This window comes from Microbacterium sp. Se63.02b (genome assembly GCF_014171575.1).
Classification (GTDB): domain Bacteria; phylum Actinomycetota; class Actinomycetes; order Actinomycetales; family Microbacteriaceae; genus Microbacterium.
On record NZ_CP050453.1, the window covers coordinates 1 to 113,926 of the forward strand.

The window sequence follows — 113,926 nt, forward strand, 5'->3', positions numbered from 1 at the left end:
ATGTCATCACCTGCCCAGCCCGACGTCCCGATCTGGACCACGGTGCAGGATCTTCTGGTCGACGACGATCGGGTCACCCCGCAGCTTCAGGGGTTCCTGAGTCTCGCCGTGCCGGCGGGCGTCATGGCGGCGACGCTCTATCTCGAGGTTCCCAACGACCTCACGGCGGCGCAGATCAACAAGCGACTCCGTCTTCCGATCATGGAGGCGCTCTCACACATCGGCGATGAGGTCACCTCGTACCGGGTCGTGGTGAACCATGAGCTCGCGGAGCAGCCGACAGCGCCGATCGCGGTCGGTGACTTCGGACGCCAGGAACCGACACGCATCGAATCGCCGATGGAGCAGCCGACGCAGCTGCGGCACGAATCACGCTTGAACCCGAAGTACACCTTCGACAACTTCGTCATCGGCCAGTCCAACCGCTTCGCGCATGCCGCAGCGGTCGCGGTCGCCGAGGCACCGGCCAAGGCATACAACCCGTTGTTCATCTACGGCGACTCGGGCCTCGGTAAGACGCACCTCCTGCACGCCATCGGCGACTACGCGCAGTCCCTCTATGCCGGGGTCAAGGTTCGCTACGTCTCGAGTGAGGAGTTCACGAACGACTTCATCAACTCGATCGCGAACAACCGCGGCGCGGCGTTCCAGGCCAGGTACCGCGACGTCGACATCCTCCTGATCGACGACATCCAATTCCTCCAAGGGCGCGCCGAGACCCAGGAAGCCTTCTTCCACACGTTCAACACGCTTCACGATCACAACAAGCAGGTCGTGATCACGAGCGATGTGGCCCCCAAGCACCTCACGGGGTTCGAGGATCGGATGCGGAGCCGCTTCGAGTGGGGTCTCATCACCGACGTTCAGGCACCCGACCTCGAGACCCGCATCGCCATCCTCCGCAAGAAGGCCCAGAGCGAAGCACTCCACATCCCGGATGAAGTTCTGGAGTACATCGCGACGGTGGTCTCGTCGAACATCCGTGAACTCGAGGGTGCGCTCATCCGCGTCTCGGCGTTCGCCAGTCTCAACCGCTCTGCGCTCGACATCTCGCTCGCCCAGACCGTGCTCCGCGACATCATCGACACGGCGGAAGACAACATCATCTCGCCGACCGACATCATCACGGCGACCGCGCAGTACTTCAAGCTCACCGTCGACGACCTGTACGGCTCGAGCCGGTCGCAGCAGATCGCGACCGCCCGACAGATCGCGATGTACCTGTGCCGGGAGCGCACGAGTCTGTCGTTGCCGAAGATCGGCCAGCTCTTCGGCAATCGCGACCACACGACGGTCATGTACGCGTACAAGAAGATCAGCGAGCTCATGAAGGAGCGGCGTTCGATCTACAACCAGGTCACCGAGATCACGACGCAGCTCGGTCGTCGCTGAGTCCGCACCGTCTCCGCCGAGGGGGCACACCGCATCCGGATGAGGAGCGGTGTGCCCCCCTCTTCTTGTACTTGACACCGCTCAGGTGCAACCGATAAATGCCTCTATGCACATGTGGATAACTTGTGGATGAGAGCGCTCCGGATCGGGACGAATGTGGGCCGATCGGTGGAACCTGTGGATAACTCGGGGTTCGGCACCAGGCCCCAAAAACGGTGGAACCCGCGGTTTCCTCAGGGATTCCACAACTGACAGCCGTGTAGTTCCCTACTCGCTCTTGATATCCACCGAGTTATCCACAGTATCCACAGCTGTTAACACTGTTAAGGAGTTAACCCATTCAAGGCGCGATCCGATCACCAGACGGTGGGGAGAACCGTCGGAGGGACGACAAGAAGCTCGGCGTAGGGATACGCGGGAGTGTGGGGCTAGCATGGGAAGCCCTGCACCGGCAGGAACGACGACAACGCGTCACAGATCGACGACAAGGGAGCACCCGTGAGGTTTCAGGTCAACCGCGATGTCTTCAGCGAGGCTGTCTCGTTCGTCGTCAAGCTTCTGCCCCAGCGCAATCCGCAGCCGATCCTCGCCGGAGTCCTGATCGAGGCAGACGGCTCCGGACTCACGCTCTCGGCCTTCGACTACGAAGCGTCTGCTCGCACCACGATCGAAGCCACCGTCGACACCCCGGGCACAATCCTCGTGCACGGTCGACTGCTCTCCGACATCGCCAGCCGGCTGCCGAATGCGCCGATCGAGATCGCCGTCGAGGAAGACGGCGGTATCGCCGTGACCTGTGGCTCCGCCCGATTCACCCTCGCTGCCATGCCGGTCGAGGAATACCCGTCGATCCCCGAGGTCACCGGGTCATCCGGCGTCGTCCCGGCCGATGACTTCGGCACCGCGATCGCCCAGGTCGGATTCGCGGCGTCCCGCGACGACGTCACGCCTGTGCTCACCGGTGTCCAGCTCGAGGTCTCGGGTCACAACCTGAGCCTGGTCGCCACCGACCGGTACCGTGTCTCGCTCCGAGACGTCCCATGGGACGGAGAGTCGGTCGAAGCGACCGCTCTGGTTCCGGCTCGCACCCTGCTCGAGGTCGGTAAGACGTTCGGTCATGCCGGCACTATCCAGGTCGCGTTCTCCGGAGCGGGTGACCGCGAGATCATCGCATTCACCGCAGGCAACAAGACAGTGACGTCGCTGCTCATCAAGGGCAACTTCCCGCCGGTGAGGCGTCTGTTCCCGGAGCAGACCGACCACTACGCCGTCGTCAACACCGCCGATCTCATCGAAGCGGTTCGCCGCGTCTCTCTCGTGCTCGACCGCGCTGCTCCGCTGCGTTTCACCTTCTCGAACGACAGCGTGACGATGGATGCCTCCGGCAGCGAGCATGCACGGGCCTCCGAGTCGGTCGATGCGATCCTCTCCGGTGGCGACGAAGTCACTCTGGGCCTCAACCCCCAGTACCTGATCGAGGCTCTGGGTGCGGTGAAGAGCGAGTTCGTGCGGGTGACGTTCACCTCGAGCGACAACGCCAACAAGCTCAGCCCGGTCCTCATCACGAGCCAGACCTCTGTCGATCAGGCAGGTCTGGATTCGTTCAAGTACCTGCTTCAGCCCAACCTCCTCCTTCGCTGATCCCTCACTCCCCGTCATACCCGAACGTCCCCGGATCAGCCAGTAAGACGATCCACGGAACCGTCGCAGGTGACGATGCTCCCGGAGCGAGCATCGGGAGGGGCCCCATGAAGTGGGAGGGAACCCGCTCTGCGAGCGAAGGGTGCGTCTTCACCTGCGACCCACAAGCACCAAAACCGAGAAGAAATCCCGTGTCAGACCCCGAAGGTAGGCTGGCTCCGTGATTGTGGAGCACCTGAGTCTGGTCGATTTCCGCAATTACGCGACCGCCGAACTCTCACTTCACCGCGGACCGAACGTGCTCGTCGGGCGCAATGGGCAGGGCAAGACGAATCTGGCCGAAGCCGTCGTCTTCCTCGCGACTCTCGGCTCGCACCGCGTGTCGTCCGACGCTCCGCTGGTGCGCGATGGCCAGGAGTTCGCCGTCATCCGTGCCCGGCTGTCGCATGGCGAACGTCGCGTCCTCGCCGAGGTGCAGGTGAATCGGCAAGGTTCGAACAAAGCACGAATCAACGGCGCCCCTTCGAAACCCAACGAACTGCCCCGCTACGCGCACGTCGTTCTCTTCGCCCCGGAGGATCTGCAGATCGTGCGGGGCGACCCGTCTGCACGCCGCAGGTTCAGTGACCAGCTGCTGATACAGCGCACCCCGCGGATGGCAGCGGTGCTCGGCGACTACGACCGTGTGCTCAAACAGCGAAACGCACTTCTCAAGTCCGCACGGGCGCGCGGTGTCCGGGGCGAGGGACTGAGCACCCTCGACGTCTGGGATGACAAGCTCGTGGCCCTCGGGTCCGAGATCATCACGGCACGACAGCGACTCGCGACCGATCTGCAGCAGCCGGTGGCCGACGCCTACGAGGCCATCGCCGGAGCCGACCATAGGCCTCGACTCGAATGGGCGCTGTCGGTCGATGGGGGAGATCCGGAAGAAGAAGACGGTGTCGTCGACGACGCCGAGGCCGCACCGGTCGGAGACACGGCCCGGATCGCCGAGATGTTCCGTGCGTCGCTCGCTGCGAAGCGATCGAACGAACTCGATCGTGGGCTCACCCTCACCGGACCCCACCGCGACGACCTCGTGCTGCGGGTGCGCGATCTTCCCGTGAAGGGCTACGCATCTCACGGCGAGTCCTGGTCCGTCGCCCTCGCACTGCGGCTCGCTTCGGCCGAATTGTTGCGGAGCGAGTCGCCCGCGGGCGATCCCGTGCTCATTCTCGACGATGTGTTCGCAGAACTCGATGCCGACCGCCGTCAGAGGCTCGCGGGTTTGACAGCAGGATACGAGCAGGTGGTGGTCACCGCTGCGGTGGAGGAGGATATCCCTGCGGTGCTGCATGCGCATGTGGTCCACATCAGCGCCGGGACCATCAGCGATGACCGGGCGGTCCGGCACGCACACGGATCCAGCGAGAGTGAGGCGGGTGACGATGAGTGACGCGGTTCCGGCTCCCGCAGCCGAGGTCCCGGAGACGGTCGCCACCTACCTGCGCCTGCGTGGCCTCAAGCCGAGTTCCACGAGCTGGAAGCGCAAACGCCGTATCGCCGTCGACGATGACAACGCGCCGTTCACACCAGGGCGGGATCCGGGAATGCTCGGTGACATCCTCGATCGGCTGACCCGCGACTCCGGATGGCAGACCACCCTCGCTCGCGAAGACCTCGTGCGGCAATGGGCCGATCTCGCCGGCGCCGACACCGCGAAGCACTCCGAACCTGTCTCTCTCGAGCGTGGATTGCTCACCGTGAAGTGCGATTCGACGGCATGGGCGAAGAACCTCCAATTCATGCGAGCCACGATTCTCACCGAGATCGGTCGACGGTATCCCGACGCGGGCGTCGAGAACCTCCGCTTCATCGGCCCGGACGTCCCCTCTTGGAAATGGGGTCCCAGAGCCGTTCCAGGACGGGGCCCGCGCGATACCTACGGGTAGGGCACCGTGCAAGGGGTCTGAAACGCTCAGAGGGCCACACGCGGCCGTTGAGCGGCATTTCCCGACGAAACCCCGCTAGAATGGGAGTTCGTGATATCGATGTGGAGAATGCCCTCTGATGACGCCTGAATCCCCTGCTGACGAGACGGAATCGAACAACGGGGGAACCCCCGCAACCGAGGGCACCACTGCACCCAAGGCGAAGCAGCCGGGAGAGTACGGCGCGGATTCGATCCAGATCCTCGAAGGTCTCGAAGCCGTCCGCAAGCGCCCCGGCATGTACATCGGCTCGACCGGACCACGAGGCCTGCACCATCTGGTCTACGAGATCGTCGACAACTCCGTCGATGAGGCGTTGGCCGGCTACGCCGACACGATCCTGGTGACGATGCTCGCGGACGGCGGCGTCCGTGTCGTCGACAACGGTCGTGGAATCCCGGTCGACCCGCACTCGTCCGATCCCAACAAGTCGACGGTCGAGGTGGTGCTGACGATCCTGCACGCCGGCGGGAAGTTCGGCGGTGGTGCCTATGCCGTCTCCGGTGGTCTGCACGGTGTCGGCTCGTCCGTCGTGAACGCTCTGTCCACCCGCTTCGACGTCGAGGTCAAGCAGAAGGGCTTCGTCTGGCGCCACTCCTTCGCCGACGGCGGGGTCCCGCAGCAGAAGCTCGAGAAGGGCGAGGCGACCGACGACACGGGAACCAGCATCACGTTCTGGCCGGATGCCGAGATCTTCACCGAGACGATCGACTTCGACTACGACACGCTGCGCACCCGATTCCAGCAGATGGCGTTCCTGAACAAGGGACTGCGCATCGAGCTGCGCGACGAGCGAGAGTCGTCCGCTTACGAGGTCGAGGAAGACGGCGCGACCGTCACCAAGCAGCCCGGCGACGTCTTCTTCTACGAGCGCGGACTCGTCGACTATGTCGAATACCTCAACAAGGTGCGTCACGCCGAGGTCGTCAACGAGGAGATCATCGCCTTCGAATCGGAGGACACCGGACGGAAGATCTCGCTCGAGGTCGCCATGCAGTGGACGACCTCGTACACCGAGAACGTCTTCACCTACGCGAACACGATCAACACCCACGAAGGTGGCACACACGAGGAGGGATTCCGCGCGGCGCTGACCACCCTGGTCAACAAGTACGCCCGTGCGAACAACCTGCTCAAGGAGAAGGATGACAACCTCTCTGGCGACGACGTCCGAGAGGGTCTGACCGCCGTCATCTCCATCAAGCTGGGTGAACCGCAGTTCGAGGGTCAGACCAAGACGAAACTGGGCAACACCGAGGCGAAGGCCTTCGTGCAGAAGGTCGTGGGTGACCAGCTCGGAGACTGGTTCGAGCGCAACCCGAACCAGGCGAAGAACGTCATCCGCAAGGCGATCGATGCCGCGACGGCTCGTCTCGCCGCCCGCAAGGCTCGCGAGACCGCCCGCCGCAAGAGCGTCTTCGAGTCGGCGGCCATGCCCGACAAGCTCAAGGACTGCACGAGCAAGGATCCGTCGATCAGCGAGATCTTCCTCGTCGAGGGTGACTCCGCCGGCGGCTCCGCGGTGCAGGGTCGCGACCCGCACACGCAGGCGATCCTGGCGCTGCGAGGCAAGATCCTCAACGTGGAGCGCGCCCGACTCGACAAGGCCCTGGGCAACAAGGAAGTCCAGGCGATGATCCAGGCCTTCGGCACGGGCATCGGCGAAGAGTTCGACATCGAGAAGGCGCGCTATCACAAGATCGTGCTGATGGCCGATGCCGATGTCGACGGCCAGCACATCACGACGCTGCTGCTCACCCTGCTCTTCCGCTACATGCGCGGACTCATCGAGGCCGGTTTCGTGTACCTCGCGATGCCGCCGCTGTACCGCCTCAAGTGGTCGAACTCGGCGCACGAGTACGTGTTCAGCGACGCCGAGCGCGACGCCCTGCTCAAGCACGGCCTCGACAACGGCAAGCGCATCCCGAAGGATGCAGGCATCCAGCGCTACAAGGGTCTCGGCGAGATGAACCCCAAGGAGCTGTGGGAGACGACGATGGATCACACCACGCGCACCCTCCAGCAGATCACCATCGAAGACGCGGCCGCGGCCGACGAGATCTTCAGCGTGCTGATGGGTGAGGACGTCGAGTCCCGGCGCAGCTTCATCCAGCGCAACGCCAAGGACGTCCGCTTCCTCGACATCTGACGCCCCGCGGGCTCAGACCAGATGTGTGACAGAGAGATTGACTTATGACTGACGAAGAACGCACCGAGCCGGAACACGAACACGGCAAGATCGACCAGGTCGACCTGCAGTTCGAGATGCAGCGCAGTTACCTCGACTACGCGATGGCCGTCATCGTGGGCCGCGCCCTTCCGGACGTGCGCGACGGACTCAAGCCGGTGCACCGCCGTGTCATCTACGGCATGTACGACGGCGGCTTCCGACCGGACAAGTCGTTCTCGAAGTGCGCTCGCGTGGTCGGCGAGGTCATGGGGCAGTACCACCCTCATGGCGACTCTGCGATCTACGATGCGCTCGTCCGCCTGGTGCAGCCGTGGTCGTTGCGCTACCCGCTGGCTCTCGGCCAGGGCAACTTCGGCTCCCCCGGCAACATGGGCGCCGCAGCCCCGCGATACACCGAGACCAAGATGGCTCCGCTCGCGCTCGAGATGGTGCGCGACATCGAAGAAGACACCGTCGACTTCACCGACAACTACGACGGTCAGACGCAGGAACCGACGGTCCTCCCGGCACGCTTCCCGAACCTGCTCGTCAACGGATCGGTCGGCATCGCGGTCGGCATGGCCACGAACATCCCGCCGCACAACCTGCGAGAGGTCTCGGATGCGGCGCTCTGGGCGCTCGACAACCCCGGCCTCCCCCGCGAGGAGCTGCTCGACGGCCTGATCCAGCGGGTGCCGGGGCCGGACTTCCCGACCGGTGCCCAGATCCTCGGAACCAAGGGCATCCACGAGGCGTATCGCACCGGACGCGGCTCGATCACGATGCGCGCGGTCGTCAACGTCGAAGAGATCCAGGGACGCACCTGCCTCGTCATCACCGAGTTGCCGTATCAGGTCAACCCCGACAACGTCGCGGTCAAGATCGGCGACCTCGCCCGCGACGGCAAGATCACGGGTATCGCCGACATCCGCGACGAGTCGTCCGACCGCACCGGTCAGCGTCTCGTGGTCGTGCTCAAGCGCGACGCGGTCGCGAAGGTCGTGCTGAACAACCTGTACAAGCACACCCAGCTGCAGGAGAACTTCGGCGCGAACATGCTCGCGATCGTCGACGGCGTTCCGCGCACGCTCGCCATCGACGGCTTCATCTCGCACTGGATCGCCCACCAGATCGATGTGATCGTCCGGCGCACGGAGTTCCGTCTGCGCGAGGCCGAGAAGCGCATGCACATCCTGCGCGGATACCTGAAGGCGCTCGACGCGCTCGACGAGGTCATCGCGCTCATCCGTCGTTCGCAGACCACGGCAGATGCCAACGAAGGGCTCCAGACGCTCCTCGACATCGATGAGATCCAGGCTGATGCGATCCTGCAGATGCAGCTTCGACGCCTCGCCGCCCTCGAACGTCAGAAGATCATCGACCAGGCGAACGAGCTCGAAGCCCAGATCACCGACTACAAGGCGATCCTCGCCGACGAGGGTCGTCAGCGCACGATCATCCGCGAAGAGCTGACCGGCATCGTCGAGCGCTTCGGCGACGAGCGGCGCACGCACATCCTGCACGGATTCGACGGCGACGTGTCGATGGAAGACCTGATCGCCGAGGAGGAGATGGTCGTCACCGTCACGCGTGAGGGATACATCAAGCGCACGCGCAGCGACAACTACCGCTCTCAGCATCGCGGTGGCAAGGGCGTCAAGGGTGCCCAGCTGCGTGCGAACGACATCGTCGAGCACTTCTTCGTGACGACGACGCACCACTGGCTGCTGTTCTTCACAGACAAGGGCCGCGTCTACCGCGCGAAGACCTATGAGGTCCCGGAAGCCGGCCGCGATGCGAAGGGCATGCACGTCGCCAACCTGCTTGCTCTGCAGCCCGACGAGAGCATCGCCCAGGTGCTCGACATCCGCGACTACAAGGTCGCCGACTACCTCGTGCTGGCGACGCGCGAGGGCCTGGTCAAGAAGACACGGCTCGACAACTACGACACCAACCGTCAGGGCGGCGTCATCGCGATCCGTCTCAACGACGAGGACGAGCTGGTCAGCGCCCTGCTGGTGAACGCCGAAGACGACATCCTCCTGATCAGCCGTCGCGGCATGTCGGTGCGCTTCGAAGCCACCGATGAGGCCCTGCGTCCGATGGGCCGGGCGACGGCCGGTGTCCGGGGCATGAAGTTCAAGATCGACGAGGACTGCCTGCTCTCGGCATCCGTCGCCGCACCAGGTAAGTTCGTCTTCGTCGTCACCGACGGAGGGTACGCGAAGCGCACGGCGGTCGAGGAATATCGCGTCCAGGGCCGCGGCGGAACGGGCATCAAGGTCGCGAAACTGAACGACGATCGAGGCACTCTCGCGGGCGGTCTGATCGTCTCGGAGGACGACGAGGTCTTGGTGGTTCTGTCCAGCGGCAAGGTGGTACGCTCTGCCGTGGCCGAGGTCCCCGCCAAGGGTCGAGACACCATGGGAGTGGTGTTCGCCCGGACGACCGAGGCCGATCGCATCCTCGCCATCGCCCGTAATGGCGAGCGTGGCCTCGCAGACGAAGAGGCGGATGCGGAGGATGCCGACCCCCAGGCGCCTGAGACGACAGAGACCCCCGAGGATACAGACGCATGAGTACAGTGGCCGACAAGCTGGCGAAGAAGTCGACACGCAAGACAGGCGGCAAGCAGGTCCGACTCCGTCTGGTCTACGTCGACTTCTGGTCGGCTGTGAAGCTCTCGTTCCTCGGAGCGGTCGCTCTCGCGGTGGTCACCATGGTGTCGTTCTTCCTCATCTTCCTCGTGCTCCAGGCGACGAATGTGATGAGCACGGCCGAGAGCTTCCTGCTCGGCATCACCGACAACACGTTCGTGCTCTCCGAGGTCGTCGGTCTGCCGCAGGTCATGGCGTTCGCGGCGGTGGTCGCGATCCTGAACCTGATCGTCTTCACGGTTCTCGGCGCAGTGATCGCCGGAATCTACAACCTCGCCGTCAAGGTGACCGGCGGACTGCTCGTCGGCTTCATGTCGAACTGACCCACGGTTCCTCGAACCGGACGAAGGGCGGATGCTGCGGCATCCGCCCTTCGTCGTCTCCCGGGTAGGGAAAACCCGAAGACGAGAGTCCGGATGACTCGGTGTCGGCTCTGGGTGCCCCGCCGTACCTTGGAGACATGACCACTCAGACTGCGACCCCGGCACCCGCACCCGCGGTGAAGCCGCCGTCGCGCATCTTCCTCACGATCCTGCACCTGGCAGGTCTCGGAGTGCTCGGCGGCGCCATCTTCGGAATGCTCGCGGGACTCCTCGGTACCGGCCTCGGCCTCCTCTTCGTCGCGGGCGTCGGCCTCGTGCTCCTCGTAGGGCTCGTCTACGCTCTGTACGGCCTCGGCTGGTTCGAGGTGGCTCGCGTCGGAGCCCTCTACCGCACGCCCATCGCCCCCTTGCAGGTTCAGCGACGGGACCGTCCCGGCTTCGGCGGCTGGCTCCGCTCTCTCGGGCGCCAGGCGATCGACGGTCGCATGTGGCGCGCCGTCGCCAACTTCGCGATCTCGGCCATCCTCGGTGTTGTCGTCCTCCGTCTGTTCTGGGGCCTGGTGTGGTCGATCATCATCTCGTTCGCCCCCCTCACGGCCGCGGACGCGGTGATGGGACCCTTCGGCGGCGGAGGCATCCCCGTGGCATGGGCCCCTCTGGTGGGCATCCTCGGAATCGCCGCCTGCATCGTCGGGATGATCGGTCTCGCCCTGCTGCACCGGACCCTCTCGCTGGCGATCGTGGTTCGGAGCAGGGAGACGGAGCTCACCGAGCGGGTCCGCACCTCCTCCGCTCAGCGGGAAGGCGCGGTGCGCGCCGCCGACGTGGAGCGCACCCGCATCGAGCGGGACCTCCATGACGGGGTCCAGCCTCGGCTCGTGTCGGTCGGCATGACCCTCGGCCTCGCCCAGCAGAAGATCGACAGCGACCCGGAGACCGCGAAGGAGCTGATCAACGAGGCGCACACCTCGACGAAGGCAGCCATCACCGAGCTGCGGCAGCTCGCGCGCGGCATCCACGCCTCGGTGCTCGACGATCGCGGCCTCGACGCGGCCCTCTCCGCCCTGGCCGGACGCTCGCACATCCCCGTGCACCTCGACGTGCGCATGGACGGGCGGTGCAGCCGCGAGGCCGAAGCGGCGGTGTACTTCTCGATCGCCGAGTCGCTGACGAACGCGGCGAAGCACTCCCGAGCCAGCGAGGCGCGGGTCATCGTGCGACTTCGCGAAGGCAACACGCTCTGGGCCCGCGTGGAGGACAACGGGATCGGCGGCGCGCAGGTGCAACCGGGAGGCGGCCTCGACGGCATCGCCAACCGCATCCTCGCCGCCGGCGGAACCTTCCGTCTCGACAGCCCGCAGGGCGGACCGACCAGCCTGGAGGTGACCGTCCCATGCGCATCCTGATCTGCGAGGACTCCGTCCTGTTGCGAGAGGGCCTCGTCCGTCTTCTCGAAGACGCCGGCCATGAGGTGGTCGCGGCGCTGTCCGACACCGAAGGCCTCGAGGCCGCCGTCGCGGATACCGCGCCCGAGCTCTGCATCCTGGATGTGCGGCTCCCCCGACGTTCACCGATGAGGGCATCCGCGCGGCGCTGGCACTGAGGTCGACCGATCCTTCGCTCGCGATCCTGGTGCTGTCGCAGTACGTCGAAGAGCGATACGCCTCGGATCTCATCGCAGCGCAGGGCGGTCCGCTCGGATACCTGCTCAAGGATCGCGTCGCCGACGTCGCGGAGTTCCTCGCCTCGGTGCAGCGCATCGCGGAGGGCGCGACCGTGCTCGACCCCGAGGTCGTCGCCCAGTTGCTCACGCGACGGAATCGCGACGATCGGATGCTGCGGCTCACGGAACGCGAACGCACCGTTCTCGCGCTGATCGCCGAGGGGAAGTCGAATCAGGCGATCGCCGGACTGCTGTTCCTCTCGGAGGCCAGCGTCGAGAAGCACATCACCTCCATCTTCCAGAAGCTGGGCTTCGACCCGGACGAGTCCGGTAACCGCCGCGTGCTCGCCGCGCTCGCCCACATCGAGAACACGGGCGGCACGACGCCGCCGACCGGCCAGACAGGAGTGGCACGATGACCACCGAAAACAACGACGCCCCGGCAGAGCACACATCGTTCACGCCGCCGCCCGCCTCACCGCCGCCCCCCGGTGGACCTCAGATGTCCGCACCTCAGGCGCCCCCGTCTCCGAGTACGCCACCACCCTCCGCGGGTGGACGCTCGTCCGGCGCCACCGCGGTTCTGGTCGTGACCGCCGTCGTGGGCGGGATCGCCCTGCTGGGAACCGGCGGGACGGCCGCCGCGGCGGCGGCAGGCACCGTCATCTCGTCGAGTCGCCCAGACTCGGTGCAGACGGTCGATGTCGCGGGCATCGAGGGACTCGACGTCGACGCGGACGCCAGCAGCATGCGCGTCGAGTTCGGCGACGTCGATGAGGCGGAGCTGGCCGTGACCAACGGTCGCGGCACCGCGTGGACCTTCGAGCGTGACGACGATGAGCTGATCGTGCGGAGTCCGCAGGGTGTCTTCGGCTGGTGGTTCGGGAACTGGTTCGGCGATGAGGAGATCGCCGTGCTCACCCTGCCCGAGAGTCTCCGCGGCGCGGGACTCGACGCCGACCTCACTCTCGAGGCCGGCAGCCTCGACGTGGACGGGGACTTCGGGGTGCTCGACGTGACAGTGAGCGCGGGGGCCCTGGATGCCACGGGGTCTGCCGAGGAGCTCGACGTGCAGATGAGCGCCGGCCGTGCAGACATCATCGTCGATGGTGTCTCCTCCGCGGACCTGGGTGTGTCGGCCGGTGACCTCACGGTCGAATTGACGGGCACGCCTCCGACGCAGACGACGATCGACGTGAGCGCGGGCTCGCTGGATCTGACCGTCCCCGATGTCGAGTATGCGATCACCCAGGACATCAGCGCCGGCACGTTGAACGCGAAGGTCGACGAAGCCTCGAGCGCTCGCAGGACGATCGACGTCTCGCTCTCCGCGGGCACGGCGACCATCCGTCCGAGCCGCTGAATCCCGTCGGGGGTGGGGACTCTGCGTGGTCCTCGCCCTCGATTCGGATTTTCCGTCTTTCTCCGGTAAAGTCTTGGAGGTTGACGGGGCTATAGCTCAGGCGGTTAGAGCGCTTCACTGATAATGAAGAGGTCCCAGGTTCAAGTCCTGGTAGCCCCACTCCTCAATTCAAGAAACACCCTCACGGGGCCTTAGCTCAGTTGGTAGAGCGCCTGCTTTGCAAGCAGGATGTCAGGAGTTCGAATCTCCTAGGCTCCACAGGAAGATGAAGCCCCTGGCCGCCGCCGGGGGCTTCTTCCGTTGCGAGGTCTCACTCGGCAGGACGCAGGTCCCGCAGGATCGTGGCGTGACGCACGAGGAAGGTGCGCTCATCGAGCTTCTTGCGGCGAAGCCATCCGGTCACCTCGTCGTTGTGCTTGCTGGCGTTGCACGACGCGCACGCCGGGACCACGTTAGCGAGCGTGTATCGACCGCCACGGGAGATCGGCTGGATGCAGTCGCGTTGCAGTGCCGCGCCGTCTCCCCCGCAGTACGCGCACCCGCCCCAGGCCTCCATCAGCTCATGCCATTGTGTATCGGTCAAGTCATTGTCGACACGGGCGAGTCGCCCCTGACGTCGCTTGGCGTAGCGGGCACGGGTCGCCGGAGACGCGGTGGCGGAAGAGACCTTGCGGCGGCGGCGCATGGGCCGATGCTACCCCGACGGGCGCTGGAGCGTCGTCAGTCCGAGCCGACCGAGACGAGCTCGTGCGGCGCGACGTTCAACCGCTCGCCCCCCGCAGCCGTGACGACCACGATGTCTTCGATGCGGGCGCCCCACTCCCCAGCGAAGTAGATACCGGGTTCGATGCTGAACGCCATGCCCTCACGCAGCACGAGGTCGTTGCCCGGCGCGATGTACGGCTCCTCGTGCACTGAGACGCCGATCCCATGACCCGTGCGATGCAGGAACGCCTCACCCAGGCCCGCCTCGACGAGCACGGTGCGCGCGGCCGCATCGACCTCGGCCGCGGTGATGCCGGGACGCACGGCATCCACTGCCGCCTGCTGCGCGCGTACGAGAACGGCGATCCGCTCGGCTGCCGCGGGGTCGGGTGCGCCGACGACGTAGGTCCTCGTGCTGTCGGAGTTGTACCCGCTGGGCACGGCGCCGCCGATGTCGACCACCACGACGTCGCCCTGCTCGATCACGCGGTCCGAGACCTCGTGATGCGGGTCGGCACCGTTCGGACCCGATCCGACGATCACGAACTCGACCGTTCGGTGGCCTTCGGCGACGATGGCCTCTGCGATGTCGGTGGCCACCTCCCTCTCGGTGCGTCCGGCACGAAGCCACTGCGGAACGCGGCGGTGGACGGCGTCGATCGCCTCGCCGGCGCGACGCAACTCCGTGATCTCCTCGGCATCCTTGATCATGCGCCCTTCCCGGAGCACGGGTGTGGCGAGCTCCAGCTGCACACCGAGGCGCTCACCGAGAGGGATCACATGCAGCGCGGGCAGTGCATCGGAGACTCCTACTCGAGAAGCATGGCCGACGGCGGCGGTCACCAGCCCGTACGGGTCTTCGCCGTCCACCCAGTCGGCGATCTCGAGTTCGAGTTCCCCGACAGCCGTGCTGCGGACCTTGGCGAGCTCCATCCGCGGCACAACAACGGTCGGCGTCACGGCCGGTCCGATCACGAGGGCGGTCAGCCGTTCGATGGTGTCGCCCTCCACGCCCAGCAGGTACTGCAGATCGGGGCCGGGGCCCACCACGATGGCGTCGAGTCCCGACTCGGCGGCGAGCGATGAGGCCCGGGCGAGACGGGCGGCGTACACGGCGGCGGGGAAGGGCAATGTGCTCACGGCATCCACGCTACTGTGCACCCCTCGCACTGGGCACCCGATCCTCCGACGGAGTTGCCCCGCGACTCTCGGTCGCCGTCAGCTGATCGCGACGCGGATGCGCTCCGCCAGGAACTCGAGGTCTTTCTTCGTCAGGTCGGTCACGGCGTAAGCGGTCGGCCATACGGTGCCGTCGTCGAGGTTGGAGATCGGTTCGAAGCCGAAGGTCCCGTAACGCACCTTGAACTTGCTCGCCGGCTGGAAGAAGCACAGCACCTTGCCGTCTCGACCCCACGCGGGCATGCCGTAATAGGTGCGGGGAACGAGTTCCGGCGCGACCTCGGAGACGAGCGCGTGCAGCTTCTCGGCGAGAGACTTGTCCTCCGGCGTCAGCTTCTCGATCGCCTCTTTGAGATCGGCCTCTCCTGCAGCTCGCAGCTCCTCCGGAGACTTCTTCGCCCGAGAACGCCGAGTTCGTGCTTCCTTCGCTGCGGCCTGCATGGCCTCGCGTTCCTCGGCGCTGAAGTTCTTCTCTTTCTCCGCCATGACCTGTCCTCTCGATGTGCTGCCGGTGTGGGACTCACACTACGGATTCCGGACCAGGACGCGCTTCTCGATTCGTGATCGATCCTCGGGGTCCGCGTCGTCTGACACGCGGTCATCGGGACCTTCCGCCGCCGGATAGTGTGTGAGCCATGGACCTGCGTGTCGCGGCGTACGCGGTCGTCACCGATGACGACGGGCGTCTGTTGCTGGCGCGCTGGACGGAAGGTCGCCGCGTGGCCTGGACGATGCCCGGTGGTGGCCTCGAACCCGGCGAATCCCCTGAGGATGCGGTTCGTCGTGAACTCCGGGAGGAGACCGGCTACAGCGTCAAGGTGGGGGAGCTCCTCGGTATCCACTCCCGGGTGATCCCCGCTGGCCGTCGCGTCCAGAAAGCTGCAGACCCCCTGCACACCCTTCGCATCGTCTATCGAGCCGAGGTCACGGGTGGCAAGCTCCGCTTCGAGACCGGCGGGTCGACCGACATGGCGGAGTGGTTCTCCCTGAAGGCCGTCGCCCAGCTGCAGCGGGTGAAGCTCGTCGACATCGCGATGCGCATGGCGGGGATCATCTGATCCCGACCCGGATCGTCGACCCGGGAGTCAGCGGTCCTCGGGCACGGAGATGTCGGCGACGGTGGCCCCGTACGCGGCGATGAGGTCGTCGGCTTCGACGAAGAGGCTGTAGCCGTGGGCGCCCGCTCCCATCGCGATCCGCCGGCCGACGATCGACTCGTCCGCATAGACCGGCCACGCGGTCGTGCTGCCGATCGGCACGATGGTGCCGCGCTCGTAGCCGGTCGCCGCGAGCGCGAGCTCCGGCTCAGGGAGCCGCAGCTTGTTCACGCCGACCAGTGCCCGCAGCTTCGGCCAGGATATCGAGCGCCCACCGGGAACCAGGGCGAACAGGAAGGTGTCATCCGACCGCTTCACGACCAGCGTCTTCACGATGCCGGAGGCGGGGATGCCGAGCAGTTCCGCGGCCTCGAACAGGCTTCCGGCGGCGGGGCGCTCGCGGATCTCGATCTCGAGGCCCCGCGCGCGGGCCGCATCGCGCACCCGTGCATGCTGATCGCCTCCGCCACCGGAGGCGACGGAGGCGGGATCAGAGGTGTTCACGCGTCAGGAGCGGAGAGCGGGTCGTCGGCGACCCAGAGCTCGTCATCCGCGCGCAGCGTCTGCCATGCGGCGTAGAGGACGCCGACGGCGGCCGCAGCACCGAGGATGATCGCGATGACCGACCCGAGGCCGGGACCCGACTTCTGCTTCTTGCCGAATGCGCCACGAGGCGCGGGGGCCGAGACCCCGTGGCGCTTGGCGTTCGCGACGTCCCACGCGGTCAGCGCGGATCCGACGACCCCGCCGACGATCGGGACGACCTTGTCGTCGACGACGTGCTTGCCGAACTGCACACCGCGGTCGACGGTCGGGGCGACACGACGGTTGTACGCGTCCTGGATCACGGGCACGACCTGCTCGCGATTGATGTTGCCGAGCTGACGACCGGCCTCACGGGCGACGTCAGCGGCGTGGCCGACGAGCACCTGCTGGTTCTCCCAAAGCTGGTTCGCGTCGTTCTGAAGACGACGCAGTTCCTTCTTCCGCTTGCGGCTGAGGCTCACGATGCTCTCCTGTCCATTGGAGTACGGGTTCCCCATCTTGCCACGAGAGGCTGGATGCCGGGCGGGAATCGCCCGGCCCTTGCGCCTTCGTCCGATCCGCGGTACACCGGGCGAACTCACCGAAAGCTCTGCGAGAATGAGGGCATGGCTCACGCTTCTCACGTCGCAACCCTGCACACCAACCACGGTGACATCGTCATCAACCTCTTCGGCGATCACGCCCCGAAGACGGTCAAGAACTTCATCGGCCTCGCCGACGGCACCCAGGAGTGGACGCACCCCGCCACCGGAAAGCCGGGCGAGGGACCTCTCTACAAGGACGTCATCTTCCACCGCATCATCCCGAACTTCATGATCCAGGGCGGCGACCCGCTCGGTAAGGGTGTCGGCGGTCCCGGTTACAACTTCGACGACGAGATCAACATGGAGCTCAACTTCAACGAGCCCTACATCCTCGCCATGGCCAACGCCGGCCTTCGTCGCAACGCCATCACCGGCAAGCCCGAGGGCACCAACGGCTCGCAGTTCTTCATCACCACCGACCCGACGCCGTGGCTGCAGGGCAAGCACACGATCTTCGGCGAGGTCGCCGACGACGCCTCCAAGGCTGTGGTCGACAAGATCGGCGCCGTGCAGACGGGTCCGGGCGACCAGCCGATCGAGCCCGTGGTGCTGCAGTCGATCGACATCGTCGCGGCCTGACGACAGCTGCGGCCGATCCGGATGACCACGCCTGAGTTCACGAGCAATCGCGAAAACTTCTGCTACCGGCATCCGGATCGGCAGAGCTTCGTGCTCTGCCAGCGGTGCATGCGCACCATCTGCCCCGAGTGTCAGACACAGGCGCCCGTCGGCGTCATCTGTCCGCAGTGCATGAACGCCGAGCGCAAGAACCGTACGCCGGCACAGAAGAAGGCCGCTCGCCGCTGGGGCGGTCGCGGCACCGGGACGATGGCGATGGCCCGGAGCGGAAGGCCCGTCGTCACCTACGCGTTGCTCGCCGTGACGTCGTTCATCGGACTGGTGCAGCTGATCCCGGGGATGAATCAGCCGATCACCCAGGCTCTGGGCTTCTTCGCTCCCTATCTCTACCCGAACCTCTTCGCTCTGCCCTTCGAACCATGGCGTCTGCTCACGGTCCTGTTCGTCCACGGCGGCTTCATCCATCTCGCGCTGAACATGCTCGCCCTGTGGATGCTCGGGCAGAGCCTCGAACCGATGCTCGGTCGTGTCCGCTTCCTGGCGATGTATCTGATCAGCGGCCTCGGCGGGTCGGTGATGGTCGCGCTCCTCGCTCCAGGGTCGTGGACGGTCGGCGCATCCGGCGCGATCTTCGGGCTCTTGGCATCGTTGCTCATCATCGGACGCCACATCGGCGCCAACGTCACGGGGATCCTCGTCATCCTCGGGATCAACTTCGCCTTCGGCCTGTTCGTCGGCGGGATCTCCTGGCAGGCCCACCTGGGCGGCGCGGTCGTCGGCGCCCTGGTCGCCCTCATCTACACCCGGACGAAGCGCCGTGATCAGCGCACCTGGCAGATCGTGTTGCTCGCAGCACTGGTCGTCCTGCTGCTCGTGATCGTCGCCTTCGTTCCGCCCCTGCTCCTTTTGGCCTGATCCGGAGTTGTTAACAGGGTTGTTAACCCCTGTGAATAACACCGGTGTAATTCTCCCCAGGCTGTGGAGAGTCTTGTGGATAACTCTGGCTCCCGCATGAAGAAAGGCCCCTCGCGATGCGAGGGGCCTTTCGAGAAGAAGGAGTGGCGTCAGCGCCAGCGTGTGGTCATCAGGAAGCCGATCAGAGCGATGCCGAGACCGATCGCGAGGTTCCAGTTGTCGAGCCCCGGGATGGGGAACTGCATGCCCGAGATGTAGAACACGAGGATCCAGGCGAGACCGAGGAGCATGAAGCCGATCATCACCGGCTTGAACCAGACGGCGTTGGGAGCTGCTTCGCCTTCGGCGCGCTCGACGGCGGGTTCTTCGGTCTTGTGGTCACGTGCCATGCCGTCATTGTACCCAAGACATCTGTGCCGCGCCGAGAGCCCTCGAGTTCCGGTGCGGCGCATCTCGCACGGGACCCTCGCCGGTCGTAGCGCCGATCCGGTGACTGTTCAGCGACGACGGATATGATCACGGCATGACCGCAACCGTCGTGCCTGGGGGGCGACGCCCGCGACGAGAGCGACCGCGCTCCCGCGCCACTTTCGCGAGCGTGCTCGGCGAGCTCCTGCTCACCGCCGGAGTGATCGTCCTGTTGTTCGTCGCGTGGCAGATGTGGATCGGCGACATCATCATCAGCGCTCAGAAGAACGACGAGGGTGCGGCCATCTCTCAGCAACTGGCTCAGGCAGAAGCACCCGAGCTGCCGCCCGTGGTCGAGGATGACGAGGGAACCCCGACGTACGTCCCACCCGTACCGGCCGCGCCCGCCGATGGAGCGTGGTTCGCACAGATGCACATCCCCCGCTTCGGAGCCGACTACAACTTCGGGATCTATGGCGGCACGAGCCGCGCTCGTACGCTGGACCAGAAGGGGATCGGGGTCTACAAGGGTTCGAAGATGCCCGGCGAGGTCGGCAACTTCTCGATGGCCGGGCACCGCACCACGTGGGGCAAGCCGTTCAATCAGCTCGACAAGCTGCAGTTGGGCGATGCGATCGTCGTCGAGACGCCCGACGGGTGGTACACATACCGGTTCCGGACGCTCGAGTATGTCAAGCCGACTCAGACCGACGTCCTCGCCGATGTCCCGCAGATGCCCGAGCAGCAGACCGGTGAGCAGTACATCACTCTCACGGCCTGCTCGCCGCTGTATTCGCTCGCCGAGCGCATCGTCGCCTACGGGGTCTTCGAGAGCTTCCAGCCGCGCGCAGAGGGACCGCCCAGTGCACTGACCGACCCGCCCCCGCCTCCGGCCGCCCCATCGGTATGACCATGGACGTTCACGAGAGAGAAGACTGATGTACGCCGCACTCTGGCGCCTGCTGCCCGGTCCGTGGTGGCTGCGCGTGCTGATCCTGGTGATCGTCGTCGCTGCCATCCTCTACGGTCTGTTCTGGTACGTCTTCCCGTGGGTGAGTCCGATCATCTCCCCCGGCGAGGTCGACGTCGAATGACCCGCGTGCTCGTGGTCGACAACCACGACAGCTTCGTGCACACGCTCGTCGGCTACCTCCACGAACTCGGAGCGGAGACCGCGATCGTCGAGTCGGACGCCGTGGACGCCGACGAACTCGAGCGCCTGATGCCCTCCCACGATGCCGTACTCCTCTCCCCCGGACCCGGTCGTCCTGCCGACGCCGACGCATCCGTCGCGGCGGTGCGGACCGCGGCACGCCTGCGCACGCCGACTCTCGGCGTCTGCCTGGGCCATCAGACGATCGGCGAAGCCTTCGGTGCGCACGTCGACGAGGCGCCGGAGCTCATGCACGGGATGGTCTCGGCGGTGTCGCACGACGGATCGGCGTTATTCTCGGGCATCCCCTCCCCATTCGAGGCCGGCCGTTACCATTCGCTGGCGCTCGCGGAGGCCGACCTCCCGCCCGGTGTGGTCGCCACGGCGTGGACCGAGAGCGGAACGGTCATGGCGCTCGCCCACCGGGAACTGCCGCTGTGGGGAGTGCAGTTCCACCCCGAGAGTGTGCTCACAGAGGGTGGCTACCGGCTCCTCGCCAATTGGCTCGAGCTGTGCGGCGCGCAGGATGCCGTGGCCCGTGCAGAGAGCCTGCACCCGCTGTCACGCTGACCCGTGTCGCTCCAGCGACGCTCTACGACTCAGCCCCCGGCGCAGTACCGCAGCTCGACAGACGATCCGACCGGGACGTCTCCGGGCGCGACCGACATCGAGTGCACGGTCGTCGGCTCGGTCGCGGGGCAATCCGTCTCCTCGACCGGAACCGGGTTCAATCCGAGATCGGTGAGATTCGTGGTGGCGGCATCGACGGTCCAGCCGACGAGGTTGGTCAGAGTCACCTTGCCGCTCGCGACCTCGACGTTCACGACGGTCCCCGGAGCCACCTCGCTGTCCGCATCCTCGCTGGCGGACATCACGGTTCCCGCTGCCAGGGCCTTGTCGTTGCGCTGGATCACCGTGCCGAGCTCGAGCCCCGCGGTCTTCAGCGCCTTCGTGGCATCGGCGAGGGCCATGCCCTCGATCTTCGGCACCGTGACCGTCTCGACCCCGGACGACACATGGACGGTGACGGTCGACCCTTCCTCTACCGAGACTCCAGCCTCGGGATCGGTGCGGATCACGTTGCCCTCCGCGATGTCCGGGCTGGATTCGATCACGATCTTCGCCGTGAGGTCGAGCTTGGCGAGATCGTCCTGCGCGCGCTCCGAGGAGACGTTCACGAGGTTCGGTACGATGCGTGATGTGCTGGGTACCTCGGGCGGCCGCATGCTGATCGTGACCACCCAGAACAGCACGGACGCCAGCAGCACGGCGAGCAGAGCGACACCGGCCCAGATCCAGGCGACCGGCGGACCCGACTGGGTGCGGGTCATGGTGGTGTCGGTGCTGAGCTGTCGCAGCGACCGCGCCGTCTCCTGAGCCTGCCGCGGGCTCGGCCCGTACAGTTCGCTCGTCAGCGACCCGAGTTCCTTGCGCGTCGGAGCGTTGCCCGCGACGGCGGAGTCGAGGGCGGCGCGGAAGTGCGCGGCGTCGGGGTACCGCTGGTACGGATCCTTCGCGAGTGCCCGCAGCACGATCGGGTCGAGTGCGCCCGGTGCGTTCTCGTTCACCTCGGTCGGCGGGATCGGGGTCTCGCTCACGTGCTGGTATGCGACGGCGACCGGAGACTCACCACGGAAGGGCTGACGGCCGGTGAGCAGCTCGTACAGCACGACGCCGGTGGAGTACAGGTCGGCGCGGGCGTCGACCGGCTCGCCCTTGGCCTGCTCCGGCGAGAAGTAGGCCGCGGTGCCGATGATCTGCGTGGTCTCGGCGACGGTAGACGACGAATCGGACACCGCGCGTGCGATGCCGAAGTCCATCACCTTGACCTGGCCCTTGTCGGTCACCATGACGTTGCCCGGCTTGATGTCGCGGTGCACCACGCCCGCACGGTGCGAGTAGTCGAGGGCTTCGAGGATGCCGTCGACGTAGCGCACCGCATCTTCCACGGGAACCGGACCGTCGGCGATGATCTTCTTGAGGAGGGTTCCCTTGACCAGCTCCATCACGATGTACGGAAGCTCTTCGGAGGAGGCGTCGTTGGTCGAAGGGTCGCCCGCGTCGTACACGCGCACGATCGAGGGATGCGACATGCGCGAGGCCGCCTGGGCTTCCAGCCGGAACCGTGTGCGGAACGCCGTGTCGCGCGCGAGCTCAGGATCGAGGATCTTGATCGCGACCTCGCGGCCGAGAGTCAGGTCGTACCCGCGGTAGACCTTCGCCATGCCGCCATGCCCGATGAGCTCGTCGACGCGGTATCGGCCCGCGATGACTCGTGGCTCTGTGGACACGTACTACCCCCTGGAAACGACTTCGACTGAGCTGGAACTACAGGCTACCCGGCGGTTTCGCCGCCGTCGTCACCCTCGCCGGGGTCGGGCGCGGCGACGATCGGCACCGACAGCGGCGGCGAGGCGGCGGAGGTGCGCTGATCGCCACCGGAGCACATGCCCTGGTACGTGACGATGAGCTGCTGACCCGCCGCGTCGGCGACCTGCACCTGCGTGTTGCGCTGCGTCGGCTGGAAGTTCGGTCCTCCGGAGACGAACGTCCCGTTCTGCAGCGACACGACGTAACCCGAGAGCGTGGTGCCGCTCGGGCACGTGAATCCGGTGCCCCACGCGATGCTCACAGTGCTGCCGGCTACCGGGTCTCCGGTGATCGTCGGCGCATCGGTCGGCGTCGGCAGGGCTGCCCGCGGTGCGTAGACCGTCAGCGCGATCGGCTGCGTGGTCTCGACGTTCCCCGATGGCGCGACGCGGTAGACGGTGCCGACCTTGTCATCGGTGGCGGCGGGGTCGCCGTCGGTGCAGGTGATGTCGCTGTCGAAGCCGGCGCTCTTCAGGGTCGACGTCGCGGTGCCGCAGTCCATCCCGACCAGGTTGAGGGCCGTCACGTCGACGCGGGTCACCTCGGGCGTCGGCGTGTCCGACGGCGTCGGCGACTGCGACGGGGAGCTGGGAGGCGGACTCGTCGGATCAGGATCGTCGCCGCCCTGGTTCGCCAGCATCGCCCACAACGTTCCGCCGAGCACGATCACCAGCAGGGCGATCAGCGCGATCAGCGGCCATGTCCACCGGCTGCGCTTCTTCTTCGGCTCCTCCGCTGCGTCTTCGGTGGGAAGCTGCGCGGTGGTGGGGGGAGGATGCGGGTGGTGCCGTCGTCCCCGACGCCGTCAGCATCCGCGTCGCGTCGTCGGCGGACGCGACGCCGCCGGATGCGATGGCCGGCACGGCGATCGCCGCGGAGTTCAGGTCACCCCGACGCAGCGCCTGTGCGGCACGCGCCACGGTCGCGGAGGACGAAGGCCGGTCGGCGGGCTTCTTGGCGATCATCGCCATGACGAGGTTCTGGACCGGGATCGGCACGGTCGGCGGCAACGGCGGCGGCTGCTCGTTGATCTGCGCCATCGCGATCGCGACCTGCGACTCGCCCGTGAACGGACGCTTGCCCGCCAGGCACTCGTAGGCGACGATGCCGAGCGAGTAGGTGTCGGTCGCGGGGAGGCCGGGTGTCCTGACGCCTGCTCGGGCGAGAGGTACTGGACGGTTCCCATGACCTGACCGGTCGCCGTGAGCGGCACCTGGTCGGCGATGCGGGCGATGCCGAAGTCGGTGATCTTCACGCGGCCGTCGGGCGTGATGAGGAGGTTGCCCGGCTTGATGTCGCGGTGCACGAGGCCGGCGGCGTGTGCAGCCTGCAGGGCGGATGCCGTCTGCGCGACGATGTCGAGCGTCTTGTCGGCGCTCAGCGCGCCGTCGCGCTCGAGCACGGTCGAGAGGGCCTCACCGGGCACGAGCTCCATGACGAGGTAGGCGCTGCCGTTCTCCTCGCCGTAGTCGAACACGCTCGCGATGCCCTCGTGGTTGACGAGCGCTGCGTGCCGGGCCTCCGCGCGGAACCGCTCGAGGAACCCGGGGTCCCCCATGTACTCGTCCTTGAGGATCTTGATGGCGACGGTACGTCCGATGACGTGATCCGTCGCCTCCCACACCTCGCCCATGCCACCGATCGCGATACGCGACTGCAGCTCGTAACGACCACCGAACGACACACCCTGCGTCGGCCTCATCTGCCCAGCACCGCCTCTATGACCTTCTTCGCAATCGGAGCGGCGATGGTGTCGCCGCTGCCTGATTGTCCCTGTCCGCCGCCGTCTTCGACGACGACCGCTACTGCGACCGCGGGGTCGTCCGCCGGCGCGAAGCCGGTGAACCACAACGTGTGCGGCCTGTTTCCGTTCTCTGCGGTGCCCGTCTTACCGGCCACGTCGATCCCGTCTATTCTTGCACCCTGCGCCGCGCCCGTAGCGACGCTCGCGACCATGGCCGCGGTGACATCGTTCGCCACATCCGCCTCCATCGCGCGGCCGAACTCGCTGTCCTCGAAGGCCCTGATCACCGAGAGATCGTTGCCGATCACGGCGTCCACCATCCGCGGGTTCATGACCACTCCGTCGTTCGCGAGGCCCGCAGAGACCATGGCCATCTGCAGCGGTGTCGCGGTGACCTGCCCCTGCCCGAATCCGGTCAGGGCGGTCTGCGCATCGTCGAGCGCACGAGGGTAGCTCGAGGCCGTCGACGTCAACGGCGTGTCGAACGACTGGTTGAATCCCAGCTTCTCCGCCATCTCGCGGATCGCGTCGTCGCCGAGCTCGACCGCGAGCTCGGCCATCGGGATGTTGCAGCTGAGACGGATGGCCTCCGCGATCGTGACGGTGGCTCCGGGGCCGCAGGCGCTGCCCCACGCGTTGGACACGCGGTTCGACGAGCCGGGGAGCGTGTACGAGGCGGGGTTCGGGAGCGTCGAGCTCGGTGTCCAGTTGCCGCTGGCGAATGCTGCGGCCGCGACGACGACCTTGAAGGTGGAGCCCGGCGGGTTGAGGTCTCCGGCGATCGCCCGGTTGGACAGCGGCTTTCCGGGGTCGGCGGCGAGCTGATCGTGAGTGGCGTTCGCCGCATCCGCGTCGTGCGTCGCCATCAGGTTCGTGTCGAACCCCGGCGTGGAGACCATGGCGAGGATGCGTCCGGTCTTCGGGTCCATGGCGACGACGGCACCCTGGAGGCCGTCGAGGGCTTCGAAGGCGGCTCGCTGCGCGGCGGTGTCGAGCGACAGTTCGACGCTGTATCCGCGCTGCGGCTGACCCGAGAGGATGCGCTCGATCTCGCCGAGCAGCGCGTTGCTCCCGGTGCCGGAGAGGTCGGCGTTCATCGCCTGCTCGATGCCGGTCCGCGAGTCGAGTGCCGCGTTAAAGTACCCGGTGACCGGCTCCCACATCGCGGCGTCGGTGTAGACCCGCTGGAACTGGTAGCGGTCGTCGCTCGGAACCGAGTTCGCGATGGCGGCGCCGTCGACGATGATCGACCCGCGCTGGATCTCATAGCTGTCGAGCCGGGTGCGCGTGTTGTTGCTGTTCTGGGCGAGGCTGTCGGCCTCGACGACCTGGATCCAGCTGGTCGCCGCGAACAGCGCCACGAACATGAACAGCATCACGATGCTGAGACGACGGAGCTCTCTCGTCATCCGATCACCACCCTCGGCTGGCGGCGTACGCCGTCGGAGATGCGCAGCAGCAGCGCCACGATGAGCCAGTTCGCCACGAGCGAGGAACCACCGGCGGCGAGGAACGGCGTCGTCAGGCCGGTCAGCGGGATCAGACGGGTCACGCCGCCGACCATGATGAACACCTGCAATGCGATCGTGAACGAGAGCCCGGTCGCGAGCAGCTTGCCGAAGTCATCCTGCCCCGCGAGACCGATGCGCATGCCGCGGCTGACGAACACCATGTAGAGACACAGGATCGCGAACAGCCCGATGAGGCCGAGCTCTTCTCCCAAACTGGTGATGATGTAGTCGCTGTGGGCGAGCGGGGTCACCTCGGGGCGACCCTGGCCCCACCCCGTGCCGATGAGTCCGCCGCGGGCGAGGCCGAAGAGGCCCTGCATCGGCTGATAACCGGCGCCGTCGGGGTCGACCTGGTTCGCGTCGAACAGGAACAGCCAGTTGATGAAACGGCCATGGACGTAACTGAGGATCTGCGTCGCCACCGCGACACCCGCGACCACCAGGGTCAAGCCGATCAGCACCCAGCTCGTCTTGCCGGTCGCGACGTACAGCATCGCGACGAACATGCCGAAGATCAGGGTTCCCGTGCCGAGGTCGCGCTGGAACACGATGATGCCGAGGGAGATGATCCAGACGACCAGCACGGGGCCGAGCTCGCGCATCCGCGGCCACGTGATGCCGAGCACCCGCTTGCCGACCGAGGTGAGGCTTTCGCGGGTGCGCACCAGGTAGCCGGCGAAGAATATCGCGAGGCAGATCTTCGCGAGCTCGCCCGGCTGGAAGGCGAAGACCCCGCCGAGAGACACCCAGACGGCTGCGTTCGCGTCTGCGATGCGCAGACCGGGCACGAACGGCAGCAGCAGCAGGAGGATTCCGGCGAGGCCGAAGATGTACGTGTAGCGGAAGAGGATCCGGTAGTTGCGGAGCAGGATGACGACCGCGATCGCACCCGCGAGGGAGATCGCCGTCCAGGCGAGCTGCTTCGTGGAGTATGCATCCCACCCGGTGTTCTCATACGCGATGTCGATGCGGTAGATCATCGCGATACCGAGGCCGGTGAGCAGGGTGGCGATCGGCACCACGAACGGATCGGCGTCGGCGGCGACGAAGCGCAGCACGATGTGCAGGGCGAAGGCGAGCGCGGCGAGGCCTCCGCCGATCGCGAGGATCATCGGGTCGATGACTCCGAGCGCACCCAGCTGCACGAGGGTGAGCGCCGCGCCGCTGATCGCACACGCGAACAGCAGGAGCCAGAACTCGCGGTTGCGCTGCGTCTGGGGCAGACGCAGACGCTTCAGTGCCTTGATGACGGTGGTGTCCGCCTGGAGGTCGGTGCTCATCCCTCACCGCCTGCGGGCGTGTCGGTCGGGGTCGGCAGCGGCGTCGGAAGCGGGGTGGGGATCGCGTTCGCATCGGCACCCGCACGCAGCCGGTCGACGATCGCCATCGCGTCGGACAGCGAGCGTGCGGTGATGGTGCGCTCGACCGACGCACGCTGATACGGCGGGAGGTTCGCCAGCAGGATGTCGGTGTCTTCGACCGGTGTCGACAGGGTGATCGGGCCGATGTTCTGCTGCACGCCCTGGAAGATCACGACGCTGTCGTCGTCGGCGCCGATGAAGTAGCGCGTCTGCGTCCAGCTGTAGGCGGCGAAGGCGGCGACCGCCAGCATCGCGACGACCACCAGCGCGCCCGCGATCCAGCCGAGACGCCGCCGCTTCGCACGACGACGGTCTTCTTCGATGAGCTCTTCGAGGTATTCGGGCGCTGGTTCGAAGTGACTCGGCTCGTTCGCAGCCTGACGCACCGGGTGCAGCCAGTTGCCGCGCGGCGGGCGCACCGGCGGCACATACACGCCGTCGGGGTTCGAGGCCGAGCCGACGATGGTCGGTGTGCCGGAGTGGATCGGATGCTGTCCGCCGACATCGACCAGGACGATCGTGACGTTGTCGGGGGCGCCCCCGTCGAGCGCCTGCTTGAGGAGGTTGTCTGCCGTGCGACCGGGAGCGAGACCGAGCTGCATGGCCTTGAGGATGTGAGGCTCGTCGACCACGCCGGACAGACCGTCGGAGCACAGCAGCCACCGGTCGCCCGGCTGGGTGTGCATGACGAACATGTCGAGCTCGGGGTCGGAGTCCATATCGCTGAGCACGCGCATGAGCACGGACCGGCGGGGGTGGTATCTCGCCTCTTCCGGGGTGATGCGCCCCGAGTCGACGAGCCGCTGCACGAAGGTGTGGTCTGCCGTGATCTGCGTGAGCGCGTCGTCGCGGTACAGGTAGATGCGGGAGTCTCCGATATGGCCGATGACCGCATACTCGTCGACCATGATGATCGCGCTGACGGTGGTGCCGAGGCCGGCGAGCTCCGGGCGATCCTTGGCCGCGCGGATGAGGTCGCCCGCAGCGGTGGTCGCCGCCGCCTGCAACGACGCCTGAGCGTCTTCGGTCGAGGCGTACGCCTGGTCGAGGGGCTCCAACCGCTGGATCGCGATGCTCGAGGCGACGTCTCCGCCGGCGTGGCCGCCCATGCCGTCGGCGACGACGAACAGGTTCGCTCCGGAGTAGCCGGAATCCTGGTTGTTGGAGCGGACCTTCCCGGTATGGGAGATCGCGACGCTCGAGCCCTCGAAGACCATGCCGGGGTCAGGCTCGCAGCTCGAAGGTCGTGGCGCCCACCTTTATGGGGGTTCCGAGCGAGAGGGACACAGGCGAGGAGCCGACGCGCTGGCCCGCGACGAAGGTGCCGTTCGTGGAGTCGAGATCCTGGATGGCCCAGGCATCGCCGCGCAGCATCAGGCGCGCGTGGTGACTGGACGTGTAGTCGTCGCGGATCACGAGGGCGGACTCGCTCGAACGGCCGATCGTGAGCGAATCGGCGCTGAGCGGGAGTTCCAGGCCGGCTTTCGGGCCCGAGGTGATCACGAGGCGCTTGGCCGTCGCGACGGTCGCGGGTCCCGTGGAGGGGACGGGAGGAGGCCGGCTTCGCGGCGGGGGCGGGCGTCGGCGCCGGCGCAGGCGCTCCCGCTGTGGCCTCGGCCGGAAGCTTGCGCACGCGCACACCGAAGAGGTCGGCGCGCAGCGAGTACACGACACCGAACACGAAGAACCACATCAGGACGAGGAACCCGATGCGGAGCAGGAGGAGGATCAGCTCACTCAACCGAGGCCTCCGAACGCGCGGGTGGCGTCGTCGCCACGTGGGGCGGGGCGCGAAGGTGCGGCCACCGGGACGATGCGGAACACCAGCTCGGTACGGCCGATGGTGATCGTGGTGTCGCTGGGGAGCGCGGCTTCGCGGAGCTTCTGCCCGTTGACCTTGGTGCCGTTGGTGGATCCGAGGTCGCGCATCATGGCGCGCTCGCCGTCCCACAGGATCTCGACGTGCTTGCGGCTCGATCCGGCGTCGGCGATCGTGATGTCGGCATCCGTCCCCCGACCGATCACGGTGCGGGCGCGGGTGATCGAGTGGCGGCGACCGTCGACGTCGACGACGGCCTGCCAGCTGACGCGACCTTCCACCGTGCCGGAGTTCACGCGCACGGTTCCCGTCGCGACCTTCTCGTCGGCCTCGAGCGTGATCGAGAGGGGGCCGGCGAAGCTGTAGCCCTGGGCCTTGGCGTGGGTGGTCATGAGAGCGAGCAGTTCATCGGTGAGAGCGCCGCCGAGGCCGCGCATCCGCTCCGCGTCGTCGGTACTCAGACGCACCACATAGCTGTTGGGCGCGATGATGCGGTCGCGGCTCACGACCGCGGCCTTCGTGTCGGCTTCGCGGCGGAGCGCAGAGGCGATCTCCACCGGCTGTATGCCGCTGCGGAAGGTCTTCGCGAACGCGCTGTTCACTGCGCGCTCGAGACCCTTCTCAAAGCTGTCAAGTAGTCCCACTGGGCTCCTCTGGCATGCCGACCGGTAGACACATCGTAGTCAGGTGACCTGGGGGAACGCCGCCGATCGGCGTTCGGGGGTGTGCAACGGGGGGTGAAATCGCGTGATATCCTCGGGAAGTTGAGTTCTTCGGAACGAGACACTCGCGCGAGTGGCGGAATGGTAGACGCGCTGGCTTCAGGTGCCAGTGTCCGTAAGGACGTGGGGGTTCAAGTCCCCCCTCGCGCACACGAAGGCTGAATTCGTTTCAGCCTCGAGTGCTCCTCAAGGAAAAGTGCCGGTCAGAAGATGCTTCTGACCGGCTCTTCCGTTTTCTCGACGTCATGCGCTCGCGGGAGCGATCACCGGGGGAGCTCTGCCGCGGCTTCTCGTCAGGAGTCTTCGGGCTCGATCAGGAGTTCGTAGAGGTCGCCACGGTAGATCGAGCGGGTGATCTCGGCGACCCTGCCGTCGCCCAGACTGCCTCGGGCGACGACGCGGAGGCACGGCTGGTCGAGCGTGATCCCGAGCAGCTCCGCTTCGCGCGCGGTCGGCAGCACAGCGGCCACCCGTGACGAAGCGCGGGTGAGGTGCACGTCGTACCGCCGGCGGAGGATCTCGTACAGCGACCCGGTGAGATCGTTGCCCAGCAGGTTCGGGAAGAGCGCGGCAGGAAGAAGCGAGCGGTCGATGCTCAGAGGCGTGTCATCACCGAACCGCAGGCGCTCGACCGTGTAGACCGATGCGGTCCCCTCCAGCCCGAAGTCCGCGGCGACCTCCGGGAGAGCCGGGGCGATGCCAGCGGAAAGGACCTCCGCACGGGCCGTCCGCCCCGCCGCGCGCATGGAATCGGTGAACGAGGCCAGAGTCATGCGCTTGGTCAGAGCCGGCTCGGCGACGAAGGTGCCCTTGCCCCGGATGCCGACGATCCTCTTCGCGTGGGCGAGCGCCTCGAGCGCCCGTCGCACCGTCATCGAGGAGACGTTGAACCGCGCCGCGAGCTGCTGCTCGGTGGGCAGCTGATCGCCTGCGCGCATCTGCGCGATCTCCGCGGAGAGCTCTTTCATCACGAGCTCGTACTTCGCAGCCACATCCCCTCCTTTCGCGTGAGAGCCAGCACCATAACTATCACGCATCGGCCGTCGGATCCGGTCCGGTGCGTGATTGCGGATGTTCGACGGACGGTGTAACTTCCTTGTAACCCTAGGGTGCTACTTCTACCCTATGGTATTCAAGACCCCACCCGAATGCACCACTTTCCAACGGAGGATCCCATGAGCGCTGCAACACCCGCCCGCTCGCGTGCACCACGGCTCGCCGTCCGCATCGGCGCCGGTTTCGTCGGTCTCGCGACGGCTACCGGAAGCATCACCGCCTGCGCACCGTCCGGCTCGGACGGAGACGGCGACGGCAGCGGCGTGACGATCAACGTCCTCGCCGAAGACATCTCCTACACCGACAACTGGAAGGAGCTGCTCCCCGACTTCGAGGAGCAGACCGGCATCAAGGTCAACATCGAGACGGTGCCGTACAGCGACCAGGCCGCCAAGATCCTGCTGAACTTCAGCCAGAAATCCAGCGACTACGACGTCGTCTTCACGGACAACACGTACGGCACCGGCTACTTCGAGTCCGGCTACATCGACGACCTGTCCGAGTACGAATCCGACTTCGTCGCGCTCGACGACTTCTACCAGCCGTACCTCGCCCCCATGCAGAAGGACGATGCCACGTTCGGCCTTCCCGTCTACGGCGAGAGCACCTGGCTGATGTACCGCACCGATCTCTTCGAGGAGTACGGCATCGACGGGCCGCCCACCACCATGGACGACCTGGAAGCGGCAGCGAAGACCATCAGCGAGGGATCGGGCGGCGAGGTCGCAGGCATCACCCTCCGCGGAGCCCCGGGCATCCAGAGCGTGTACCCGTGGGCGGGGTTCCTCCGCGCCTTCGGCGGCGACTTCTACGACGGGGACACCCTGGCCGTCGACTCGCCCGAGGCCGTCGAAGCGACCCAGTTCTGGGCTGACCTGCTCAAGGAGTACGGCCCCTCCGGTGTCGGCAACTTCGACTGGGAGCAGAACCGCATCGCCTTCACGCAGGGCACCGCCGCGATGACCATCGACGCCACCGCCAACGGTCCCTTCAACGAAGACACCGAGGCCAGCGTCATCGCGGGCAAGGTCGGGTACGCACCGATCCCGTACGCCATCTCCGACCCGCCCACCAGCGGCAACACCGACAACTCCCTCAACGTCCACGCGCTGTACCTCAGCTCCTTCTCCCAGAAGAAGGACGCGGCCTACCAGTTCATGACCTGGGCGACGAGCGAGGAAGTGCAGAACAACGCCGTCGAGACCACCGAGGCCGTGGGGGTCACCCTCGACTCCGTCCTGGAGAGCCCCGCCTACGACGAGAAGTACGGGCCGTTCAAGGACGCGCTCCTCGGGCAGCTGGCCACCGGAAACGTCGACTACCTCCCCGCAGGCACCGACGCCAACGCCATCATCACCGAGGTCGGCCAGGCGCTGTCGCGGACCCTGGCGGGAGAAGCGGACGCGAAGGACGCGTTGACCGCCGCTCAGAAAGCACTCGAGACTCAGCTCGGCTGAGACCACGGACGCCGGAACGGAAGAAGAAAGACGATGACCAAGCTCCTGACGCCCCCACGTCCCGATGCGGAAACCAGAGTCGACGACCCTCCGTTCCGGCGTCCACCTCGCCGGAAGGCCCTCCGGCCCAGGCTCGCGCAAGCGAGCCTCGCACTCCCCGCACTCATCGTGATCGTCCCTCTGCTGGTGATCATCATCATGCAGGGCGCCAACCTCGTCACCCACGCCGAGAACCTCCTCCGCCCCGGCAGCGAGGAGATCTTCGTCGGGTGGGACAACTTCACCAGGGCGCTGTCGGACCCGACGCTTCTCGGCTCCATCCGGGTCACCCTCGTCTACGTCGTCGCGGCCGTCGCCATCGAACTCGTCCTCGGTGTGTCCATCGCCCTCGCCCTGCACGGACGCATCCCGGGCAAGGGCGTGCTCCGCGCCCTCATCCTGATCCCGATGGTGCTGACTCCCGTCGTCGCCGGGCTCATGTGGCGCCTGCTCATGGACCCCACTTCGGGCTTCATCAACTGGTTCCTCGACGCCGTCGGCATCGGCGGTCATGCGTTCCTCGCCGACCCGGCCACTGCGCTCGCCGCCGTGATCCTCGTCGAGGTCTGGCAGAACACGCCTTTCGTCGTGATCATCGTGCTCGCCGGCCTCGAGTCGCTCGACCCGTCTCCGTTCGAGGCCGCGCAGCTCGACGGCGCGGGAGGATTCCGCCTGCTCTGGAACGTCACCCTGCCGATGCTCGCTCCCGTGTTGTCGATCGTCGTGCTCCTTCGCGTCATCGATGCCGTCAAGACGTTCGCCATCGTCAACACCATGACGAAGGGCGGACCAGGCACATCGACCCTCGCCATCAGCAACTACGTCTACCGCCTCGGTTTCGAGACCTTCGACATCGGGTATGCGACGACCGTGGGCGCCCTCGTCTCCCTGGTCGTCCTGGTCGTCCTGTTCCCCACTGCCACGCGCCTCATGGGCCTGCGAATCTGGAAGGCACGCCGATGAAAACGCGCCGCAACATCCTGCACACCCTCCGCGTCGTCGCGGTCTACGTCTTCGTCATCTGGTGCATCCTTCCGGTCGTCTGGCTGGTCAGCACGTCTCTCAAGAGCGACGTCGACGCGTTCAGTCGTGAGCCGGTCTGGTTCTTCGTCCCCCAGTTCGGCAGCTACGTCAGCGCCTGGGTCGACGGCGGGATGGGGCAGGCCATGGTCGTCAGCGCCGTCGTCGCCATCATCAGCAGCGTCGTCGGCATCGTCGTCGGGTTGCCCCTCGCGTACCTGACGACCCAGGTGTGGCCGCCGGAGTCCGCGTGGTCCGCGCGCGTGACGCTCGCGATCCTCCTGCTGACGACGGTTCCCCCGGTGCTCACGCTGACGCCGTTCTATCGGGCGTTCTTCGGGATCGGGCTGACCGGCAACCCGGTGGGGCTCACGATCGTGCACTCCTTCTACGCGATCCTTCTCGCCGTGCTGATCTTCCGCTCGTTCCTCGTCGCCTTCCCGCGCGAGATCCGTGAGGCGGCGATGATCGACGGCCTGGGCGAGTGGCGCACCCTGTTCCGGTGCGTGCTCCCGAACGTCTGGGGCGCCGCGTTCGCGACGTTCGTGCTCGCGCTCATCCAGTCGTGGAACGAGTTCCTGTACGCCCTCGTCCTGACCAGCGGCGACAGCCAGACGGTTCCCGTGACCATCGCGGGCTTCCTGAGCTTCTTCGGCACCAACTGGGCCCGACTCACCGCCGCCGGCGTCATCGGTGCGCTGCCCATCGTCATCTTCGCGATCATCGTCCGCAAGCACATGGCCCGCGGCCTCTCGTTCGGAGGGGTCAAGTGACCGGCATCACCGTGCGGAAGTCCGTGGCTGCGACGCACCGGACGGCCACGGCGGCGGCATCGGCAGCGGTCGATGTCATCGAAGCGTTCCTGCACTCCGGCGGCCTGCGCACTCTGGGAGTCGCGACGGGCTCATCTCCCGGCCCCGTCTATCGAGAGATGGCCCGACGTCAGCTGGACCTGTCGGAGGTGACGCTGTTCGCGCTGGATGAGTACATCGGGCTGCCGGACGGTCACGAGGAGAGCTATCGCACCGTCGTCGAACGGGAGGTCGCCCACCCCCTCCGCGTCCCCCCGACGCGTGTGCACCTGCCGGACGGCGCCGAGCCCGCCGCCTACGACGAACTCATCGCGGCCAACGGCGGCATCGACCTGCAGATCCTGGGAGTAGGGAGGAACGGTCACATCGGATTCAACGAACCGGGCTCGTCGTTCGACTCCCTCACGCGGGTGGTCGACCTCGACGAGTCGACGCGCGAAGCGAACGCCCGCTTCTTCGGCTCCCTCGCCGAAGTCCCCCACCGCAGCGTGACCCAGGGAATCCGCACCATCCTGAATGCGCGCAGAATCGTCGTCGTCGCCTCGGGGGTCGACAAGGCGGCAGCGGTCGCTGCGGCGATCGACGGACCGCGCACCGAGGCGATGCCCGCGAGCGTCCTCCGCGACCACGCGGACGTCACGTGGTTCCTCGACGAGGGTGCCGCCTCGCAGCTCCGGCCTCCCGCGCGGGACGGGGGCGACGCATGAACGGCACCCTCGCCATCGACGTCGGGCAGACCGGGTTCCGCATGCGGGGTGACGAGGGCGAGGTCGTCGGCTTCTCCCTCGGCGTCACGGCACTCACGAGCGAAGAGCACGTCCGTTCGCTCGCGCAGCGCATCGCCGCTCACGTCCCGGAGGGCACGCAGGCCGAGCACGTGGGCGTCGGGTTGTCCGGCTTCGTCGACGGCTCAGACGCTCCGCACGCCCTCGCGGCACATCTGAAGGAAGCGCTCGGCGCCCGCAGCGTGGTGGTCGCGGCAGACGCCGTCACCGCGCTCCTCGGCACGGTCGGCGCGCGCCCTGGCACCGTCGTGATCTGTGGAACCGGGGTCGCTGCGCTCGGTATCGACACCGGTGCCTCGCCGCGGCGCATCGACGCTCGCGGTTACCTGCTCGGCGACGTCGGCAGCGGGTTCTGGATCGGTCAACGCGGTCTTCAGGCAGCTCTCGATGCTCTCGAAGGGCGCGGAGAACCCACAGCGCTCGCCGGCCGCAGCAAGCGTCTCGGCACCCCGGCGGACATCTATCTCCAGGCCATGGGCTCGGTCCCGCCCCGAAGTTCGTCGCGGAGTTCGCCCCTGACGTGATCCGAGCAGCGGCCGAAGGCGACTCCGTCGCGCACGACATCGTCAGAGCCGCCGCCGCCGAACTCGCTCAGACCATCCGCGCCGCCCGGATCTCCGATGGGCCCATCGGGTTGACCGGCGGCCTGGTGCGCGCTCCCCTGTTCGTCGAAGAAGTCCGCGCAGCGCTGGGCCTCATCGGTCTGCCGATCGACGACGTCCTCGTTCGAGCCGATGCCGCCCTCGAAGGTGCGCGCGTCATCGCCGAAGACGTATCTATCCGACCGGCGTTCGCCGGTCTCATCGCAGTGAAGGAGTAAGAATGCTCGACCTCGAGACGCTTCGTGGACGCCTCATCGTGTCCTGTCAGGCGCCGGACGGGTCGCCGTTGCGCGACCCGGGAATCATCGCCGCGATCGCCGAGGCGGCCGTGCTCGCGGGCGCGGGCGCTGTACGCATCAACAGCGCCGAGCACGTGGCGGCCGTCCGCGAACGTGTCACCGTCCCCATCATCGGTCTGGAGAAGGTCGTCACGGACGGGTTCCAGTGGATCACCCCCACCGTCGACAGGGCCAAGGCCCTCCTCGACGCCGGCGCCGACATCATCGCCGTCGATGCGACGTTGCGCGCTCGCGGCGAGCACCCGGGCGTCGACACCCTCCTTCCGGCTGTTCGCGAGCTCGGCGCGGCCGTCATGGCGGACATCGACAGCTTCGAGGCCGGCGCGCACGCGGGTGAGCTCGGCGCCGACCTGGTCGGTACGACGCTGTCCGGCTACACCAGCGTGCCGCAGAACCGCGGCGGCGATCCCGACATCGAGCTCGTCGCCCGACTCGCCACCCGCCCGACCCCGGTCATCGCGGAGGGGCGCATCAAATCACCCGAGGAGCTTCGGGCAGCGTTCGAGGCCGGAGCTTTCGCGGTCGTCGTCGGAACATCCATCACCGAGCCGATGGCGCTGACCAAGCGCTACCTGGCTGCAGTACCCACGCTCACGAAGGGAGCATCCGCATGACCACCAACATCGCCGTCGTCGGCGCCGGCCGCATGGGCCAGGTCCACTGCCGAATCGTCGCCGAGAACCCGAGGGCGACACTGGCCGCCGTGGTCGACCCGTTCGAGGACAGCGGTCGCCGCGTCGCCACGCAGTACGGAGCGCCGTGGTTCCCCACGCTCAGCGCCGCCCGTGAGGCTGTCGCTCTGGACGGCGTGGTGATCGCAGTCCCCGACAAGCTGCACGTCGGCGTCACCGTGGAGGCCATCGAGGCAGGACTCCACGTCCTCGTCGAGAAACCCCTCGCCGACACGCTCGAAGGTGCTCGCACCATCGCGGACGACGCCGCGGCGAAGGCGACAGCATCCAAAGTCCTCGTCGGACACGTGCTGCGCCACGATCCTCGGTTCCGGTCGGCGGCGAAGACCGTGGCCGCGGGGACGGTCGGCGACCCCGTCCACTTCCGCGCGGCGCGGATCGTCCCCCGCAGCGTCGGGTTCGCGAACAACGGGGCGTCCCCGATCTACATGTATCAGGGCATCCACGACATCGACCTCGTGCAGTGGATCTCCGGGAGCCCAATCGTGCGCGTCTCGGCCACCACCGCCGCGAAGGTCCTCCCCGCGGCCGGCAAGGAGGGCGTGGACGTCGCCCTGATCCTCGCCGAGCTCGAGAACGGTGCCGTGGGCACGATCGAGATCTCCTGGGTGCTCCCTGATTCCACTCCGAGCGGCCTCGCCTCGCAGTTCGATCTGTACGGCACCGACGGGAACATCAAGGTGGATGTCACGGCCGAAGGCATCTCGCTCGACACGCTCGACGAGTTCCGGCTCCCCAACACGATGCTCGACCCGGAACTCGACGGACGGCTGGAGGGAGTCGTGCCGCAGCAGTTCGACTACTTCCTGCAGATGGTCGAGTTCGATCTCCCCAGCCGCATCGGCATCGAGGAAGCGGTGTCTGCGGCGCGAGTGCTCGACGCCATCGACGACTCGCTTCGCACGCGCACCTGGGCGGAAGTGAGCCGCTGACCCCCGCGGCGGGCCTTCCGAATCGGGAGGCCCGCCACGCGCCAGCACGTCCGAGCGCGGGTGAAAGAATGGCATCATGAGCGACCAGCACGAGCCTCCCGAGAACCGCTACGCATCCGCTCCGGCCTGGCGCGCTGTCGATTCCTACTTCGCCGCCGCACTCGTGGACGAGGATGCCGCATTGGTGGAGGCACGCGAGTCGGGGGCGCGCACGACCATGCCGAACGCAGAGGTCGCCGCGAATCAGGGCGCACTGCTCGGCCTCCTGGCGCAGATCTCCGGCTCGCAGCGCGTGCTCGAGTTCGGTACGCTCGCTGGCTACTCCACGGTCTGGTTGGCGCGTGCCGTCGGCGCCGGCGGCCATGTCGTCACTTTCGAACTCGAAGAGCAGAACGCCGCCATCGCACGCGAGAACCTGGAGCGCGCAGGAGTCGCCGACCGGGTGGATGTGGTGGTGGGTCCGGCCGCGGACTCCGCCCAGAGGCTGATCGACCAGCAGGTCGAGCCGTTCGATCTGGTCTTCATCGATGCCGACAAGCCGAGCAATCCGATCTACCTCGCCGCGGCGCTCGAGCTGACGGCGCCGGGTGCGGTGATCGTCATCGACAATGTGGTGCGCGACGGCGCCGTCGCCGATGCGAACAGCAGCGACCCGCGTGTGCAGGGGGTGCGTGCAGTGATCGATGCGATCGCCGCGAACCCGCACCTCGATGCGACGGCGCTGCAGACGGTGGGCGAGAAGGGGTGGGACGGCCTCATCATCGTGCACCGTCGGTAGTGCGGGGACTCAGCCCAGCGGACCCTCGAGAACCGTGAGCACGTCGGCCTCGTCGAACCCGAAGGATCGATTGAGCGCGAGCATCGGCGCGTTCCCCGGCTCGGTGTGGGTCTGCAGGATCCGCGAGGCGGCGCTCTCCGGCACGGTCATGAGCTGACGGAGATTGGCGACCTTCATCGCGCGACCGATCCCTCGACCTCGAGCCCGCTCCTCGACGAAGGTGTCGTCCTGATACACGATCTCGGGATCGGCTCTGGACAGCAGGATCTCGGTGTATCCGACCGCGTCTCCGTGTTCGCGCGCCAGACTCCGCACGAGCGTGTAGCCCTGAGCCGACATGCGCTGCTCGTTGCGACGCACCGCCTCGACGTCGGCGGTCTCCAGGGTGCGGGTCAGCTCTCCTGTCGGTACCTCAGCGGACATCCGTGATCGCAGTCGAGCCCAGTCGTCGAGCGCGTCGTCAGGACACCGACCGGACCAGGAGAGCACCTCGACACCTGCGGGTGCTCCGGCTCCTTCCGCAAGCCTGCTCTCCGGCACCGGAAGCTCGACGATCTGACGGATCTCGCGGGTGCCGACGTCGAGCCCCGCTGATCGGGCGAACGAGACTCCGGCTTCGGTGGAGGTCTCGGCGCGCATGACCGTGGCAGCGCCATGCAGCGCGGACCGCACGGCTTCGAGCAACGCTCGACCGACTCCGTGACGCCGGCAGTCTTCGCGGACGGCGATCTCGACGTCCGCGGGCTCCCCGGGTGCACATGAGCCTCGGCGGCGCCGACCGCGACTCCGGCGACCTCGGCCATCAGCAGGACGGAGACACGTGTCGGATGCGGGTGGAGGGACTAGGACGTGCGGGCGGTGAGTTCGCCCAGGTCGCGCACCCCGCGCGCGTCGAGGTAGCGGCGGATCACGTCGGTCACCAGTCGGATCTGCGCCTCGTTGCCCATGGCCGCCTGCATCGCGCCCATCGTCGGCGCCGGCTTGCCGTCCACACGCTCGAGTGCTTCCCACACGATGTCCTCACGGGAGCCACGGCCCATCGCGTGCGGCATCGAGCTGAAGACGGGGCTGGGTGTCCAGCCGGATCGGGTCTCATCCATGGTGGTTCCTCTTGTGGGGGTCTCTTCGACCCTAGCAAGTTATTTTGAGTCATTCAAAATAAGGAACGGGTGCGGGATACGACGAAGGCCCGGTCCGCCGCGGTCCGGGCCTTCGTCGGGGCGTGTCTCAACCCTGCGAGGCGTCGTTCCACGACCAGATGTCGTCGCCGCGGAGCACGGCGTCGGCACCGCCGTCGCAGTAGATGGTCTGACCGGCCATGTGGGTGTTCGCCGGACTCGTGAGCCACACCAGCAGTTCCGCGATCGATGATGCGGGCTGGTGGTAGTTGAGGGGCATCGGCACGGCGGCATCCACCTGAGCCAGGCCCTCGGGGCTCGCGAGCAGGCCGGCGGTCATGGCCGTGGTGACCGTGCCGGGTGCGACGGCGTTGAGCGGATGCCCGCCCCGGCCCACGCGGGCGTGACCGACTCTCGGCGGACCCACCGCGACACCGCGCGCTTGCTCGACGAGTAGTTGAGGAAGCCGGCCTCGGGCGTCGCGGCGAGCTGGTCGCCGATCTCCAACGCTCGTGCCTCGTCGCCGTCGAGCGCGGCATCGACGAGCGCGGCCGACACGGGCTGCAGGGAGGCCATGGACGACACCACCGCAGCCCTCGGCTGATCGGCGAGGCTCAGCGTCGGCTGCAGCGCGGTCAGGAACTCGGTGACGCCGAAGTAGTTGATCGCCATCGTCTTCGCGATCGGCGCGGCGATCCCCGCACAGGCGATCACGGCGTCGATGCTGCCGCCAGCCGCGTCGATCGCCGCCTCCGCTGCGGCCGTGCGGCCGTCCGGGGTCGACAGGTCTCCCTCGACCTCGGTGCCGGCGAGGTCCACGCCGACCACGGTGTGGCCCTGCGCGCGGAGCAGCTGCGTCGTGGCGGCACCGATGCCGGATGCGGCGCCGGTGACGATGTAGGTACGTGTCATGTTTCCTCCTTGTGGGTGGGCGCCCGATCAGGCGTCGTCATGGGGTCGTGCGGGTGTGTCGTCCGCGAGAGGGCCGCGACGAACCGGACGAGCTGCGCACGGAACTGCTCGACCTCCTGAGGCGTCCAGTCCGTGACGGCGTCATCGACCATGCGATGCCCTGCCGCCACGAGGCGCGCGTACGCCCGGGCTCCGGCATCCGTCAGCCGCACCTCGACCGTGCGTCCCGAACGCACGCGCTCGACGACCCCCTGGGTCTCCAGCCGAGTGACGAGCTTGGATGTGGTCGGGCGCGACATCGAGGCGCGCTCGGACAACGCGGTGAAGCCCATCGCACCCCCGCTGAGTCCGAGCAGGTAGACCGCACGGATGCCCGTCGGGTCGAGCGCGACACCGACGCCGTCGGCGATCTGCGCCTGGACATCGCTCTCCGTCCATTCGGAGACCACTCGCACGAGTGCGACGTGGATGCCCGCGACACCGTCAGCGACTGTCATACCGCCAGTGTACGCCGATAGTTGCCTGAGGCAACTGAGGAGGCGACTTCTGCTGACCTCGACTCAGACGTCGGACGAGACCGACTCCTCGTGCGCGCCCTCCGACGCAGCGAGTGGGCGCCGTGGCAGCCAGCAGGCGACGCGGTCTCGGTACGCCAGGAACGCCGAGCCGAAACGCTCCTCGAGGTCTGCCTCTTCGAGTGGTCGCACGACCGTGTTCCAGACCAGAGAGCCACAGAGGGCGTAGACGACCACGAGCCACGAGCCTGCCATGACCCCGATCGCCATCGGATTCCGGACGAACCGGTAGGGACCGGAGATCACGAGTCGACGCGGCATCGACGACGGGAGGGGCGTGCCCGCTCCCTGCACCGACATCGCGGCAGACGACCAGGTCGAGAGGGCGAGCGCTGCCGCGAACAGGGCCGCGCCGCCGATGCGCAGAGCTGGCGGGAAGGCGACGTGCAGTCCCCACCGCAGCTCCAGCACGACGATGACGGCGGGCAGCGCGAGCAGGAAGATCGCCGAGAACACCACAGTCTGGAGCGTGGCCTTCGACACGAGCGCGCGGGTGTTCATCGGCGGAGCCGACCGGAAGCGGAACGGCCCGATCAGCAGCCAGTTCGACGGCACCCTCCCGACGAGCACGAGAATCGCCGCGCCCGTCGAGCCCGCTGCCGCAGCCACCATCAGCAGTGCGCCCCAGCCCGCGGTCGCCGTGACCGTCGCGTACAGACCCATCCCGATGGCGACCAGCAGCGTCCAGGGGGCGGCGATCCATGCCGCGCGCCGCACGCCGAGCGCCACCAGCGCCGACGCCACCACGAAGAGAGGGATGTCCGCGACGGCGAGCAGCCGCGGATCGAGGGTGCCGAGCGTCGCCGTACGCACGTCAGGCACCGTGAAGACCGCGATCCACCACGCGACGCCCGCCAGTGCCTGACCGGCGAAGTAGAGGCGTCCCCAGGTCACGGCCGACGTCGATGCGAGCCGGCTCCCCCTCATAGCGGCAAGTCTAGGTCGCCGGGGCGGGGGCACGAGAGTGTCAGCTGAACAGCACGACGACGTAGATGGCGAAGGTCACCAGGTGTGCCGCGCCGTGCATGGCCGTCACGCGTTTCGCGGCGAACGTCGTCACCGAGAGCAGCAGCGTGACGCCCAGCATCAGCAGATTCGCCGGAGACTCGGCCAGCACCACGGTCTGGCCCGTCGCGATGCCGATCACCAGCACGGCGGGGATCGTCAGCCCCACGGTCGACACCAGGGCGCCGTGGCAGAGATTGACGACGCGCTGCACCTCGCCGCCGAGCGCGGCACGGACGGCGGTGATCGACTCCGGCAGGAACACGATGCCCGCGATGAGGACTCCCGCGAGGGCGACCGGAGCGCCGAGGCGACCGAGGCCGTCGTCGAGCAGCGCCGCCATGTCGTGCGACAGCAGCACGATCGGGATCACGGTCACCACCAGAAGCGCGAGGCGGACGATCACCTCGGTGCGGTGTGCGGCCAGCACCTGCCGGATGCCGGTTCGCTCCTCCTCCTGCGCGCGCGGCGACCGCTGCGGCGACAGCGGCTCGACCTCGGTGAAGTCGCCCGCCTGCGCGCCCATCTGCCGGAACAGGAAGAAGGCGTAGAGCACGAGCGTCAGGATGACGATCGGGACCTCCTGCGCGGTGGCGTATGAGCCGTCGACGCCGATCAGCGCTGGCAGGCCGAACGCGAGAGCCACGAGCACCACCAGCATCGACAGGTACGCGGATGTGCCGGTGCGGTTGTGCGTCATGCCACGGTGACGCATGCCGCCGAGAAGGAGCGCGAGACCGATGACGAGGTTCAGGATGATCATCGCGACGGCCATCACCGAATCGCGGGCGATCGTCGCATGCTCACCGGGTCCGAGCATGACCGCCGAGATCAGGATGACCTCGATCAGGACGATGGAGAGCGTCAGGACGAGCGAGCCGTAGGGATCGCCGAGACGATGTGCGAGAGCCTCGGCCTGCGTGACCACGCCGAACGCGCACACGAGTATCACCGCGACGATCACCGCGAGCGCGATGACGAGGACCGGAGCGGGCACGGGCGGCTCCAGCAGCGGGTGCAGGATCAGGAGCGCGGCGAACGCTCCCCATCCGAGAACGATGCGGGCGACGTCCTTGACGCCGATCAACTGCTTCACTTCTGCGCGGGACATGGGCGGACTCCTGGAGTCGGGGCCGTCCCCGGTCTGAATCTCCCGCCGGAGGTCGTCCTCCGTGGTCAGCGAATACTCCAGCCTAGCAAATATTTCCCGGTCAGAGGGAAATTTGACTTCCCTCTGGGGCGGGCTATGGTCGGAGGTTACGCCAGCCAGCACAAGGGGAAGCGAGTAACCATGTCCGGGAAGTCCATCCAGGGTAAGGCCAGCAAGAAGGCGCCGCAGCTCACGCTCAAGGAGAAGCGGGCCGCGAAGCGCGAGAAGAACGCACCAGACGAGTTCCTGAAGCCGCGCAAGGGAGCGAAGGGCTGAGCGAACTCCCCCGGTGGGTGCGTCGACGTGCGCGTCCGGCGTACCCACCGGTCCCAGCTACCTTCCCTTCGTGCGCGTGTCAACGGTGCTGCGTCGCGACGGCATCCGCCGGACGCTGGAGTCTCCCGACGAGAAGGAGGTCACGATGTCGAATCCCGATGTGTACCCGACCGATGCCGAGCAGCCTGAGACGCAGGGCGACGACCCGGTCGAGGCCGAGCTCGGCGAAGACGGCCAGGGCGATATCGCGCCCGAGGACGAGGGCGGTGGCCACAGCGGCGACGCGCCGACCGACCTGAGGGACGGGTCAGAATGAGCGGCATCGACGATCAGGGTCAGCACTCCGAGAACGTGTCGTCCCCGCTGACGGCGATGCGCACGGACGGATCGCCGAGCACCTCGCCGAGCGCGGCGGTGACGCGGCCGCGACCTCGGGGGAGGTCCCTGCGGGAGGAGCGGGAGCCGATTCGGGTGCGGCGGAGGCCGTCGGCGTCGAGCGCGGATCGCGATCATCCGTGCCCGACGAGTCGACGCACAACGACGAACCCGGCATCGGCACCCGGCGTCCCGACGTCGACGAGGCGAACCGCGACGTGGGCGACCCCGGCGCGAACGCCTGAGGCCACCCCCGCCGAGGACTCACGCGGTCGACTCACACTGTCGAGGGGTGCAGCACCACCTTGATGCAGCCGTCCTCCTTCTGCTGGAACGTGCGGTAGAGCCCGGGGGCATCGTCGAGGGGTGCGTTGTGGGTCGTGAGGTCCATCACTCCGAGCGGATCGGCGATGTCCTCGACGAGCGGCACCAGGTCGTCGACCCAGTGCTTCACGTTGCACTGCCCCATCCGCAGAGTGATCTGCTTGTCGAACAGGGTCTTCATCGGCATGATGTCGGCATCGCCCGCGTACACGCCGCTCAGCGACACGGTGCCGCCGCGGCGGACCACATCGATCGATGCGTACACGGCGGCGAGCCGGTCGACGCCGACCTTGTCGAGCACCTGGCGCGCCGCAGGATCCGGCAGCAGCCCCACCGCCTTCTGCACGAACTCGACGCCCGAGTTGCCGTGCGCCTCGAGGCCGACGGCATCCACCACGGAGTCCGCGCCACGCCCCTCGGTCAGATCGCGCAGCTCCTCCACGATCGTGTCGGTGAGGTCGAAGGTCTCGATCCCGTGGCGCTCGGCCATCGCGCGGCGCTCGGGCACCGGATCGACCGCGAGCACCCGATAGCCGCGGTGTCGCCCGATCCGTGACACGAACTGCCCCACCGGCCCGAGACCCATCACCGCGAGCGTGCCGCCTTCCGGGACCTGGGCGTACTCGACGCCCTGCCAGGCCGTGGGGAGGATGTCGCTGAGGAAGAGGTACCGTTCGTCCGGCAGGTCGGGGCCGACCGGGATGTGGTTGTAGTCCGCGAGCGGTACGCGCAGGTACTCCGCCTGCCCGCCGGGCACCTGGCCATACAGCTTGGTGTAACCGAACAGCGCGGCGCCGCTGCCGTATTCCCGCACCTGCGTCGTCTCGCACTGCGACTGGAACCCGCGCCGACAGAGGAAGCATTCGCCGCACGCGATGTTGAACGGGATCACGACGCGGTCGCCCACCGACAGACTCGTCACGTTCGCGCCGACCTCCACGACGACGCCCATCGGCTCATGGCCGAGAATGTCGCCGCGGTCGAGGAAGGGCCCGAGCAGTTCGTACAGATGCAGGTCCGAGCCGCAGATCGCGGACGAGGTGATGCGGATGATCGCATCCTCGGGCTGCTGGATCACCGGGTCGGGAACCTCCTCGACCGTCACCGTGCGCTTGCCCTGCCAGGTCAGTGCCTTCATGGCGTCCTCCGCTCGTGTCGTCGTCCGCCCCACGGTCGTCGCCGATGTGGATCCCGCCTACCCGGTTGACAGGTGCCTCCGGGCATGCGCCCCCGCTCAGTGGAACGGGCAGCCTCGTCCGGAGCCGGCGGCGCGTACGCGTCCGCCGGATGCGGGCTTGGTCGGCAGGCGGCGGCGGTTCACGTCGAGGCCGTCGTCGAGGATCCGGAGTCGCGGATCGCTCAGCACGGCGATCGCGGCAGACAGCCCCGCGATCACGAGCTTCTCCCCTGGGCATCGATGACCGGTCGCGACCTCGGCACCACCCTGCGGGATGAACGTGCGCAGCGACTCGTAGTCGTCGACGTCGGTGAACCGCTCGGGGGCGAACCGGTGCGGATGTGCCCAGGATTGCTCGTCGGTGTTCGTGCCGAGGATGTCGAGCACCACCCGTCCGCCCGCGGGAACCCGCACCTCGCCGATCTCGATGTCGGCGATCGCGCGCCCGGGGAGCATCGGCACGAACAGCGCCGTCCGGCGGACCTCCTGCGCGAACATCGTGGCGAGGGTGCCGCCCACCAGCGCTCCACGCTCTTCCGTCTCCGCGGCGATGCGCGCGCGCCACTCCGGGCGGTCGTGCAGCTCCTTGGCGGCGAACGCCACGAACCGGGCCGCAGCGATCATGGGACGGATGCTGTTCTGCAGCTCGATGCCGGCGACCCGCGAAGGGAGGAGTTCGCCGTCCGGAGCGCGGTGCGCCGACCACAGCGCGAGCGCCGTCCCCTCCTGGGCATCCAGCGAGCCGGCGCGGACGGCCTCGATGAGACGCTGCGCGTGCCGGTCCGACCACACTCGGTTCAGGGCGGCCGCGAGGTACTCCGGCGAGTAGGGAACGCCGAAGCCGTCGACGATCTGCGCGAGTCGCGCCGACCACCGTGTCTTCGCTCCCGGGGTCCCTGGCAGGCCCGCCCATCCCATGATCGCGCGGCCGAAGGCCCCGATCGCGGCGTCGTACGCGCTGCGGGTACCGTCGCGAAGCCACTCTTCGCGCTCGACCGCCCACTCCCTCTCGAGCCACGGTGTGAGCCGCCCGACCTGCGCGTCTTCGTAGGCGACCTCGACGAACGTGGCTTTGCGGTGTCGGTGGGCCTCGCCGTCCAGGCTGTGCACAGAGCCGTGACCGAACAGCGTCTCCTGCACGAGGGCCGGCATGGCGCCGTGACGCACGATACGGGACTCGTCGTAGAACAGCTCGACGCCCTCCGCGCCCCGCACGAACGCCGTGTCGTCGCCGAGGAGCCGCATCGGAGCCGACCGCGCTCCGGACTGCGCTCGCCGCCAGATGCGCTCGCCGAAGTCGTAGCCGCGGGTGAGGAGCGTCGGGGCATCGTCGTGCACGATCGCGTCGACCGCGCGCGACACTCGGGAGGTCAGTCTCTGGAACATCCTCCGACCGTGCCAGGAGCTGTGACAGTGCTCCAGGGGGGAGCGTTCGCGATCCGGATGTGGTATCCGGATCGACGCTGCGTGTGTCAAGCACCTGCTGCGAAGAGACCGTGTCGTCCAGGATGGCGGTGGATGGAGGAACCATGACGCGCAACACCCGAGAGATGGCGTGCACCACCGATGACGTGTTCCGGGTGCTCGCGAACGGCTGGCTCTACCCCGCGTGGGTGGTCGGAGCCTCCCGCATGCGCGATGTCGACGAGTCCTGGCCGGAACCCGGCGCGCAGCTGCACCATTCGGTCGGCGTCTGGCCGGCGCTGCTCGACGACACGACCGAGGTTCTGGAGTGGGATCCCCCGCGGCATCGTGCTCCGTGCGCGTGGCTGGCCGATGGGTGAGGCGCAGGTCACACTGCGGGCACGGACGACTCCGCCGGGTGCCAGGTCCGCATCGACGAGGAGCCCGTGAAGGGGCCGGCCGCGCTGATCCCGCGACTGTTCACGGCGCCGATGCTGCGCTGGCGCAACGCCGAGACACTTCATCGACTCGCCTACCTCGCCGAGGGGCGCGCGGAGTCGTGAACCACGGCTGAGCGGTCGTCCGGGTCAGCGACCTCATGCGCTGAGCGCGAGAGCGACGGCCGCCTCGACGTGCAGGGCGGTCGTGGGGAACACGGGGACCGGCGCGTCCTCCGCCGAGACGAGAAGCTCGATCTCCGTGCATCCGAGCACCACACCCTCGGCACCCCGCAGCACGAGACGCTCCATCACGTCGACGTACCGCCGTCGCGAGTCGTCGCTGATGATGCCGTGCACGAGTTCCTCGTAGATCACCCGGTGAACGATGGCACGATCCTCCGCGTCGGGCACGATCGTGTGGATGCCGTGTGCGGCGAGCCGATCCGCATAGAACGGCTGCTCCATCGTGAACGCGGTGCCGAGCAGCCCGACCGTCGCGAGACCGGACGCACGGATGGCCTCGCCCGCGGGATCCGCGATGTGCAGGAAGGGGATGCTCACGGCGGCCTCGATCCGATCCGCCACCAGGTGCATCGTGTTGGTGGCGAGCACGAGCAGTTCGGCTCCCATGCCCTGAAGCGCTGCGGCGCGGTCGGCGAGGAGACCGCCCGCGGCGTCCCAGTCGCCGCGAGCCTGCATCGCCTCGATCTCGGCGAAGTCGAGCGAGTCCAGCACGATGCGCGCGGAATGATGCCCGCCGAGCTGTGCGTGCACGCGCTCGTTCGCCAGCCGGTACCACTCCAGCGAGGACTCCCAGCTCATGCCGCCGAGCACTCCGATGGTCTTCATCGCGACGTCACTCCCCCGCGCCGTCCTTGAACTGCCGCTCCCAATCCCGCAGCTCGGAGCGGCCGATCAGCGAGTCGAGCGACACCTGGAACAGCAGCCCCTTGCGGGCGTTGACCTGCTTGATGTTGTCGACGATCTGCGTCGTGAGGCCGGCGAGGGCCTCGCGCACCTCGTCGACACGCTCCTGCGGTGAATCCCACAGGTCGGGTCGGGTGAGCAGGTCGAGCAGGTAGTCGGGTTCGAGTGCCGCGACGAGCCGGGCGAGCTTGTCGGCGTACTCGGCTTCGGCGAGCATGACCTGGTCTGCTTCGGCCTTGGCGTCGAGCCGCACGAAGAGCTGCTCGACGTGGGAGGCGAGCATGTCGATCGCCGCCGCGGTCTCCGCCGCGACCGTGTCGCCCTGGAGGGTCGCATAGTCGACGCGCAGTTCGCGCAGCCGGTTCACACGCAGGCGGATGGCCGGAGGCAACGGGTCCGCGGTGGCGACCGCCTTCGGTGTGCGGCGCCGGCGGAGGAAGAGGACGATGGCGGTACCGGCGGCTGCGGCGAGGACGACGCCTCCGATGACGACGGGAAGGATCGCATCTCCCGCTCCCCGCGGTCTCCCCGGCGACGAGGGCGCCTCGTCGACGATCTGCTGCACCGTCTCGACGAGGGCGGACTGCGTGTCACCACCGGCCGCTGCCTCGTTCTCGTTGGCGATCCGCAGCACGTCGTTGCTGTCGATCACCGTGGAGCCCGCTTGCAGATCGTCCCCGACGGCGAGCACCACGGTCGTCTGCGGCACCCGCTCGCTGAGCCGGTCCAGCAGTTCGAGGTCGTAGACGGCGGCCAGGTCGGCATCCTCCGGAAGCACCACGACGGCGATCGTCCGGTCTCCCGGCACGGCGGCCGTCAGCGCCTCGGTCAGCGCTGCCTGCCCCTGCACGCCGGGCGCGACGTAGACGTCGCCGGACTGAAGCGCCGCGATCGCGTCGGTCACCCCGCTCGGGTCGGATGCGGTGGTGCTGATCATCCTCACCTCAGAAGTTGTTGATCACGGAGGCGAACACGAGGTCGATGCGCTCGGCGTCGGAGGCGTCGAACATCTGCCCCCCTGTGGCGTCCGCGATCCGCTGCAGCGCCGAGGTGTCGGCGCCCTCGCCGTAAGCGATGGGGAAGATGCGGACCGGGGCATCGGTGCCGCCCTCTTTCGTGCTCTTGCCGATCTTCGCGATCAGCGAGTCGAGTGAGGTCGTCGAGTCGGTGTCCTCCCCGTCGGACAGCACCACGATGGCGTTGATGCGTCCGGGTTCGGCGCGCTCGCCCATGGCCTCGTACGCGGTGAGGATCGCGTCGTACAGCGGAGTCCCGTTGCGCTGCGCGTACCGCAGATCGTCGAGCGAGGAGTCGAGCTTCTCGCCGTCCGACCCGAGCGCCGACACGTCGCGCAGCACCTGGATGCCGTCGCCCTCGTCGGACTCGACCCCGGTCGTGAAGGCCCAGACGCCGACCTCGTCGGTCGACCGGAAGTGGTCGAGTGTGGTCTGTGCTCCCTCGATCGCCCCGTCGAGCCGCGAGCGTCCGTCGCCGATCGGGTCATCCATCGACCCGGAGATGTCGATGAGCTCGAGCACGGACGAGGGCTTGCGCACCTGCGTCCACTGGTCGATCGCGGTCGAGATGACATCCACGTCGGGCTTGGGCAGTGTCACGGTGGGCTGCGCAGGGTCGACGCCGAAGTTGGCGGTGAAGAGGTCGCCGAGGGCGACGGACTCGTCGAGCGGGCGGAAGCCGTATTCGGGGAGGATCTGCTGGGCCGGCGTGGTCTGCAGGAAGGCTGCGAACGCCTCGCCGGCGGTGCGCTGCTCGGGGGTGATCCAGTCTGCGCCGAGCACCGTGACCGGGTTGTCGGACCACATCGAGCCGCCGGAGGGATACACGGCGACGAGCTTGGTCTTCGGCGGTGTCAGCGTCTCTCCCGGCTGCACGGTGTGCGAGTCGGGGTTCCCCTTGTTGTAGTTGAGCAGCGACGTCTCCTCGAGCGCGACGGCCGAGACGTAGGCCGAGCCGTTGGCGCCGTTCTGCGTTTCGTCATACAGGGTCGAGAGCACGTTGCCGGTCGTGTCGCCGTAGTGGATCACGCACTCCTCGAACACCCGGGAGAAGTCCTCGGCAGCGTCCACGTCGTCACCGGTGAGTCCCTCCGACTTGCCCGAGGCCTCGTACGACTGCATGAGGATGGTCGACAGCCCGGTCGTCGAGGTGTTCGGGTTCGTCTTGGAGATCTTGAACGCGCCCCAGATGTCCTTGCCGACGCTCCCCCAACCCTCGGGGTTCTGGCACAGGCCCTCGAGGTCGGTGATGCTGATGGGGGTGTCCGGCCACCCCAGCGCCTTGGCCATCGGCTCGGGCATCCCGAACACGACAGGGGTGCGCGTGAACGAGGCGGGTTAGCCGACGAGGTTCGCCGAGGCGGCGGCCGCGACACGGTCGGTCCACACCGTCGATGCGGGCGACCACAGTGTCGGCCACAGGGCACGATCGTCGCTGGGCCAGTCGTCGCCGGAGGTGAGGTAGCGGGCGGCGTTGCCGGAGGAGACGTTCGTCGGGCGCACCGTCGCGCACGTGTCGAGCCCCTCGTGCTCGGGAGAATCCTTGAACGCGGTCGCGAGCTCGTCGAGCATGTTGACCTTCTCCGACGAGGTCGCCACCGTGATGTGGGTGCAGCCGTCGTCGGGGAACCCTGCCCTGCCTCGGGCTCCGGATCTTCTCCCCCGCCCGTGCAGGCCGCCAGAACCAGTGCGGCGATGGTTGCTGTGGCCAACGCGGCGGGTGTTCGCCGGTACAGGGTCCTTCGTGCGGTGCGAGGCGCGCTCATGCGCCTAGGCTACCCAGGTATCGGCCCGGTGATCACGCGGTTCCTGCGCGCATGAACTCCTCGGCGGCACGCACCTGTTCCCTGGAGGGGCGGATACCCGTGTAGAGGACGAACTGCTCGAGCGCCTGCAGTGTCGCCACCTCTGCGCCGGTGATCACGGTCTTTCCTGCGGCGCGACCAGCGGCGATCAGCGGCGTCTCGGCAGGAAGGGCCACCACGTCGAAGACCACCGAAGCCGCGGCGATCGTCTCGGTCGCGAAAGCCAGCGCGCCTCGTCCGCTCCGCCGGCCATCCCGATCGGGGTGACGTTGACCAGGACGTCCGCGGTCGCGCCGCCGACTTCCGGCCGCCACGCGAATGCGTAAAGATCTGCCAGCGCGCGACCGCTCGTCTCGTTGCGGGCGACGACGGTGACGTGCGCGAACCCGGCGTCGCGGAAGGCGGCTGCGGTGGCCTTCGCCATGCCGCCGGAGCCGCGCAGCAGCACGGACGCGGCGGGGTCGAGGCCGGAGCGCTCGATCAGCTGCACGATCGCGGAGTAGTCGGTGTTGTAGGCGGTGAGAACGCCGGCGTCGTTCACGATCGTGTTGACCGAATCGATGGCCTGCGCAGACGGGTCCATCCGATCGACGAGCGCGATCACGTCTTCCTTGTAGGGCATCGAGATCGCGCAGCCGCGGATGTCGAGTCCGCGCACGCCGGCGATGGCCAGTCGAAGGTCGGTCGGAGCGAAGGCCTTGTAGATCCAGTTCAGGCCGAGCGCCTCGTAGAGGTGGTTGTGGAACCGTGTCCCGTTGTTGCTCGGTCGAGCGGACAGCGAGATGCACAGGGTCATGTCCTTGTTGAGCAGCGTCACCGCATCAGGGTACTCGCGTGCCGCGCGAGTCCTCCCCTATGGTGAAGGTGCATGCACAAGGGGATTGATCGTCTCCGTCTCTCCCCAGGAGACGGACGGCCCACCCCAGGGGCAAGACGATCCGTGCATGCGATTGGGCCCTCTCGAGTAGTTCAGTCCCCAATGGGCTACTCGAGGGGGCCGCTATCGTCATCCTCCCACCGATTTTCGGATTTGTCCCCCAAAAGGGGGACAAGGCCTCCGAAAAGGAGCTAGGCTGTTTCTGACGCACCCTCCGGTCGTCTTCGGCCCTCATCGCTCCCCCCGCGGTGAGGGCCACACCATTTTCCGGGTGACTCCGCCCCCTCGCCGCGACTCCGCCACGTGACGGCCGTGTAGCGCTCGTGCAACATTTGGATTACCTTCTCGCCGCCGCTATTCCCCTCGGGGCCTCCTCCACTAGCGTTAGCGATGTCGGGGCATCCCTGCGTCGGCTTTTTACCCAGCAGAACAGGCAGTACATGAGCACCCAGGGCACGGTCAAGTGGTTCAACTCGGAGAAGGGCTTCGGCTTCATCTCCCCCGACGACGGAGGCGCTGACGTCTTCGCGCACTACTCCGCCATCCAGTCATCCGGCTACCGGTCTCTCGAAGAGAACCAGCGAGTCGAGTTCGATGTGGCACAGGGTCCGAAAGGCCTTCAGGCAGAGAACATTCGCCCCGTCTGAGACGGGCGAGACACGGAACTCCCCGACCGGAGCGCGCCTCTCGCGCGACATCCGGCGGGGAGTTCTGTGCTTCGTGCGGGTCGATGAGGCCTCGCGCGTGGCCTGAGCACCGCTTCGACACGGCCCGTGCGGGGGCGGCGGACAGCGGATCAGTCGAGGAGGAGTCCTCGGAGCTCGTCGACCGTGGAGACGCGGAACGCGGCATCGTCTCCTTCGTGGTGATCGCTGAAGCCCCAGTCGACGAAGATGACGGGCACGCCGTTCGCCAGGCCGCCCTCGACGTCATGGTGGCGGTCGCCGACGAGCACGGGCCGTGCCGTGTCAGCCCCGAGCTCACCGAGGCGGCGCAGGGCCTCGGCGACGATGTCGGTCTTCGAGGCGAGGGTCGACTCGTCGGGCGTCGCGCCCACGGTCGTGAGGAAGGCGGGGCGGAGGCCGAAGTGGTCAACCAGCGCGTCGACCTGGTTCTCCGGCTTCGAACTGGCGGTCGCCTGCGGCACGCCGGCGGCGTGCAGATCGTGGATGAGCTCGGTGACGCCGGGGTAGGTCGCGACATCGGTCGTGTACCCGTCGGCCTTGCCGAGAGTGCGGTAGAAGGCCACCGCCTCCGCTGACTGCTCCGGCGTCATCCCCGCCTGGTCCTGGAACGACTGGAACATGGGAGGCCCGATCCAGTGCACCAGCTCCTCGCGCGTGGGTGCCGGGTGCCCGAAGTGCGTGAGCGCGACGTTCAACCGGCGGAGGATGCCGACGGAGGCGTCGACGATCGTGCCGTCGACGTCCCAGAGCACGCAGGAGAAGGGGGAGTGGGGCATGCCTCCAGCCTAGGGTCACGCGGGAGGGTGATCACTCACCCTGCACAGGTGTGCAGGGTGCTATCTTCTCCACACCTTACGTGAATGCGTTGTGTCCCCATATAAGGTCGTGACAACGGCGGGTGAGCGGGTGAGAATGGGGGGATGTACGTGTCGATGGAAGTCATCACGATGCTGGCGACAGCGGCGACACTGCTGGTGGCGATCGTCAGCGGCTTCGGGTGGATGATCACTCGGATGGACGCGCGGTTCGCTGCGCAGGACGCGAAGTACGAGGCGCGCTTCGACAGGATCGACGACCGGTTCGACCGTGTCGACGACAGGTTCGACCGCGTCGACGACAGGTTCGACAGGCTGGAGAAGCGGATCCACAGCATCGAGCTCGAGATGACCGGGGTGAGGGTCGCGGTCGCGCGGCTCGAGGGGCCGACCCCGAGGCTGATGATGGTGCGCTGACCGCTCGGGACCGGGGAGGCGACGGGGGAGGACGACTGCGGCTCAGAACAGACGGGGGATGCCCGACTCGATCCCCTTCATGTCGTCGTAGTCGAGGACGAGGCAACGGATGCCGCGGTCCTCGGCCAGTACACGTGCCTGCGGCTTGATCTCCTGCGCGGCGAAGACGCCCTGCACGGGGGCGAGGTGAGGGTCGCGCCCGAGCAATTCGAGGTAGCGGGTCAGCTGCTCGACGCCGTCGATGTCGCCGCGGCGCTTGATCTCGACCGCGATGGCGGCACCTTCGGCATCGCGCACGAGCAGGTCGACCGGTCCGATCGCGGTCGGGTATTCGCGGCGCACGAGGGTCGCACCCTCGGAGATGCGATCCACCTGCTCGGCGAGCAGCCGCTGCAGATCGGCCTCGACGCCGTCCTTCTGCAGTCCGGGGTCGACGCCGAGCTCGTGGGACGTGTCGTGGATGATCTCGTAGATCTGCACCCGCAGCGCATCGCCGGTCTTCTTGTGCGTGACGCGCCACACCTCGACGACGCCGGCGCTCGACTCCTCCTCGCCCGGCTCCTCGCTCGACAGCGAGCAGGGCGGGCTCATCCAGTTCAACGGCTTGTAGCTGCCGCCGTCGGAGTGCACGAGCAGACTCCCGTCGCCCTTGTGCACGAGCAGACGCGTGGCGAGCGGGAGATGGGCATTGAGCCGACCGGTGTAGTCGACCGAGCAGCGGGCGATGACGAGACGCACCCGTCGAGCCTACTTCGTCGGAGTCCCATTGTTCGCCGCCTCGGAGTGTGGCGATCAGTTGCCGAGGAAGCCGCCGAGAGCCTCGAAGAGGCCGAGCTCGGTGGCGGCGGAGCGGGCGATCAGGAACCCGATGATGCCGATGATCCAGGCGGTGTTCTCCGCTCCGGTGCGCTGCATCCAGGCGGCGAAGCGCTGGAGGGGCCTTTCGACGACAGGAGCGGCGACGAGGCGGAGGATCAGCAGCACGATCGCGGGCAGGATCATGAGAACGCAGTATCCGACGAGGGACAGCACCCGCAGCGGGGTGTCGATTCCGGCGTCCGCCAGCATGGTCATCCCCACGATGTACGGAAGCATCGTGGCGACCTCGACGAGGCCGGCGGCGACCGCCACGGCCATCACGGCAGCTCCCCGCGTGCGCGGGTCGAGCAGACGCTCCCGCCAGCGCGTGATGCGCCCGGACGGAGGGGCCATCTCGGCGTCGGAGGTCGCCGCAGGCGGTGTCAGGGGTGCGGCGACTGTGGCGTCCGCCGCCGACGGCATCCCCGTCCACGGCGAGACGCGAGGTGCCGTCGGTGCAGCGCTCGCCGAGGTGGAGACCTTCGCCGCCGCTTTGTCGCCCGTGGGCATCACGAACGCGGTGAGGAGGAGCGCGCCTCCCACGACGAGACGGATGATCATTCCGGCGGGAGATGCGAGGAACTCGGAGGCGACGTCGACCAGGTTCACGAGTCCCCAGAGGAACAGGAGGCCGACGACCAGATAGAACGCGGCGATCGTGACGAGATAGAGGAGGATGCGTCCGACCCGCACCCGGCCGGGATGCAGGAGCAGGAACACCGGGATCAGGAGCGTGCCGACGCTGAGGCCGTCGATCAGCGCCAGGAGCGCGAGGGAGAGGGGGAGCGGCAGACCGCCGAAGAGTTCCATGCGTCCACGCTCTCCGAAACACGGATGCGGCGAATCGGGCGAAAGTAGGGCTCCGCCTCCTCGTCTCATCCCTTCGTCGGATGCGCCGCGGACCGTGTCGTGGTTGCATGAGGACATGCACGAGCAGGTCCACGGCGGCATCGGCGCCTGGTATCGCCGGCACCGCTGGTGGGCCGACCCGGTCGGGATGGCGATCCTCGCCGTGGTCATGGCCGGTCTCGGCTTCCGCGGAATCTGGGGACCGTTCTCGGTCCTCACCGCTCCCGTCTCACCGTGGTGGGCACTGGTGCTCGCGCTACCCGCCTGTGCTCGCGCTCGCGAAGCGTCGGATGCCGATGACCGTGCTCGCGCTCGTGTCCGCGCTGTTCGTGGTCGACCTGCTGACGGTCGGCGGCATCGGAACTCTCGTCGTGCTGCTGGACGTGCTCTGGACGGCTGCCTTCCTCGCCGGGGAACGAGGGCGTCGCGCTCTGCTCCTGCTGCTCGGGGCGTCGACGCTCGTCCTCTTCGTCGCCGCATGGCTCTTCACCGACGTCTCCTTCGCCGTCGCGTTCCTCATCGGCGTGCAGTTCGGAGCGATCTTCGGTACGGACTACTGGTGGGCCGTCGCGGTCTCTCAAGCGCACGAACTGGCCGAACTGCACCGTCAACGAGCAGAGCACGCCGCGATCGTCGCGGAGCGGGACCGAGCCGAAGCCGTCCGACGCGAACGCGAGACCATGGCACGTGAGCTGCACGACGTGGTGGCCGGGCACGTGATGGCGATGGCGATCCGTGCGGAGGCGGCGCTGTCGACCGAGGCGGATAGGACCAAGGACAGAGACGCGCTTCAGGCGGTTCGCGACGCCGGCCTCGACGCCCATGGCGCCCTGAGATCCATGATCTCGGTGCTGCGGCGCGGCGACGGGAACCTGGCGCGACCGCCGCGCTGGGGCGACATCGACGGCATCGTGCACGAGGCCGAAAGGGCGGGACTGGTCGTCGACCTCTCCGTCGCCGACCTCCGCGACCTCGGCACCGGACCCGAGCAGGCGGTCGTCCGCATCGTCAGGGAGGCGGTGGCCAACTGCATCCGTCACGCCGGCGGTGCGCACGTCGAGATCGTGGTCGACCGCGATGACCACGACGTGCGGGTGATCGTGCGATCGCGAGGAGGCGTCGCCAGCGCTGCCGTCGTGCGGGCGGGCGACGGCTGGGGTCTGCAGATGCTGGAGGAACGCGTGGTGGCGCTCGGCGGCGTGTTCACGGCAGGACCCGTGGTCGAAGGCTGGTCGGTCGAGGGCCGGATCCCGATCGAGGTGCGGGTGTGAGCGCCCCGACCGTGCTGCTCGCCGACGATCACTCCGCGATCAGAGCGGGCCTTCGGATCATGCTGGAAGCGCACGGGATCACCGTGGTCGGGGAGGCCGCAGACGGCGACGTCGCGGTACGCAATGCGGCTGCACTGCGTCCCGACGTCGTGCTCATGGACCTGCGGATGCCCGACAGGGACGGCGTCTCCGCGACCCGCGAGATCGTCGACCGCGGGCTCGGCGACGTGCTCGTGCTGACGAGCTTCGACGAAGACGAGCTGGTCTTGGGGGCGATACGCGCCGGTGCCGTCGGCTTCCTCCTGAAGACGGTGGATGCGCCGACCCTCGTGCAGGCCGTCCGTGCCGTGGCCGCGGGCGACGGAGCGCTGGACCCTCGCGTGACTCGGCGTGCGCTCGCCGCAGCGGCGAGCGGTGCCGCCCCGGTGCCGCCGAGTCGTGCCGCGCAGCCCGACCTGACGGCGCGGGAGCGGAGGTGCTCGACGGCATCCTGAGAGGCTGGTCGAATGCGCAGCTCGCGACGCGCCTGCGCATCTCGGTTCCGACGGTCAAGACGCACGTGTCGAACGTGCTGATGAAGCTCGGCGCGCGCAGCCGATCCCACGCGGCCGCGCTCGTGCGCGGACGCGAGATCTGAGGATCATCCTTCGCGGGCGCTGTTCGCCGCGATCTTCTCGTCGTCGCGCAGCGGACGCGCGGCGCCGGAGAACAGTCCGGAGAGGACGACGAGTGCGACCAGGATGAACAGCGTGTTCAACAGGCCGATGTGCTCGCTGATGATCCCGAGCACGGGGGCCCGCCGAGGAACGCAACGTACCCGATGGTGGCTGCGGCGCTCACGCGAGCCGCGGCCTTGGCGGGGTCGTCCGCGGCAGCCGACATGCCCAGGGGGAAGCCGAGCGAGGCGCCGACGCCCCACAGCGCCGCTCCGACGAGCACGAGGGGAAGGTCGGCGCGAGGATGAAGAGCAGGATCCCGGATGCCGCCGTCACGGCGAGGATCCGCAGCACGGCGACCCGGCCGAACCGGTCGACCAGGGGACCTCCGAACAGGCGCACCGTGGTCATGCCGATCGAGAACACCGCCAGCGCCAGGGCGCCGGTGCCTTCGGTGAATCCGTGCCCCTGCTCCGTGCCGAGGGCGATCCAGTCGTTCGCACCGCCTTCGGCGAATGACATGCCGAGCATCACGGTCCCCAACAGGTAGGTGCGCGGCTCGCGCCACGCCTCGAGTGCGGTGTGCATGCGCTCCCGGAACGGCGGCTTCTCGTGACCTTCGGGGTCGAGGGCGGCTTCGCGCACTGGTACCTGGAAGTAGCAGGCGACCGCGATCGCGGCGATGAGCATTCCCATGGCCGTGGCGTGGGTCGCGACGTCGAAGGCCAGCTGCGCCGCGAGCGCACCGATCCCTGCGCCGATGACGGTTCCGAAGCTGAAGAACGCGTGGAACACCGGAAGGATCGTGCGACCCATCTGCTGCTCGATCGCCGTCGCCTCGACGTTCATCATGACGTCGACCGATCCGTTGCCGAAGCCGAACAGGGCCATGCCGATCAGGACCACGGGCACGGAGCTGAAGACGTCAGCCCCCAACCCGACGAGGACGATGCCCGCGGCGAAGGTCAGCATCGTGAGGAGCATGCCCCGTCGTGCCCCGGTGCGCGCCATCACGGCGGGGCCTGTCGAGATGCCGAGGATCGAGGCGACGCCCATGCCGAGCAGGATCAGGCCCACCTGCGCATTGTCGAGGTCGAGCGCCTGCTTGATCCCCGGAACGCGCGATGCCCAGGTCGCGATCGACAGGCCGCTCGCCAGGAAGATGGCGAAGATCGCGGCGCGCCAGCGGACGAACTGCGAACGGGTGAGGGCTGCATCCATGCCGGATAGCCTATCGAATCGATTCGACCCAGGGGGGTGGAAGACAGCTATCCTCGAAGTATGAGCAGTCAGGAGACGCCGCGTCGCGCCACGATCGCCGACGTCGCCCGCGAGGCGGAGTCGCGACGTCCACGGCCTCCGTCGTCTTCAGCGGGAAAGCCAAAGTCGCCCCCGCGACCAGGGAGCGCGTGCTCGCCGCCGCAGCGGAACTCGGCTACGCGGGGCCCGATCCCCGCGCGGCATCGCTGCGGCGCGGGCGCAGCGGCATCGTGGCCGTCGTGCTGGAGGGCCACCTGCGCGCGGCGTTCCTCGACCCCGTGACGACGGCGATGATGGACGGACTCACCGACGGACTCGCCGAGCTCAGCTCGGGCATCCTGCTGATGCGCGACGACCCCGGCGACGACGGAGCGGCGATCGCGAGCGCGCCGGTCGATGCGTTCGTGCTGATCGGATGCTCCGGCCGTACCAGGGCATCCCTCGAGGTCGTCGTCGGTCGCGGACTGCCCGTCGTCGTCATCGAAGGCGATGCGGGGAGTCGATCCCGCGCATCACGCTCGACAACGCCGCAGCGTCCGCCGACATCGCTCGACACGTGCACGATCTCGGTCACCGCGATGTCGCGCTCGTCACGCTCCCGCTCGACACCGACCGTGAACGTGCTCTCATCACCCCGGAGAGGCTCGAAGAGGCGACGGTCGACGTGACCATCCACCGCCTCGCCGGGACGCGGGAGGTGTTCCCCGACGCACCGGCGATCTCGGCGTCGGGCAGTCTCATCGACGAGGGGTGCTGGTGGGGAGGATGCTGCTCACCGATCCCGCCACGAGGCCCACAGCCGTTCTCGCACAGAGCGACCTGCTCGCAGTGGGCGTGATCCGTGCCGCGGAAGAGCTGGGGTTGCGCGTGCCGGAGGACCTCTCGGTCGCCGGGTTCGACGGGATCGCCCTCGACGGCCTCGGCGACCTCAGCCTCACGACCAGCGTGCAGCCCGCCGTGGAGAAGGGGCGCGCGGCGGGGGAGCAGGTCGCGCGCATGCTGCGCGGCGAGCCGGGCGTCACGCAGCACCTCACCTGCCGGTTCCACGCCGGCACGACGACCGCGCGGGCACCGCGCTGACCGGACCTCCCGTCAGCTCCGCAGGGGGCCGAGCGGCAGCGTCACGGTGCCGAAATCGAGGATGCGGTATCGGCCGCAGTCGACCACCTCATCGGGTACCGCAGGGACGGGCAGGTGCCACGGGACCGTCTGCGCATCCTCCACGAGGAACGACACCTCGCCTGCGTCGAAGTCGCGACGGTCCACCAGCCACGCATATCCGTTGAGCTCGTGATCGACCTGCACCAGTCGTGCCGGATCCTTGAGGTGCAGTTTCGGCAGCCGAACCGTCCAGAACTGACCGCCCCCGATGCGATCCGAGGCATCGACCCACGCGGTCACACAGGTGAGGTCGGGGTCGGCGGCCCCGGCGGCGGACGCCAAGCGGGGGATGCTGAGCGTGCCCGCGAGCACCAGCAGCACCCCGGTCGCGGCCATGACGAACTTCCGCGTCCGCCGAGGGACTCGCACCGCCTGCGGGGAGGCGACGAGAGCGAGTACCGGGGCGAAAGCGAGCGGTTGCAGGTAGCGCGCCGCGTGGGTGCCGAGGGCGACGGCGCCGACCACCACGAGCAGGGGCGTGATCCACGCGAGCGCAGCCACGACGCGCGCTCCGTGTCTGTGACCCGCACCGTGCGATGCACGGCGAGCGCGAGGAGAGCGAGGACGATGGCGCCCCCGACGACCCCGGCTGGCGTGGACAGGCGGTCTGCGAAGAGGTCGGAGTAGTAGCGGAGGGACTCGGCCCAGCGCTCGGGCTGCACGTAGCCCGCCCCGCTGTTCGTGATCCATGCCTGAAGCGGAATGCGACCGACAAAGCCGATCGCCGTGCCGCACAGGAGCACGGCGAGGAGCAGTGCAGGTCGGAGCCGTTCCCGCGAGCGGAGGAGCAGCACGGTGAGCAGCAGCGCGAGCGGAGCCGTCGCCCACGCCGCGTACAGCGGGTTCGAGAGCGTGGAGACAGCCGCCGTGAGCCCCAGAAGAACCAGCATCATGGCACCGCCGGCGGGGCGATCGACGACCCGCCGCACGAATCCGACGGAGAGGACCGCAGCGATCACGGTGCCGGAATAGTAGGTGGTCGTCAACGAGAGGGAAGCCAGCTCGAAGGCATCCCGCGATGCCGACGTCTCGGTCATCGCGATCACGGAGAACACCGTGAGGCCGAGAAGAGACCACGCGACGGGCGCTGAACCCGGTCGCCGTCGGCCAGCCACGAGCCGAAGCGCACCGAAGAGGCCGAGCAGATTGAGCACCGCGTTCACGGCGAGCACGCCGTCGACCTCGAGCGGGAGCAGGGCGTCGAGACCAGCGAACACCGCCGTCTCCGGGACGAAGAGCACACTCGACAGCGCCCAGTCCGCCGGTCCTCCGGCGAGCAGAGAGCGCGCGAACATCGCCACGATCAGGGAATCTCCGTCACGGAACAGCAACTCCGATCGGGCGGAGGAGGCGACCTGTGCCGCGGTGATGAGCGACACCGCGAGGGCACCGGACCACCCGGCCAGCTCTCGCACCCCAGCCCGCCCCATGCGCCCACTCTCGCACGATCGTGCAAGCCGTGGACCTCAGAAGCCCTTCGCCCCGGTAAACTGGCCTGACACCCGCCCGCCTGTGCCGCATGGCCGACGAGCCCTGAGGGAGCCGCGTATATGCTGATGCTCCTCGCCGTGTTCCTCCTCGGGTCGCTGTTGATGCCCGTTCTGGTGCGCTGGCTCGGAGCCCAGGCGTTCGCGATCGCGGCCCTCGTCCCTGCAGCGGCCTTCGTGCACGCACTCGTCATGACACCGCAGGTGCTCGACGGACCGGTGCCGTTCGAATCCGTCGAGTGGATCCCGCAGCTCGGTCTCGACCTGTCCATGAACATGGACGTCCTCGGCTGGGTGCTGACGCTCATCGTCAGCGGCGTGGGAGCCCTGGTGCTCCTCTACTGCCGGTGGTACTTCCACGACGACACCGTCGGCATCGGCCAGTTCGCCGGCGTGCTGCTCGGCTTCGCCGGTGCGATGTATGGGCTCGTCCTGACCGACGACCTCGTCATGCTCGTCATGTTCTGGGAGGTGACGAGCATCCTCTCGTACCTCCTGATCGGGCACTACCGTCGTCGAGCCGCCAGCCGACGCGCGGCCCTGCAGGCGCTGCTGGTGACGACGTTGGGCGGACTCGTGATGTTCGTCGGCGTGGTGCTGCTCGTGGTCGATACCGGCACCTCGAGCATCCGCGAGATCCTCGAGATCGCCCCGACAGGTCCGATCGTGGATGCCGCGATCGTCATGCTCCTCGTCGGAGCGATCAGCAAGTCGGCGTTGTTCCCTTTCCACTTCTGGCTTCCCGGCGCGATGGCGGCCCCCACGCCGGTCAGCGCCTACCTGCACGCCGCGGCGATGGTGAAGGCCGGCATCTACCTCATCGCCCGCTTCGCGCCGATCTTCGCGTTCAGCGCGACCTGGCGTCCGATCGTCATCACCCTGGGCATCCTCACGATGCTGCTCGGCGGCATCCAGGCGCTGCGCGAGACCGACCTCAAGCGCGTGCTGGCGTTCGGCACCGTGAGCCAGCTCGGGTTCTTCGCCGTCGTCGTCGGCTACGGCACCCAGGCGACCGCCCTCGCAGGACTCGCGCTGGTCATCGGTCACGCGCTGTTCAAGTCGGCCCTGTTCCTCATCGTCGGCGTGATCGACCGTCAGCTGTCCACGCGTGACATCACGGAGCTCTCGGGTGTCGGGCGGCAGGCTCCCGTCATGGCGACGGCGGCATTCATCTCGGTCGCCTCGATGGTCGGTATCGCGCCCACCATCGGTTTCGTCGCCAAGGAGTCCACACTCACCGCGCTCCTCGACGACGCCCTCGGTGGCTCGCCCTGGGGCCTCGTCGCCCTCATCGGGGTCGTCCTCGGGTCTATGCTCACTGCGGCATATGGAGTGCGATTCCTGTGGGGAGCGTTCTGGAAGAAGCGGGACGAGCAGGGCCGGCAAGTGCCGGACACGGCGTGGCCCGACCCCCGGTCGGCTTCCTCTCGGCGCCGATCATCCTCGCCGGGGTCACACTCGCCGCCGGCATCGGGGCTCCTGCGCTCGACATCGCGCTCCAGGGCTACGCGGTCACCGCGACCCCGGACTCGACCGCGCGGGCGAGGCCGTCGAAGGGCCGGGGCACCTCGCGCTCTGGCACGGCTTCGAGCCGGCCCTCGGCATCTCGATCCTGTCGATCCTGCTCGGCATCGGACTGTTCCTCCTCACCCGCAAGACCGGATGGGATCGTAAGGCGCGCGTGCTGCGATTCACCGCAGCAGACGTGTACTACTTCGTCGTGCGCGGCGTCGACCGCCTCTCGGTCCTCAGCACCACGTTGACCCAGCGAGGTTCGCTGCCGGTCTACGTCGGCACGATCTTCGTGGTGTTCGTCGCCGCCGAGGTCACGGCTCTGATCGCCAGCGACATCGACCGCTACAACCTCTCGGCCTGGCACACCCCCGCGCAGATCGTGGTGGCGCCCATCATGGCCATCGCCGGTGTCTTCGCGGTCCGTGCGCAGAAGCGCTACACGGGGGTCGTGCTCGTCTCGGTCACGGGACTCGGGATGGTGGTGCTGTTCGCGACGAGCGGCGCCCCCGACCTCGCGCTCACGCAGATCCTGGTCGAGACCGTCACCATGGTCACGTTCGCGCTCGTCCTTCGTCGGCTCCCCGCCCGCATGGGCGAGCACAACGCTTCCGTCGGGCGGGTCCCCCGTGCGCTCCTGGCCATCGGCGTGGGAGTGACCATGGCCTTCGTCGCGGTCGTCGCGACCCAGTCCCGCGTCGCAGACCCGATCTCGGAGGCGTTCCCAAGCTCGCGTATGAGATCGGTCATGGCAAGAACGTCGTCAACGTGGCGCTCGTCGACCTGCGTGGCTGGGACACGATGGGCGAGCTCTCGGTGCTCGTGCTCGCAGCGACCGGCGTGGCTTCCCTCGTCTTCGTGACGCATCGCGCCGACCTGCTCGCGGCGACGAAGAACCTGCCGCGGGCGACCCGCAAGGCCGCGCGCAGCAGACCGCTCGTCGAGACCACCGAGGGCATCCGGTTCCAGACCACCGAGAACGAGAGCAGCCCGCGCGCGTGGCTCGTCGGCGGACAGAAGATGAAGCCGGAGAACAGGTCGATCCTGCTCGAGGTGATCGTCCGCATCCTGTTCCACACGATCATCGTGGTGTCGATCTTTCTGCTGTTCTCGGGCCACAACCTTCCCGGTGGCGGCTTCGCGGGCGGACTCGTCGCCGGCATGGCACTCGTGATGCGCTACATCGCGGGCGGTCGCTGGGAGTTGGGCGCTGCGGCCCCGACCGACGCCGGCCGACTGCTCGGCGCAGGGCTCATCCTCGCCGTCGGCACCGCCGTCGTCCCGCTCTTCTTCGGCCTCGCACCGCTCACGAGCACGTTCTGGGAGTGGGAGATCCCCGGCATCGGGCATATGGAGTTCGTCACGTCGACCATCTTCGACATCGGCGTGTACCTCGTCGTGATCGGGTTGGTGCTCGATGTGCTGCGCAGCCTCGGAGCCGAGGTCGACAGACAGGCCGCTCTGCGCACGACCCCGGGGCCGGAAGGCTTCCTCTCACGGGGCGGGAGGAGCAGCTGATGGATGTCTCTCTCACCCTGATCGTCATCATGGCCATCCTCTTCGCGTGCGGCGTGTACGCGATGCTGGAGCGCAGCCTGACCCGTGTGCTGATCGGCTTCCTGCTGCTGGGCAACGCCACGAACCTGCTGCTCCTGATCGTCATGGGCGTACCGGGGAACGCGCCGTTCTTCGGCACGGAGGGCGAGATGAGCGACCCGCTCCCGCAGGCGCTCACCCTGACCGCGATCGTGATCACGTTCGCCGTGTCGGCGTTCCTCCTCGCGCTCATCTACCGCTCCTGGCAGCTCGGTCAGGCCGACACGGTCGAGGACGACGAGGCCGACATCGCGCTCCGCGAGCGCACCGACGCCGACGAAGACGTCATGGACGACGAGTCCGAGACCGACGACGACGAGGCGACCACCGACTTCGTCGGCGTGCAGACGGCGCCGATCACCGTGCTGCACATGCGCGACCACCCCGCCATCCACGACGACGCGCCCTTCGACGCACCGACCGGGTGGGGTGCCGAACCCTCATCGCGGCCGGACGACGAGGAGTCGACCCCCACGAACCACACGACCGCGACGAGAACGAGGAGGGCAGGCCATGACCGCCCTCGTCCCCTCCTCCTCGTCACTGCCGCTGCTCGGCGCGGCGGTCACGCTCGTGTTCGGGCGCAACGCCAGGCTCCAGGTCGTCGTCACCGTGGCCACTCGCCCGCGGTCTCGGTGATCGCCGCCGTGCTCCTGGTCGTCGTCGATTCCGGGGCGCCCCTCGCGGTGTCGGTCGGCGGCTGGCCCGTGCCGTTCGGCATCGTGCTGTACGTCGACAGGCTCGCCGCGCTGCTGGTGCTCATCTCCAGCATCGTGCTGTTGGCGGTGCTGCTCTTCTCGATCGGCCAGGGAGCGGCGGACGGTACGGACGAGACCCCCATCTCGATCTTCAACCCGTCGTACCTGATCCTCGCGGCCGGCATCTTCAACGCCTTCATCGCCGGCGACCTCTTCAACCTCTATGTCGGGTTCGAGATCCTGCTCGTCGCCTCCTACGTGCTGATCACGCTCGGCAGCACGGAGTCACGCATCCGCACCGGCGCGGTCTACATCGTCGTCTCGCTGGTGTCGTCGATCCTGTTCCTCGCCTCGATCGCGATGATCTACGGCGCGCTGGGCACGGTCAACATGGCTCAGATCGCCGAGCGCATGTCCGAGCTCCCGCAGGAGACGCAGCTGGTGCTGCACCTGATGCTCGTGGTCGCCTTCGGCATCAAGGCCGCCATCTTCCCGGTGTCCTTCTGGCTGCCGGACTCGTACCCGACAGCTCCGGCCCCGGTCACCGCGGTGTTCGCCGGCTTGCTGACGAAGGTGGGCGTGTATGCGCTGATCCGCACCGAGACGCAGCTCTTCGCCTCGAACAGCATCGACACGCTGATGCTGATCATCGCGCTCGCGACCATGATCGTCGGCGTGCTCGGTGCGGTGGCGCAGGCAGAGCTCAAACGAATCCTGTCGTTCACGCTCGTCAGCCACGTCGGCTACATGATCTTCGGGCTCGCGATAGCGACACCCGCCGCCATCGGCGCCACGGTGTACTACATCGTGCACCACATCGTCGTGCAGACCACGCTGTTCCTGGCCGTCGGGCTCGTGGAACGCCGAGCGGGAAGCACCTCCATCCTGCGCGTCAAGGGGCTGCTGAAGGTCGCGCCCGTCATCGCCGTGCTGTACTTCGTCCCGGCGATCAACCTCGGCGGCCTGCCGCCCTTCTCGGGATTCATCGGCAAGTTCGCGCTGTTCGAGGCCGCGGCGTCGGTGGGGACGCCGATCATGATCGTGCTGATCTTCGGTGGCATCATCACGTCACTGCTGACGCTGTACGCCCTGATGCGCGCCTGGAACCTCGCCTTCTGGCGTGAGGAGGAGGACTCCTCCGAGACCGAGGGTCGCATCTCCTACCTGGGCAACGCTCCCGCCGCCGACGAGCAGCAGGAACGTCGTCGCATTCCGAAGATCATGACGCTCGCGACCGGGGGCATGGTCGCGGTGACTCTGGCTCTGACGGTCTTCGCCGGCCCCCTGTACGCCCTCTGCGACCGGATCGGCGCCGGTCTTCTGCAGCCCGTGAGCCTCGTACAGCTGGAAGACGAGGTGGGCTGATGGCGCGCGACACCCGACGTCACCTCTGGCGCGACATCCGTGTGCAGCTGCCGTTCCTCGCGTGGCTGGTGGTGCTCTGGATGCTGCTGTGGGCGCAGTTCACGGTGCTGTCGTTCCTCACCGGTCTCGTCGTGGCGATCTTCGTCACCCGCGTCTTCCGCCTGCCGACCGTCGCCCTCTCCGGGCGCATCAACCTCTGGTACGCTGCGCTCTTCGTCGTGCAGTTCCTGTTCGCCGTGCTCAGCGGTGCCCTCTCGGTGACGGTGCAGGTGTTCGACTTCCGCCGTCAGCCCGGTACGGCGATCATCGCGGTGCCGCTGCGATACGCGGATGACCTCGTGATGACGCACGTCGCCGTCGTGTCCTCGCTCATCCCCGGCTCGCTGGTGGTCGAGACCGACCGGGATCGACGCATCCTCTACCTGCACGTGATCGGCGTCAGAAACCTCGAAGACGTGGAGAAGCAACGCGCAGGAGTCTTGCGCTGGGAGCAGCGGGTCGTGCGTGCGCTCGGCGACCCCGCTCAGTACCGTGCTCTCAAAGCCGACGAGCGCGCCGGCCTCGGACTGACGAAGGGTGGCGCCCGATGAACATCCTGCTGCTGCTGATCATGGTGGTGTTCGGCATCGCCGCGGTTCTCGCGCTGATACGCATCGTTCGGGGACCGTCGATCCTCGACCGGGCCGTGGCGTCCGACGTGCTCCTCACCGAAGTGATGTGCGTGATCGGAGCCGAGATGGCGATCAACGGTCACACCCGGAACATCCCCGTGCTCCTGATCATCGCGGCCATCGGGGTGTTCGGGTCGATCGCCGTCGCCCGGTTCGTCGCGAGAAGGGACAACACGACACCATGAACGTGTTCGGTCTCATGATCCCGGATGCCGTCGTCGATGTGGCGGTCCTGATCCTCATCCTGCTCGGCGCGCTGCTGTGCCTGTCGGCCGCGGTCGGCCTGCTGCACTTCCGCGACGTCCCCTCGCGGCTGCACGCTGCCACCAAGCCCCAGGTGCTCGGGCTGCTCCTCATCTGCATCGCCATCGCGCTGTCGCAGCGCTCGATCGGGGGCATCCTCGTCGGATTCGTGCTGGTCGCCCCTGTCGTGCTGATGCAGTTCGCCACGGCTCCGCTCTCGGCGCACATGGTCGGGCGGCAGGCCTATCGCAACGGGACCATCGAGCAGCGCGGGCTCGTGGTCGACGAGCTGGCCGAGTCGAAGCAGACCCCTCCCGCCGCCGGCTGATCCGACGAGATGGCCTGATCCCGCGAGCCGCCCGCGAGCCGTCCGTGAGGAGGGTCCGCGGGCGTCAGAGGCGGGCGGCGAACTCGTGGATCAGTCGCGCCGCGGGCTCGGAGTCGCTGATGAGCGTGCCGTGCCCGTGGTCGGGGATGACCTCGAGGTCAGCGCCAGGGATGGCGTCGAGGATCTCCTGACACCAGCTCATCGGCGCGAGCGGGTCGCTCTCGCCGCGCAGCACGAGTACCGGGCAGTCGATGCGCACGAAGGCGTCCTCGGGCTCGTGCACGATCGTCGCGCGCATCTTGCGGATGAGGTGCGGTCCACCGCGGAGGTACTCCCTGGCTCCGCGCCAGATCACCAGAGGCCGCTCTCCGACCAGGTCGGTCAGCAGATACCGCGCCTGTGCGCCGATGTTCCGTGCCGCCTTGTTCACGGTCGGGCCCGCCAGCACGACCCCTTCGACGAGAGACGGGTGCCGGGCTGCGAGCTCCGCGGCGATCTGACTCCCCATCGAGTGCCCGATCACGATGACCGGCCCTGCATGCACGTGCTTCAGATAGGCCGCGACGAGGTCGGCGTGCCGCTCCATCGTGAGTGTCTTCTCCGGCTCAGGCGCTTCGCCGAAGCCGGGCAGATCGACGGCGATCACGCGCCCTTCGAGCCGTTGCACGATGTCGAGGTAGACGCTGCGACCCATGCCAATGCCGTGCAGCAGCAGATACGTGTGCGGGCCTTCACCGAAGGTCTCGGCGATCAGGGTCGCCCCGCCGTGCTCGTACTCCAGGAGCGTGGCGATGGTCCCCTTCGGGGCGAGGTAGCTGGATGGCACGCATCCACGTTATCCGAGGAAGCTCCGCTTCTCGTGTCAGTCGCCGGGGGCCAGCACGAGGGTGTCGACGGTCGCGGCCTGCACGGCCTTCTCCGAGTATGCCCAGGGCTTCTGGAGTCCGGCCGCCCAGTCGGCAGTCTGGTCGGTGTAGTGCTCGTGGAAGGCGTGGCCGGACGCGCCGGTGAGGTGGTTCCACGTCGAGGCGTCGAAGTCTGCCAGGTCGATGACCATGCGCATCGAGGGCACCGTGGTCGTGGCGTACGAGACCCCGAGCTCCCACCCTGTGGCATTCACGACCGATGCTCCACCGCCGACCGGGTACGGGCCGCGGTTGAAGAGGGCTTCGATGGGGGCGATGCCGGATGAGCCGAGCGTGTCACTCGTGAGGGTGATGGCGTGGAGGTCGCCCCAGTTCCACCGCGCGACCACGTCTCCCTGCAGCGCCGAGAGCTCGTCGTAGGCTTCCTCCGCCGACAGCGTCAGCATGGCCTCCATGCCGTCGACCTCGAGAGTCGGGTTGCTCCACAGCGGGTCCGAGGGGTCGTCGAGCATGGCTCCGACCACGGTGAACAGGCGTCCCTGTCCGTCGATCGGCAGAGGCTGCTCGCGCTCGGCGAAGATGTTCTGCACGAGGGTGGACCACAGCACGTTCGCGTACGCCGCAGCGGGCGAGCTCGCCGAGTTCTGCGCATCCCATGACCGCAGGAGTTCGACGGCCTCCGTGGGTCCCGCGCCGGACACGTCGATGTCGCCCATGGCGGCGGCGAGCTGGGTGCCGATCCACATCTCCTCGTCCATCTGGATGTCGCGCATGTCCTGCGCGGTCAATGGGGCTGCGGCCGCTCGCCGTTCGATGAGGTCGGTGATGCGGGCTGCACGGTACCCGTAGTCCCAGTCGCGGGAGAGGAAGTAGGAGTAGTCGTCGGTCACGATCGCGTTGTTCGCGGTGACGATGTACCCCGACCTCGGGTTGTACGACACGGGGAGTTCCTCGAACGGGATGAAGCCCGTCCAGTCGTAGCTGCTGTCCCACCCCGGCTGCGGCATCCATCCGTCGCCGGCTCCGCGGATCGGCAGGCGGCCGGGGGTCTGGTAGCCGATGTTGCCCTCGGTGTCGGCGTAGATGAGGTTCTGCGCCGGGACGTCGAAGAGCGACGCGGCGTAGCGGAAGTCCTCGAAGTCCTGTGCCGTCGACAAGGCGAAGATCGCGGTGGCTGTCGTGCCGGGGTCGAGCGCCGTCCAGCGCAGGCTGACCGCGGTCTCGGCGTCGCCGTCGGGATCGGGCAGGGTCGCGGGAGCCCCGGTCGCCTCTTCCAGTGCGGGGCCAGGATCCTCGGCGATCGCGGTGAAGTCGTCCGTGAGGCCGGAGATGATGGGCCCGTGCACGGTCGAGCGGATCGTGAGGTCGATGTCGTCGCCGCCTGCGACCTTGATCGTCTCGGTGCGCGTCTCGAGGGGGACGAGGGCGCCGTCTCGCCAGTACTCGTCGCCGACGACGCGTTCGACGTACAGGTCGGTGACGTCGGTGGTGAGGTTCGTGAAGCCCCAGGCGACGTGCTGGTTGTGCCCGATCACGATGCCGGGGAGCCCGGAGAACGAGAACCCGCCGACGTCGAACGGGCAGTCCTCGTCCACGGTCGAGCACTTCAGTTGCACCTGGTACCAGACCGAGGGCAGCGAGGCGCCGAGGTGCGGGTCGTTCGCGAGCAGCGGCATGCCGCTCTCGGTCAGGTCCCCGGAGACCACCCAGGAGTTCGAGCCGATACCCTCCCCGATGTCGCCGACGAGTTCGCTCGCCGCCTCGATGACGCCAGAGGTCTGGGTCCATTCCACGGTCGTCGTCGCCTGCTGGATCTCTCCGTCGTCCGCCGAGGAGGTGTACGCGGCGGGCTCCGCGTCGGTGTCGAGGGCCGGCACGGTCGAGATCTTCGGGACGATCACCGGGTTCTCGTCGAACGGATAGTCGGGGTAGAGCTTGGCGAGCACAGCCGCGGTGTCGACGTCGACGTCGACGTCGTCGCCGTCGCCAAGCTCAGCGGCGAGGAGCGATCGCTCGGTCTCGTCTTCGATGTTCCCTCGCAGGTCCCAGGCCATCGCCTTCAGCCATGCCACCGAGTCGGCGGGCTCCCAGGGCTCGGGGGCGTACTCCGGATTCTGTATGCCGAGTACCGCATATTCCAGCGAGAGCTCTGCACCGGAACGGCTGGCGAGGTAGGCGTTGACGCCGTCGGCGTAGGCCTCGTAGTACCCGCGGGTGGTCTCGTCCATCGCCTCGACCTCGGCTTCGGCGACGGCGCGCCAACCGAGGGTGCGGAGGAAGGCATCCGTCGCCGCCTGCGACTCGCCGAACATCTCCGCGACGCGGCCGGCTGTGACGTGACGGCGGAAGTCCATCTCGAAGAACCGGTCCTGGGCGTGCACGAACCCCTCGGCATAGAACAGGTCGTCGGTGGAGTCGGCGGTGATCGTGGGGATGCCGCGGTCGTCCCGCTGCACGGTGACCTCGGCCTGGAGCCCGTCGAGCTCCAGCGTTCCCGCGGTCTGCGGGAACGAGCGCTGGATCGTCCAGGTGACGAAGAAGGCTGCCGCGACGGCGATCACGATGATCCCCGCGACGACCAGGAACGCGATGCGTCCGATGCGGACGCCCAGGGAACGGCGCGAGGGTACGGCAGACGCCGTCGAATCGGTCATCATCGTCGAGAACTCTTTCGGGTAGACAGGTGGAACTCAGTCCCACCGAGCCCCAGTGCGCGTGTCAGGGGCGCGCCTTCGCATCATATCCCCCTGCCCGCCGCGGAGTGTTCCACGGCGGGCAGGGACGGTCACCCGATGAGGCTCGGCTGCAGATCGCGGAGCGTGCGTCGATGGGTCATCCGCGTCACGCCGATCATGGCGAGAAGCAGCGCCCCGAGCAGCCAGGCGCCGAGGACCGCGAGGTCCCAGCCGGCGCGTGCGTAGTCTCCGCCGTACATGAGCTGCCGCATCGCATCGACCACATAGCCCAGTGGCAGGACATGGTGCAGTGCGGCGAGCGGCGCCGGGAGGGTCTGCCAGGGGAACGTGCCCCCGGCTGTGACGAGCTGCAGCACCATGAGCACGAGCCCCAGGAACTGGCCCACCGAACCCAGCCACACGTTGAGCGCGAGGATGATCGCCGCGAAGGTCGCGGAGGCGAACACCATCACCCCGAGGGTGCCGAGGGGGTGGTCGAAAGTGAAGCCGAGCGTGATCGCCAGGATGCCCATGAGGCCGAGCATCTGCACGGCGCCGAGCATGGCGGGTGTCAGCCAGCCGGCCAGCGTGATGCGTATGGGGGAGTGCAGCGCGGTGATGGCGCGGCGTGAGATCGGCTTCACGATCAGGAACAGTGCGTAGATGCCGATCCACGCGGACAGCGCGGCGAAGAATGGCGCGAGACCTGCACCGTAGTCCTCGGCCGACGCGACCTTGTCGCTCGAGACCTTGACCGGATCCGCGATCGTGTCGGCCTGCAGGGTGCGCAGCTCCGGCGTGGAGGCGGGTATCGCTTCGACGCCGTCGGACAGCCCGTCACGCAGCTCCGTCGTTCCTGAGGCGAGCGTGGCGAGGCCGTCGCGCAGTTGTGCGGCCCCGTCGTTCGCCGCGGATGCGCCCGTGGCGACGGTACCGGCGCCGGAGGCGAGGTCGCTGGCGCCGGAGGCGAGGGACGCGGCGCCGGCTGCGAGCTGGTCGACCTTTCCGACCGCGTTCTGCACCTGCGTGTTCCCCTCCTGCAGGCGTGCGCCGAGAGGGTCGAGCCTGGCCAGCACCTGGTCGACCTCCTCGGGCGTGAGGCCCTGCTCGGTGAGGGCGTCCGCGATGTCGGTGCGCACCTGGGGCAGGGCGTTCGCGGCCTCTTGCACCGCCGCTCCTGCACGGTCGGCGACGTCGGCGAGCTGCCTGTTGCCCGCGCTGACCTGCTGCGCCCCGTTCGCGAGCGTCTGCGCACCGGATGCCAGCTGTGCGGTGCCGTCGGCCAGTTTCGCCGTGCCTTCGGCGAGGGTCGTGCTGCCCGAAGCGGCCGTGCCCGCTCCGTCGGCGAGCTGGGTCGCACCGTCGGTCGCGGTGACGAGGCTGTCGCGCACGTCGCTGAGTCCCGTGAGCAGTCGCTCTGCGGCCTCGCTGCCGACCATCTCGGCGACCGAGCTGCGGATCTTCTCCACCGCCTGCGTCCCCATCGACGACGCGAGGTAGTTGTTGGCGTCGTTGGTCTCGAGTTCGATGCGCGCCTGATGAGGGTCGTCGCCGGCGGCAGAGGTGAGTGCCGCCGAGAAGTCGACCGGGATCGTCACGGTGAAGTCGACCGTACCCGTGCGCAGCGCCTCGGCCGCCTCGTCGGCCGTCATCCGCTGCCAGTCGAAGGCGTTGCCGTCGATGAGGTTCTCGGCGACATCCTCCCCGTAGTTCACGGTGTCACCCGTCGCGGGTTCCGTGCCGGTGGTCGGTGCCGGCGCACCGTCGTCATCGACGACCAGAGCGACCGGCACCTCGGGGAACTTCGCGTACGGGTCCTGGTTCGCCCACAGGTAGAGGCCGCCGTACAGGATCGGCACGCAGATCAGGGCGACCAGGGCGAGGATGCCCATCCTGCTCGCGGTGAGCCGCCGAAGCTCGGCGGCGATCATGGCGGGAACCTTCATCGCGCCTCTCCGTTCTCCTGCGTCGTGACGTCGGACTCCGCTTCGGGTTCGGGTAGTGGTTCGGTCTCCGTCTCGGTCTCCGGCTCGGTCTCCGGCTCGGTGTCGGGTTCCGGAATCGCTCCGGGTTCCTGCTCGGGCTCGGGTTCCTGCTCGGGCTCGGGCTCCTGCTCCGGTTCGGGTGCAGCCTCAGTTTCGGGTTCCCCGAGGACCAGAGGTTCGACGGGCCCTGAGGCATTGATCGCCTCGAACTCGTGCATCCGCTCGAGGGCGACGGCGGCGGACCCGCCGATGATCACGAGCATCGCGTAGCCGCGGTCCGCGAACTCACCGGCGATGCGCCACCAGCCGTCGGGGCTTCCTCCGTGTCGATCGGGCGACACGAGCACCACGCCGTCGACCCCGTCGCGCAGCACGGCGAGTTCGCACAGGATGCGCACGCGTGCCGCCGGATCGATGGTGCCGATCGGCGCGGAGGCGAGCTCGCTGAAGCCCAGTTGTGCGAGCCAGCGTCGCGCGTGCAGGGGTGGCGCCGACGCCGGCGAACATGAGCTCCTCGCCCACGACGCCCGCGAGGGTGATGTCGGGGTGGGGATCGCTCACATCCGGCGCGTCGACCAGTGCGACGCGGCGACGCAGCGCCTTCGCGTCCGATGTCCCATCGATGCTGACCCTCCCGGAATCCGGGCGCATCCGGCCGGACGCGATCAGACCGAGCACCGTCGGGCGCTGCTCGGTCTCGGCGAGTGCGAAGCGCACGGCGCCGGTGTGGAACTCGAGCGACGTCGACGGGAGGGCCTGCCCGCCGCGACCCTTGCTCACATCCTGCAGGGCGATCTTCATGCGTTGGCCTCCCTGTCGGCGTCGGCTGTCGCGACGACGGTGGTGTCGATGTCGGGGTGTGATGCCAGGAGGGTGTCGGCTTCGCGCCAGGAGAGCCCGGCGATGCTCAGCACCGTGCGGACGGCGAGGTCGGCGGCCCCGTGCTCGTCGCATCCGTCCGTGACACGACCGTGCGGGCCATCTCCTCGATCAGCCGAGCGAGGGTGGGCGCGGCGAGGTCGGTGCGGAAGCTGCCGTCTTCCTGCCCGCGTCGCACGAGCGCGGCGACCGTGCGACGCAGCGGGGCGAGCGCCGCGGCGGTGTGCTCCACATGCGACTCGTCGAGTGCGAGTGCCGCGGCCACCTGCACGTGCGCCGCCTCCTGCCAGAGCCGTGCGGCGAGACGGGCGAGGGCGATCCGGGCGTCGGCGTCGTCCACGGATTCGGCGATCGCGTTGAAGCGCTGGGCTCCCGCAGAGATGAGTTCGCGGATCAGTGCATCACGGTCGTCGAAGTGTCCGTAGAGCGTGCGACGCGAGAGGCCGGCATTGCGGGCGATGGCGTCGATGGAGGCATGCGGATCGACGGCGAGGGCCGCGCGCGCGGCGGAGAGGATCCCGGCGCGGTTCTCCACCGCGTCGCGGCGGGGTGCACGAGTGGTCATCCTTCGATGATAATTATCATGCACATGATTGTGCAAGATCACACTGCACTCTCTCAGCATCGATTGTTCAGTGCCCATTGAGAGAGCTGTGTTATGTTACGCGTTGCGCGACGTAAGGCAATGGGGGGCGTCGCTCCCGCGAGCGCACAGGAGACCGTGAACGTCGGTCTCTGAGGGTGGGGAACCGCTGTGGTCGAGGAGGGTGCGAATTGTCAGGTATCGATGGCGCGTTGGAGCGCACGACGGTGAGCGAAGACGTCTATCGGCGTTTGAGAGATGCGATCGTGAACGGCGAGCTGCGGCCGGGTCAGCGCATTCGGGACTACGAGCTGGCGGAGGATCTGGGAACGTCCAAGACGCCCGTCCGTCACGCTCTGGCGCGCCTCGCCGAACTGGGGCTCGTCGAGATGCAGCGCAACCGGTACACGCGGGTCGCGCCGCTCGACATCGATCACATCCGCGACGCCGTCGCGATGTTCGGTGACATCTGGATCGGCTCGGTGCGTCACGCGATGCCTCTGCTTCAGGAAGACGACGTCGCCTATCTCATCGACCTGACGGACGACATGACCGCGGCGATCACCGAGCGTGACGTCGCGGCCTTCAGCGGAGCCCTTCGTGCAGTCGTCGTCGGCTTCGCGCGCATCGAGGGGAACTCCACGCGCGTCGGCGCGATCGAGGTGCTCGGCCCGCAGATCAGGCGGTTCACGCAGCAGGCGCGCGGCGCCTTCGACTGGCTGGGCATCGAACGCGCCACGGCCGAGGTCCGCGAGGCGATCCGGCAGCGCGATGCCGCGGTGACGCGCTCGGCCATCGTGAGGCTCTTCGACGACGTGCTGCCGGCGATCATCGACCGGGCGGCCGAGCAGACGAACTCGGATGAATCGCAGCCGGGGCACATGCGCCCTGCCTACGCTCGCGAAGCCTGACCCGTCCGCCGACTGCCCGTGAGGTCAGTCGGTGCCGGAGTCGAAGGCGGCGCCCTCGGATGCTGTGTCGAGGGCGTCCGCCAGAGACTCATCGGCCTCCGAGACCGAGCCGTGGACCGACTCGGTGATCTCGGCGGACTCGCCTGCGGTCACGCGTCCGACGAGTTCGCCCGTCGCGCCGCCGACCAGACCGAGTCCCGCGTACTGCTCCAGGCGTGCACGCGAGTCGGAGATGTCGAGGTTGCGCATGGTGAGCTGGCCGATGCGGTCGACCGGACCGAACGCCGCATCGCCGACGCGCTCCATCGACAGCTTCTCGGGGCCGTATGAGAGGTTCGGCGAGACGGTGTCGAGGATGGTCCAGTCGTCGCCGCGCCGCAGACGGATCGTCACGGTGCCGGAGATCGTGAGGCCGACCCAGCGCTGGATCGACTCGCGCAGCATGAGCGACTGCGGCTCGAGCCAGCGGCCCTCGTACATCAAGCGCCCGAGGCGGCGGCCCTGCTCGTGGTATGTCGCGAGCGTGTCTTCGTTCAGGATGCCGTTGACGAGGCGCTCGTAGGCGATGAAGAGCAGCGCCATGGCCGGAGCCTCGTAGATGCCGCGCGACTTCGCCTCGATGATGCGGTTCTCGATCTGGTCGCTCATGCCGAGGCCGTGGCGTCCGCCGATCGTGTTCGCCTCCATCACGAGCGCGACCGGGTCGCTGTACTCGACGCCGTTGATCGCGACAGGGCGCCCGGCCTCGAACGTGACCGTGACGTCTTCGGTCTCGATGGCCACGGAGGGGTCCCAGAATTTGACGCCCATGATGGGGTCGACGGTTTCGAGGGAGACGTCGAGGTGTTCGAGCGTCTTCGCCTCGTGCGTCGCGCCCCAGATGTTCGCGTCGGTGGAGTATGCCTTCTCTGCCGAGTCGCGGTACGGGAAGTCGCGGGCGACGAGCCAGTCGCTCATCTCCTTGCGGCCGCCCAGCTCGGTGACGAAGTCGGCGTCGAGCCACGGCTTGTAGATGCGCAGACGAGGGTTCGCGAGCAGGCCGTAGCGGTAGAACCGCTCGATGTCGTTGCCCTTGTAGGTGGAGCCGTCGCCCCAGATGTCGACGCCGTCCTCCTTCATGGCGCGCACCAGCAGCGTGCCGGTGACGGCGCGACCGAGAGGTGTCGTGTTGAAGTAGGTCTTGCCGCCGGAGCGGATGTGGAAGGCGCCGCAGGAGAGGGCGACGAGGCCCTCTTCGACCAGGGCGGTCTTGCAGTCGATCAGGCGGGAGGCCTCGGCACCGTACTCCAGCGCGCGGCCGGGGATCGAGGCGATGTCGTCTTCGTCGTACTGACCGAGGTCGCCGGTGTAGGTGAAGGGCACGGCACCCTTCTCGCGCATCCACGCGACGGCGACGGAGGTGTCGAGTCCTCCGGAGAAGGCGATGCCGACGCGCTCGCCGACGGGAAGGGACTGGAGGACCTTGGACATGCTCTCCAGTCTATCGGCGGGCGGCGTGTCGCCCCGTGCCGCGTGACGAGCGGGGCTCACACCACGTGGGCATCGACCTGCAGTGCTGCGTAGGTGCCGATCGCTCGGCGGTCGCACGTCACGAGAGGGATGTCGGCCTCGCGGGCGGCGAGGCCGACGAGTCCGTCGTAGACCGCCCCGCCGGATATCCCGGCCTCCGAGAGGGTTCGACCGCGCTCAACGCCGCGGCGGAGGAAAGTGCAACCGATGACGGGAATGCCCTCTCGATGATCTCGACCGCGCGGGCCGGCGTGACCCGCGCGGCGCCGGGCATGCGAGTGAGAACCGAGTACGTCTCGAAGGCCGCGTGGCCGGCCAGGCCGAGTCGGAGATCCTTCGTGCGGAGGCGAACCTGCTCATGGGCGGGGTTCATGTCGTGGATCAGCGCGAGGGCAGCGCTGGTGTCGAGGAGGAGATCAGCGCTGGTCGGCAAGTCGCAACTCCCGGACGTCGTCGACCGTGAGCACGGGCCCTCCGGTGATGACGAGACGCCCATCCTTCTCGATGACGTTGTCCGGCGCTTCGATCTCGATCCGGATGCCGTTGCCGTCGAGGATGAGGTCGACCGGCCCGGGGACCAGGCCTACGCGCTCGCGGAGCTGCGCGGGGATGACGATCCTTCCTGCCTTGTCCATGGTTGCCTTCATGCCATCACGCTACCATTCCAAGGGCAGGATGCCATCTCTCCTCGATGCTTCATATCGGCTCCGACAGGGGAAGCCGTCCGAAGCGGAGCAGCGCTGCGGGCGAAGCGGGGTGCCGCCCGAGACACGTCGACCGAGCGCGACACGTCGCGGTCGTCGCCGCCGACGCGGCCGCAGGAGAGCACGAGGTGGGAGAGTAGGGCCCACGGAGGTGCGATTTGGGCGATGCGATCCTATGGGGTGCCGTGGCTGCGGCGCCGCTCTTCCTCGGTGCGCTGCTTGCCCTGGTGCGGAAGTGGCCGCCGAAATGGCTGGGCATCGTGCTGGGATTCGGTGCGGGCGCGCTGATGGCATCCATCGCTTTCGAGTTGTGGGAGGAAGGTCTGGATCTCGCCGGCCCGATCCCGTTGGTGGCCGGAGTGGCGGCGGGGGCGATCAGCTACTACATCGCCGATCGCATCCTCGATGCCCGTGCGGCCAAGACGACACGGAGCGCGGGCGGCGGACAGCTCGCGGTGGGGGCCCTGCTCGACGGGATTCCCGAGCAGCTGGTGCTCGGCATCGGCCTGGCTTCGGGAGAACCCGTGAGCGTCGCCCTCGTCGTGGCCATCCTCGTCTCGAACCTGCCCGAGTCCATCGGCTCGGCGGCCGACCTGCTCGAGGGAGGCATGGCGAAGTCGCGCGTGCTCCTCCTGTGGGCGGCGGTCGCCGTGGTCTGCACCGCAGCGACGGTCGGCGGGTTCGCGCTCGCCAGCGTGACCGGCGACGACTTCCGCTCTGCCGCGAGCGGTTTCGCGGCCGGCGCGCTCCTCGTCATGCTCGTCGACTCGATGGTCCCCGAGGCGCAGTCGAAAGCCAAGGAGTCGACGGGCCTTGCGACGGTGCTCGGCTTCGCGCTCGCCGCAGGTCTCGCGCTGGCCTGATCAGTCCCGCCGGACGACACGTCCTTCGATGCTCTCGATCTGGAAGATCAGCGCGACGTCGCGATCACCGCCGGCCCAGGGATTGACCCTGGCGCTGACGGCGGCTGCCTGGTCTTCGGGGGCGCGTGACAGAGAGCCGTGCATCAGCACGCTCCATGCTGTGGCGCCGAGGGGATCGTGATAGTCGACTTCGAACGAGACATCCACGGCGTCGGGGGCGAGCGAACCCAGCAGCCCGTCGCCGGTGGTGCGAAAGAGCAGCGTGCGCCCGGAGACGGCGAAGTTCACCGGATAGATCTGCACCCGCCCGTCGGCCACGAACCCGACTCTGCCCACCGTGGTCGTGCTCAACATCTCATAGGACTGCTGCTCATCGAGAACTCGGATCATCGCGCATCCTTCCGTGTGGCGCCCAGTGTACGCAGGTCGAGACAAAAGTCCCCATCCGAGGCGATCAGTCCACTGCTAGCGTGTTACGTGTTGCAGGTTAATCGGCTTGTGATGGGGATTCGTGGTTGTACGCCGAGCGTGTCATGGGGGGCTTTCTCGGCTCGGACTGCACTGCGATGCGTGTCGGCCCGACGTCGGCACACAGTACTGGGAGTAGGAAATGGGTAAAGACTCCGCGCGGAAGCGCGCCCGGAAGGCGGCCGTCGGTGCCGTCGTCGGGGCTTTGATAGTGGCCGGACTGGCCTCGTTGGGTGGTGCGGCGGCGGAGGCGGATGTCTCGCCGTCCGTGCCGCCCATGTTGCAGCGTGACGGCAACGTCGCGACGGCGGATCCGATTCCGACGGTGCAGATCGACAACGGCTACGTCTGGGCGCAGACCACCATCGGATCGACGGTGTACGCGGGCGGACGGTTCGACAACGCCCGAGAGCCCGGCGCAGCGCCCGGAACCGCGCTGACAGGTCGCTCGAACCTGCTGGCGTACGACATCAACACGGGTGCGCTGTTGCCGTTCGCTCCGCAGGTGAACGGTGTGATCAGGGCCGTGACGGCGTCGCCGGACGGGAGCCGCATCTATATCGGCGGCTCGTTCAGCTCGGTGAACGGGCAGGAGCGCAACAACATCGCGGTCATCAACGCACAGACCGGCGAGCTGGTTCCGGGTGTCGTGCCCTCGATCGGTGGTTCGGGCGTGTTCGCGCTGGCGACGTCGGGACCGACCATCTACGCAGGTGGCCTGTTCACGCAGGCGAACGGAGTAGGGCGGCGGAACCTCGCGGCGTTCGACACCTCGAGCGGCGCGGTGCTGAACTGGGCGCCGCAGACCGACCTGCAGGTCGACGCGATGGTGATGGATCCGGCAGGCAACAATGTCATCGCCGGTGGGCGCTTCTCGCAGGTGAACGGCGACCTGTCCATGCGCGGTTCCGCCGCGCTCGACAAGAACACGGGCGCGTTGGATACCGCCTGGGCGTTGCCGAGGACTGTCAAGAACGGTGCGGCGACGGGTACGTACGCCGGCAAGGCCGGCATCTTCAGCCTCACCGCCGACTCCACCGCCGTGTACGGCACCGGGTGGGTGCAGGCCAATGTCGCGACGGGCAACCTGGAGGGGACGTTCGCGGCCGAGGCGGGCACCGGGCAGGTGCGTTGGATCGCGGATTGCCTGGGCGACCACTACGGCGTGTATTCGACCGGCAAGGTGGTCTACACCACGAGTCACATGCACTCGTGCCCCACGATGGGTCAGCATTCAGAGCAGAACCCGACGCGTTACACCTACGCGGAGGCGTACACCGCCGATGCTCGCGGGACGCTGGGGACGCAGCCGAGAACTCCCGACTACGCGAACTGGGCGGGTACTCCTTCACCGTCGGCATACGTCTGGACGCCCGACTGGTCAGTCGGTGTGACCTCGGGCCTGGGGCAGGCCGGTCTGTCGATCACGGGCACTGGGAACATGATCTCGATCGGTGGCGAGTTCCGGTCGGTGAACAACGGGCAGTTCGAAGGGCTCGTGCGCTTCTCGACCACTCCTCCCGGAGGGGCGAAGCAGGGCCCCCGCGTCTCGGGTGCCAGCTGGACCGGCTCCGCGACTCGTCCTGATGCGAACGCCGACAGCGTGACCGTCAACATCCCTGCGAACTGGGACCGCGACGACCTGGCGCTCTACTACGAGCTCTATCGCGTGGGCGGAACGACCCCTGTCGCGACGGCTGCGGCCTCGACCACCTGGTGGAACCGACCGAACATCCAGCTCGTCGACTCGACGCCCTCCGGTGGCCAGCAGCAGACCTACACGGTCGTCGCGAAGGATGGCAACGGCAACACGGCTTCGAGTGCCGCGATCACCGGTCCCGCCCCGGGTGTGGGCGGCGGAGGAGACCCGGGCACGCCCGTGGACCACTCCTTCGTGACGAAGCTGATCGTCTCACGACTCAGCGGCAAGGCGATCGGAGCACCCTACGCCAACTCCGTTCCTTTCGCGCAGACGATCTCCCTCAACCGGTCGATGCAGTGGTGGACGGTCTGGCGAGCTGACGGGTCTCTCCAGCTGAGGAGCCCCTTGTATGCGACATGCCTGGGGGTTTCCGGGGGGAGCGTCGACGAGGGTGCACAGATCGTCCAGTCGTCGTGTGCGGATCCGTCCAACACTGTCTGGAACGTGAGGGACATCGGCAACGGCGATGTGCAGCTCGTCGCCGCGCATTCCGGCAAGTGCCTCACCCTGGCGAACGGGAACACGGCGGAGGGCGCGACCTACGTGCAGGCCTCGTGTGATGCGGCGAACTCGTACTCGCGTATGTACCTGCGGCCTCCTGGCTGAGTGAGCGACACGGAGCCGGCCCCGGGGATACCGGGGCCGGCTTTCGTGTTCCCGCCGAGCTGCTCGCCGCTGGAACGAGTTCGCCGCTGGCGGGAGCGATACCTCGTGATGCCTTCGTCGCACTCTGCTAGCGTGTTACACGTTGCAGGTCGATATGTCTGCGATGGGGATTCGTGAAACCGAGAGTCGTGCCGTGTGAGGGGAGACGCATCGGCGCGGCGGGGGCAGCGATGCGTGCCGGCCCGATGTCGGCAGCCAATACTGGGAGTAAGAAATGGGTAAGAGTTTCGCGCGGAAGCGCGCCCGGAAGGCGGCCGTCGGTGCCGTCGTCGGGGCTTTGATAGTGGCCGGCCTGGCCTCGTTGGGTGGTGCGGCGGAGGCGGCTGTCTCGCCGGACGTCCCGCCGATGCTGCAGCGCGACAGCAATGTCGTTTCCGCGGATCCGATTCCGACGGTGCAGATCGACAACGGCTACGTCTGGGCGCAGACGACGATCGGATCGACGGTGTACGCGGTTGGAAAGTTCGACAACGCGCGGGAGCCGAAGGCAGCGCCCGGAACGGCATTGACGGCACGGTCGAACGTGCTCGCGTATGACATCAACACCGGCGCGTTGCTGCCGTTCGCCCCCAAGGTCAACGGTGTGATCAAGGCTGTGGCCGCGTCGCCCGACGGCACCCGGATCTACATCGGCGGCTCGTTCAACTCCGTGAACGGGCAGGAGCGCAACAACTTCGCGGCCATCAACGCACAGACCGGCGAGCTGGTTCCTGGAGTCGTCCCCTCCATCGGTGGTTCGGGCGTGTATGCCCTGACCACGGCCGGATCCACCGTGTACGCGGGCGGTCTGTTCACGCAGGCGAACGGCGTCGCGCGGAAGAACCTCGCCGCGTTCGACGCGTCAACGGGGGCGGTGCTGAGCTGGGCGCCACAGCCGGATCAGCAGGTCGACGCGATGGTGATCGACCCGGCAGGCACGAACGCCATCGTCGGAGGACGCTTCACCCACGTGAACGGCAGTGAAGTGGTCGGGTCGGCCGCGGTGAACATGTCGACAGGTGCGCTGGACACCTCCTGGTTGCTCTCCAAGACCGTGAAGGGCATCAACCTCACCACCGGGATCGGCGGCATCTTCAGTCTCGCGACGGACGCGACCGGCGTCTACGGTACCGGGTGGGGCAACTCGATCTTCGAGGGGACGTTCGCCGCAGAGCCTGGGACCGGCGCGATCCGTTGGGTCGCGGACTGCCACGGCGATCACTACGGGGTCTATTCGACAGGGAAGGTCGTGTACACCACGAGCCACATGCACGCCTGCGCGACGATGGGGCAGTTCACCGAGACGACTCCGCACGTGAACCAGTACGCGGAGGCATACACCGCTGACGCGCGGGGAACTCTCTCGCACAACCAGGTCGCTGGGTACACGGACTGGGCTGGTAACCCGGCACCGTCGGCGTATCAGTGGGCCCCGGACTGGGCCGTCGGCACGACCTCCGGGTTGGGCCAGGCTGGTCTCTCGATCACCGGCACTGGGAACATGATCTCGATCGGTGGCGAGTTCCGGTCGGTGAACAACGGCCAGTTCGAAGGGCTCGTGCGCTTCTCGACGACACCTCCTGGAGGGGCGAAGCAAGGCCCCCGCGTGTCTGGCGCCGATTGGACCGGCACCGCAGTGCGTCCCGATGCGAACGTCGACAGCACCACTGTCACCATTCCTGCCAACTGGGACCGCGACGACCTGGGGCTCTACTACGAGCTCTATCGCGCGGGCGGAACGACCCCTGTCGCGACGGCTGCGGCCTCGACCACACGGTGGAACCGGCCGAACATCCAGCTCGTCGACTCCACGTCCTCCGGCCATCAGCAGCTGTCGTACACGGTCGTCGCGAAGGATGGCAACGGCAACACGGCGACGAGCGCGGTCATCAACGGGCCCGCACCGTACACGGGCCCCGACCCGGTTCAGCAGACGTCCCGCGAGGTCCTGATCGTCTCGTCGGTCAGCGGGAAGGCGATGGGGGCGGTGGGCAATGACCTTCCGCCGGTCACGCAGCCGGTCACGCAGGATCGGACGCAGCAGTGGTGGGTCCTTCCGCAGGCCAACGGCACCGTTCAGGTGCGGAACGCGTACTACGGGACTCGCGGCGGGTGCCTCGGGGTGTCCGGCGCGAGTGTCGATGACGGCGCTCCGATCGTCACCACCGCCTGCACCAACCTGTCCAGCACTCTTTGGAACGTGAGAGACCTCGGTAACGGCCACAGCCAACTCGTGGCTGCCCACTCCGGCAAGTGCCTCGCGCTCGAGAACGGGAACATCGCAGACGGGACGAAGTTCGTGCAGGCTGCCTGCGACGCTCCGAACTCCAACTCTTCCGTAGACCTGCGCAACCTCGTGCTCTGAGAACACAGAAGGAGCACTATGGCCGGCCCCGGGGTGACCCGGGGCCGGCTTTGTCTGTCCGCTCTCAACGGGCAACCGAACCTGAGTTGCACTCCACGTTTTCGATGCTATTGTGTTACCCGCTGTCGGCTATCGTGCCCACAGCCACACGTCGTCGAGGTGTTCTCCCGCGTCGCAGAGCTTTCTGGGGAAGCTGGCGCGGCTCGGATCACACGGCGGTGTCCTGTCGGCGCGAAGGTCGACAGCTGATAACTGGGGATACAAATCATGGGAAAGAACCTCGCGCTGCGGCGCGCCCGAAAAACGGCCATCGGCGCCGTCGTCGGGATGTTGGTCGTGGCCGGACTGGTCTCACTCGGCGGAGGAGCGGCGGTGGCGGATGTGTCGCCCGACATGCCGCCGCTGCTGCAGCGCGACGCCAACGTCGTCACGTCGGATCCGATTCCGACGGTGCAGATCGACAACGGCTACGTGTGGGCGCAGACCACGATCGGATCGACCGTCTACGCCGTCGGAAAGTTCGACAACGCGCGGGAGCCGAAGGCAGCGCCCGGAACGGCATTGACGGCACGGTCGAACGTGCTCGCGTATGACATCAACACCGGCGCGTTGCTGCCGTTCGCCCCCAAGGTCAACGGTGTGATCAAGGCTGTGGCCGCGTCGCCCGACGGGACCCGGATCTACATCGGCGGCTCGTTCAGCTCCGTGAACGGGCAGGCGCGATGGAATATCGCGGCCCTCGACGCCAACACGGGAGAACTGGTTCCGGGCTTCGCCCCCTCCATCGGCGGATCCGGCGTCTACGCGCTGACCACGTCCGGATCCACCGTGTACGCGGGTGGCCTGTTCACCCAGGCGAACGGGACGGCGCGAAAGAACCTGACGGCGTTCAACTCGTCCACCGGTGCGTTGCTGCCGTGGGCGCCGCAGACCGATCTCCAGGTCGACGCGATGGTCATGGATCCGGCCGGCACAGACACGATCATCGGCGGACGCTTCTCGCAGATCAGCGGTGACACCGGGCAGAACGGCATCGGTGCCGTCGACAAGACCACTGGTGCGGTGGACACTGCGTGGCAGGCGTCCAAGACGATCCACAACGGGGTCAACGGAGGCGTCGACAACGGGATGACCGGAATCTTCGCTCTCGCAGTCGACGCCAACGGCGTGTACGGCACCGGCTGGTCCTACGGCCTCAGCGTCGAAGGCAACGTCGAGGGCACCTTCGCGCTGGATGCCGGCACGGGCAAGATCCGTTGGCTCGCCGACTGCCTCGGAGATCACTACGGCATCTACTCCACCGGCAAGGTGGTCTACGCGACCGGCCACACTCACACCTGCAGCACGATGAATCTGCAGCCGGAGCAGAGCCCGAGTGCGTTCCACTACGCCGAGGCATACACCGCCGACGCGCGCGGAACGCTGGGAACCCAGACGAACCTCTCCCACTACACGGATTGGGCGGGTATGCCAGCGCCCTCCGCGTACGCCTGGACACCCGACTTCGCCGTGGGCGTGACCTCGGGCCTGGGTCAGGCCGGTCTGTCGATCACCGGTACGGGCAACATGATCTCCATCGGTGGCGAGTTCCGGTCTGTCAACAACGGGCAGTTCGAAGGTCTCGTGCGCTTCTCGACGACGCCTCCGGGTGGTCCGAAGGACGGACCTCGTGTCTCGGGTGACAAGTGGAAGGGCAATGTGGTGCGGACCGCTGACGCTCCGCACAGCGTGAGCATCTCCATCCCCGCCACTTGGGATCGCGACGATATGTCTCTGACATACGAGCTCTACCGCAACGGAACAGCGGCGCCGGTCGCGACCACCAAGATGGACGCGACCTGGTGGAAGCGACCGATCGTTCATCTCGCGGACCCGGCAGCGCCCGCCGGCACTCCGCAGACCTACACGGTGGTTGCAAAGGACGGCAACGGTAACGCCGCGACGAGCGCCGCTATCGTCGCTCCCACCCTCCCGACGGGGCAGATCGCGCTCGTAGCGCGTGACAGCGGGAAAGCCGTCGGAGTGAACGGCACTGATTCGCCGACGGTTCAGCAGAGCATCTCGGGCGTGTCGTCGCCGTCGCAACGGTGGACGATGGTGCCGCGGGCAGGCGGGAAGTTCCTGCTGAAGAACGCCGCGACGGGAGCGTGTCTTGCGGTCTCGGACCATAGCCTCACAGACGGCGCGCGGATCCTTCAGTGGACCTGCACCGAAGATCCCAACTTCCTGTGGAGTCTGAAGCAGGTGGACGGCGGCTACAGCCAGCTCGTCGGCTCTCAGTCCGGGAAGTGCGTCACCCTTCAAGACGGCAACACGGCCGATGGTGCAGCATTCATCCAGAACGACTGTGCGGCCACACCCGCCACGCGTTCGCAGTTCACACTGAGTCCGACCGGACAGCTCGCGCTCATGGCACGAGACAGCGGCAAGGCGATCGGCGTGGACGGGACCGTCTCTCCGACGGTTCCGCAGACGGTCACGGATTCCACGTCGCAGCGCTGGACGATGGTGCCGCGGGCGAACGGCAAGTTCCTGCTGAAGAATGCAGCGACGGGAGCGTGTCTTGCCGTGGCGGATCGGAGCGTCGACGACGGCGCGAAGGTCATCCAGTGGACGTGTTACGACGACCCCAACTTCCTGTGGAGCCTGAAGCAGGCGGATGGTGGGTACGCTCAGCTCATCGCGTCGCACTCCGGGAAGTGCATCACCGCCGACGGAGCGGCGTTCATCCAGAAGGACTGCTCTGCCACGCCGGCAACTTCCTCGCAGTTCATGTTGGCCCCGGCGGGCAAGGTGAGGATCGTGGCGAGTGACAGCGGGAAGGCCGTCGGCGTGAACGGCACCGATTCGCCGACGGTTCAGCAGACCATCGCGGACTCGCCGTCGCAGCAGTGGACGATGGTCCCGAAGGGCGACGGTACCTTCCAGCTGAAGAACGCCGCGCCCGGTGCCTGTCTCGCCGTGTCCGGTCCGAGCGTCGACGATGGGGCACGCGTCGTCCAATGGACCTGCAGCGAACAGCAGAACCACTACTGGAGCCTGAAGCTGTCGCTGAACGGCTACAACCAGCTCATCGCGTCTCATTCCGGGAAGTGCCTCACGCTGCAAGACGGGAACACCGCTGACGGTGCAGCATTCGTGCAGAACAACTGCGCTGCCACACCGATAAGCCGCTCCCTGTTCACGTTGGCCCCGACCAACTAGGGATGCGACTCAGCCGGCCCCGGGAGGAAACCCCCGGGGCCGGCTGTGCGTCGCCGGAAGGTTGCGCGGATAGGATGTTCACCGCTTCGTTCGTGCCGCTCCCGGGAACATTCCTTGTCCGCGGTGCGGTCGACGAACGGTGAGGGGGTGCGGCGTGACAGGTCTTTCGACACGCCCCGCAGCCCCGGCCCATGAAACCCAGGACGGATCAGGGGACGCGGCCGCGCTGCTCCGATCGAACCGTCGCCGTCGCGCTGTCCGCCGGTGGGTCGTGATCGGCACTCTCCCGCTCACACTCGCCGCGTTGCTCTTCGTGGGCAAGCTGCTGAGCATGTACGCGTTCGCCCATCAGGCGATCACCGCCTATGTGGTCGACGATTTCGCGGGAGCCGAGGGATCGGCGCGCGGACAGGACTTCCTGAACTGGTTCGAGCCGTACAAGGCCCCGTTCAACATCGGCACCGCACTCGGAGCCGCGGAGCAGCTGCCCGAAGCCAGGGCGGAACTGGAAGAGGCGCTCGACCTGGCGACCGGGCTCGAGGTGTGCGGGGTCCGGATCAACCTCGCCCTGGTCCTCGAGCGGATGGGGGATGCGGCGCGGGCCGACGGAGACGGTGCGACTGCCGCCGACCTGTACGGACAGGCGCTGACCGTGACGGTCGAGACACCGGAGGAGTGCCACAGCGATCAGGCGCAGCAGCAGTCCTCCGATCCGCAGCGCGACATGTCGGACACCCTCGACGGCACCGAAGACCGGCTGAAGCAGAAGCAACAGGAGCAAGAGCAGCAGGAGCAACCCCAGCCGCAGCCGGAGGAGAACGAGCAGCCCTCTGAGGACAAGCTGCAGGGGCTCCAGGACAAGCTCGAGCAGGGCACACAGGAACGCGACCAGCAGCAGGGCGACGACCCCGGCGGCTCCGGAACGGACAGACCGTGGTGATGGACCACGAGAAGCAGCGCGCGCGCTACATCGCCGGCACAGAAGGCGCACCTCCTGTGCCACCCCCTGGCGGTTATCGCGGCGCGCGACGCCACGCATCTGGGACGGCACCCGCCTCCGTCCCGTCACCGCTTGCGGCACCCGTCGCCGCGCCCATCGAGACCACGACCCCGGCAGACCAGAAGAAGCCCGCGAACGCTCTCGGGTGGATCGCCCTCGCGGCGTCCGTCCTGTTCGCACTCGTCCTGCTCGGCACACTGTTCGCCGGGGGCACGGACATCCTCTACGGGGTCACGATGCTCACGGTGCAGCTCGTGGTCGCGGCGACGATCGTGGCCGCGCTGTTCTCGGCGCGAGGGCGCACTCTCGGGGCGATCGCACTCGTCGTCGCCGCGCTGTTCAACGTCGCCACCGTCGGCGGCATGAGCGCGTTGCAGACCTCCGCATCCGGCAACTACGAAGGCACGAAGTCGGCGGCCCAGAAGCATGCCGAGGCCTATCCCGGCATCAAGGGCACCGACCCCCAGGAGACGCTCGCGCAGCAGTCGCTGGACGAGGTCCGCGCGCAGTCCGAGAGCCTGTTCTCCGACATCCGCGCACGGCTCACCGAGGAGTTCGGCTACACGTGGACACAGGTCGGAGACGAGGATCTCCGACCTGAGCGCAACGGCTACGGCGGCGAGTCCATGCTCGTCGAGTACACCTCTGCCTCCTGGGCGACCGAGCAGCCGATTCAGGACTACGACCGCAAGCTCGAGGTCATGGCCGTCATCGACGACGTCGTCGTGCAGAGCGGACTGTGGGAGCTGTACTCCTTCAACGACCCGACGAACTCCGGCATCGACCAGGGGATGATCGCGAAGCTCTACGGCAGCGACGACCCGCGCACTCAGCATACGTGGGAGTACTACACCGAGAACTATCCGGACCCGTTGCGGTTCTACGCCAACATCTACGACCTCTCCCAGGACACCGACGGCGGATTCCGCGCCGCACGCGAGGCGCAGAACGCTCGTACCGGAGAACCTCTGGAGGGGTTGCAGCTCGTGGTCATCGCCAGCGGTGTGCTCAGCGAGGCCGACCGGGCCGAGTTCGAGACGAAACTGCAGGACTACCCCGGCTTCGAGTAGGTCCCCTCCTCGCAGCGGACGCCGGTGCGATCACCGTCCCGGATGGCGCGGAGCGCGGAGCCCGCGGAGTTGGACGATCAGCACCGTGGCGCGGGCCACCTCGACGCCGAGGATGAGCAGGGCGACCAGTGCCGCGATCCAGTAGAGCTCCGTGACGTTGCCGACCTCGCCCGACTCCGCGTAGTTCGTCGTGGTCGATGGTGCCTCGGGAAGCACGGGTGCGGCATCGGCCGTCCGATGCTGATAGTCCACGCCGAGCTGCTCGCCGATCGCTTCGAGGTTCGTCTCGTCGATCACCGAGAGCGCATCGGAACCCTCGTACTGGATGTAGTCGGCACCGTCGTCGGAGAGTCCGCCGGTGGTGATGCGCATCGGTCCACCCTCGACGGTGCCGTACCCGAAGACGGCGCCGGCGTCGGTGTACTCCGCGCTCGCACTGAACGACTCCGGCTCCGACTCGACCGTCTGCTCGCCGTCGCCGAAGTAGAACACCATCCGGGAGCGGTCGGGCGACGAGGACGCCGCCGACGCGAGTGTCTCCGACAGCAGGGGCGCCGCGACGCCGATCGAGCTGCCACGGGACTGGCTGGTGACCTCGGGGCGCAGCACGTCGAGCGAACCCATCAGCGCGGTGGTGTCGGTCGTCAACGGCATCCGCAGTTCGGCTGCGGCATCCGAGGTGATGAGCGCGAAGCGCGCGCCCGGGTACTCCTCGACCAGCGCGCGCACGTCCTCGCGGATGCCGTCGAGGCGGGGCTCGTCGTCGGCCCAGTCCTCGGCGACGATGCTCGCGGTCGTGTCGACGACGAGCACGATGTCGGTGTCGGTGGCGAGCGTCTGCGTCGCGCCCCCGGGGATGCCCGGTCGCAGCAGCATCGTGGCGCAGGCGAGCACCAGCACCAGACGCATCACCCACAGCGCACGGTGCCCGGCACGGGTGCGCGAGTCGGACACCGTGATTCCGGTCGATGCCGACGGTCGCACGATGATCCAGATCACGAGCGCGGCGACCGGTAGGCACAGCAGCGCGATGAGCAACGGGTTGAGGACCGGCTGGAAGATCACAGTCGCACCCTCCACAGCACCACGACGAACGCCAGGACGCCCACCGACAGCAGCGCGATCCAGAGGTTCGGCGTGTCCGTCCAGACCACCTGCGCCTCCCCGCGCAGCGCGGTAGCCTCCTGCTCCTGCACCTGGGCGACGATGTCGGAGACCGTCGTCGTGTCGCGCAGCCCGAACGCGGCACCGCCGGTCGCCTCGGCGGCGGCGGCGAGCTCGGCGCTGACATCCGCATCCTTGCCCTGCACCGGATTCAGCGCGAAGACGCGCACGTCCTTCGCCGCCGCGTACGCAGCCGCCTCCTCGAGAGTCACGATCGAGGCGCCGTTGACCTCGTTGTCCGTGGCGAAGATGACCGATCGCGAGCGCTCGTCGTCGGGGCGATCGAAGCCCATCGTGCAGGCGGCGAGTCCATCGCCGATCAGGGAGGCACCGTCTCCGTTCAGAGTGCCCACCCAATGCTCCGGGACCTGATCGACGTAGTCGAAGCTCTGCGTCATGCTCGCCAGGTGCTCGCGGATGAAGTCGTAGTCGTCGGTGAGGGGGAAGATCTGCACCGGGGAGCTGTTGAAGATCGTCAAACCGATCCGCTCGCCTTCGAAACCGTCGAGCAGCTCGTCGAAGACCGTGAGCACCTCGACGTCCACCTCGGTCATGGAGCCGGACACGTCGAGGCACAGCATGATGTCCCGGCTCGTGTTGACCGGGTGGATGGTCTGCGCAGACATCGGGCGGGCGGCGACGACACCGGCCACGATCGTGGTCACCGCGCCGAGCGCCAGGATGCCGGAGAGGGCGAGTGCCCGCCGTGCCAGCGCGCGGCGGAAGGTCGGCAGTGCGCGCAGCCGCTCGGCTCTGGCGATGCGGGCCGTGTCGCCACCGCGCGCGCGGCCGCTGCGGCGGAGTCCGACGACGACGCCGACCGCGAGGGCGACCAGGACCACGGCGACTGCGGCGATCAGCATCCACGCGTTCGCTAGTGCCATGTGCGCACCACCGTTCGCGCCGCCTCGGCCCCGGCGACGGGGTCGATCGAGGGACCGGGGCGGAAGATGCTGGGGTAGTAGTGCCTGCTCAACGCGTCGATCAGGGCAGGGTGCACGCCCCGTGCCACGAGGTCGTCGAGCGTGAGCACCGGAGCCTCCAAGCCACTGTACTCGTTCACGAAGGTGCGGACGACCTTGCTCAGCTCGAGGTTCGCCTGTCGTGCGGGCAGTCGGCGCTCGCGGTATTCGGTCTCGATCTGTTCGATGCGTGCGAAGTACTCGGTGCGCAGCTGCGACAGCACATCGACGATCAGCGGCGCGTGCTCGACGGCCGGGTCCGCGACGGTCAGGGTGCGCCGTGGCCGGGTGAGCACCATCAGCAGCCAGGCTCCGAGCACCAGGAGGATGAGGATGCCGATGGCGAGCAGCATCCATCCCCATCCGTACTGCGCCGGGGGGTAGAGCTCGTCAGAGCCGGGCATTCGACCTCCGATTCAGCAGCTGCAGCAGCTGCGCGACGGCGTCTTCCTGCCCGTCGAGGGAGGAGTGGCTGATCTCCATCCGGGTGAGGAGTTCGGCGAGATGGGCGGCGTCGGCTTCGCGCTGCGCTGTCAGCTCCCGCACGATCTCGCGGTCGCCCTGCACGAAGCCCGGCACCTGCCACCGACTGTCCACGTCGGCGCGGAGGCGACCTGTCGCGTGGTCCAGCACCGGATCGGCGTCGCGCAGGGTGAGCCACAGCACATCGTGCTGCACGCACAGACGGCGCAGCATCCGTTCGGTCTCGCTCGTGACCGGTGCCTCATCGGTGATCACGACCACGATCATGCGGCGCGAGATCGTGCGCGTCACGAACGACAGCAGAGCGTCACGGTCACTCGGCGCCGCACTCTGGTCGATGGCGCGGTCGATCGTGCGCAGCGTGTGTTCGAGCGCTCCTTCGCTACGGCCGGGCGCGAGACGCCGCACTTTCGCGGCATCGCCGTACACCGTGGTGAAGTCGTCGCCGTGGCGCAGGGTGAGCACGCCGAGCACGCCGGCCGCGAGGATCGCCAGCTCCTTCTTCGAACGCTCGTCCGCCGCGAGGGCCGACATCGAGCGGCCGGTGTCGACCACGAACATCACGGTGTGCATGCGGGTCGCCCGCGAGCGCTTGACCAGCGGAGTGCCGAGTCGGGCGGTCGCGCGCCAGTCGATGTCGCGCACCTGATCGCCGTACTCGTACTTGCGCAGATCCTCGAAGTCGAGGCTCCTGCCGTGCAGCAGCGACGCGTAGGCGCCGTCGAGCGCATGCAGCGACTTGCGCGACGAGTGGATGAAGAGCTTGCTCTTCACCTGGGTGATCAGGCTGGCCATGGACGCGTCAGGGCGTGGGGACCGACGCGAAGATCTGGTCGATGATCTCCTCGCTGCGGATGCCCTCGGCATCGGCCTCGAACGTGAGCAGCACGCGGTGGCGCAGCACGAGGTGACGGAGTTCGCGGATGTCTTCCGGGAGCACGTGTGCGCGCCCCTTGAGCAGTGCCAGCGCCCGCGAAGCCTGCAGGAAGGCGATGCTCGCACGGGGGCTCGCGCCGTACTTGATGAAACGCGCCCGCTCCTCGCCGATGTACGGCGCGGGGTTCCTGGTGACATAGGCGATCGACACGATGTAGTTGCGGATCGCGGGGTCGACGTAGATACGGCTCGCGACGTCCTGGAGCAGGTGCACGTCGTCGAGGCTCACCGCGCTGGCGACATGCCTGTCAGGATCCAGCACGCCGGAGTCGATGCGGCTGAGCACCTCGAGCTCTTCGGCGGGGCTCGGGTACTCGACGATCTCCTTCAGCAGGAAACGGTCCATCTGCGCCTCGGGGAGTTCGTACGTGCCCTCCTGCTCGATGGGGTTCTGCGTCGCGATCACGAGGAAGGGCTTCGGCAGGTGATGGATCTCGCCGCCGATCGTGGTCTGGTGCTCCTGCATCGCCTCGAGCATGGCGCTCTGGGTCTTCGCGCTCGAGCGGTTGATCTCATCGAGGAGCACGAAATTCGCGTGCACAGGGCCGAGCACCGTGCGGAAGCTGCCGGTCGCGGCGTCGTAGATCTGGTTTCCCGTGATGTCGCTCGGGAGCAGGTCGGGTGTGCACTGGATGCGCTTGAACTGCGCCTTCACGGTGTCGGCGAGGGTGCTGGCCGCCGTGGTCTTGGCCAGGCCGGGGACGCTCTCGAGCAGGATGTGACCGCCGGCGATGAGCGAGACGAGCAGGCTGGTGCGCAGCCGCTCCTGGCCGACCATCTTCGCGGAGTATGAGGAGGAGATGATCCGCAGGACCTCGGTCGCCCTGGCCATCTCGGCATCCGTGGGTGCGCCGGGGGCGGGTACCGGTGCGGCGGCGGCCACTGGCGCGGAGCTGGGGGCGGGCGGGGGGCGGGGGCGCGGAGATCGTCGGCGGATTCTGCACGTCGGGCTCGTTCATCGTTTTCGCGTCTCCCTCGTTCGTGCGCGGGGACTGCCCCGCGCACCCCTCCGCCGACCAGCGTAATCGCAACGCCTGGAGGCCGCCCACGGCCCGCGTTCCGCCCGTCCCTTGGCACGTTTGCACGATCCGGGAACGGATGCGCGACCCAACACCCACGACGCGTCGTGCATCCGGGGATCGATCGTGCAGGCGGGACGGGCCCCGGGGGTGACCGCCGACACTGATAACGTCGAAGAGCAGCCGCGTTCGGGCAGGTCGAGCATTCCGCTCCCGCCGGGACTGAACTGTTCCTCGTTCGGATGCGGCCGCGCCCGATACATGACTGAAGAGTATGAGGACGATACGTGACGAGTAGAGAACGAGTAGCGATCATCGGCGCCGGCCCCTCGGGGATGGCCCAACTGCGGGCCTTCGAGTCCGCGGCCCGCACGGGGGCGGAGATCCCCGACCTGGTCTGCTTCGAGAAGCAGGCCGACTGGGGCGGACAGTGGAACTTCACCTGGCGCACCGGACTCGACGAATTCGGCGAACCGGTGCATTCCAGCATGTACCGCAACCTGTGGTCGAACGGCCCGAAAGAGGCACTGGAGTTCGCCGACTACAGCTTCGACGAGCACTTCGGCCGCCCCATCTCCTCCTACCCCCCGCGTCCGGTGCTGTGGGACTACATCGCCGGGCGGCTGGAGAAGACCGACGTGCGGGCTCTGATCCGCTTCCAGACCGTGGTGCGCTGGGTCGAGTTCGACGCCGACCGCCAGGTGTTCACGCTCACCAGCGAGCACCTTCCGACGGGCGAGTCGACCACCGACGAGTTCGACCGTGTGATCATCGCGAGCGGACACTTCTCGTTCCCGCACATGCCGGACTTCGCCGGCATCGAGACCTTCCCCGGCTACATCAGCCATGCCCACGACTTCCGCGGCGCCGAGGCGTTCGCCGACAAGGACGTGCTCGTGATCGGCGCCAGCTATTCGGCCGAGGACATCGGCAGCCAGGCTTTCAAGATGGGGGCCCGCTCGGTCACCGCGAGTTTCCGCTCGGCGCCGATGGGCTACGACTGGCCCGATGGCATCGAGGAGCGCCCGGTCGTCGAGCGTTTCGAGGGGAGCGTCGCCTTCTTCGCCGACGGCAGCTCGAAGCACGTGGATGCGGTGATCATGTGCACCGGATACCTGCACAAGTACCCGTTCCTTCCCGACGACCTGGCGCTCTCGTCACCGAACAACGTGTACCCCGACGGCCTGTACCGCGGTGTGGTCTGGCAGGGCAATCCGCGCCTGACCTACCTCGGCGCGCAGGATCAGTGGTTCACGTTCAACATGTTCGACGTGCAGGCCTGGTTCGTGCGCGATCTGATCCTCGGCCGCATCGCGATGCCCGACGAGCAGGAGCGCGCAGCATCCATCGTCGAGTGGCGTGCACGCTTCGCGCAGATCGACTCGGCCGCGGCGGAGATCCGCTTCCAGGCCGACTACATCCGTGATCTGCTGCAGCTGACGGACTATCCCGAGTTCGACATCGACCGTGTCGTCGAGATCTTCCTCGCGTGGAAGCGCGACAAGAAGGACGACATCATGGGGTACCGCGACCGCGTGTACGAATCGGTCATGACGGGGACCATCGCGGTCGTGCACCACACGCCGTGGCTCGAGGAGCTCGACGACTCCCTCGAACGCTACCTCGACGTGGATCCGGATGCCGTCGAGGCGGAGCGCATCATCGCCGGGCAGCGTCGCGACGACGACCGCGAGGCGCTCGCCGCCGTCTGACCGCCGTCAGCGTGCCTCGCCCCTCCGCTCGCTCGCGGGCTCGAGGGGCGAGGTCGGCGCGGACTCCACGGCTCCCCGGCGACGGCCGACCCAGACCACGAAGGCCGCCGTCGCGACGATGATCGCTGCGATGAGAAGCACCCAGAGGGCGACGCCCCCGTAGCCGCCGTTCAGGCGCGGGTCCAGGAACGGGTAGGGGTACCACCAGGTGTTGCCGGTCGACGGGGCGATCACGAGGTTCGCCCGGATCAGCGTGTACACGACCCACACGATCGGGAAGACGGCCGTGATCGCGACGGCGCTCCACCCGAGCGCGCGGCGGCGGGGAGCGAACAGCAGGTCGGCGAGCATGATGATCGGGATCACGACGTGCAGCACCTCGTTCGACCAGCCCACCGTCGACCCCTGGGGCAGCTCGATGCCGCGCAGCAGGGTGTTGTAGACGATGCCCGTGACGATCATGTACGTGCTGGCGCAGACGAGGAGGAGCGCCAACCATCGTGGTTCCGCCGTCGTGCCGCGGTGTGTGAGCGTCCAGATGCCGCCGATGGCGAGGGCCACCGCTGCCAGCACGTTCGACTCGATCGTGAAGAAGCTGAAGAAGTTCGCCACGACCGTCGGCAGGTGGCCTGCCCACTCCGTCTCCGCGACGAGGGCGATCTCCAGGGTCCTGACCAGCTGCGCGACGATGGCCGCGACGGCGAGGACGGATGCTGCGAGTCGTGCATAGGGCCACCAGGTCGTCATTTCGCCTCCGACGCACACTGTAGCGTCACGCCGCCATAGACCGCGGCACCGGTATATCGCTATCGTCGGTCCCAGCACGCAGGACGCGCATGGCGGAGGGGCAGATGAGCGACAGCGGAACAGAGCAGATCAGCGCGCACACGACGAAGAGGAGGAGCTGGCGGGGCCGGGCGGGTCTCAGCATCCAGTCGAAGCTCCTGATCATGCTGCTGGCGGTGAGCCTCGTCTCGTCGGTGATCGTCGGCGCCATCGGGTTCATCAACGGACGGCAGTCGCTGCACGACTCGGCGGTGGACCAGCTCATCACCATCCGCTCTATGCGCGCAGCCGAGATCACGACGGCGATCGAGAGCGTGCGACGCGACGCCTCGCTCAACAGCCGCAACCTCAGCGCGCAGAGCATGTCGGCGGCCGTGAACGCGGGCTTCGCCGACCTCGCCGACGTGGAGCTCGACGAGAGCCGACGCGCCGAGCTGGCGGCGTACTACAAGGACGTGTTCATCCCCGAACTCGAGCAGCGCTCCGGCGAGGAATACGGCGACACGGCCTTCATCCCCGAATCGACAGCCGGGCAATATGTGCAGCGGCAGTTCGTGACGGGCAACGAGGACTTCGACGCCGACTACGACGCACAGCTCGCGCTCACCGACAGCGGAGACGGCACGACCTACTCCGTGGCGACCGAGCGCTACGGCGACTACTTCACGCGTCTGGTGCAGGAAGCCGGGTATGAAGACGCCCTGCTGCTCAACACCGACGGCGACGTCACCTACTCGGCGTACAAGGGCGTCGAGCTCGGGACCAACCTCCTCACGGGTCCGTATCGCGATTCCGCGCTCGCGAAGGCCTACACCGAGGCGATGGCGACCAACTCCGTCAACACCGTCGTCCTCACGGACTTCGACCGCTGGATCCCCTCGCTGAACGTGCCGGGAATGTGGGTCGTGTCCCCTGTCGGCAACGACCGCGGCATCACCGGGGCCATGGCGTTCCAGATCTCCATCGACACGATCAACGACGTGATGACGGGCGACGAGGGCTGGAAGGCTCAGGGCCTCGGCGACACGGGTGAGGTGTACCTCGTCGGCCGAGACGACCTGATGCGCAGCACGGCCCGCCGCCTCGTGGAAGACCCCGACGACTACGTGAAGCGGCTCATCAGCGGCGGCATGGCGCCGACGATCGTCGACCGGATCGCGGCCATCAAGGGAACCGTGCTGCTGCAGCCCGTGACGACCAAGGCGGTCGAGGAGGCGCAGGCCGGACGCAGCGGCACCGTCGTCGGCAGGGACTTCATCGGCGGAGAGAGCGTCACCGCCTATGCGCCGCTCGAGATCGAAGGCCTCGACTGGGTCGTGATCGCGCGCATCGACACCGCCGAGGCATTCGAGCCCGTCAACGTCTTCACCCGCAACGTGCTGCTGTCGCTGCTGGGCATCCTGCTCGGCGTCTCCCTGCTCTCGCTCCTGCTCGCACAGGTGTTCACGCGTCCGATCCACCGCCTCGTCGGCGCTGTGCACCGGGTGGCCGAGGGTGACCTCGACGTGCAGGTGCCGCAGGGTTCTCGCGACGAGTTCGGCGACCTCGGCAGCGCGTTCAACGACATGGCCTCGAGTCTGCGGATCAAGCAGGACCTGATCGAGGAGCAGCAACGTGAGAACGAGAAGCTGCTGCACACCCTGATGCCCGAGAGCGTCGCGACGAAGTACAAGCAGGGCGATGAGGCCATCACCGAGGCGCATGAGAACGTGTCGGTCGTCTTCGCCGAGCTGGTCGGCTTCGACGACCTCGCGCGGGAGATGGGTGCGGAGCAGGAGATCAGCCTCCTGAACACCCTGATGCGCGGGTTCGACGAGGCGGCCGAGAAAGCCGGCGTGGAGAAGGTGCGCACCCTGCGCGGTGGGTACCTCGCCTCGTCGGGCCTGGTCGTGCCGAGGGTCGACAACATCCGTCGCGCGGTCGACTTCGCCCGCAACCTTCTCGGCGTCCTCGAGCGCTTCAACGCCCAGCACGGCACGCAGATCTCGCTCCGCGCGGGCGTCGACACCGGAACGGTCACGAGCGGACTCGTCGCGCGGACCAGCCTCGCCTACGACCTCTGGGGCGATGCCGTGAACCTCGCCTACCGGGTGCGCTCGGTCACCGGTGAGCCAGGAATCTACGTCAGTCAGACCGTGCGCGACCGCACCCAGGAACTCGTCACGTATGTCGAGGCGGGGACGGTGGAGACCCAGGGCAGGACCGAGACCGTGTGGAAGGTGGTCTGATCATGGGCGACGTGTTCGCGGGCGGATGGGGGTGGTGGATCATCGGCCTCGCGGTCGGCGTCCCGGCCCTCCTCGTCGTGCTCACCGAGCTGATCGGGGCGCTGACCCGGCGGGGCAACCCGGTCGCGAAGCCGCTGCGGATGCTGCGCAACTGGGTGATCCCGGTGGGGGCCCTGTTCGCGCTCCTGGTGTTCGCGATCCAGTCGCCCGCGGATCAGGTGTGGACACGCGTCGTGGCCACGGTGTTCGGGTTCCTGGTGATCCTGCTCGTGCTCTCCGCCTTCAACGTCGCGCTGTTCGCCAACGCGAAGCCGGGTTCGTGGCGAGAGCGCATCCCCTCGATCTTCGTGGAGATCGGACGGCTCGTCCTGGTGGGCGTCGGTCTCGCACTGTTGTTCTCGTGGGTGTGGGACGCCGACGTCGGCGGGCTCTTCACGGCGCTCGGCGTCGGGTCGATCGTGATCGGCCTCGCTCTGCAGAACGCGGTGGGCGGGGTGATCTCGGGTCTGCTGCTGTTGTTCGAGCAACCGTTCAAGATCGGCGACTGGCTCGATGCCGCCGGAGTGAAGGGCCGTGTCGTCGAGGTGAACTGGCGCGCTGTGCACATCGACACCGGGGCGGGCATCCAGATCGTGCCGAACTCCTCGCTGTCCGGGGCCTCGTTCACGAACTTGAGCGAACCCGAGGGGCCGTACTCCGCTGAGACAGCCGTGAAGTTCTCGACCGACGACCCGCCGCACGAGGTCATCGCGCTCCTGATCGAGGTGGCGGACTCGCTCCCGATGCGGCTGCAACGCGAACGGGCGAGTGTCGACTACTCGGGCGCAGGCGCGTACGCGGTGTCGATACCGGTGGCGGGTCCGGCAGACGCATCGCGCGCGCTCTCGATGTATCTCTCGTGGCTCTGGTACGCCGCGCGCCGCCGCGGCTTCGCACTCGACGGCGACTCCACCGACCCGCTGGCCGAGCCGCAGCGGCTGGTCGAGGCCATGCACGAGATCGCGCCGACACTGCACCTGCGCGAAGAGGACTTCGAGGAGATCCTCCCGGCGGCGAGACTGGAACGGTACGGCGTCGGCGAGATCGTGCTGCCCAGCGGCGTGGTGCCCGACGAGGTACGTGTGGTGCTGTCCGGTCGCGCGGTGCTCGCGCTCGACGTCCATGACGGACGGGTCGACTTCGCGAGTGCGGAGAAGGGCGATCTCATCGGGCAGACCGCCCTCACCCGGGAGCGCACGCAGGCGGTGACCGTGGCCGGCGAGATCCTCACCGTGGTGGTGCTGCCGCTGGCCACGATCGACACCTTGATCCGCACGCGCCCTCGACTGGCCGCCGAGATCGGGGAGTCGCTCGAGCTCAAGCGCACGTTGGCCGCGAGCAGGCTCGCCGAACTCGGCATCGCGCGGGGCATCATCACCGGACGTTGAGCTGTAGCTCAGGCGCGTCGGGCCGTGGGGTCAGGTTCGGCGCCCCAGCGCAGCCGGGTGATGAGCACACCGAGCAGACAGAGCGCGCCGCCCAGGAACATCAGCGGGGTCGGCACCTCGCCGAGGATCGCCCACGACATCAGGATCGCGATTGCGGGGACGACGTACGTGGTCGCCGAGGTCTGCCCCGCGGTGCTGCGCTGCAAGACGTAGGCCCAGGTCGTGAAGGCGATCGCAGTCGGGAAGATGCCGAGGTAGACGACCCACAGCGTCGCATCCAGCGGTGCCGTCTGCAGCGCGCCTATGAGGTTGCCGATCCAGGGCAGCAGGGCGACGGTGCCGACACCCGCACCCAGCCAGGTGAGAGTGGTCGGGTCGACGCCCGAGGTGAGAAGCCGCTTCTGCACGAGCGTGCATCCGGCGTACATGACGGCGGCGAGGAGCGCGAGCAGCAGGCCGGTGATGTCGGGTCCGGCGCTCGTGGAGGAGTTCATGCCGATCAGCACGACACCCAGGAAGGCGATGGGCGCACCGATCACGAGCGGCTTCGGGAAGCCCTCGCGCAGGAACAGCCCGCTGAAGACCACGACCATGAGCGGGGCGAGGTTCACGACCATGGCCGCGGTGCCGGCGTCGAGCGTGAGCTCCGCGCTGTTCAGGGCGAGGTTGTAGACGCAGAACCAGCCGACGCCCCAGACCGCGATGAGCAGCCAGTGGCGGCGTTCCGGAATGCGGATGCCGTGGCGCACGGCGATGATCGTCAGCACGACTGTGCCGACGGCCATGCGCAGCAGTGCCAGAGCGCCGGGGTCGTAGTGCGGGCCGGCGCCGCGGATGCCGATGAACGCGGAGGCCCACAGCACCACCGTGACCAGGGCGGCGACGAGCACGAGCGCCCCCTGCCTTTGGGCGCGCCGGTGCTGGTGGAGTCGGTGGTGCTCGTGCGGATCCCGGGATCGCCGGATGCGGCTTCTGCCATCCTTCGATCCTGACAGGGGCCGCGGACATCGGGCGAGCCGCCGACCCGACACACGTCGCTCGTTTTCGGACACCATGCTCAGGGGCCGGCGGTCGTGTCGGTTCCGTCGGGCAGGATGAGGACAGACGATTCGGAGGGGGAGTGGTCGATGTCGTATGACCTCGAGGTGTACGGAAAGGTCTCGCTGACGGCGAGGGAACTGGCGAAGGTCGTCTCGTCGGTGCGGGGCCTCAAGGCCACGGTGGATCGCAGGTCGCAGACGATCTCGTCGATCATGCACAAGCGGGGCCGCGCGATCGCGTTCGAACTCGACGGCCCCGATCAGCTGGAGCCGGAGGATATTCCGGAGGGATGGACCGAGGTCGCGGATGCGACGGTGCTGTACAGCATCCATGTGCCGTACGACGTGCAGTCGGGTGCCGGAGGGTTCTCCTTCAGCGTCGACGGTCCGAACCTGGCGGCGGCGACGGCGTTCGCGGCCCGGCTGGCGGAGCGCGTCGACGGTACGGTGATCGACCCTCAGGACGACGAACCGCCCGCGCCGGAGCCAGAGCCCGACCCCGCGCCGGAACCCGAGCCGGAGCGGCCCCGCTTCCTGCATCTGCGCTGGTTCCGTCTGCTCGATGACGTGAACGACAAGGATCTCGCCGAGATCTACCTCCGCACCGCTCGTGAGTTCTTCCCACCGGGAGTGCCGTCGAGATTCGGCACGTACGAACCGTTCCAGGGGCGGTTCCCCCGCGACGATGACGCGAAGTTCGATGCGATGTACCGCGACGACTGCTTCATCGGCGACCTCATCCTCGCGGGCAAGCCGATCGAGCATGGCACCATCGACGGTTGGACGAACGACCTGCGCCAGCGAACGCAGTCGGTCAGGCTGAAGTTCGAGTTCGATCGGCTCGTGAAGCTCAAAGCGCTGGACGCCATCGAACCGTTCTTCGTCGCGCTCGCGGAGCGGACCGGCTCCTTCTTCGCTTTCGCCGAGGTGAACACGAGCCGATACGCCACGGCTCAGCGCTTCATGGCGGTCAAGCGCGACGACCCGTGGAGCGGATTGCCGACCGAGCCGCAGTGGCTGACCTGGTTCGGCCCGGAGTACGCCGAGCTCGTCGCCCCGCATCTCGACCCCACACGTATGGCGGCCACCTCACTGGGGACTCTGCATCGCTGGACGAAGCACCCGGCGGAGGTGGATGAGCTGCGCGCGCTGAGCGGAGACCCCTGGATCCCCGCCGCCTTCCGGGGAGTGATCGACCCCACCACCGACGAGCGTTGCGGAAAGGCAGCCGAGGTCATGCCGGAGTCTCTGCGCTATCCCGCTCCCGGATCGCCGCAGGCCCTGCGTATCGAGGCGCACTATGCGCGGATGCGGGAGATCGAGGCGAACGCGCGGAAGCGCGCCGCCGAGGGGCATCGATGACGCTCGACGGAGGTGCTGGTCGACGACCCGCTCGACCTCGAAGCGTTCCTGCGCACCTGCACTCCGCCGGTGAATCCTGGTCCGAGGGCGTAGACAGCCCCGAGATCTACGCCCAGGCGCCGATTCCATTCCATGTGCTGCTGAACGTCGGTGATGCGCATCCGGAGGGCATCGACCGCTTCGTTCGCGCCGCCGCCGAGGCGCGCACGGACGTTGCTCTGCGCGACGGATGGAATGGGCGATGACGACCCCGGATGCCCGAAAAGTGTGCGCGACCAGCTTCGATAGGATGGGACCGCCCGAAGAGGGCCAGCTCATCGGCCGGTGCGAACCCGGCGAAAGCCAGGGGGTTACCCATGCCAGGAATCGTTATCGTCGGCGTGCAGTGGGGCGACGAAGGAAAGGGCAAGGCCACCGATCTTCTCGGTGAGCGCACCGACTGGGTGGTGAAGTTCAACGGCGGCAACAACGCCGGACACACCGTGGTCGTCGGCGACGAGAAGTATGCGCTGCACCTGCTGCCCTCCGGCATCCTCTCCCCGGGCGTGACGCCCGTGATCGGCAACGGTGTCGTGGTCGACCTCGAGGTCCTCTTCTTCGAGCTCGAGGCGCTCGCGGCGCGGGGGATCGACATCTCGCGGCTCAAGGTGAGCGCCAACGCCCACATCATCACGCAGTACCACCGCACGCTCGACAAGGTCACCGAGCGCTTCCTCGGCAAGCGCATGATCGGCACCACCGGTCGCGGCATCGGCCCGGCATACGCCGACAAGATCAACCGCGTCGGCATCCGCGTGCAGGACCTGTTCGACGAGAACATCCTGCGCCAGAAGGTCGAGGGCGCCCTCGACCAGAAGAACCACCTGCTGGTGAAGATCTTCAACCGCCGCGCGATCACGGCGGACGAGGTCGTCGAAGACCTGCTGTCGTACGCCGAGCGGCTGCGGCCGATGGTCGCCGACACGGGGTACCTGATCGCCCAGGCGCTGGATCGCGGCGAGGTCGTGGTGTTCGAGGGCGGCCAGGCCACGATGCTCGACATCGACCACGGCACCTACCCCTTCGTGACCTCCTCGTCGGCGACCGCCGGCGGGGCATCGACGGGCGCCGGCGTCGGTCCTGGCGCGCTGGACCGCATCGTCGGCATCGTCAAGGCGTACACGACGCGCGTCGGCTCCGGTCCGTTCCCGACCGAGCTCTTCGACGAGCAGGGCGAGTGGCTTCGCAAGCAGGGCTTCGAGTTCGGCACCACGACCGGCCGTCCGCGCCGGGTGGGCTGGTACGACGCGCCCATCACGCGCTACGCCACACGCATCAACGGCATCACCGACCTCGTGCTCACGAAGCTCGACATCCTCACGGGCCTCGAGCAGATCCCGGTGTGCGTCGCCTACGACGTCGACGGTGAGCGGTTCGACGAGGTGCCCGTCAACCAGACCGACTTCCACCACGCGAAGCCGATCCTGGAGTACTTCCCCGGCTGGAGCGAAGACATCTCGGTGGCGCGCACCTTCGAAGATCTGCCGCAGAACGCGCAGGACTACGTGCTGGCGCTCGAGAAGATGAGCAACACGCGCATCTCGGTGATCGGCGTCGGGCCAGAGCGCGACCAGGTCATCGTCCGTCACGACCTGCTCGACTGACGCGGCATTCCATGACGCGATTCTGGCTCGGCGGCTACGGCCCCGGCATGGACGGCTCGGCCGACGGCATCGGTCTGCTCGCGGGAGATGAGGGCCGCGAGGCCACGACGCTCGCCTACCGTGGCGCGGCTGTCGAGGCGCCGTCGCCGTCGTGGTTGGCTCCGCATCCGTCCCTCGACATCGTCTACGCGGCCCTCGAGGGCGACGCGGCCGTGCAGGCGTTCGTCCGCACGGGGGAGTCGATGCTCGCACCGCTGGGTGCCCCGGTCCCGGTCGGTCAGTTCGTCTGCCACATCGCGGTCGCCCCGAACGGCTCCGCCCTCGTGGCCAGCTGCTACGGAGACGGCCGTGTCGTGCGGTTCGACCTCGACGCAGAGGGCCGCATCCTGCCCGCGAAGCCGGATGCGGCGGCGGCCCTCCGTGCGGCACTGTTCGGTGACGACGTGGACCCCGACGCCCCTGCGCCGACTCCTCCGGGAGACGGCATCGCCGCGATCGACCCGTATGCGGCGGGTGGCGAACGGGCCTCGCACGCGCACGCCGCGGTGTTCCTGCGCGATGGACGCATCGCCACGACCGACCTCGGGTTCGACCTCGTGCGCTTCTGGCGTCAGGGCGGCAGCGGGCTCGTGCTCGACCACGAGGTCGTGCTCCCCTCGGCACCGGGCCGCGCCACATGGTGCTGCACCCCAGCGGCCACCTGCACGTGGTCACCGAGTACTCGTGCGAGGTGTTCACCCTCGCCGAGGCAGCGGATCGCACCTGGGAGTGTCGTGTCGTCCACCCTGTCGAGCCCGATCGCCCAGGTCGGCACCGACTTCCCCGCCGAGCTCGCCCGCACACGCGACGGACAGTTCCTCTACACGGCCCTGCGCGGCAGCAACACGATCGCGGCACTGCGCGTGCGCGACGGCGGGGAGGCCCTGGAATCCGTGGCGCTCGCCGACTCCGGTGTGGACTGGCCGCGTCACCACCTGGTGCACGAGGGCAAGATGCTCGTCGCGGGGCAGCGCTCCGACACGATCACGCTGCTCGACCTCGATGAACGCACCGGCGCGCCCTCGGCATCCGTCACGAGGCGCAGGTCCCGACGCCGACCCACTTCCTGCCCGTGCGCTGAGCGCAGCCCGAAACAGCGCTTGACCTCAACCTCACTTGAGGTTCTAGCGTCGTCTTCATGACTTCGGAGACCGAGCAGGTGTCGACGCCGGGTGCGGCCTCGCCGCGCATCACGAGCAGCGACTACCTCTGGATCACCATCGGCGCATGCGCCCTCGTGTTCCTCGGGGCATTCGAGTCCCTGGCCGTCACCACGGTGATGCCGACCGTGAGCGCCGACCTCGGCGGCGAGCGGCTCTACGCTCTGGCATTCGCCGGACCTCTGGCGACCGGCGTGATCGGCATGGTGATCGCGGGGAACTGGGCCGACCGCCGAGGACCTGTCGCGCCGCTGTACACCGCGGTCGCCCTGTTCATCGTCGGTCTGCTCATCGCCGGTCTCGCGCCGAACATGGAGGTCCTGGTGGCCGGACGGTTCGCTCAGGGCCTCGGCAGCGGCGGACTCATGGTGGCGCTGTACGTCGTTGTCGCCCGTGTCTACCCGCAGGAGCTCCACCCGGCGATCTTCGCGGGCTTCGCTGCGGCCTGGGTCATCCCTTCGCTGATCGGTCCGACGGTCGCGGGAGCCGTGACCGAGCTTTGGAGCTGGCACTGGGTGTTCCTCGGCGTGGTCATCCTCGTGCTCGTCGCGTTGCTGATGGTGATCCCCGCGCTCCGCGGCCTCGCGAACGACGGTGACGCGACGACGCCGTGGGCGTTCGGCCGACTCGGGTGGTCGGTGCTGGCGGCGGTCGCCGTGCTCGGATTGAACCTGGTCGGCGACATCCCGGGTGTCGGTCCGGTGCTCGCCCTCCTCGCCATCGTGGTCGCGCTGATCGCCGTGCGGCCCTTGGTCCCGCGAGGGACGTTCCGTGCGCGTCGGGGTCTTCCCTCCGTGATCCTGGTCCGCGGCGTGACGGCGGCCGCGTTCTTCGGGGCGCAGGTCTACCTGCCGTACCTGCTCACCGACCGCTATGAACTCTCGCCGACGCTCGCGGGCCTCGCCCTCACCGGTGGCGCGCTCGCCTGGTCGGCCGCCGCGACCATCCAGGGGCGGATGGGTGCTCGGCTCTCCAGCGTGACGGCGGTGCAGGTGGGCACGGTCCTGGTGCTGGTCGGCATCGTGCTCACGGTCGCGACCGCAGGTTTCGGCTGGGGCGCCGTGATGGCGGCTGCGGCGTGGGTGGTCGCGGGGGCGGGAATGGGGCTGATGAGTCCGCGCACGAGCGCGCTCACGCTCGCACTGTCTCCTGCGGAGGATCAGGGGTTCAACAGCGGTGCCATGACCGTCGCCGACTCGTTCGGCAGCGCGTTGGCCCTCGCGGTCACCGGGACGCTGTTCACCGCGCTTGCCGCCGCCGATCCGTTCCTCGGTGTGTTCGCCCTGGCGGCCGTCGTCGCCCTCGCCGCCGCCGTCCTCGCGCCCCGTGTCCGTGTCGCGGCGTCCGGCTTCGAAGAAACCCGCGGGCGCGACTGACAGCGACGCCGTGATTTGCGCTGGACTCACCGCATCCGTACTCTGATGAACGATGTTCAGGTGAACACCGTTCAGGAAGGATGGGCGATGACCGACTCCCCCCGTGACACCAGCGCTACTCTCGGCCGGGTGGCCGTGTTCGCCGCCCTCATCATCGTGCTCGGCACGGTCGTGGTCCCGCTTCCGGGCGGGGTGCCGATCACGGGGCAGACACTCGGTGTCATGCTCGCCGGCCTCGTGCTCGGGCCGCGCGTCGCACCGTGGTCGATCGCCGTCGTGCTGGCGCTCGCCGCGGTCGGACTCCCCGTCCTGGCCGGTGGCCGCGGCGGCCTGGGCGTCTTCGTCGGACCGACCGTTGGCTACATGATCGGCTGGATCGTCGGCGTCGTGGTGATCGGACTCATCCTGCGTACCGGGCGCTTCACCTGGTGGCGTGCCGCCGTGGCCGCCCTCGTCGGCGGGGTGCTCGTCGTGTACGCGTTCGGCATCCCGGTGCAGGCGCTCGTCACCGGCGTCCCGCTCGACCTCACCGCGCTGTCGAGCCTGGCCTTCCTCCCCGGAGACCTGATCAAGGTGACCGCCGCCACCCTCGTCGTCGTCGCCCTGCGTCGCGCCTACCCGCGCGCCTTCGCCGACAGCCGTCCGGTGCGGCAACCCGTCGCCGCCTGACGCGCTCGCCACGCCGTTCGCTCCGCTCCGGTCCGACAAGTGAACCCGCCGACCCCGTCTGTCCCATCGGCACCATCGGCCCGGCACCCGGTCGCTCCGACGCGCACGCCACGCCGACGGGAACAACTCACCCGTGACTCGGTGTTGCTCTTGAGCGAGACTGGGCGACGGAGCCCGGCGACGGTTCCGGCGACGAGAGGTGCGACGCATGACTGCTGCGGACAAGACCGACGAATACGACCTGATCGTGTTGGGCGGAGGACCCGTCGGCGAGAACGTCGCCGACCGCGCCGTGCAGGGCGGACTCACCGCGATCATCGTGGAGAGCGAGCTCGTCGGCGGTGAGTGCTCCTATTGGGCGTGCATGCCGTCGAAGGCGCTGCTCCGCTCCGCGCAGGCGCTCCGTGCCGCGCAGCACGTCGGCGGGGCGTCGCAGGCGGTGACCGGGAAGCTCGACGTGCGCGCCGTCTTCGACCGCCGTGATTCGTTCACCAGCAACTGGTCCGACGACGGACAGGTGAAGTGGCTCGACTCGGCCGGCATCGACCTCGCCCGCGGGCACGGCCGGCTCACGGGCGAGCGCGAGGTGACCGTGACGGATGCCGACGGCGCAGAGCGCGTGCTGCGCGCGCGTCACGCGGTCGCCGTCAGCACCGGATCGGATGCCGTCATCCCGCCGATCGACGGTCTGCGCGAAGCCGCGCCATGGACGAGCCGCGAGGCGACCAGCGCAGAGGAGCTGCCGGAGAGTCTCGCCGTGATCGGCGGCGGCGTGGTCGCGGTCGAGATGGCGACCGCGTATGCAGCCCTGGGTTCGCACGTGACCGTGATCGCACGCAGCGGCCTGCTCGGCGGCATGGAGCGGTTCGCGGGCGAGCGCGTGGCCGCAGGACTGAAGGAGCTCGGCGTCGACGTGCGCACGGGTACCGGCACGACGGCCGTCCGCCGCGGAGACGACGGCGTCACGATCACGCTCGACGACGGCGCGGAGATCACGGCCGCCGAGGTGCTCGCCGCGACCGGCCGCTCCCCGCGCAGCGGCGACATCGGCCTGGAGATCGCGGGACTCGAGCCCGGGCGATGGATCGAGGTGGACGACACGCTCCGGGTGCCCGGCTCCGACTGGCTGTATGCGGTCGGCGACGTCAACGGGCGCGTGCTGCTCACGCACCAGGGCAAGTACCAGGCCCGCGCCGCCGGCGACGTGATCGTCGCGCGCGAACGGCGACGACGTCGATGACGCTCCGTGGGGGCGCCATGTCGCGACCGCCGATGCCTCCGCCGTCCCGCAGGTCACGTTCTCGATCCCCGAGGTGGCCTCGGTCGGTCTCACCGCGGCCGCGGCGCGCGAGGCGGGCAAGACCGTGAAGGTCGTCGACTACGACCTGGGCTGGGTGGCCGGCGCCAGTCTGTACGAAGACGGATTCGAAGGTCAGGCGCGGCTCGTGATCGACACCGACCGCGACGTCGTGGTCGGCGCGACGTTCGTCGGTCCCGAGGTGGCGGAGCTCGTGCACGCCGCGACCACCGCGATCGTGGGGGAGGTCCCCATCGCCCGTCTCTGGCACGCGGTGCCGTCGTACCCGACCGTGAGCGAGGTCTGGCTGAGGCTCCTCGAGGGCTACGGTCGCGACTCCGCCTGAGCCGGCGGGCAATCCGTTTTCGGGACCAGGCCGAACAGATCCCGGATTGTTTCTCATATTGACGGCCCGCGCGCAACCCGCCAGCCCGATGTCGCCGCCGTCTTATACGCTCGAACCCACATCCGAGGAGGCAGGACCATGAAGGCTGTACTCGCAGGAACCGTCATCGCCGAGGCCGACGAGAGCGATCTCGCCCGCATCGAGGGGAACTGGTACTTCCCACCCGCATCCGTCACCCCCGGCGTGCTCGTGGAGAGCCCCACCCCGTACACCTGCCCGTGGAAGGGCGCCGCTCAGTACTACTCGGTGCAGACCGAGGGCGAGCTCCACACCGACTACGCCTGGTCGTATCCGCACCCGTATCCCTCGGCTTTCGACCGCGTGGGCAAGGACTTCTCGGGGTACGTGGCCTTCGACCCGCGCGTCGAGGTCGGCCCGTAGTCATCTGAAGAGCCAAGCTTCGCCCGCCCTCGCATCGATCGACCGACTGGAGAACAGCCCATGATCGAGTTCCGCAACGTCACGAAGCGGTTCCCCGGCGGCGCGCTCGCCGTCGACGACTTCAGCCTGGTGCTGCCGTCCCGCAAGACCACCGTCTTCGTCGGTTCGTCCGGCTGCGGCAAGACCACCCTGCTGCGGATGATCAACCGCATGGTCGAGCCGACCTCCGGCGACGTCGAGATCGACGGCGAGAGCGTGCTGCACGGCGACCCGGTGACCTTGCGTCGGCGTATCGGCTACGTGATGCAGAACTCCGGGCTCATGCCGCACTTCACGGTCATCGACAACGTGGCGACCGTGCTGCGGCTCACCGGTGTGAAGAGGGCCGCGGCGCACAAGCGTGCGCGGGAACTGCTCGACACGGTCGGCCTCGACCAGGCGCTCGCCGAGCGCTACCCGAGCCAACTCTCCGGAGGTCAGCAGCAGCGTGGGGCGTGGCCCGCGGGCTCGCCGCCGACCCGAACATCCTGCTCATGGACGAGCCTTTCGGCGCGGTGGACCCCATCGTCCGGGCCGACCTGCAGCAGGAGACCATCCGACTCCAGCACGAGCTCGACAAGACGGTCGTGTTCGTCACGCACGACATCGACGAGGCCTTCCTGCTCGGCGACCAGGTCGTCATCCTCGACAAGGGCGCGCGCATCGTGCAGGTGGGGAGCCCGAGCGAGATCATCGAGAACCCGGCAGACGACTTCGTGGCCGCGTTCATCGGCGCCGACCGCGGCAAGCGGGCGCTGCACCTCAAGCAGACGCCACGAGGAACCGTGGTGGTCGACTCCGAGGGCCGCACGCAGGGTTCGATCATCGACGTGCCGGATGCCGTGACCGACGCGCTCCTGAGCGAGGAGAGCGCGACGAAGGGCGCTCCGTGAACTGGGTCGTCGACAATCTCGGCCTCATCTTCGAGCTGACCGCGATCCACCTGCAGCAGAGCGCGATCGCGATCGTGCTCGGCTTCGTGTTGTCCCTGCCGCTCGGATGGCTCGCCTGGCGCTACCAGCTGGTGAAAGGCCCCGTCATCGTCCTCACCGGGCTGCTCTACACGATCCCCTCGCTCGCGCTGCTGATCCTCCTGCCGTCTGTCGCGGGCTATCCGGCTCGCAGCCCCATCAACCTCATCATCGGGCTGACGATCTATGCGATCGCGATCCTGGTGCGCGCGGTCTCCGACGGCCTGGACTCGGTCGACCCCGCGATCAGACAGTCCGCCACCGCGATGGGGTACGGCGGATTCCGGAGGTTCTGGACGGTCGACTTCCCGCTCGCCGGCCCCGTGGTCCTCGCGGGGCTCCGTGTGGCTGCCGTCAGCACGATCTCGCTCGCCACCGTCGGCATCCTGGTGGGCGTCACCAACCTCGGCTACCTGTTCGAGAACGGCCTGCAGCGCCGCATCCTCGCCGAGGTGTTCGCCGGTGTCGTCGCGGTCGTCGTGATCGCACTGGTGATCGACCTGCTGCTCCTGCTGCTGGGTCGCGCACTGATGCCGTGGACGCGCGCGACGAAGACTCCGTCGGCCGCTCGTCGCGCTGTGAGCATGGGGGCGGCCGCATGAACGTGTTCGCCGACGCCCTCGCCTGGCTCTTCTCCCCCGACCGGTGGGAGGGGACCTACGCGCTGCCGATCCTGTTCGGCCAGCACATGTACTACACGCTGATCTCGGTGCTGATCGCCGCGGTCATCGCCGTTCCGATCGGTTGGCTCATCGGCCACACCGGGCGCGGGCGCGAGGTCGCCGTCGCGATCTCCGGTGCGGCGCGCGCGATTCCGTCGTTCGGACTCCTGGTGCTTCTGGTGCTGCTGCTCGGCGTGCTCCGCATCCCCGAAGCCGCGATCATCACCTTCGTCCTGCTCGCGATCCCCTCGCTCCTCGCCGGCGCCTACACCGGCTTCGAGGCCATCGATCGGCGCGTGCTCGACTCGGCGCGATCCATGGGGATGACCGAATGGCAGGTGTTCTGGAAGGTCGAGGTGCCGCTCGGTCTGCCGCTGCTCGTCGGTGGTATCCGATCCGCTCTCCTCCAGGTGATCGCCACGGTCACGATCGCCGCATGGGTCAACCTCGGCGGACTCGGCCAGCCGATCATCCAGGGCATCCCCTTGCGCAAGTTCGATCAGGTGCTGGGCGGAGCGATCCTCGTCGCCGTCCTCGCGCTGGCCGTCGACCTGATCTTCGCGCTTCTCCAGCACGCTGCCGTCCCCGCCGGTGTGCGCGCCGCACCGCGCAAGCGTCGATCGCGCACCGCCATCAAGGCCACGGCCGCGGCCCCCGCCTGACACCGACTCACAGCATCCATACCGTTGTCCCAGAGAAGAGGAAGTCCCATGTTCACAGCACGTAAGTCACGACTCGCCCTCGCCGGCGGCGTCTCGCTCGTCGCGGCGCTCGTCCTCGCCGGCTGCGCGAGCAGCAACCCGCTCGACGCGCCCACCGACGACGCAGGCTCCGGTGAGAGCGAGACGATCGTGATCGGCTCGCAGGCGTACTACTCGAACGAGATCATCGCCGAGATCTACGCTCAGGCGCTCGAGGCGGCCGACTTCGACGTCGACCGCCAGTTCAACATCGGACAGCGCGACGCGTACATGCCCGATGTCGAGTCCGGCGCGATCGACGTGTTCCCGGAGTACACGGGCAACCTGCTCGAGTACCTCGACAAGGACGCCACCGCCACGAGCCCCGACGACGTCTACGCCGCCCTTCAGGACGCGCTGCCCGACGGTCTCACCGCGCTCGACTACGCCGACGCTTCGGATCAGGACACCTACACGGTGCTGAAGAGCTTCGCCGACGAGAACGGTCTCACGTCGATCGGCGACCTCTCCAAGGTCACCACCCCCGTGACCATCGGCGCCGCGCCGGAGTTCGAGCAGCGTCCGTACGGTCCTGCCGCGGCCAAGGAGGTCTACGGCGTCGATCTGGCGTTCTCGGCCACCGGCCCGACGACGCTGGAGTCGCTGCTCGCCGGCAAGATCCAGGTCGCCGACATCTACTCGGCCGACCCGGCGTTCCAGACGCAGGACATCGTGGCGCTCGAAGACCCGGAGAACATCATCCTGGCCTCGAACGTGGTGCCGATCGTCTCGGACGACGTGGCCGACGGGGTCGCTGACGTGATCAACGCGATCAGCGCAAAGCTGACCGCCGAGGAGCTCGTCGCCCTGAACGTGCAGAGCACGGTCGACCAGAAGTCGGCGTCCGACATCGCGACGCAGTGGCTGGCTGACAACGACCTCTGAGTCGTCACCTCGACAGAAGCGCCCGGCCCCTCAAGGGACCGGGCGCTTCTTGGTGCGGCGTCAGCGGTGCGAAGTCGTTCGTTCAGCCGCGACGCAGCAAGCGGAAGCCCACCCTCTCTTAGTGTCCCCCAAAATGGGGACAGAAATTCTAGATTCGAAGATCTAAAATAATAGATAAACAAGGTAGGCGGGAGTTAGAAAAAAGACAGAGAGACATCATGGGCATTCGAATGACACTAGGAATCAAGAAGGTAACGACGAGCTTGGCGATTGGAGCGCTCAGCGTGAGCGGCATCTTCGCAACAGGCGCAGCAGCGGCGGCAGCGGAGCCAGAGGCCCTGGCGGAGCCCAAGGCAAGTGTGACCAACGAACAGGCCCTCGCCAGTGCGCTCCTCGCGCTCGACGAGCGGGTGACGCCGGTCGACGTTCGGCTCACAGGGAATGGAGTGGAGAAAGACTATGAGTTCGGTCGTGGTTCCATCCTGACGGTAATTGAGACTCCGCCGATCCCCTCCGGTGCTTCCGATCTGATGGTGGCGGCGCTCAGCGTCGGCTCGGACTACAACGGGCAGTACATTCAATTCTCACCGGCTGACCAGCGGTCGTTCCTTACGGGCGGGAGCACTCTTCTGCTCGGATCCCTCGGGCTACTTCTCGGGCCGTTCGGCGCTCTCCTCCTCGGCAGTTTGGGCGGGGCGATTGGGCCGCAGATGGAACAGCTCACGTGCGCGGCCCATAATCAGTCAATCCGATACAACTACACACTCGACGGCAACTTCACCAATGTTCGTTGCGTCTAGTCCAGATAGGGCTTGAAGCCGGACCGCCTCGGGGCGCCAGTGGCTTCAGATGGGTGGTGTCGAGTGGTCAAGAAGACTCAACGGAATATCGCATCGAGTGTCCGTGCGTGCAATCGAAGTGCTAGCCTCTCCCGCATGTTCTTCGCGGTCGGTTTCGTTTTGTCGATCGTCGTCGCGTTCGTGAGTCCGTACGTCTGGGATGGTCTAACGGACGCACCCGCGCTCCCCACCGCGGTCACGATCATCGTCGGTTGGGTTCTCTTCGCAGGAGGCGGCTACTTGCTCGATAGTCGCAGGCGACGTCGAGGGCAGACCGGTGATGCCTCGGGGAATACGTCGAGTTCCGCTGGATGATGAGGGATGCCCGCAGCACGCCGGAGGGGTGTTCTGTCGTGCGCCTCGAGCACGGGGACTGGAGTCCCTGGCAAGGCGGATAGAGGAATCAATCTGCTCACGGAGGGCGGTGACAAGAGAATTACCTCCAGTGATTCACGGTCGGCCCATTTATGGGGCAGACAGGCACATCGTCTCTGGGAATCGTGTCGGCGGCGTCAGACCCGTGCGTCCTGCTTCGGGACGAGCACCTGCTTGATGATGATGAGGATCGATGCCGTGACGGGCACGGCCACGAGCGCGCCGAGGAGGCCGAGCAGAGTGCCGCCGGCGAGGGCGCCGATCACCACGAGGGAGCCGGGGACCGCCACGGCGC

General features: G+C 67.9%; 102 protein-coding genes, 3 tRNA genes and 12 pseudogenes (1 of these 117 cut by a window edge). 66 read left to right on the top strand and 51 right to left on the bottom strand.

Annotated features, from left to right (window positions below; all coding sequences use genetic code 11):
* From dnaA to G4G29_RS00060, 12 genes and pseudogenes are all read left to right on the top strand, one after another.
* Entirely contained in the window at positions 1-1,392 is a 1,392-nt protein-coding gene (gene dnaA / locus G4G29_RS00005; protein WP_183151385.1) for a chromosomal replication initiator protein DnaA, read from the top strand.
* Positions 1,393-1,890: 498 nt separating this feature from the next.
* Positions 1,891-3,033 (top strand): DNA polymerase III subunit beta, encoded by a 1,143-nt coding sequence (gene dnaN, locus G4G29_RS00010; RefSeq protein WP_183151386.1) that lies wholly within the window; start codon positions 1,891-1,893, stop codon positions 3,031-3,033.
* A gap of 220 nt (positions 3,034-3,253) precedes the next feature.
* Entirely contained in the window at positions 3,254-4,471 is a 1,218-nt protein-coding gene (recF, locus tag G4G29_RS00015) for a DNA replication/repair protein RecF (RefSeq protein WP_183151387.1), read from the top strand.
* A complete protein-coding gene (locus tag G4G29_RS00020) occupies positions 4,464-4,967 on the top strand; it encodes a DciA family protein (protein ID WP_183151388.1) in 504 nt (167 codons plus the stop codon). The genes recF and G4G29_RS00020 overlap by 8 nt, the downstream gene beginning before the upstream one ends.
* Before the next feature lie 118 nt (positions 4,968-5,085).
* Entirely contained in the window at positions 5,086-7,155 is a 2,070-nt protein-coding gene (gyrB, locus tag G4G29_RS00025) for a DNA topoisomerase (ATP-hydrolyzing) subunit B (protein ID WP_183151389.1), read from the top strand.
* Between the two features lie 44 nt (positions 7,156-7,199).
* Positions 7,200-9,755, top strand: coding sequence for a DNA gyrase subunit A (gene gyrA, locus G4G29_RS00030; protein ID WP_183151390.1), 2,556 nt, complete (start codon positions 7,200-7,202; stop codon positions 9,753-9,755).
* Positions 9,752-10,156: a DUF3566 domain-containing protein gene (locus tag G4G29_RS00035; protein ID WP_183151391.1), complete on the top strand. Its 405-nt coding sequence runs from the start codon at positions 9,752-9,754 to the stop codon at positions 10,154-10,156. Before gyrA ends, G4G29_RS00035 begins: the two co-directional genes overlap by 4 nt.
* A gap of 137 nt (positions 10,157-10,293) precedes the next feature.
* A complete protein-coding gene (locus G4G29_RS00040) occupies positions 10,294-11,562 on the top strand; it encodes a histidine kinase (RefSeq protein WP_183151392.1) in 1,269 nt (422 codons plus the stop codon).
* Positions 11,550-12,238, top strand: a pseudogene (locus G4G29_RS00045) (response regulator transcription factor). Before G4G29_RS00040 ends, G4G29_RS00045 begins: the two are co-directional and overlap by 13 nt.
* A gap of 170 nt (positions 12,239-12,408) precedes the next feature.
* Positions 12,409-13,182, top strand: a complete 774-nt coding sequence (locus tag G4G29_RS00050) for a DUF4097 domain-containing protein (RefSeq protein WP_244632269.1) — start codon at positions 12,409-12,411, stop codon at positions 13,180-13,182.
* 85 nt (positions 13,183-13,267) lie between these two features.
* Positions 13,268-13,341: transfer RNA gene (locus G4G29_RS00055), tRNA-Ile, on the top strand.
* Between the two features lie 26 nt (positions 13,342-13,367).
* Positions 13,368-13,440 (top strand) — tRNA-Ala (locus G4G29_RS00060).
* A gap of 52 nt (positions 13,441-13,492) precedes the next feature.
* On the opposite strand, the gene G4G29_RS00065 is transcribed toward G4G29_RS00060, so the two are convergent.
* From G4G29_RS00065 to G4G29_RS00075, 3 genes are all read right to left on the bottom strand, one after another.
* On the bottom strand, positions 13,493-13,867 hold the full coding sequence (locus G4G29_RS00065; protein ID WP_183151394.1) for an HNH endonuclease signature motif containing protein: 375 nt from the start codon (positions 13,865-13,867) through the stop codon (positions 13,493-13,495).
* A 35-nt stretch (positions 13,868-13,902) separates the two neighbouring features.
* The gene (locus G4G29_RS00070) at positions 13,903-15,027 is read right to left on the bottom strand and encodes a Xaa-Pro peptidase family protein (RefSeq protein WP_183151395.1); all 1,125 of its coding nucleotides are present in this window, start codon (positions 15,025-15,027) and stop codon (positions 13,903-13,905) included.
* A 78-nt stretch (positions 15,028-15,105) separates the two neighbouring features.
* Complete coding sequence (locus G4G29_RS00075) at positions 15,106-15,552, bottom strand: DUF1801 domain-containing protein (protein ID WP_183151396.1); 447 nt, start codon at positions 15,550-15,552, stop codon at positions 15,106-15,108.
* A 149-nt stretch (positions 15,553-15,701) separates the two neighbouring features.
* Here G4G29_RS00075 and G4G29_RS00080 point away from each other — a divergent pair, with 149 nt between their 5' ends.
* Positions 15,702-16,124: an NUDIX hydrolase gene (locus tag G4G29_RS00080; protein WP_183151397.1), complete on the top strand. Its 423-nt coding sequence runs from the start codon at positions 15,702-15,704 to the stop codon at positions 16,122-16,124.
* A gap of 27 nt (positions 16,125-16,151) precedes the next feature.
* On the opposite strand, the gene G4G29_RS00085 is transcribed toward G4G29_RS00080, so the two are convergent.
* Positions 16,152-16,607 carry a YbaK/EbsC family protein gene (locus tag G4G29_RS00085; protein ID WP_183152708.1) on the bottom strand — a complete coding sequence of 152 codons (456 nt, stop codon included), beginning with the start codon at positions 16,605-16,607 and terminating at the stop codon, positions 16,152-16,154.
* A 56-nt stretch (positions 16,608-16,663) separates the two neighbouring features.
* Positions 16,664-17,170, bottom strand: coding sequence for a DNA helicase (locus tag G4G29_RS00090; RefSeq protein WP_183151398.1), 507 nt, complete (start codon positions 17,168-17,170; stop codon positions 16,664-16,666).
* 144 nt (positions 17,171-17,314) lie between these two features.
* On the opposite strand from G4G29_RS00090, the gene G4G29_RS00095 reads away from it, so the two are divergent.
* Positions 17,315-17,872 (top strand): peptidylprolyl isomerase, encoded by a 558-nt coding sequence (locus tag G4G29_RS00095; protein ID WP_183151399.1) that lies wholly within the window; start codon positions 17,315-17,317, stop codon positions 17,870-17,872.
* A gap of 21 nt (positions 17,873-17,893) precedes the next feature.
* A complete protein-coding gene (locus tag G4G29_RS00100) occupies positions 17,894-18,787 on the top strand; it encodes a rhomboid family intramembrane serine protease (RefSeq protein ID WP_183151400.1) in 894 nt (297 codons plus the stop codon).
* A 149-nt stretch (positions 18,788-18,936) separates the two neighbouring features.
* Here the strand turns inward: G4G29_RS00100 and G4G29_RS00105 are convergent, their stop codons facing one another.
* Entirely contained in the window at positions 18,937-19,176 is a 240-nt protein-coding gene (locus G4G29_RS00105; RefSeq protein ID WP_183151401.1) for a cell division protein CrgA, read from the bottom strand.
* A 134-nt stretch (positions 19,177-19,310) separates the two neighbouring features.
* Here G4G29_RS00105 and G4G29_RS00110 point away from each other — a divergent pair, with 134 nt between their 5' ends.
* The 3 genes from G4G29_RS00110 to G4G29_RS00120 are packed head-to-tail and all read left to right on the top strand — an operon-like array spanning position 19,311 to position 20,918.
* The gene (locus G4G29_RS00110) at positions 19,311-20,105 is read left to right on the top strand and encodes a class E sortase (protein ID WP_183151402.1); all 795 of its coding nucleotides are present in this window, start codon (positions 19,311-19,313) and stop codon (positions 20,103-20,105) included.
* Between the two features lie 28 nt (positions 20,106-20,133).
* A complete protein-coding gene (locus G4G29_RS00115) occupies positions 20,134-20,289 on the top strand; it encodes a hypothetical protein (RefSeq protein ID WP_183151403.1) in 156 nt (51 codons plus the stop codon).
* Positions 20,286-20,918 carry an aminodeoxychorismate/anthranilate synthase component II gene (locus G4G29_RS00120; protein WP_183151404.1) on the top strand — a complete coding sequence of 211 codons (633 nt, stop codon included), beginning with the start codon at positions 20,286-20,288 and terminating at the stop codon, positions 20,916-20,918. The genes G4G29_RS00115 and G4G29_RS00120 overlap by 4 nt, the downstream gene beginning before the upstream one ends.
* Positions 20,919-20,947: 29 nt before the next feature.
* Here the strand turns inward: G4G29_RS00120 and pknB are convergent, their stop codons facing one another.
* From pknB to G4G29_RS00155, 8 genes and pseudogenes are all read right to left on the bottom strand, one after another.
* Entirely contained in the window at positions 20,948-22,639 is a 1,692-nt protein-coding gene (gene pknB, locus G4G29_RS00125) for a Stk1 family PASTA domain-containing Ser/Thr kinase (protein ID WP_183151405.1), read from the bottom strand.
* Between the two features lie 44 nt (positions 22,640-22,683).
* The gene (locus tag G4G29_RS23735) at positions 22,684-23,358 is read right to left on the bottom strand and encodes a hypothetical protein (RefSeq protein WP_345941131.1); all 675 of its coding nucleotides are present in this window, start codon (positions 23,356-23,358) and stop codon (positions 22,684-22,686) included.
* A 208-nt stretch (positions 23,359-23,566) separates the two neighbouring features.
* Positions 23,567-24,420 (bottom strand): annotated as a pseudogene (locus G4G29_RS23740) (serine/threonine-protein kinase); the annotation flags it as partial.
* Positions 24,417-25,871 carry a penicillin-binding transpeptidase domain-containing protein gene (locus G4G29_RS00135; RefSeq protein WP_183151406.1) on the bottom strand — a complete coding sequence of 485 codons (1,455 nt, stop codon included), beginning with the start codon at positions 25,869-25,871 and terminating at the stop codon, positions 24,417-24,419. The gene G4G29_RS00135 and the pseudogene G4G29_RS23740, both read right to left, overlap by 4 nt.
* On the bottom strand, positions 25,868-27,253 hold the full coding sequence (locus G4G29_RS00140) for an FtsW/RodA/SpoVE family cell cycle protein (RefSeq protein ID WP_183151407.1): 1,386 nt from the start codon (positions 27,251-27,253) through the stop codon (positions 25,868-25,870). The genes G4G29_RS00135 and G4G29_RS00140 overlap by 4 nt, the downstream gene beginning before the upstream one ends.
* Positions 27,250-28,551 (bottom strand): PP2C family serine/threonine-protein phosphatase, encoded by a 1,302-nt coding sequence (locus tag G4G29_RS00145; protein WP_183151408.1) that lies wholly within the window; start codon positions 28,549-28,551, stop codon positions 27,250-27,252. The genes G4G29_RS00140 and G4G29_RS00145 overlap by 4 nt, the downstream gene beginning before the upstream one ends.
* 7 nt (positions 28,552-28,558) lie before the next feature.
* The gene (locus tag G4G29_RS20880) at positions 28,559-28,837 is read right to left on the bottom strand and encodes an FHA domain-containing protein (protein ID WP_244632270.1); all 279 of its coding nucleotides are present in this window, start codon (positions 28,835-28,837) and stop codon (positions 28,559-28,561) included.
* 234 nt (positions 28,838-29,071) lie between these two features.
* Positions 29,072-29,797, bottom strand: a complete 726-nt coding sequence (locus G4G29_RS00155; protein ID WP_183151409.1) for a DUF3662 and FHA domain-containing protein — start codon at positions 29,795-29,797, stop codon at positions 29,072-29,074.
* Between the two features lie 145 nt (positions 29,798-29,942).
* Between G4G29_RS00155 and G4G29_RS00160 the strand changes: the two genes are divergently transcribed.
* A tRNA-Leu gene (locus tag G4G29_RS00160) sits at positions 29,943-30,025 on the top strand.
* 143 nt (positions 30,026-30,168) lie between these two features.
* Here G4G29_RS00160 and G4G29_RS00165 read toward each other — a convergent pair.
* Positions 30,169-30,867: a GntR family transcriptional regulator gene (locus tag G4G29_RS00165; protein ID WP_183151410.1), complete on the bottom strand. Its 699-nt coding sequence runs from the start codon at positions 30,865-30,867 to the stop codon at positions 30,169-30,171.
* A 183-nt stretch (positions 30,868-31,050) separates the two neighbouring features.
* Here G4G29_RS00165 and G4G29_RS00170 point away from each other — a divergent pair, with 183 nt between their 5' ends.
* From G4G29_RS00170 to G4G29_RS00210, 9 genes are all read left to right on the top strand, one after another.
* Positions 31,051-32,388, top strand: coding sequence for a sugar ABC transporter substrate-binding protein (locus G4G29_RS00170; RefSeq protein ID WP_183151411.1), 1,338 nt, complete (start codon positions 31,051-31,053; stop codon positions 32,386-32,388).
* 33 nt (positions 32,389-32,421) lie between these two features.
* A complete protein-coding gene (locus tag G4G29_RS00175) occupies positions 32,422-33,390 on the top strand; it encodes a sugar ABC transporter permease (RefSeq protein WP_183151412.1) in 969 nt (322 codons plus the stop codon).
* A complete protein-coding gene (locus G4G29_RS00180; protein WP_183151413.1) occupies positions 33,387-34,220 on the top strand; it encodes a carbohydrate ABC transporter permease in 834 nt (277 codons plus the stop codon). Before G4G29_RS00175 ends, G4G29_RS00180 begins: the two co-directional genes overlap by 4 nt.
* On the top strand, positions 34,217-34,966 hold the full coding sequence (locus tag G4G29_RS00185) for a glucosamine-6-phosphate deaminase (protein WP_244632271.1): 750 nt from the start codon (positions 34,217-34,219) through the stop codon (positions 34,964-34,966). Before G4G29_RS00180 ends, G4G29_RS00185 begins: the two co-directional genes overlap by 4 nt.
* Positions 34,963-35,568, top strand: coding sequence for a BadF/BadG/BcrA/BcrD ATPase family protein (locus tag G4G29_RS00190; protein ID WP_183151414.1), 606 nt, complete (start codon positions 34,963-34,965; stop codon positions 35,566-35,568). Before G4G29_RS00185 ends, G4G29_RS00190 begins: the two co-directional genes overlap by 4 nt.
* A complete protein-coding gene (locus tag G4G29_RS00195; RefSeq protein ID WP_183151415.1) occupies positions 35,565-35,864 on the top strand; it encodes a hypothetical protein in 300 nt (99 codons plus the stop codon). The genes G4G29_RS00190 and G4G29_RS00195 overlap by 4 nt, the downstream gene beginning before the upstream one ends.
* A 2-nt stretch (positions 35,865-35,866) precedes the next feature.
* Positions 35,867-36,559: a putative N-acetylmannosamine-6-phosphate 2-epimerase gene (locus G4G29_RS00200; RefSeq protein ID WP_183151416.1), complete on the top strand. Its 693-nt coding sequence runs from the start codon at positions 35,867-35,869 to the stop codon at positions 36,557-36,559.
* A complete protein-coding gene (locus tag G4G29_RS00205; RefSeq protein WP_183151417.1) occupies positions 36,556-37,569 on the top strand; it encodes a Gfo/Idh/MocA family oxidoreductase in 1,014 nt (337 codons plus the stop codon). The genes G4G29_RS00200 and G4G29_RS00205 overlap by 4 nt, the downstream gene beginning before the upstream one ends.
* Positions 37,570-37,645: 76 nt before the next feature.
* Positions 37,646-38,347, top strand: a complete 702-nt coding sequence (locus G4G29_RS00210) for an O-methyltransferase (protein WP_183151418.1) — start codon at positions 37,646-37,648, stop codon at positions 38,345-38,347.
* Between the two features lie 9 nt (positions 38,348-38,356).
* Here the strand turns inward: G4G29_RS00210 and G4G29_RS00215 are convergent, their stop codons facing one another.
* The 6 genes and pseudogenes from G4G29_RS00215 to G4G29_RS00240 all read right to left on the bottom strand — a co-directional run bounded on the left by G4G29_RS00215 (position 38,357) and on the right by G4G29_RS00240 (position 43,068).
* Positions 38,357-39,031: a GNAT family N-acetyltransferase gene (locus G4G29_RS00215; protein WP_210274216.1), complete on the bottom strand. Its 675-nt coding sequence runs from the start codon at positions 39,029-39,031 to the stop codon at positions 38,357-38,359.
* A 158-nt stretch (positions 39,032-39,189) separates the two neighbouring features.
* The gene (locus tag G4G29_RS00220) at positions 39,190-39,447 is read right to left on the bottom strand and encodes a hypothetical protein (RefSeq protein WP_183151420.1); all 258 of its coding nucleotides are present in this window, start codon (positions 39,445-39,447) and stop codon (positions 39,190-39,192) included.
* 127 nt (positions 39,448-39,574) lie between these two features.
* Positions 39,575-40,377 (bottom strand): annotated as a pseudogene (locus tag G4G29_RS00225) (SDR family oxidoreductase).
* Complete coding sequence (locus G4G29_RS00230) at positions 40,374-40,874, bottom strand: MarR family transcriptional regulator (RefSeq protein ID WP_183151421.1); 501 nt, start codon at positions 40,872-40,874, stop codon at positions 40,374-40,376. The pseudogene G4G29_RS00225 and the gene G4G29_RS00230 overlap by 4 nt, the downstream one beginning before the upstream one ends.
* A gap of 63 nt (positions 40,875-40,937) precedes the next feature.
* Positions 40,938-41,879, bottom strand: a complete 942-nt coding sequence (locus G4G29_RS00235) for a methyltransferase (protein ID WP_183151422.1) — start codon at positions 41,877-41,879, stop codon at positions 40,938-40,940.
* Positions 41,880-41,919: 40 nt separating this feature from the next.
* Positions 41,920-43,068: a calcium:proton antiporter gene (locus G4G29_RS00240; RefSeq protein WP_183152710.1), complete on the bottom strand. Its 1,149-nt coding sequence runs from the start codon at positions 43,066-43,068 to the stop codon at positions 41,920-41,922.
* A 180-nt stretch (positions 43,069-43,248) separates the two neighbouring features.
* On the opposite strand from G4G29_RS00240, the gene G4G29_RS23245 reads away from it, so the two are divergent.
* Positions 43,249-43,383, top strand: coding sequence for a hypothetical protein (locus G4G29_RS23245; protein ID WP_258566978.1), 135 nt, complete (start codon positions 43,249-43,251; stop codon positions 43,381-43,383).
* Between the two features lie 70 nt (positions 43,384-43,453).
* A complete protein-coding gene (locus tag G4G29_RS00245) occupies positions 43,454-43,699 on the top strand; it encodes a hypothetical protein (protein WP_183151423.1) in 246 nt (81 codons plus the stop codon).
* A gap of 336 nt (positions 43,700-44,035) precedes the next feature.
* Here the strand turns inward: G4G29_RS00245 and G4G29_RS00250 are convergent, their stop codons facing one another.
* Both G4G29_RS00250 and G4G29_RS00255 read right to left on the bottom strand, forming a co-directional pair.
* Positions 44,036-45,220, bottom strand: coding sequence for a zinc-dependent alcohol dehydrogenase (locus G4G29_RS00250; RefSeq protein ID WP_183151424.1), 1,185 nt, complete (start codon positions 45,218-45,220; stop codon positions 44,036-44,038).
* 96 nt (positions 45,221-45,316) lie between these two features.
* Complete coding sequence (locus tag G4G29_RS00255; RefSeq protein WP_183151425.1) at positions 45,317-46,645, bottom strand: cytochrome P450; 1,329 nt, start codon at positions 46,643-46,645, stop codon at positions 45,317-45,319.
* Between the two features lie 143 nt (positions 46,646-46,788).
* Here G4G29_RS00255 and G4G29_RS23745 point away from each other — a divergent pair, with 143 nt between their 5' ends.
* Complete coding sequence (locus tag G4G29_RS23745; protein WP_345941132.1) at positions 46,789-47,043, top strand: hypothetical protein; 255 nt, start codon at positions 46,789-46,791, stop codon at positions 47,041-47,043.
* A gap of 216 nt (positions 47,044-47,259) precedes the next feature.
* Here the strand turns inward: G4G29_RS23745 and G4G29_RS00265 are convergent, their stop codons facing one another.
* The 5 genes and pseudogenes from G4G29_RS00265 to G4G29_RS00280 form a co-directional block, all read right to left on the bottom strand.
* Positions 47,260-47,952 carry an aspartate/glutamate racemase family protein gene (locus G4G29_RS00265; protein ID WP_183151426.1) on the bottom strand — a complete coding sequence of 231 codons (693 nt, stop codon included), beginning with the start codon at positions 47,950-47,952 and terminating at the stop codon, positions 47,260-47,262.
* 7 nt (positions 47,953-47,959) lie between these two features.
* The gene (locus tag G4G29_RS00270; protein ID WP_183151427.1) at positions 47,960-48,967 is read right to left on the bottom strand and encodes a hypothetical protein; all 1,008 of its coding nucleotides are present in this window, start codon (positions 48,965-48,967) and stop codon (positions 47,960-47,962) included.
* A 7-nt stretch (positions 48,968-48,974) separates the two neighbouring features.
* Complete coding sequence (locus G4G29_RS23750; protein WP_345941133.1) at positions 48,975-50,348, bottom strand: VWA domain-containing protein; 1,374 nt, start codon at positions 50,346-50,348, stop codon at positions 48,975-48,977.
* A gap of 36 nt (positions 50,349-50,384) precedes the next feature.
* Positions 50,385-50,618: a hypothetical protein gene (locus G4G29_RS23755; RefSeq protein WP_345941134.1), complete on the bottom strand. Its 234-nt coding sequence runs from the start codon at positions 50,616-50,618 to the stop codon at positions 50,385-50,387.
* Between the two features lie 226 nt (positions 50,619-50,844).
* Positions 50,845-51,647, bottom strand: a pseudogene (locus G4G29_RS00280) (shikimate 5-dehydrogenase).
* Between the two features lie 521 nt (positions 51,648-52,168).
* Here G4G29_RS00280 and G4G29_RS00285 point away from each other — a divergent pair.
* Positions 52,169-52,375: a cold-shock protein gene (locus G4G29_RS00285; protein ID WP_017203899.1), complete on the top strand. Its 207-nt coding sequence runs from the start codon at positions 52,169-52,171 to the stop codon at positions 52,373-52,375.
* A 149-nt stretch (positions 52,376-52,524) separates the two neighbouring features.
* Here G4G29_RS00285 and G4G29_RS00290 read toward each other — a convergent pair whose 3' ends face one another.
* Positions 52,525-53,190 (bottom strand): HAD hydrolase-like protein, encoded by a 666-nt coding sequence (locus tag G4G29_RS00290; protein WP_183151428.1) that lies wholly within the window; start codon positions 53,188-53,190, stop codon positions 52,525-52,527.
* 144 nt (positions 53,191-53,334) lie between these two features.
* On the opposite strand from G4G29_RS00290, the gene G4G29_RS00295 reads away from it, so the two are divergent.
* Positions 53,335-53,646 (top strand): response regulator, encoded by a 312-nt coding sequence (locus tag G4G29_RS00295; RefSeq protein WP_183151429.1) that lies wholly within the window; start codon positions 53,335-53,337, stop codon positions 53,644-53,646.
* A gap of 42 nt (positions 53,647-53,688) precedes the next feature.
* On the opposite strand, the gene nucS is transcribed toward G4G29_RS00295, so the two are convergent.
* Positions 53,689-54,384, bottom strand: a complete 696-nt coding sequence (gene nucS, locus G4G29_RS00300) for an endonuclease NucS (protein ID WP_183151430.1) — start codon at positions 54,382-54,384, stop codon at positions 53,689-53,691.
* Between the two features lie 54 nt (positions 54,385-54,438).
* Positions 54,439-55,314 (bottom strand): GAP family protein, encoded by an 876-nt coding sequence (locus G4G29_RS00305; protein ID WP_183151431.1) that lies wholly within the window; start codon positions 55,312-55,314, stop codon positions 54,439-54,441.
* Between the two features lie 335 nt (positions 55,315-55,649).
* Between G4G29_RS00305 and G4G29_RS00310 the strand changes: the two genes are divergently transcribed.
* Positions 55,650-56,624: a histidine kinase gene (locus tag G4G29_RS00310; RefSeq protein WP_244632272.1), complete on the top strand. Its 975-nt coding sequence runs from the start codon at positions 55,650-55,652 to the stop codon at positions 56,622-56,624.
* Positions 56,621-57,261, top strand: a pseudogene (locus G4G29_RS00315) (response regulator transcription factor). The gene G4G29_RS00310 and the pseudogene G4G29_RS00315 overlap by 4 nt, the downstream one beginning before the upstream one ends.
* A 3-nt stretch (positions 57,262-57,264) precedes the next feature.
* Here G4G29_RS00315 and G4G29_RS00320 read toward each other — a convergent pair.
* Positions 57,265-58,501, bottom strand: a pseudogene (locus tag G4G29_RS00320) (MFS transporter).
* A 17-nt stretch (positions 58,502-58,518) separates the two neighbouring features.
* Between G4G29_RS00320 and G4G29_RS20895 the strand changes: the two are divergent.
* From G4G29_RS20895 to G4G29_RS20905, 3 genes and pseudogenes are all read left to right on the top strand, one after another.
* Positions 58,519-58,673, top strand: a pseudogene (locus tag G4G29_RS20895) (hypothetical protein); the annotation flags it as partial.
* A 16-nt stretch (positions 58,674-58,689) separates the two neighbouring features.
* The gene (locus tag G4G29_RS20900; protein ID WP_244632273.1) at positions 58,690-59,208 is read left to right on the top strand and encodes a hypothetical protein; all 519 of its coding nucleotides are present in this window, start codon (positions 58,690-58,692) and stop codon (positions 59,206-59,208) included.
* 97 nt (positions 59,209-59,305) lie between these two features.
* Positions 59,306-59,620, top strand: coding sequence for a substrate-binding domain-containing protein (locus G4G29_RS20905; protein ID WP_244632274.1), 315 nt, complete (start codon positions 59,306-59,308; stop codon positions 59,618-59,620).
* Positions 59,621-59,632: 12 nt separating this feature from the next.
* Here the strand turns inward: G4G29_RS20905 and G4G29_RS20910 are convergent, their stop codons facing one another.
* Positions 59,633-59,983: a hypothetical protein gene (locus G4G29_RS20910; RefSeq protein ID WP_244632275.1), complete on the bottom strand. Its 351-nt coding sequence runs from the start codon at positions 59,981-59,983 to the stop codon at positions 59,633-59,635.
* Positions 59,938-61,131 carry a hypothetical protein gene (locus G4G29_RS00330; protein WP_244632276.1) on the bottom strand — a complete coding sequence of 398 codons (1,194 nt, stop codon included), beginning with the start codon at positions 61,129-61,131 and terminating at the stop codon, positions 59,938-59,940. The genes G4G29_RS20910 and G4G29_RS00330 overlap by 46 nt, the downstream gene beginning before the upstream one ends.
* A 120-nt stretch (positions 61,132-61,251) precedes the next feature.
* On the opposite strand from G4G29_RS00330, the pseudogene G4G29_RS00335 reads away from it, so the two are divergent.
* Positions 61,252-64,218 (top strand): annotated as a pseudogene (locus G4G29_RS00335) (Na+/H+ antiporter subunit A).
* Positions 64,218-64,604: pseudogene (locus G4G29_RS00340) on the top strand (Na(+)/H(+) antiporter subunit C); the annotation flags it as partial. The pseudogenes G4G29_RS00335 and G4G29_RS00340, both read left to right, overlap by 1 nt.
* On the opposite strand, the gene G4G29_RS00345 reads toward G4G29_RS00340, so the two are convergent.
* Entirely contained in the window at positions 64,511-64,780 is a 270-nt protein-coding gene (locus G4G29_RS00345) for a hypothetical protein (protein WP_183151432.1), read from the bottom strand. The pseudogene G4G29_RS00340 and the gene G4G29_RS00345 overlap by 94 nt on opposite strands.
* A 29-nt stretch (positions 64,781-64,809) precedes the next feature.
* Between G4G29_RS00345 and G4G29_RS00350 the strand changes: the two are divergent.
* The 4 genes and pseudogenes from G4G29_RS00350 (at position 64,810) to mnhG (ending at position 67,601) form a co-directional block, all read left to right on the top strand.
* Positions 64,810-66,359, top strand: a pseudogene (locus tag G4G29_RS00350) (Na+/H+ antiporter subunit D).
* A complete protein-coding gene (locus tag G4G29_RS00355; protein ID WP_183151433.1) occupies positions 66,359-66,949 on the top strand; it encodes a Na+/H+ antiporter subunit E in 591 nt (196 codons plus the stop codon). Before G4G29_RS00350 ends, G4G29_RS00355 begins: the two are co-directional and overlap by 1 nt.
* Positions 66,946-67,215 carry a monovalent cation/H+ antiporter complex subunit F gene (locus G4G29_RS00360; RefSeq protein ID WP_021200077.1) on the top strand — a complete coding sequence of 90 codons (270 nt, stop codon included), beginning with the start codon at positions 66,946-66,948 and terminating at the stop codon, positions 67,213-67,215. The genes G4G29_RS00355 and G4G29_RS00360 overlap by 4 nt, the downstream gene beginning before the upstream one ends.
* A complete protein-coding gene (gene mnhG, locus G4G29_RS00365; protein ID WP_183151434.1) occupies positions 67,212-67,601 on the top strand; it encodes a monovalent cation/H(+) antiporter subunit G in 390 nt (129 codons plus the stop codon). Before G4G29_RS00360 ends, mnhG begins: the two co-directional genes overlap by 4 nt.
* A 64-nt stretch (positions 67,602-67,665) precedes the next feature.
* Here mnhG and G4G29_RS00370 read toward each other — a convergent pair whose 3' ends face one another.
* The 5 genes from G4G29_RS00370 to G4G29_RS00395 form a co-directional block, all read right to left on the bottom strand.
* Positions 67,666-68,427, bottom strand: a complete 762-nt coding sequence (locus tag G4G29_RS00370; protein WP_183151435.1) for an alpha/beta hydrolase — start codon at positions 68,425-68,427, stop codon at positions 67,666-67,668.
* A gap of 36 nt (positions 68,428-68,463) precedes the next feature.
* Positions 68,464-71,124, bottom strand: coding sequence for a penicillin acylase family protein (locus tag G4G29_RS00375; protein WP_183151436.1), 2,661 nt, complete (start codon positions 71,122-71,124; stop codon positions 68,464-68,466).
* A 128-nt stretch (positions 71,125-71,252) separates the two neighbouring features.
* Entirely contained in the window at positions 71,253-73,088 is a 1,836-nt protein-coding gene (locus G4G29_RS00380) for a YhgE/Pip family protein (protein WP_183151437.1), read from the bottom strand.
* Positions 73,085-73,525, bottom strand: a complete 441-nt coding sequence (locus tag G4G29_RS00385; protein ID WP_183151438.1) for a hypothetical protein — start codon at positions 73,523-73,525, stop codon at positions 73,085-73,087. The genes G4G29_RS00380 and G4G29_RS00385 overlap by 4 nt, the downstream gene beginning before the upstream one ends.
* 509 nt (positions 73,526-74,034) lie before the next feature.
* Positions 74,035-74,571 (bottom strand): helix-turn-helix domain-containing protein, encoded by a 537-nt coding sequence (locus G4G29_RS00395; protein WP_345941135.1) that lies wholly within the window; start codon positions 74,569-74,571, stop codon positions 74,035-74,037.
* A 209-nt stretch (positions 74,572-74,780) separates the two neighbouring features.
* Here G4G29_RS00395 and G4G29_RS00400 point away from each other — a divergent pair, with 209 nt between their 5' ends.
* Positions 74,781-75,500, top strand: coding sequence for a GntR family transcriptional regulator (locus G4G29_RS00400; RefSeq protein ID WP_244632277.1), 720 nt, complete (start codon positions 74,781-74,783; stop codon positions 75,498-75,500).
* 24 nt (positions 75,501-75,524) lie between these two features.
* Here G4G29_RS00400 and argG read toward each other — a convergent pair whose 3' ends face one another.
* Both argG and G4G29_RS00410 read right to left on the bottom strand, forming a co-directional pair.
* Positions 75,525-76,970: an argininosuccinate synthase gene (argG, locus tag G4G29_RS00405; RefSeq protein ID WP_183151440.1), complete on the bottom strand. Its 1,446-nt coding sequence runs from the start codon at positions 76,968-76,970 to the stop codon at positions 75,525-75,527.
* A gap of 455 nt (positions 76,971-77,425) precedes the next feature.
* Positions 77,426-77,656, bottom strand: coding sequence for an AbrB/MazE/SpoVT family DNA-binding domain-containing protein (locus G4G29_RS00410; protein WP_244632278.1), 231 nt, complete (start codon positions 77,654-77,656; stop codon positions 77,426-77,428).
* Between the two features lie 242 nt (positions 77,657-77,898).
* Between G4G29_RS00410 and G4G29_RS00415 the strand changes: the two genes are divergently transcribed.
* Positions 77,899-78,576, top strand: a complete 678-nt coding sequence (locus G4G29_RS00415; protein WP_244632279.1) for a hypothetical protein — start codon at positions 77,899-77,901, stop codon at positions 78,574-78,576.
* Here the strand turns inward: G4G29_RS00415 and G4G29_RS00420 are convergent, their stop codons facing one another.
* Positions 78,577-78,966 carry a pyridoxamine 5'-phosphate oxidase family protein gene (locus G4G29_RS00420; RefSeq protein WP_183151442.1) on the bottom strand — a complete coding sequence of 130 codons (390 nt, stop codon included), beginning with the start codon at positions 78,964-78,966 and terminating at the stop codon, positions 78,577-78,579. It lies immediately after the preceding gene.
* A 220-nt stretch (positions 78,967-79,186) separates the two neighbouring features.
* Between G4G29_RS00420 and G4G29_RS00425 the strand changes: the two genes are divergently transcribed.
* The 5 genes from G4G29_RS00425 to G4G29_RS00445 all read left to right on the top strand — a co-directional run bounded on the left by G4G29_RS00425 (position 79,187) and on the right by G4G29_RS00445 (position 89,030).
* Entirely contained in the window at positions 79,187-81,352 is a 2,166-nt protein-coding gene (locus tag G4G29_RS00425; RefSeq protein ID WP_183151443.1) for an RICIN domain-containing protein, read from the top strand.
* A gap of 274 nt (positions 81,353-81,626) precedes the next feature.
* Positions 81,627-83,756, top strand: a complete 2,130-nt coding sequence (locus G4G29_RS00430) for an RICIN domain-containing protein (RefSeq protein ID WP_183151444.1) — start codon at positions 81,627-81,629, stop codon at positions 83,754-83,756.
* 267 nt (positions 83,757-84,023) lie between these two features.
* Positions 84,024-86,960 (top strand): RICIN domain-containing protein, encoded by a 2,937-nt coding sequence (locus G4G29_RS00435; protein WP_183151445.1) that lies wholly within the window; start codon positions 84,024-84,026, stop codon positions 86,958-86,960.
* 271 nt (positions 86,961-87,231) lie between these two features.
* Positions 87,232-87,900, top strand: coding sequence for a tetratricopeptide repeat protein (locus G4G29_RS00440; RefSeq protein WP_244632280.1), 669 nt, complete (start codon positions 87,232-87,234; stop codon positions 87,898-87,900).
* Complete coding sequence (locus G4G29_RS00445) at positions 87,900-89,030, top strand: hypothetical protein (protein ID WP_183152713.1); 1,131 nt, start codon at positions 87,900-87,902, stop codon at positions 89,028-89,030. Before G4G29_RS00440 ends, G4G29_RS00445 begins: the two co-directional genes overlap by 1 nt.
* A gap of 30 nt (positions 89,031-89,060) precedes the next feature.
* Here G4G29_RS00445 and G4G29_RS00450 read toward each other — a convergent pair whose 3' ends face one another.
* From G4G29_RS00450 to G4G29_RS00470, 5 genes are read right to left on the bottom strand one after another with little or no spacing between them, the layout of a single operon-like run.
* Positions 89,061-90,095 (bottom strand): VWA domain-containing protein, encoded by a 1,035-nt coding sequence (locus G4G29_RS00450; RefSeq protein ID WP_183151447.1) that lies wholly within the window; start codon positions 90,093-90,095, stop codon positions 89,061-89,063.
* Positions 90,092-91,078 (bottom strand): VWA domain-containing protein, encoded by a 987-nt coding sequence (locus G4G29_RS00455; RefSeq protein ID WP_244632281.1) that lies wholly within the window; start codon positions 91,076-91,078, stop codon positions 90,092-90,094. The genes G4G29_RS00450 and G4G29_RS00455 overlap by 4 nt, the downstream gene beginning before the upstream one ends.
* Positions 91,069-91,560: a hypothetical protein gene (locus tag G4G29_RS00460; RefSeq protein ID WP_183151448.1), complete on the bottom strand. Its 492-nt coding sequence runs from the start codon at positions 91,558-91,560 to the stop codon at positions 91,069-91,071. The genes G4G29_RS00455 and G4G29_RS00460 overlap by 10 nt, the downstream gene beginning before the upstream one ends.
* Complete coding sequence (locus G4G29_RS00465; protein WP_183151449.1) at positions 91,547-92,434, bottom strand: DUF58 domain-containing protein; 888 nt, start codon at positions 92,432-92,434, stop codon at positions 91,547-91,549. Before G4G29_RS00465 ends, G4G29_RS00460 begins: the two co-directional genes overlap by 14 nt.
* A 7-nt stretch (positions 92,435-92,441) precedes the next feature.
* Positions 92,442-93,407 carry an AAA family ATPase gene (locus tag G4G29_RS00470; RefSeq protein WP_183151450.1) on the bottom strand — a complete coding sequence of 322 codons (966 nt, stop codon included), beginning with the start codon at positions 93,405-93,407 and terminating at the stop codon, positions 92,442-92,444.
* Positions 93,408-93,881: 474 nt separating this feature from the next.
* Between G4G29_RS00470 and G4G29_RS00475 the strand changes: the two genes are divergently transcribed.
* Positions 93,882-95,306, top strand: coding sequence for an NAD(P)/FAD-dependent oxidoreductase (locus G4G29_RS00475; protein ID WP_258566984.1), 1,425 nt, complete (start codon positions 93,882-93,884; stop codon positions 95,304-95,306).
* Between the two features lie 6 nt (positions 95,307-95,312).
* On the opposite strand, the gene G4G29_RS00480 is transcribed toward G4G29_RS00475, so the two are convergent.
* Positions 95,313-96,053, bottom strand: coding sequence for a Pr6Pr family membrane protein (locus G4G29_RS00480; RefSeq protein WP_183151451.1), 741 nt, complete (start codon positions 96,051-96,053; stop codon positions 95,313-95,315).
* A gap of 104 nt (positions 96,054-96,157) precedes the next feature.
* On the opposite strand from G4G29_RS00480, the gene G4G29_RS00485 reads away from it, so the two are divergent.
* Together G4G29_RS00485 and G4G29_RS00490 are read left to right on the top strand one after the other, a co-directional pair.
* Entirely contained in the window at positions 96,158-98,320 is a 2,163-nt protein-coding gene (locus tag G4G29_RS00485) for an adenylate/guanylate cyclase domain-containing protein (protein WP_183151452.1), read from the top strand.
* A gap of 2 nt (positions 98,321-98,322) precedes the next feature.
* Complete coding sequence (locus tag G4G29_RS00490) at positions 98,323-99,747, top strand: mechanosensitive ion channel domain-containing protein (protein WP_183151453.1); 1,425 nt, start codon at positions 98,323-98,325, stop codon at positions 99,745-99,747.
* 8 nt (positions 99,748-99,755) lie between these two features.
* Here the strand turns inward: G4G29_RS00490 and G4G29_RS00495 are convergent, their stop codons facing one another.
* A complete protein-coding gene (locus G4G29_RS00495; protein ID WP_244632282.1) occupies positions 99,756-100,637 on the bottom strand; it encodes a DMT family transporter in 882 nt (293 codons plus the stop codon).
* Between the two features lie 237 nt (positions 100,638-100,874).
* Between G4G29_RS00495 and G4G29_RS00500 the strand changes: the two genes are divergently transcribed.
* From G4G29_RS00500 to G4G29_RS00560, 12 genes and pseudogenes are all read left to right on the top strand, one after another.
* The gene (locus G4G29_RS00500; RefSeq protein ID WP_183151454.1) at positions 100,875-102,149 is read left to right on the top strand and encodes a hypothetical protein; all 1,275 of its coding nucleotides are present in this window, start codon (positions 100,875-100,877) and stop codon (positions 102,147-102,149) included.
* 356 nt (positions 102,150-102,505) lie between these two features.
* Positions 102,506-103,792, top strand: a complete 1,287-nt coding sequence (locus G4G29_RS00510; RefSeq protein WP_183151456.1) for an adenylosuccinate synthase — start codon at positions 102,506-102,508, stop codon at positions 103,790-103,792.
* An 11-nt stretch (positions 103,793-103,803) separates the two neighbouring features.
* Positions 103,804-104,973: a beta-propeller fold lactonase family protein gene (locus G4G29_RS00515; protein WP_244632283.1), complete on the top strand. Its 1,170-nt coding sequence runs from the start codon at positions 103,804-103,806 to the stop codon at positions 104,971-104,973.
* Entirely contained in the window at positions 104,970-106,367 is a 1,398-nt protein-coding gene (locus G4G29_RS00520; protein ID WP_183151457.1) for an MFS transporter, read from the top strand. The genes G4G29_RS00515 and G4G29_RS00520 overlap by 4 nt, the downstream gene beginning before the upstream one ends.
* A gap of 87 nt (positions 106,368-106,454) precedes the next feature.
* Positions 106,455-107,036 (top strand): biotin transporter BioY, encoded by a 582-nt coding sequence (locus G4G29_RS00525; protein WP_183151458.1) that lies wholly within the window; start codon positions 106,455-106,457, stop codon positions 107,034-107,036.
* A 208-nt stretch (positions 107,037-107,244) separates the two neighbouring features.
* Positions 107,245-108,679 (top strand): annotated as a pseudogene (locus G4G29_RS00530) (NAD(P)/FAD-dependent oxidoreductase).
* 138 nt (positions 108,680-108,817) lie between these two features.
* Positions 108,818-109,120 (top strand): DUF427 domain-containing protein, encoded by a 303-nt coding sequence (locus tag G4G29_RS00535; RefSeq protein ID WP_183151459.1) that lies wholly within the window; start codon positions 108,818-108,820, stop codon positions 109,118-109,120.
* A gap of 60 nt (positions 109,121-109,180) precedes the next feature.
* Positions 109,181-110,052: pseudogene (locus G4G29_RS00540) on the top strand (ATP-binding cassette domain-containing protein).
* Positions 110,049-110,732, top strand: a complete 684-nt coding sequence (locus G4G29_RS00545; RefSeq protein WP_183151460.1) for an ABC transporter permease subunit — start codon at positions 110,049-110,051, stop codon at positions 110,730-110,732. Before G4G29_RS00540 ends, G4G29_RS00545 begins: the two are co-directional and overlap by 4 nt.
* A complete protein-coding gene (locus G4G29_RS00550; protein ID WP_183151461.1) occupies positions 110,729-111,454 on the top strand; it encodes an ABC transporter permease in 726 nt (241 codons plus the stop codon). Before G4G29_RS00545 ends, G4G29_RS00550 begins: the two co-directional genes overlap by 4 nt.
* A gap of 48 nt (positions 111,455-111,502) precedes the next feature.
* Positions 111,503-112,417: an ABC transporter substrate-binding protein gene (locus G4G29_RS00555; protein ID WP_183151462.1), complete on the top strand. Its 915-nt coding sequence runs from the start codon at positions 111,503-111,505 to the stop codon at positions 112,415-112,417.
* 284 nt (positions 112,418-112,701) lie between these two features.
* Positions 112,702-113,217, top strand: a complete 516-nt coding sequence (locus G4G29_RS00560; RefSeq protein WP_210274217.1) for a hypothetical protein — start codon at positions 112,702-112,704, stop codon at positions 113,215-113,217.
* Positions 113,218-113,768: 551 nt separating this feature from the next.
* Here G4G29_RS00560 and G4G29_RS00565 read toward each other — a convergent pair.
* Positions 113,769-113,926, bottom strand: partial view of an AI-2E family transporter gene (locus G4G29_RS00565; protein WP_183151464.1) — the end only. Its footprint extends 1,051 nt past the window's final position; 158 of the gene's 1,209 nt are visible here — the last part of the coding sequence; its start codon lies beyond the right edge, outside the window — the gene reads right to left on this strand; it ends in the stop codon at positions 113,769-113,771.

Excerpts from the sequence above, each read along its gene's own strand:
- G4G29_RS23245 (WP_258566978.1), top strand. The coding sequence starts at position 43,249 with ATGTCCGGGAAGTCCATCCAGGGTAAGGCCAGCAAGAAGGCGCCGCAG.
- G4G29_RS00205 (WP_183151417.1), top strand. The coding sequence starts at position 36,556 with ATGACCACCAACATCGCCGTCGTCGGCGCCGGCCGCATGGGCCAGGTC.
- G4G29_RS00255 (WP_183151425.1), bottom strand. The coding sequence starts at position 46,645 with ATGTTCCAGAGACTGACCTCCCGAGTGTCGCGCGCGGTCGACGCGATC.
- G4G29_RS00425 (WP_183151443.1), top strand. The coding sequence starts at position 79,187 with ATGGGTAAAGACTCCGCGCGGAAGCGCGCCCGGAAGGCGGCCGTCGGT.
- G4G29_RS00435 (WP_183151445.1), top strand. The coding sequence starts at position 84,024 with ATGGGAAAGAACCTCGCGCTGCGGCGCGCCCGAAAAACGGCCATCGGC.
- G4G29_RS00410 (WP_244632278.1), bottom strand. The coding sequence starts at position 77,656 with ATGAAGGCAACCATGGACAAGGCAGGAAGGATCGTCATCCCCGCGCAG.
- G4G29_RS00020 (WP_183151388.1), top strand. The coding sequence starts at position 4,464 with ATGAGTGACGCGGTTCCGGCTCCCGCAGCCGAGGTCCCGGAGACGGTC.
- G4G29_RS00510 (WP_183151456.1), top strand. The coding sequence starts at position 102,506 with ATGCCAGGAATCGTTATCGTCGGCGTGCAGTGGGGCGACGAAGGAAAG.
- G4G29_RS00040 (WP_183151392.1), top strand. The coding sequence starts at position 10,294 with ATGACCACTCAGACTGCGACCCCGGCACCCGCACCCGCGGTGAAGCCG.
- G4G29_RS00460 (WP_183151448.1), bottom strand. The coding sequence starts at position 91,560 with ATGCCCGGCTCTGACGAGCTCTACCCCCCGGCGCAGTACGGATGGGGA.
- G4G29_RS00465 (WP_183151449.1), bottom strand. The coding sequence starts at position 92,434 with ATGGCCAGCCTGATCACCCAGGTGAAGAGCAAGCTCTTCATCCACTCG.
- G4G29_RS00355 (WP_183151433.1), top strand. The coding sequence starts at position 66,359 with ATGGCGCGCGACACCCGACGTCACCTCTGGCGCGACATCCGTGTGCAG.
- G4G29_RS00210 (WP_183151418.1), top strand. The coding sequence starts at position 37,646 with ATGAGCGACCAGCACGAGCCTCCCGAGAACCGCTACGCATCCGCTCCG.
- G4G29_RS00550 (WP_183151461.1), top strand. The coding sequence starts at position 110,729 with ATGAACGTGTTCGCCGACGCCCTCGCCTGGCTCTTCTCCCCCGACCGG.
- G4G29_RS00330 (WP_244632276.1), bottom strand. The coding sequence starts at position 61,131 with ATGGGGCGGGCTGGGGTGCGAGAGCTGGCCGGGTGGTCCGGTGCCCTC.
- G4G29_RS00525 (WP_183151458.1), top strand. The coding sequence starts at position 106,455 with ATGACCGACTCCCCCCGTGACACCAGCGCTACTCTCGGCCGGGTGGCC.
- G4G29_RS00455 (WP_244632281.1), bottom strand. The coding sequence starts at position 91,078 with ATGGCACTAGCGAACGCGTGGATGCTGATCGCCGCAGTCGCCGTGGTC.
- G4G29_RS00520 (WP_183151457.1), top strand. The coding sequence starts at position 104,970 with ATGACTTCGGAGACCGAGCAGGTGTCGACGCCGGGTGCGGCCTCGCCG.
- G4G29_RS00140 (WP_183151407.1), bottom strand. The coding sequence starts at position 27,253 with ATGAGCACCGACCTCCAGGCGGACACCACCGTCATCAAGGCACTGAAG.
- G4G29_RS00290 (WP_183151428.1), bottom strand. The coding sequence starts at position 53,190 with ATGCCCCACTCCCCCTTCTCCTGCGTGCTCTGGGACGTCGACGGCACG.
- G4G29_RS00265 (WP_183151426.1), bottom strand. The coding sequence starts at position 47,952 with ATGAAGACCATCGGAGTGCTCGGCGGCATGAGCTGGGAGTCCTCGCTG.
- G4G29_RS00035 (WP_183151391.1), top strand. The coding sequence starts at position 9,752 with ATGAGTACAGTGGCCGACAAGCTGGCGAAGAAGTCGACACGCAAGACA.
- G4G29_RS00095 (WP_183151399.1), top strand. The coding sequence starts at position 17,315 with ATGGCTCACGCTTCTCACGTCGCAACCCTGCACACCAACCACGGTGAC.
- G4G29_RS00230 (WP_183151421.1), bottom strand. The coding sequence starts at position 40,874 with ATGACAGTCGCTGACGGTGTCGCGGGCATCCACGTCGCACTCGTGCGA.
- G4G29_RS00295 (WP_183151429.1), top strand. The coding sequence starts at position 53,335 with ATGTACGTGTCGATGGAAGTCATCACGATGCTGGCGACAGCGGCGACA.
- G4G29_RS00360 (WP_021200077.1), top strand. The coding sequence starts at position 66,946 with ATGAACATCCTGCTGCTGCTGATCATGGTGGTGTTCGGCATCGCCGCG.
- G4G29_RS00305 (WP_183151431.1), bottom strand. The coding sequence starts at position 55,314 with ATGGAACTCTTCGGCGGTCTGCCGCTCCCCCTCTCCCTCGCGCTCCTG.
- G4G29_RS00170 (WP_183151411.1), top strand. The coding sequence starts at position 31,051 with ATGAGCGCTGCAACACCCGCCCGCTCGCGTGCACCACGGCTCGCCGTC.
- G4G29_RS00200 (WP_183151416.1), top strand. The coding sequence starts at position 35,867 with ATGCTCGACCTCGAGACGCTTCGTGGACGCCTCATCGTGTCCTGTCAG.
- G4G29_RS00380 (WP_183151437.1), bottom strand. The coding sequence starts at position 73,088 with ATGAAGGTTCCCGCCATGATCGCCGCCGAGCTTCGGCGGCTCACCGCG.
- G4G29_RS00430 (WP_183151444.1), top strand. The coding sequence starts at position 81,627 with ATGGGTAAGAGTTTCGCGCGGAAGCGCGCCCGGAAGGCGGCCGTCGGT.
- G4G29_RS00515 (WP_244632283.1), top strand. The coding sequence starts at position 103,804 with ATGACGCGATTCTGGCTCGGCGGCTACGGCCCCGGCATGGACGGCTCG.
- G4G29_RS00110 (WP_183151402.1), top strand. The coding sequence starts at position 19,311 with ATGACCGCAACCGTCGTGCCTGGGGGGCGACGCCCGCGACGAGAGCGA.
- G4G29_RS23755 (WP_345941134.1), bottom strand. The coding sequence starts at position 50,618 with ATGCTCGACGAGCTCGCGACCGCGTTCAAGGATTCTCCCGAGCACGAG.
- gyrB (WP_183151389.1), top strand. The coding sequence starts at position 5,086 with ATGACGCCTGAATCCCCTGCTGACGAGACGGAATCGAACAACGGGGGA.
- argG (WP_183151440.1), bottom strand. The coding sequence starts at position 76,970 with ATGTCCAAGGTCCTCCAGTCCCTTCCCGTCGGCGAGCGCGTCGGCATC.
- dnaA (WP_183151385.1), top strand. The coding sequence starts at position 1 with ATGTCATCACCTGCCCAGCCCGACGTCCCGATCTGGACCACGGTGCAG.
- G4G29_RS00470 (WP_183151450.1), bottom strand. The coding sequence starts at position 93,407 with ATGGCCAGGGCGACCGAGGTCCTGCGGATCATCTCCTCCTCATACTCC.
- G4G29_RS00145 (WP_183151408.1), bottom strand. The coding sequence starts at position 28,551 with ATGGTCTTCGAGGGCTCGAGCGTCGCGATCTCCCATACCGGGAAGGTC.
- G4G29_RS00135 (WP_183151406.1), bottom strand. The coding sequence starts at position 25,871 with ATGACGAGAGAGCTCCGTCGTCTCAGCATCGTGATGCTGTTCATGTTC.
- mnhG (WP_183151434.1), top strand. The coding sequence starts at position 67,212 with ATGAACGTGTTCGGTCTCATGATCCCGGATGCCGTCGTCGATGTGGCG.
- G4G29_RS00250 (WP_183151424.1), bottom strand. The coding sequence starts at position 45,220 with ATGAAGGCACTGACCTGGCAGGGCAAGCGCACGGTGACGGTCGAGGAG.
- G4G29_RS00080 (WP_183151397.1), top strand. The coding sequence starts at position 15,702 with ATGGACCTGCGTGTCGCGGCGTACGCGGTCGTCACCGATGACGACGGG.
- G4G29_RS00310 (WP_244632272.1), top strand. The coding sequence starts at position 55,650 with ATGACCGTGCTCGCGCTCGTGTCCGCGCTGTTCGTGGTCGACCTGCTG.
- G4G29_RS00065 (WP_183151394.1), bottom strand. The coding sequence starts at position 13,867 with ATGCGCCGCCGCCGCAAGGTCTCTTCCGCCACCGCGTCTCCGGCGACC.
- G4G29_RS00220 (WP_183151420.1), bottom strand. The coding sequence starts at position 39,447 with ATGGATGAGACCCGATCCGGCTGGACACCCAGCCCCGTCTTCAGCTCG.
- G4G29_RS00480 (WP_183151451.1), bottom strand. The coding sequence starts at position 96,053 with ATGACGACCTGGTGGCCCTATGCACGACTCGCAGCATCCGTCCTCGCC.
- G4G29_RS00115 (WP_183151403.1), top strand. The coding sequence starts at position 20,134 with ATGTACGCCGCACTCTGGCGCCTGCTGCCCGGTCCGTGGTGGCTGCGC.
- G4G29_RS00485 (WP_183151452.1), top strand. The coding sequence starts at position 96,158 with ATGAGCGACAGCGGAACAGAGCAGATCAGCGCGCACACGACGAAGAGG.
- G4G29_RS00420 (WP_183151442.1), bottom strand. The coding sequence starts at position 78,966 with ATGATCCGAGTTCTCGATGAGCAGCAGTCCTATGAGATGTTGAGCACG.
- G4G29_RS00490 (WP_183151453.1), top strand. The coding sequence starts at position 98,323 with ATGGGCGACGTGTTCGCGGGCGGATGGGGGTGGTGGATCATCGGCCTC.
- G4G29_RS00235 (WP_183151422.1), bottom strand. The coding sequence starts at position 41,879 with ATGAGGGGGAGCCGGCTCGCATCGACGTCGGCCGTGACCTGGGGACGC.
- G4G29_RS00100 (WP_183151400.1), top strand. The coding sequence starts at position 17,894 with ATGACCACGCCTGAGTTCACGAGCAATCGCGAAAACTTCTGCTACCGG.
- G4G29_RS00285 (WP_017203899.1), top strand. The coding sequence starts at position 52,169 with ATGAGCACCCAGGGCACGGTCAAGTGGTTCAACTCGGAGAAGGGCTTC.
- G4G29_RS00120 (WP_183151404.1), top strand. The coding sequence starts at position 20,286 with ATGACCCGCGTGCTCGTGGTCGACAACCACGACAGCTTCGTGCACACG.
- G4G29_RS00105 (WP_183151401.1), bottom strand. The coding sequence starts at position 19,176 with ATGGCACGTGACCACAAGACCGAAGAACCCGCCGTCGAGCGCGCCGAA.
- gyrA (WP_183151390.1), top strand. The coding sequence starts at position 7,200 with ATGACTGACGAAGAACGCACCGAGCCGGAACACGAACACGGCAAGATC.
- G4G29_RS00500 (WP_183151454.1), top strand. The coding sequence starts at position 100,875 with ATGTCGTATGACCTCGAGGTGTACGGAAAGGTCTCGCTGACGGCGAGG.
- G4G29_RS00445 (WP_183152713.1), top strand. The coding sequence starts at position 87,900 with ATGGACCACGAGAAGCAGCGCGCGCGCTACATCGCCGGCACAGAAGGC.
- G4G29_RS23735 (WP_345941131.1), bottom strand. The coding sequence starts at position 23,358 with ATGCTGGCGAACCAGGGCGGCGACGATCCTGATCCGACGAGTCCGCCT.
- G4G29_RS00375 (WP_183151436.1), bottom strand. The coding sequence starts at position 71,124 with ATGATGACCGATTCGACGGCGTCTGCCGTACCCTCGCGCCGTTCCCTG.
- G4G29_RS00175 (WP_183151412.1), top strand. The coding sequence starts at position 32,422 with ATGACCAAGCTCCTGACGCCCCCACGTCCCGATGCGGAAACCAGAGTC.
- G4G29_RS23745 (WP_345941132.1), top strand. The coding sequence starts at position 46,789 with ATGACGCGCAACACCCGAGAGATGGCGTGCACCACCGATGACGTGTTC.
- G4G29_RS20905 (WP_244632274.1), top strand. The coding sequence starts at position 59,306 with ATGCTGCTCACCGATCCCGCCACGAGGCCCACAGCCGTTCTCGCACAG.
- G4G29_RS00270 (WP_183151427.1), bottom strand. The coding sequence starts at position 48,967 with ATGATCAGCACCACCGCATCCGACCCGAGCGGGGTGACCGACGCGATC.
- G4G29_RS23750 (WP_345941133.1), bottom strand. The coding sequence starts at position 50,348 with ATGCCCGAGCCGATGGCCAAGGCGCTGGGGTGGCCGGACACCCCCATC.
- G4G29_RS00395 (WP_345941135.1), bottom strand. The coding sequence starts at position 74,571 with ATGACCACTCGTGCACCCCGCCGCGACGCGGTGGAGAACCGCGCCGGG.
- G4G29_RS00555 (WP_183151462.1), top strand. The coding sequence starts at position 111,503 with ATGTTCACAGCACGTAAGTCACGACTCGCCCTCGCCGGCGGCGTCTCG.
- G4G29_RS00240 (WP_183152710.1), bottom strand. The coding sequence starts at position 43,068 with ATGTCCCGCGCAGAAGTGAAGCAGTTGATCGGCGTCAAGGACGTCGCC.
- G4G29_RS00180 (WP_183151413.1), top strand. The coding sequence starts at position 33,387 with ATGAAAACGCGCCGCAACATCCTGCACACCCTCCGCGTCGTCGCGGTC.
- G4G29_RS00190 (WP_183151414.1), top strand. The coding sequence starts at position 34,963 with ATGAACGGCACCCTCGCCATCGACGTCGGGCAGACCGGGTTCCGCATG.
- G4G29_RS00075 (WP_183151396.1), bottom strand. The coding sequence starts at position 15,552 with ATGGCGGAGAAAGAGAAGAACTTCAGCGCCGAGGAACGCGAGGCCATG.
- G4G29_RS00535 (WP_183151459.1), top strand. The coding sequence starts at position 108,818 with ATGAAGGCTGTACTCGCAGGAACCGTCATCGCCGAGGCCGACGAGAGC.